We start from the raw sequence: 115343 nt of genomic DNA, 5'->3' as shown, positions 1-115343 counted from the left end.
TAACTTGCTCCATCTTCGGCACTTTAGGCAGATCCGGCGTTACCTTGGCGATTACCGCTATGATCATGGGAGCTCGCAGCGGTTTCTTGCGGGCCGCATCTAGCGTGCCATCCTCGGCATGAGGGTCGGCATGGAATTCCGCTTCGGCAAACAGCTCACCCAGGCGCTCCAATCCTTCACCCTGAAACTCGACGAAACGCCAGGGGCGAAGCTCCTTGTGGTCGGGCGCACGCAAGGCTGCATGATAGATGGCTTCCATCTGCTCGGGCGATGGCGCTGGTGCCATCAACTTGCCCATGGAGCTGCGTTCGTGCAGCAGCGTTATTGCATCCATCTTGCCTCCAGAAGTTAAAGTCGTCGCAGTGCGTTCCAGTCGTCTATTGCCGCGCCAGCCGCAGCGGCGCGGGCGGCTGCTCGCCGGGAGTGCCTCGCCAAGGGCTGATATCCAGTCCGCCACGGCGCACGTAACGCGCCAGCACCAGAAGCCGCTCGGGCTTGGCCCGCGCCATCAGATCACAGAATATATGTTCAACACAGTGCTCATGAAAATCCTGGTGCTGGCGATAGCCGATCAGATAGCGCAGCAGGGCTTCCCGGTCGAGCTTGGGGCCGCGATAACGGATCAGTATGCTTCCCCAGTCGGGTTGTCCGGTTACCGGGCAGTTGGATTTCAGCAAGTGAGAGTATAGCGTCTCCTCCACCACCTCAGTGCCGACTATCAAATGTTCGATACTAGGGGTGTAGTCACTCACGTCGATGTCCAGTTCGTCCAGGCACTCGCCCGGCAGGCGCTGCGGCGTGAGCGTCTCATCATCGAGATCGAGGAGCTCGACGGAGACAGGTGCACCGGCGGCACCGGCCAGGTCGGCTTCGAGAGTGGTGATCACCATGTCGCGGTCACTGAAGCGAGTCTGGTTGAAACTGTTGAGATACAGCTTCCACGATTTCGACTCGATCAGACAGGGCGATGACGCCGGCAGGCGAAAGCGTGCAACCGCTACCACCGGCTTGCCCCGTCCATTTAGCCAGGACATCTCGAAGGCGTGCCACTCATCTTCACCGACGAACGGCAGCGCACCGTCCTCGATCCCCAGCGGCAAGCGGTTGGCGGCACGCGGAATGGGATAAAGCAGCCCCGCATCGTAGCGTTCGGGATAGGCGGAGTCTCTCCCCAAGGGAGCGTGCGCCAGTGTCTCGGGACGCCCGGAATCAAGTTGGTTGCTCATCAGCTGCGAATCCCCTTGCCATATTCAAGCATCCAAAGTGCCGCTGCGTAGAGCACCACGATAAACGCGACGATCGCGGCCAGTGCCCAGCCCACGGGGATATCCGAAACCCCGAGGAAGCCGTAACGAAAGACATTGACCATGTACAGAATCGGATTGAGCATCGACACGCCCTGCCAGAAGTCCGGCAACATCGAAATCGAATAGAACACCCCGCCCAGGTATGTCAGAGGCGTCAGGATGAATGTGGGCACGATAGAGATATCGTCGAACTTGTTGGCCAGAAGCGCGTTGATGAAACCGCCAACAGAAAACAGTGCCGAGGTCAGAATCACTACCAGGATCGTCAACAGCCCATGCTCCACCGTCAACCGGGTAAAGAACAGCGAAACCAGTGTGACGATCAGCCCCACACCCAGCCCACGGGCCATGCCGCCCAGCACGAAGCCGCTCAGGATCACCCAGTTCGGCATAGGTGACACCATCATCTCTTCTATCGAACGCTGAAACTTGTTGGAGAAGAACGACGACGCCACGTTGGAGTAGCTGTTGGTAATCACCGCCATCATGATCAACCCGGGGACGATGAAGTCCATGTAGGTAAACCCATCCATTTCGCCGATTCGCGAGCCGATCAGGTTACCGAAGATGATGAAATACATGGTCATCGTGATAGAGGGCGGAAGCAGCGTCTGTGGCCAGATCCGGGTAAATCGCTTGATCTCCTTCAACACCAGCGTCCATAGCGCAATCAGGGTTCGGCTGGCATTCATGAGCGCACCTCCGTGTTCTGGCCACCTTCCACCATGGAAACGAACATTTCCTCCAGGCGATTGGCTCGATTACGCATCGACACGACCTGAATGCCCTGCTCGCTGAGTGCGGTGAAGACATCGTTCAATCGCTGGCCGCGATGAATCACCACCGACAGCTGCGCCTGGTCCACCTGGCGCACCTCGAAACCTTCGATCTCGGGTGGTGCCTCCACACCATGAGCCAAGTCAAGCAGGAACGTCTCGGTATCCAGCTCCGCCAGTAAGTCACGAACGCTGGTATTGCGGACGATATCGCCGTGATTGATGATCGCGATGTTACGGCACAGGCTTTCGGCTTCTTCCAGGTAATGGGTGGTGAGAATGATAGTAGTGCCTACGTCGCGATTGATGCGGCGCATGTACTCCCACATGCTGCGCCGGAGCTCGATGTCCACCCCGGCGGTGGGCTCGTCGAGAATCAACAGTTTGGGTCGATGCATCAGGGCCCGTGCGATCATCAAGCGACGCTTCATGCCGCCGGAGAGCATCCTGGCGCTACCGTTGCGCTTGTCCCATAGCCCCAGATCCTTCAATAGTTGCTCGGCACGCGGCAAGGCCTCGCGACTGGTCATGCCGTAATAGCCGGCCTGGGCCAGCACGATATCGAGAACCTTCTCGAACTGATTGAAGTTGAACTCCTGAGGCACCACGCCGAGGTGGTACTTGGCCTTGGCGAAGTCCTTATCAATGTCGATTCCGAAAATCGTCACTTGACCGGCGGTTTTCTGCACCAGTGAGCAAACGACACCAAGTGTGGTCGACTTTCCGGCACCGTTGGGGCCCAGCAAGGCGAAGAAATCGCCTTGCTGGACGTCCAGATCAATACCCTTGAGCGCGCGAAATCCATTTCCGTAGACCTTGGTCAATCCACGGATGGACAGTGCCGGTTCGGCCATGAACATGTCCTGTCAGCAAAAAGAAGAAAAACTCGCCTGCAGGCAAGGGAATATCGGGGCGGCACGAAGCTTTTCAAGCCAAATCAGCAAAGCGTACATAAGCAAAAACATGCCAACGCAAAATACCCGACAGTTCCAGGTGCATCAGCTGCAGCGGAAGTCAGGGAAAAAATAGTGAAACTATCGAAATAAGGCGCTTGGAGCGGGAAAGGAGGTCGATGGGGCTGCCAACAGCCGGACTGGCGCACCAGCTCACGACCCTCACCTAACGATTCGACACCACTGAAACTGGAGCGGGAAAGGAGATTCGAACTCCCGACCCTCGCCTTGGCAAGGCGATGCTCTACCACTGAGCTATTCCCGCTTGGTCGTGCTGAAAGCTGGCATCTTGCCATCGAAGATGGCGTCCCATAGGGGGTTCGAACCCCTGTTACCGCCGTGAAAGGGCGGTGTCCTAGGCCACTAGACGAATGGGACATAATCAAGAAGAAACTGGAGCGGGAAAGGAGATTCGACTGGGCTGGCATTCCAGCTCCCGACCCTCGCTTTCGTCACTCTACTGCTAAATCTGGAGCGGGAAAGGAGATTCGAACTCCCGACCCTCGCCTTGGCAAGGCGATGCTCTACCACTGAGCTATTCCCGCTTGGTCGTGCTGAAATCTGCACATCTTGCTATCGGAAGATGGCGTCCCATAGGGGGTTCGAACCCCTGTTACCGCCGTGAAAGGGCGGTGTCCTGGACCACTAGACGAATGGGACGCTGTAAGCACTGCAAATGCTTGGAGCGGGAAAGGGATTCGATCGGACTGGCGTTCCAGCTCACGACCCCACCTGCTTCTTCACACTCGTAATGCTTGGAGCGGGAAAGGAGATTCGAACTCCCGACCCTCGCCTTGGCAAGGCGATGCTCTACCACTGAGCTATTCCCGCACTCCGACACCTGACAAGAAAGATGGCGTCCCATAGGGGGTTCGAACCCCTGTTACCGCCGTGAAAGGGCGGTGTCCTAGACCACTAGACGAATGGGACGTTGCTCTGCCTCGTCGAGGTGGCGCGTATATTATCCAGCGCTTGATTGGCTGTCAAGCATTGCCCCACACTGGCGAAGCACGCAAGGATAACGCATGCTGATTGCCATCATCACGCCGAAGGAGACGATCATGGCCAAGATCCATAAACCCGATGACCAGTGGCGCGAAACCTTATCCCCCGAAGCCTACCGAGTCACCCGGCAAAAAGGCACAGAACCGCCGTTCAGTAGCGACTGCCAGGTAAACGACAAGATTGGCATCTATCACTGTGTATGCTGCCACGCGCCGCTATTCGAAAACGAACACAAATTCGAGGCCGGCTGCGGCTGGCCCAGCTTCGACCGTCCCCTGGGCTCACACAGCGTGGAGGAACATGACGATACTTCACACGGCATGCAGCGCACGGAAGTGACCTGCGCCCATTGCGACGCTCACCTGGGCCATGTCTTTCCCGACGGCCCAGCCGCCACCACCGGGCTGCGCTACTGCATCAACGGGGTCGCCCTCGAATTTCATCCCGACGAATAATCCCCTCCCCCGACCTTCGCTCAAGCAACGCGGGCGCCATCTGCTAGAATGGCAGCCCGCTTTTTTTGTGCTTGCAGGAGAAATGCCATGCTCGGCTGGTTTCCGGGACATATGAACAAGGCCCGCCGTCAGATCAAGGATGCGCTGCCGGAGATTGACGTGGTCATCGAGGTTCTCGATGCCCGCCTGCCCTACTCCAGCGCCAATCCTATGCTGGCCGAACTGACCCGGCACAAACCGGTGCTGAAGATCCTGTCGCGCGCGGATCTGGCCGACCCCGAGCGTACCCGGGAATGGGTGGCGTACTTCGATGCCCAGGAGGCCATGCGCGCCTTGGCCGTGACCACGACCAATATCCGCGAACTCAAGCAGATTCCCAAGCTATGCCACGAGTTGGCCGGTCACATACGTGCCGACCGCGATGTACGAGTCATGGTGATGGGAATTCCCAATGTCGGCAAATCCACCCTGATCAACGGCCTGGCCGGACGCAAGATCGCCAAGACCGGCAACGAGCCCGCCGTGACCAAGCGCCAGCAGAAGGTGCGTATCGATGGCCGAGTGGCGCTGATCGATACACCAGGGGTGCTGTGGCCGAAGATCGAGGACCAGGCCAGCGCCTATCGCCTTGCCGCCAGCGGTGCCATCCGCGATACCGCCATCGAATACGTCGATGTGGCGATCGTCACCAGTGCCGAACTGGCCAAGCGCTATCCGCAGGCACTAGCCAGCCGTTTCAAGCTCAAGAGTTTGCCGGAATATGCTCCCTTGCCCGATCAGCAAGTCGATGCTGACGGTCCCGCTCGACCCGATTTCCTCGCTATCGCCGGATACGACGGCAATGCCATCCTCAAGGAGATCGCCGCCAAGCGCGGCGGCTTACGCCCAGGCGGTGAGGTCGACCTGCACCGGGGAGCCGAAGTGTTACTACACGAGTTGCGCGACGGCAAACTGGGCCGGCTGACACTCGAAACACCCCTGGATATTCCCGTTGAGATACCTGCCGAGGAAGCTGTCTCTTCTGACGGCGACAAGTCGCTAGATAATCAAGACAACGACGAGCTTCCCGACGCATAATGCCTTAATCACAATTAACCAGGTAAGACTTCCCTACTTAGAACTGCCCTGGATTCAAACTGCCACCGACGGCAGCCTCTGGACACGTTTTGGATACCCCTGACATGGATACCCCGCTGTTACGCAAATCGCACAAGCTCGATAACGTCTGCTACGACATTCGTGGTCCGGTACTCGACCATTCCAAGCGCCTGGAAGAGGAAGGCCAGCGCATCCTCAAGCTCAATATCGGCAATCCGGCTCCCTTCGGCTTCGAAGCGCCGGAAGAGATCCTGCAGGATGTCATGCGCAACCTGCCCACGGCCCAGGGCTACTGCGATTCGAAGGGACTGTATTCCGCACGCAAGGCGATCATGCAGGAGTGCCAGCGCAAGGAGATTCCCGGCGTGGGGGTGGAGGATATCTACATCGGCAACGGTGTGTCCGAGTTGATCGTCATGGCCATGCAAGCCCTGCTCAACGACGGCGACGAAGTCTTGATCCCGGCGCCGGACTATCCGTTATGGACGGCGGCCGCCAACCTTTCCGGCGGTCGCGCGGTGCATTATCTGTGCGACGAGCAATCGGACTGGGCGCCGGACATGGCCGATGTCCGAGCCAAGATCACCAGCCACACTCGCGCGCTGGTATTGATCAACCCCAACAATCCCACCGGTGCGGTCTATCCACCGGCGGTAGTCCGCGAACTGCTCGATATCGCCCGCGAGAACCATCTGGTGGTGTTTTCCGACGAGATCTACGACAAGATCCTTTATGACGGAGTGGAGCATACCTCGACTGGCGCCCTGGCGAGCGACGATCAGCTGGTCATCACCATGAACGGCTTGTCCAAGAGTTACCGTTGTGCCGGGTTTCGCTCGGGCTGGATGATCATCTCGGGCTCCGACGCCAAGAAACATGCCGTGGACTACATCCAGGGACTCAACATGCTGGCCTCGATGCGTCTGTGCGCCAACGTGCCGGCGCAACATGCCATCCAGACGGCGCTGGGCGGGTATCAGTCGATCAATGACCTGATCCTGCCGGGGGGACGCCTGCTGGCCCAGCGCGACATCACCGTCGAGAAGCTCAACGCAATTCCCGGTGTCTCCTGCGTCAAACCCCAGGGCGCGCTCTACGCCTTCCCGCGGCTCGACCCCAAGATATACAACATCCAGGATGACCAGCAATTGGTGCTCGACCTGCTGCTTCAGGAAAAGATTCTGCTGGTTCAGGGTACGGCGTTCAACTGGCCGGAGCCGGATCATGTCCGCATCGTCACGCTGCCGTGGGTGGAGCAGTTGGGTGATGCCCTGGATCGCTTCGCCAACTTTCTTTCTCGCTATCGTCAATGAATTGAAACCCGCACGTCACGACCGCATCTAAGCAAGCAGACTGGCGTTGCGTTTTCGCTTTTTTATTACTGCTTCCAAGCGCTGCTTTTAGCGCTCGTCTTTAGCACTGTTTTAGCGACCGTTTTCCACCATTGGAAAACCTCTACGGAGAATCCGCGACATGATGAGAATTCTGCTTTTCCTGGCCACCAACCTGGCGGTAATCCTGGTGGCCAGTGTTACCCTGCGCCTGCTGGGCGTGGACAGTTACTTGAGCGAACAGGGCATGAACTTCAATGGCCTGTTGATCTTCTGCTTCATCTTCGGCATGGCCGGCTCGCTGGTCTCGCTGTTCATTTCCAAGTGGATGGCCAAGCGCAGCACCGGGACGGTGATTATCGAAACGCCTTCCAACCAGACCGAAAGATGGCTGCTGGATACCGTGGCGGAACTTGCTCGTGACGCCGGAATCAAGACGCCGGAAGTGGGGATCTTTCCCGCCCAGCAGTCCAATGCCTTCGCCACGGGGTGGAACAAGGACGATGCCTTGGTGGCGGTCTCAGCCGGCCTGCTCAACCGCATGCGCCCGGATGAGGTTCGTGCGGTGCTGGCCCACGAGATCGGCCACGTCGCCAACGGCGACATGGTGACCTTGGCCTTGATTCAAGGGGTACTCAACACCTTCGTGATGTTCTTTGCCCGCGTGGTCGCCCACCTGGTGGACAACTTCCTGCGTAGTCGCAGCGATGACGGGGGTGGCCTAGGGTTCATGGGTTACTTCATAGTGGTGATCGTCGCGGAAATCGTCTTCGGCCTGGTGGCCTCGGCCATCGTGGCGTGGTTCTCGCGCTTTCGTGAATACCGGGCGGATGCCGCCGGTGCCCAGCTGGCCGGAACGAGCGCCATGGTCAATGCCCTGGCGCGCCTGAAAGCGGAAACCCAGCTGCCGGACCAAATGCCGGATACCCTTACCGCTTTTGCCATTACCACCGGGCAGTCGCGCAAGTTGATGGAGCGGGTATTCGCTAGCCACCCGCCGCTGGATGACCGCATTCGCGCACTGAAGGAAGCCTCTTATCGTTAATCAGGCGTTCCCGCCCTCGAATAACGCCCGTCAAGATCGTTCGAAGCCCGCATCAGCGGGCTTCGTCGTCCATGTCCTATCTCTCGGGACATCCTGGCAGCTTCATTCCGCCACCGTCTGGAAACCCGCCGCCTGTATCAAACCCTTGAGCTGGCTGGCCTCGCCGTACAATCCGACTGTCAGGGTGGAAAACTCCCGACGCAGCGGATAGTGCGCTCGGCAATGGTCAAACCCCGCTTCAATCCCCTGATGGCGTGTATACCAGTGCAGGCGGTCATGATCGCGGCGTACATCGTAGACGGCGCGAGCGCACAGGCGCAGGGCATCCTCAGGCGCCAGGGCCTGCTGCAAATTCAGCTCGGCCACGGCAGGCGGGGGCAGCAGCTCCTCCAATGCCAGGACGGACCTATCGAGATGACGGGCCAGAGCGGCGTGAACCTGCCAGCTGCCGCGCAATTTTCCGTCAAGGCTATAGCCGGCAATATGCGGCGTGGCGATTGCCGCCAGGTCGCGCAAGCCGACGTCTATGCGGGGTTCGTGCTCCCATACGTCGAGCACGGCGGTGATATCCCCCTTCCCCGCCAGGCGGACACGCAACGCCAATCCATCGATGCAGTCGCCGCGACCGGCATTGAGCACCACGCAGCCCGGTTTCAGCTCCTCGATACGCCTGGCGTCCAGCAGATGATGGGTCGGATACTTTCCGCCTTGCACCGCTGGCGTATGCAGGCAGATCACGTCACACTGCTCGATAAGCGTATCCAGGTCGACGAATTCTTTATCGCCTTCCGCCGCCGCCCGCGGAGGATCGCAAGCCAGTGTTGCCACGCCCATGGCCCGCAGGCGTTCCTGCAGGCGCCCACCGACATTTCCCACCCCGACGATCCCCACGCGCCGTTCGCTCAATTGCCACTGATCGCGTTCCGCCAGGCTCAACAAGCTGCTCAATACATAATCCACCACCGCTTCGGCGTTGCACCCCGGAGCGCTGGCAAACGTCACGCCGTGCTCAGTCAGAGCCATCTGGTCGACATGGTCGGTACCGATGGTGCAGCTACCCACGAACGTCAAGCGGCTCCCGGATACCATCGTGGCGGTCACCGGCGTGACCGAGCGTACGATCAAGGCATCGGCATCCGTTATATCGGTCGCGGTTATTTCCCGCCCGGGCAGACGCACCACCTCGCCAAAGCAACCGAAGCACTCCTGGGCCGCGGGGATGTTGGCATCCATGACGATTTTCACGGGTCTTGTCTCCTTTTCACCAGCTTGGCGCTGCTTTTCTGCAAGGCCGGCCTTACAATGGGCGCGATTCTACGCTTGTGACTCGCCGGAGATTTTTGTGATCGTACGCTGGGAAACCGACCACGACTATGTGCTGGTGCATATCCACCAGGACATGTTCGGCGACTGGATATTCAGCCGTGCCTGGGGCCAGATTGGTACCCAGTTCGGTGGACTGAAACACCAACTGGCCGACGACCAGGCCCAGGCTGCCTTATGGCTGGAAGATGAAGCCACCATTCAAGCGTCGCGCGGATTCCGCAAGGTGCTCGACGTCACCGACAGCTCCCCCGAAGGCCGCGAGGCCATGCGCCAGCTGTCGCTGCTCGACCTGCTGTAACACACACCACACACAAGCCCAGCGTCAGCCGAGAAAACGGCGCCCCTGGCGACGATACGCCCCTTTCACCGGCGTATCGACTGGTGAGGTCGTCAGCGCGGCCAGGGCCGCTTCATCCAGCCAGCCGCGCTCGCTCAGCCAGGGGCTCAAGCGCTCCAGCTCGAATCCTCGGTCCAGCTCGATGCCGCGTTCATCCACCAATACCGGAATCCGCACGCCGTAGCGCTCCACCAGGGCGTCGTCTTCGCTGATTTCGACACGCTGCAGACTCACCTCGTCATTGGCCAAGGTGAGCAACAGCGACTCCAGCTGGGCGCACAGGTGGCAGCCCAGGGTGGTGTAGAGGGAAAGCGTGATCATGCCGACTCCCGATGACGCAACAGGAAAACGTGGTGCAGGTTGGTGCGCCGCAGGAAATCCGGGTCGAAGCTCCGCGCCGAAATATCCTCGACCTCGTAGCGTTGCAGCAGCGCTTCATCCAGGCGGAAACGGCGCTGGTTGTTGGAAAATACCAGAGTTCCGCCTGGCGCCAACCGGGCCATCGCTAACTCCACCAGGCGTGGATGATCGCGCTGAATATCCAGCGTATCGCGCATTTTCTTGGAGTTGGAAAAGGTTGGCGGGTCCATGAAGATCAGGTCGAATTGCGTCCCCGCCGTTTCCAGCCAGCGAAAACAGTCGTCACGTACCACCCGGTGCCGCGAAGGGTCCAGCCCGTTCAAGGCGAAGTTGTCCCGCGCCCACTCAAGATAGGTATTGGACATATCGACACTGACGCTGTCACTCGCGCCAGCATGATCCGCCGTTCCCAGCGCCGCCTGCACCGTGGCCGTGGCGGTATAGCAGAACAGGTTGAGAAAACGCTTTCCCGCTGCCATCTCGCCCAGCATGCGGCGCACCGGACGATGATCCAGGAACAAACCGGTATCCAGGTAGTCGCGCAGATTGACCCATAGCCGAGCGCGGCCTTCGCGAACCTCGAAGCGTTCGCCACTGGCCGCCCGCTTCTCGTATTGCGCCTTGCCACTCTGACGCTCGCGGCGCTTGATATAGATCTTGCCCGGGTCCACCTCCAGCGCCTGGGGCAGTATCGCCAAGGCATCGAACAAGCGTTTCTGTGCCTGGGCGGGATTTACCGTGCGCGGCGGTGCATATTCCTGAACGTGCACACGATCGCCGTAGCGATCGATGGCCAGGGCGTATTCGGGCATGTCCGCATCGTACAGGCGATAGCAGGTCTCACCGGACTGCTTGAGCCACTTCTTCAGCCGTTTCTGATTCTTGTGCAGACGATTGGCCAGCATCTGGGCGCCCTCGCCGATAGTGCCTTCATCTTGAGCAGAGTGTGCCTGGGAGGGTTCCTCTGCCCCTAATTCGGCGGTATCGACTTTCGCTGCTGCCTCGGGCACCTCCATCAACAGTAGTTTCGCCGCCAACGGGCCGTTATTGAGCGCGTACTGCTTGTAGGCGCGCAGACTCAGGCGGTGACCAAGGTCGGGGTTGGCGGTGAATACTGCCAGCGTCCAGCCGGGAAATTCCGCTTTCACTCTCTCGCCGAGCTGGCTATAGAGCGTGACCAACTCGGGCAGCTCTCCCAGCCGCTCGCCATACGGCGGATTGGTGATGATCAGACCCGTTGCGTCTTGTGCTAGCGCTGCGGGGCGCTTCAGTTGCCCCAGACTCGCGCCCTGCAGGGTAATAAGCGCCGGAATGCCCGCGCGCATGGCGTTGGTCTTCGCTGCGGAGATTGCCGCCGGGCTCTCGTCGAATCCGAACAGCTGCGCCTTGCATCGCTTGCGCCCGATACTGGCTCGGGCTTCGGCTTCGCGCTTCAGCTCATTCCACAGGTTTTCGTCATGGCCCGCCCAGCCATGAAAACCGAAACGCGTACGGGACAGGTTGGGCGCCATGTCCGCCGCCATCATCGCCGCTTCAATCAGTAGAGTGCCGGCGCCGCACAGAGGGTCGGCCAACGCCTCGCCCACCTTGGCGCGCCGGGCCCATCCGGCACGCACCAGCAAGGCGGCAGCCAGGTTCTCCTTGAGTGGAGCATGGCCGACATCGCGGCGATAACCGCGCCGATGCAGACTCTCTCCCGAGAGGTCTATGCCCACCATGAGGTTGGCACGATGCAGGTTGGCGTAAAGACGCAGGTCGGGGGTTTTCAGGTCGATATCCGGGCGAGTCCGGGCGGCCAACTGAAGCGCATCCACCACGCCGTCCTTGACCGTCTGCGCACCAAAGCGGGTGTGGCGGACCTGATCGCCACGACCATGGAAATCCACGGCCAGGGTGTGGCCCGGCAATATATGCCGCGACCAGTCCAGGCGCGCCACGGCAAGGCGAAGCTGTTCCGGGGTTTCCACCATGGATTCGCGCAGCAGGCACAGGATCACGCGGTTGGCCAGGCGTGACCACAGACACACCCGATAGGCAGTCTCCAGGGAGGCAGAAAAATAGACCCCCGCCACCGTGGTCTTGCCAGGCGTTGCGCCCAGTTCGGCCAGTTCCTCGGCCAGTAGAATTTCGATGCCTTTGGGACAGCTCGCCAGAAGCTCCAGCGAGGTTTCAGGGGTCGACTCGGTCATGGTATTTGCGGCGTCTTGGCGCCAGGTTCCTATCATTGCGATCTGGTTTACGTGTTATGACAATTTGATGGTCGACAAAGGTTACCATCATGGGCTAACAATAAGAGGGTAGCTACCGAAAAACGCATGCATCATTGTCACGGTACCGCAAGGGTATCGCTGGCCAAAACGGGTATTTCATAGCCGTTCGGAGGCTAGGAAAAATACCTTCTCTTGACGATAGCTTTTGAAATAAAGGCAATTGATACAGCTAATTGAAACCGCTAGTAGAAACAGCTCTTTATTTTCAAATCACGGCTTTCATGATAAGAGGTTAGCCAATGAAACGACAGAAACGTGATCGCTTCCAGCGTGCTTATGTTCACGGTTACAAGGCAGGCGTCACAGGACGCTCCCGTGATGACTGCCCCAGTCTGGATGTTAATCTTCGCGAATACTGGATGAGCGGTTGGCGTGAAGGTCGAGGCGACCAGTGGGATGGCATGACCGGCATTTCCGGCATTCACAAGAATCCCATGGTCATGTAACCAGCCTTGCTTCAGGTTAGATGGCTTTGTTCCAAGCCCGCTCTTACGCGGGCTTTTTGCTGCCGGCCCCACTGGGTTTCACTTGTCGGCCAGAGCCACGGCGCACTCCTTGACCAGCCGAGGGCCACGATACACCAGGCCCGAATAAAGCTGAACCAGATCCGCGCCGGCTGCCCGCTTGGCTAACGCCGCCTCGCCACTGTCGATGCCGCCGACGCCGATAATGGGCAGCTCGGGCAAATGATCGCGTAGTTCACGAATCACCCGGTTCGAGGCTTCGAACAGTGGCTTGCCCGAAAGCCCTCCCGCCTCGTCGGCATGGCGTACTCCCGCAATTGCTTCGCGGGAGATCGTGGTATTGGTGGCGATCACGCCATCCAGTGCGTTGCGCGTGATGCTTTGTGCCACCAGGGCGATTTCGTCGCTGTCCATGTCCGGTGCGATCTTGACCAACAACGGAACCCGGCGCCCAGCTGCTTGATCCAGAATCGACGTCTGTTCGCGTAGCGGCCCGAGCAAGGCGTTCAGCTGCTCGCCAAACTGCAGGGACCGTAGTCCGGGAGTGTTGGGAGAGGAGATATTGACGGTAATGTAATCCGCCACCCCATGGGCAGGCTCCAGGCAGGCCAGGTAATCTTCCAGTGCCCGTTCCACGGGAGTGGTGAGATTCTTGCCGATATTGATTCCGACAACGCCCTGATAACGGCGCTTATGCTTCATGCGGGCCACCAACGCCTCGATTCCGGCATTGTTGAAACCCAGCCGGTTGATGATGGCGTCCCGCTCGGGCAAGCGGAACAGACGCGGTTTGGGATTGCCGCCCTGGGCCTTGGGCGTGACCGTGCCCACCTCGATGAAACCGAAACCCAATGAACCCAGGGCATCGACATGCTCGCCGTTCTTATCCAAACCCGCCGCCAGGCCCACCCGGTTGGAAAAGCGCAGACCCATCAACTCCACCGGATCATCGACGGCCTTGCCCATCAACCGGGGCAACAGGCCAAAGCGATACGAGCGTTCCAGAGTGGTCAATGTCAGTCCGTGAGAGGTTTCGGGATCGAGGCGAAACAGCAGCGAACGGGCTAGCGAATACATGACACACTCCAGGTTGGAACGAAAGGCGACACCAAAGGCGCGGCGAGTATAGCGCAAACGACAAAAACCTCGAACCCCGCTTATGCGGGGTTCGGAAGTCGGTTGTTGAGGAGAAGGGGAGTCAGCCTTCGCTGTCGCTTTCGGCCAGGTCCACCAGTTCACGAATCGCCACGGCAAACAGGGCGAATCCGCCTTCGTTACCGCTGTGCACTTCTTCGAGCAAGCGGCACCAGCGTCTGTGCAGGTCCGCATGGATATCCAGCCACTGCGCCACTCGTTCCGGGGTGTCGCGGCTTCCCGCTTCAAGCTTGAGAACGCTGCTGGTCAGTGCCAATTGCTGGCGGTCGATATCGTCTCGGAATGTCTCGCGGGCCTGGGCCTGCCAATTGTCGCGCACATCGAGCTGCGACACTTGCTGAATCATCCACGGCAACTCCAGCCGGCTGCCGATTTCATAGAATACCTCGGCCACACGTTGCGGCTTCTCGTTGATCTGGCGAGCCGTCTGGATGATGCCCAGCCCAGCGTACAGGCTCGGGGCAGCCGCTACCGTGCCGGCCAGCGCCTCGGGCACCCCCGCCTCGACAAGCTCGTCGCGGCGCTGTTGCCACTGGACCTGCTCTTCACCACTGAGCAATTCGCCCACCTCTTCCTGCAACTGAGCCAGTCGCGGCCCGAAGTATTCGATGGCATCGTAAGTGGAAAGCCCAAGATGCTGACGCAGGAACCAGCGTGTGGCCCGACGCAGCAGGCGCATCAGATCCAGCATCATCGAATACTGCACTTCGCTTTCGACCTGGTTGTCCAGCGACTCGATCTGCTCCCACAGGACCGGCAGATTGAAACTATCCCGGGCTACCACGTAAGCGCGAGCGATATCGGCCCGCCCCGCTCCGGTGGAATCCATCAGGCGGCGCACGAACACAATGCCCATGTGATCCACCAGATCATTGGCGACCTGGGTGGCGACGATTTCACGCTTAAGCCGGTGATCGTACATTTCGTCGCGGAAGCGCTCGACCAGAACCCGGGGGAAGACACGCTCCAGATATCGACGGATAACCGCATCATCCGGCACGTCGGAGGCGATCAGGTCACCCTTGAGAGTGCTCTTGGCGTAGGAAATCAATACCGACAACTCCGGCAGGCTCATTCCCTGGCTGCTGCCGGCACGCTCCTTGAGGGTTTCATCGGTCGGCAGGAATTCCAGTTCGCGATCGATCTGCCCCGCCGCCTCGAGTTCGCTGATGAAGCGACGATACGGCCCGATGCCCTGGAAGGAGAGCAATTGCGAAAGATCCAGCGCCTGGGTCTGGCGATAATTGTCCAGAATCACCAGCGCCGCGACCTCCTCGGTCATTTCGGCCAGCAACTGGTTGCGCTGCTTGTCGGTCATGTCGCCGCGCTTGACCACTTCATCCAGCAGTATCTTGATATTGACTTCGTGGTCGGAGCAGTTGACTCCGCCGGCATTGTCGATGAAATCGGTATAGACCCGCACACCCTTGGCGGCGGCTTCCATGCGCCCACGCTGGGTCAGCCCCAGGTTGCCGCCTTCTCCAACCACGCGGCAGTTGAGTTCATCGCCGTTGATGCGCAGGACATCGTTGGCCTTGTCGCCCACGTCGATATCGCTCTCCTCGCTGCTCTTGACGTAGGTACCGATGCCCCCATTCCACAACAGGTCCACCGATGCCCTGAGCATGGCGCGGATCAGCTCGTTGGGCGATAACCGGCTCTCCTCGATACCGAAGACATCCTGCATCTCCGGGGTGATGGCAATCGACTTGGCGCTGCGGCTGAAGATGCCGCCGCCTTCGGAAATCAGCTCGGCATTGTAGTCCTCCCAGCTGGAGCGCGGCATGTCGAAAAGACGCTGACGCTCGGCGAAGGAAGCCTCGGCATCGGGATTGGGGTCGACGAAAATATGCAGGTGGTTGAACGCGCCCACCAGACGAATCTTGTCCGACAGCACCATGCCGTTGCCGAACACGTCTCCCGCCATGTCACCGATGCCCACCACGGTGAAGGTCTCACGCTGGGTATCCAGATCCATGTTGCGGAAATGACGCTTGACCGACTCCCAGGCGCCGCGGGCGGTGATGCCCATCTTCTTGTGGTCGTAACCATTGGCGCCGCCGGAAGCAAAGGCATCGCCCAGCCAGTGGCCGTACTCCAGCGAGATCTCGTTGGCGATATCGGAGAAGGTTGCAGTGCCCTTGTCCGCTGCCACCACCAGGTAGACATCGTCATCATCATGACGTACCACATCCTGCGGCGGCACGACTTCGCCCCCCACCAGGTTATCGGTAACATCCAGCAAGGCACGAATGAGTATCTTGTAGCAGGCGATGCCTTCGTTCTGCTGGGTTTCCCGGTCAGGGTTTTCAGGCATGCGTTTGCAGACGAAGCCTCCCTTGGCGCCCACCGGAACGATCACCGCGTTCTTGACCTGCTGAGCCTTGACCAGCCCAAGCACTTCGGTACGGAAGTCCTCTTGGCGATCCGACCAGCGCAAGCCGCCCCGTGCGACCTTGCCGCCCCGCAGATGCACCCCTTCGACACGCGGCGAACAGACGAATATTTCGTAGACCGGACGCGGTTTGGGCATCCCGGTCACCTTCGAAGGCTCAAGCTTGTAGGCGATGTACTCCTTGACCTTACCGTTCTCGTCCAGCTGATAGTAGTTGGTGCGCAACGTGGCCTGGATCAGCTCCATGAAGCGGCGCAGCAACTGATCGTCGTTGAGACTGGCGACACCGTCGAGCTGCTCGCCCAGGCGAGCCAAGCACTCCTCGGTACTCTCGTCCTGGCGCTGGGGGTCGAACCGCAAGTGAAACAGCTCCACGAGTTCCCGGGTTATCTGGGGATAATTGGCCAGGGTCGCGGCGATGTAATGCTGGGAAATGCCGAAGCGAATCTGTTTCAAGTAGCGTGAGTAGCCGCGCAACATGGCGACTTCACGCCAATCCAGGTTAGCGCCGATAATCAGCCGATTGAAGGAGTCGTTATCCGCCTCGCCGGCCCAGATACGACGAAACGCCTCGTCGAAGGCATCACGCATATGGGCTAGGTTCATCTCCAGGCTGGAGCGATGCTCGAGCTCGAAGTCGTGAACCCAGTAGGACGTCTGTGGCGCCTCGATCTCGTAAGGGCGCTCGCCGATTACCCGCAAGCCGAGGTTTTCCATCATCGGCAGGACATCGGAGAGCGGAATCTGGTTATGCCGGTGGAACAACTTGAGATTGACCCCTTCCCCTTGCTCCTCCATGGGCCGATACAGCGACAGCGACAGGTCCTCGCCATCGTCGAGTTCCAGCAGGTGCTGGATATCGAAGACGGCGATGCGGGCGCTGAAGTCTTCCTGGTAACTGGCGGAAAAGGCCTCCCGAAAGCGGTCCATCAGGTGATTGGCTTGCTCTTCGCCGAAGCCCTCCACCATGGCGCCGTGCAGCTCGTCGCGCCAGCTGCGCGCCAGGCGGGCCACCTTGGCTTCGATGCGCTTGAGGTCATAGTTGCTGGGCGTATTGCCATTGAAGCGCAATATCAGCTGAATCCGCGCCAGAACCGACTCGGATAGATAGGTATTGAAGTCGCCGAAATGGGCATCCAGCTCTTCGCACAGCAGGTTTTGCACCCTCTGGCGCAGGTCGGTGGAGAAGACATCCCGCGGAACGAACACCAGGCACGAGTAGAACTTGCCACTGACGTCCGCACGCACGAACACCCTGACCTGGCGGCGTTCACGGATATTGAGAATCCCCAGGGCGGTCCCGGCGAGGGATTCCGTATCGATCTGGAACAAGTCGTCGCGCGGGTAGACCTCGAGCACCTGCAACAGCTGCTTGCCGTTATGCCCTTGGGGATTGAAACCGGCGATGTCCATCACTGCCTTGAGCTTGCGCCGGAGCAGCGGAATATTGCGTGGCGACTCGTTGTAAACGGTGGCGGTAAAAAGCCCCAGGAAGCGCCTTTCGCCGATCACGTTACCCTGCTCGTCATAGCGGTCGACGGTAATGTAATCGGGATATGTCGGCCGATGCACCCGGGAGTGATGCGCGCTCTTGGCAAACGACAATAGCTGGGGGACCAGGACGTAGCCGTTCTCGTCGAGCCCCTCATCGGTACGAATGCGTTCGTGATAACGCGGCTGGTCCAGACGGAACACCCCGAGCACACTGCTATCGTCACGTTTCAGCTCGCCCTCGTCGAGTACATACTCGTCGTAACCGAGGAAGGTGAAGTTATCCTTGAGCAGCCACTCGAGAAAGGCGATGGCTTCTTCGTGATCGTCTGGGTCGATCTGCGGCGGACAGACCTTTTCCAGTTCCTGGATCGCCGCCGCGATACGCTCACCCATGGCGTCGTAATCACGGACCGCAGTGCGCACATCGCGCAACACGTCATGCAATTCGGCGGTAATATCCTTGAGCGCCAAAGGATCGGTATGACGATCCACTTCGATCACGATCAACGATTCTCGGGCGGCATTGGCTGCGCAATTACGTGTGGAAGTGAGTTCCTGCAGCTGATTCTGCTCGTCTCGCGTCACGGCGAACACGGCATTCTGGATCGCGTGTACTGTCAGCCCGCGGCGGTTGAGCTCGATACGGACGGAATCCACCAGAAACGGCATGTCTTCGTGAAGCACCGCCACGAAGGTATGCGTCGACTGCCAGCCATTCTCTTCGAAATCGGGATTGAACACCCGCACCTTGGGGCTTTCGGGATCATGGTGCTGCAGAAACTGCCAGATGGATAACGTGGCACCGTATAGATCATCCAAGCGCCGATCGACAAGGTCTTCCACGGGTACGGTGGCATAGAAGTGGCGTGCGAAGGTTTCAATGGCGTCAGCGCGCGAAGGCTCCAAGCGGCTCTGCAAACGTTCTTCCAGCTGCTTGAGAAGATCCTGTCGGCTTTCTTCAATTGCAACGTAATGCATCATCACCTCGACTGCCTGGGCCATTGCGGCCGGGAAATACTGACAAAAGACCGAACGGTCTGCTTGTCCCTAGCTTACTCCACTCGATCATTCGTCCCCAGCCACCTGCCACCTTGCTCATGGCGCATACCGTTTGCGCATCGCTACCGCTCAGCCCCTGTCCGCCGTGGCGTTTACCCTCGTACAGCTTGTCTTTATGCCGTCTCGCGGCGCTCCAGCACAACCCCGCACTCGCAATGGTCGGTGAAGGGAAACTGGTCGAACAGGGCAAACCGGGTAATGCGATGCGTATGGGTCAATATCTCCAGATTGGCGGCTAACGTGGTCGGGTTGCATGAAATATAGACAATTCGTGGATACTCGCTAAGTTGATGACAACTTTCCTCATCCAGCCCTGCCCGCGGCGGGTCGACCAGGATGGTGGAGAAAGCGTAGGTTTCAAGGGCCATTTCCGCCACTCGCCGTCCGGCTTTCTCGCCTTTCAATGCCAGGGAAAACTCTTCGGCCGACATGCGGCCTATCTGGGCATTGGTAATATTATTGGCCGCCAGATTGATCTGGGCGCTGGCCACCGAGGTGCGGGAGATCTCCGTTGCCAGCACACGACGGAAATTCTCGGCAAGGGCGACGGTGAAGTTGCCGTTGCCGCAATACAGCTCGACCAGATCCTCGTCCCGGCTACCCCGCGTTACTTCACGCGCCCAGCTCAGCATGGCGCAGCATATTTCGGCGTTGGGCTGGGTAAAGCTGTTTTCCACCTGTTGGTAGTGAAATTCGCGGCCATCCACATCCAGGCGCTCCCAGACGTGATCCTGGGTAAGAACCAGCCGCTGCTTGCGGGAACGGCCGATGATCATGATGCCGAGCTGTGCTTCCAGCGCCCGAGCCTCACCTTCCCAGGCCTCGTCCAGGGGGCGGTGATAAACCAGGGTCACCAGCGCCTCGCCGGTGAGCGTGGTCAAAAACTCGACCTGGAACAGCTTGCGGCGCAATACATCGCTTGCCAGAAAGGCCTCGCGTAGTGCCGGCATCAATTCGTTGATACGCCGGCTCGCCACGGAAAACTCGTCCATGCGCACGACGCGTTTGTGCTTGGGATTTTCCGCATCGACCTCGAACATGGCGTAGAACACATCGTCGTCTTCATGCCACAGGCGAAATTCGCAGCGCTGCCGGTAATGAGTGGGAGGAGAGGGAAAGACTTCAAGCTCGGGGGGAGCGAAGCGGGCAAAATCGTCAACCAGCTGCTGGCGTTTGTGCTGGAGCTGGGCTTGATAGTAAGCAGGATTAACAACGGGAATAGCCAAGGGGGCTCCTCTAGGGCATAGGGTGCCTGGCAGTGACGCGGCCAGGCATCGAGGCAAATGTCAGCGGGCAGAAGGTACTGGCAGCGGCTGTGGTTCGGTGAATCCATAAGCCGCGAGCCCCGCTTGCAGTTCGGGAGCGGGTGCAGTGGTAAAACAACTACCATCCTGGGGGTGCGCCTCGAGCCATGGCGCCACCTGCGCTACCCGGCGGGCGATGGCTTCGCCGGAATCGACCCACTCCAGCGGGCAAGGCGCAAGCGATACGAACCACGGCTTGAGCAGGGGAAAATGCGTGCAGCCGAGAACCACGGTATCCAGCGGCGGCACCTCTCGGGTGGCTTGCCATAATGGAGCCAGGGTTGTATCGATCAGCTCGACGGGCGCAGGCTCGCCACGCAGCCATCCTTCCGCGACGCCGACCAGCTCGTCGGCCGCAACGCGCGTCACCCGGCAGTCGCCGGCAAAGGCATCGATGAGGCGCTGAGTGTAGGGTCTCGCCACGGTCGCGCTGGTCGCTAACAGCGCGATATGCCGGCTACGGCTGTGCAGTGCGGCAGGCTTGATGGCCGGCACGGTTCCCACCACGGGAATCGATAACCTCTCGCGCAGACTGTCAAGCGCCAGGGTACTGGCAGTATTGCAGGCGACCACCAGCACGCTGGGACGACACGCCTCCACGGCGGCCAGACAGACATCTACTATGCGCTGCACCAGCCAGCCATCCTCGCGCTTGCCGTAGGGCAGCATGGCATTGTCACAGGCATAACATAGGGCTGCCTGGGGGGAATGGTGACGCACGGCTCCGGCGACGGAGAGTCCGCCGACCCCGGAGTCGAAGATTAATACCGGCCCGACCATGGCGCGTTAGCATCCGCAAGCATGTGGTTATGATCACTCAGCCAAAGGGCGCGCATTCTACCATGGCCCCAGGCCAGGCTGTAGCATAGCGGGTGGTCGGTCGGCAGGTATCAGACCGTGGGTACGTCTGCGGCGCAGAATTCAGCGTATAGCTCAGGATACGTCTGCTGCAGGCGCTGTAGCTCTTCATGGGTGCCTTCGGGCAGCGCCTTGCCGAGCGCCTCCATGTCTTCTTGATTGAAATTGGCATTCAAGATGGGAAACAGCTTTTCACGTTCATCGCGCAGGTAGGCCCGGTGCGCGTCCAGATATTGCTTCAGGTCTTCACCGAAGCGATCCATGGGCAGCACGGCATCCATGAGGATCATATCGATGTCGTTGGATAACCGCTCGAGACGCGACTTGAGCGCACGATAGTCCTCGGCCATGTGCTCGACCATGGGCACGTGTTCCGGCGCTTGCTGCTCCAGGCGCTCAATGCACAATCGCTCAAGCGGCGCGGTAAACCCCTCCATGTAGGAGAGAATGTAATCCACCACTTCACGCGTCAATTTGAAATTGGGCCTCTCCCCCTCTTTCAATGTCTTATGCTTGAGGTTAAGCACGTGCAGCATACGCGCCATGTTGGCATGATCCAGACGTAGTTGGTTTAACATCGAGTCGTCCCCTTCTAAAGTCATGCCTGCCGACTGGCGCGGGCGGCCCAGCGACACGCTGTTTCCAAAGCCTTGTATGCTAACTGATTGCAGCGCTCTCACGCCAAAAGGGTAGCCCGCTCTGCTCGGCATTACCACAGGCCGTATCTTACAGACAATATTCCATACCCGGACGTTCCACGGAGACCAAGATGGACCTTTTCGCCAGCTCCTCTGAGCCACAACATGCGCCCCTCGCCTTTCGCATGCGACCACGGCGCCTACAGGACTACGTGGGCCAGCAGGCCCTGGTAGGACCACATAAACCGCTGCGCCAGATGGCCGAAACCGGGGTGATTCGCTCAATGATCCTGTGGGGGCCACCGGGAGTGGGCAAGACCACATTGGCGGAAATCCTGGCCAATGAATCCGGGGCGCATCTGGAACATCTTTCGGCAGTGATGGCCGGGGTCAAGGAGATCCGCGCGGTGGTGGAACGGGCACGGGCGATCAGCTCCCCTACCGTACTGTTTCTCGACGAGATCCATCGTCTCAACAAGAGCCAGCAGGACGCTCTGCTGCCCCATGTGGAGTCCGGCCTGCTGACACTCATCGGCGCCACCACCGAGAATCCTTCTTTCGAGGTCAATTCCGCCCTGCTCTCCCGGGCCCGGGTCTACGTGCTGAAGTCGTTGAGCGAGGACGAGTTGCTCGAGGTGATGCGCCAGGCCCTGGACGATAGTGTCCACGGCCTGGGGTCACGCGATATCGTGGTGGCCGATCAGGTGCTGGAAACTCTCGCCCATGCCAGCGCCGGTGACGCGCGACGCGCTTTGGGCCTGCTGGAAACGGCGTGCGACTTCACTCGCGAAGAGAATGGCCGGGAGTACTTGCCGCTGGAAGCGCTGGAGGATGTGCTGGGCCACCAATCCAGTGCATTCGATAAGCTAGGGGACGCCTACTACGACCTGCTCTCCGCCATCCACAAGTCGGTGCGATCGTCGCGGCCGGATGCCGCCCTACTCTACATGGCGCGGTTCATGCAGGGCGGTGGCGACCCGCTGGATGTGATCCGTCGCTTGACGGCGATCGCCTCGGAAGATGTGGGCAATGCCGACCCACGGGCCCTGCCGCTGGTCATCTCTGCTTGGGATGCCTACCTGCGCCTGGGCGACTACGAAGGCCAGCGGGCGCTGGCCCACGCTGCCATCCACCTGGCGGTGGCACCCAAGAGCAACCGTATCGATCGTGCCTGGAAGGAGGCCACCGCTTTCGTCAAGCAGCAACCGCAACTGGAAGTGCCAACTTACCTACGCAATGCCCCGACCCGCTTGATGAAGTCGCTGGGCCACGGCGAAGGCTACCGCTACGCTCATAACGAACCCCATGCCTATCCGGCGGGAAGCCGTCATGACTGCTGGCCGGAGACCCTGCCCCGCACGACGTTCTATCAACCCAGCGATATGGGTCAGGAAAAGCGTTTTGCCGAGATCATGGCGTGGCGTGCCCAGCGTGACGACGAAGCGGATCAGGAGAATCCAAAATAGGATCTAAAGTCCTGGTCCGTTCGTCGCCGGACACTGGGTTGGTTGAGAGTCGAGCCGGAGCGAAAACGGCAATCAGTGAGTGTCGCGAATCACATCGACATTATCGGGAATGTCGAAGACAAACTGCCGCTCATCGATCCACTGGTTGAGCGAGATATCGGAAAAGTGAATGGCCGTGCGCTGTCCGGTACTGTCGGTCATCAACAGGCGGGTCAAGGTCTCGTCGTCAAAGGAGAGGTGCAGCTCCTCGAACAGGGTGTCAGCGGATATGGGCACCAGCATGAACACATCCTTGCCATCCTCCTGCTTGTGCATGACCTCATAGTTCTGGGTCAATTCATCGACACTGCCGGACAGCAGCAGGGCCGGGGTGTGGGTGACACGGTTATCCACTTCCTGCACCGTGACCTGCTCCAGGTCGGGGTCGTAGAGGTACACGTCTTCACCATCGGACACTACCGTCTGGGTATATGGCGCTTCGACTTCCCAACGCAACAGTCCCGGACGAGACAGCCACATCTCGCCATGCGCCTGCTGCAGGCGCTCGCCGCTACCATCGAAAATCTGCTGATCGAAACGGGCGTTATAGCTCTGCAATGGCTCCAGGCGCTGGGTAAGCTGTTGTGCTGCATCCGCCCAAACGGTCGGCGCCATCACCACGACTCCAAGCACACCCAGCACCCACTTGGCGCCCTGCTTGGTCACCGAACTTTCCGTCACGTTCATGCTTACTCCCTACCCCATGCCATGCATGAGTTCTTGGTGGATGCCTACTGCTTCAGCGTACCGAATCATCGAGAACGCCTTGCCAATCAAGCAGTGCAAAAAATCTGGTTTTACTGAGACTGGAAAAGCGCCGCCGGGTTTCAACCCGGCGGCGCTTTCACGTTTGCTGCACGATTGGTCTTGTCACTGGCCTACCGGTGGCGGGGCCAGAACCTCGCGCGCCCCATTGTTGCCCATGGCGGAGACGACCTTGGCTCCCTCCATGGCTTCGACCAGCCTGGCGGCGCGATTATAGCCAATCTTGAAACGCCGCTGGACGGCGGAAATCGACGCTCGCCGGGTTTCGGTGACGAACTGGACGGCTTCATCGTACAACGCATCCTGCTCGGCATCGTCGCCTTCGCCGCCCTCGGCTTCCAGCCCCGTCAGGGCATCGGCGGAGACACCACCGGACAGGATCTCCTCGATATACTCGGGCTCCCCGCGACGCTTCCAGTCATCCACCACCCGATGTACTTCGTCGTCATCGACAAAGGCACCGTGAATGCGGTTAGGCGGCCCGGAGCCCGCCGGAAGATAGAGCATATCACCGTGGCCTAGAAGGCTTTCGGCACCGCCCTGATCGAGAATGGTACGCGAATCGATCCGCGATGAGACCTGAAAGGCCATACGCGACGGGATATTGGCCTTGATCAGTCCCGTGACCACATCCACAGACGGACGCTGGGTGGCCAGGATCAAGTGAATACCGGCGGCCCGCGCCTTCTGCGCCAGACGGGCGATCAGCTCCTCCACCTTCTTGCCCACGATCATGAACATGTCGGCGAATTCGTCGATCACCACCACGATATAAGGCAGCTTTTCCAGGACCGGCGGCGGTTGATGCATTTCCCAGGGCTGCGGCTCCCATAGCGGGTCCGCCACCTGGGCGCCGGCGCGCTCGGCCTCATCCAGGCGGGCATTGAAGCCGGCAATGTTGCGCACACCCATTGCCGCCATCAGCTTGTAGCGCCGCTCCATTTCCGCCACGCACCAGCGCAGCGAGTTGGCCGCCTCCTTCATGTCGGTGACCACCGGCGCCAACAGGTGCGGGATGCCGTCGTACACCGACAGCTCGAGCATCTTGGGGTCGACCATGATCAGCTTGAGTTCGTCGGGAGTAGCCTTTAGCAGCATCGAAATCAACATGGCGTTGACCCCTACCGATTTGCCCGAACCAGTGGTCCCGGCCACCAGCAGGTGCGGCATCTTGCCCAGATTGGCCACCACCGGCCCGCCGCCGATATCCTGCCCCAGCGCCATGGTCAGCGGCGAGGTTTCCTGCTGATAGCGGTCGGAGTCGATCACCTCGCGCAGGCGAATCATGGCGCGATGGGGATTGGGAATCTCGATGCCCACCGTGGGGCGCCCCGGAATCACCTCGACCACGCGCACGCTCTTGACCATCAACGAACGCGCCAGGTCCTTGGCCAGGTTGCTGATCTTGGAGACCTTGACCCCGGCGGCGGGTTTGATTTCGAACCGGGTAATCACCGGCCCCGGCCAGGTATCCACGACCTCCGCCTTGACGCCGTATTCACGCAGCCGCACTTCCAGCAGTTCGGCCATATCGTCGAGTTGCTGTGGCGTGTAATTCGGCTGGTGCGGTTCCGCCGGGGTCAACAGCCGCAGGCTAGGCACTTCGCCCTCGGGCTCGGGCATATCGTCGAAGACCGGCCGCTGGTTCTGTAGATGTTCCACGGTCCACAGCGTGGGTCCCTCGTCCGCTTCATCGACAGGCGCCGTGGCGGCATCAAAAGTGGGCTCCTGGCGATTGGTCGGCTCGCGGGGAATCTCGGTTGCAGACGCCACGGGCGTAGCCGGAGTGGCTTCCGCCCTGCTCGGCACTATTCTTTCCGGCTCGCTTTTCGGCTCGCTTTCCGGTTCACTCGTATTCGCATCGAGCCCTTCCTCGTCATCGTGCCAGACAGGCTCCGGCACAACCGGCACTCGCTCCGGGGGCCGCTCGGTGTCCCGGCGAGCCTGGATCGGCCATGCTGGCGGCGAATCGGCGTCCTCTCCTGCGGGGTCTTCCTCGGGCTGAGCGGCAAAGGCCGCAGATAGTTCTCGACGCTCCTGACGAATGACGGTTTCTTCGGCTTTCGCCGGGGTTTCGGTTTCAGTCCCGTCCGGTCTCGTTGCCGTTAACGGCTCGGCAGGTTCTTCGGCCGTCTCGGCGTTTGCCGCCGCTTGCGGCTCTTCGGCTGCTGCCGTTGGCTCGTCGGCAGCGTGGCGAACAGAGACATCCGTCTCACTGGCTACCTCGTCCTGCTTCTGTTCCTGTTCCTGTTCCTGTTCCTGTTCCTGCCAAGGATTGAAACTCGGCTCCTTGCGCCCCGTGGATTCCTCCGGCGCTCGAGACAATGGCGTCGACCGAGTTCGGGGCGTTTCCGCTGACTGAGTTTCAGCTGGCTGAGTGACCGTTGGCTGAGCGGCTGAACTTGCTGCACGCGGTGAAGTGGAAGCAGGCGTTTCAGCCGCCTCCCAGGGAATCGAGGTCTCCTTGGCGGAAGCCGGCTCGTCGACTGTCGTTCTCGCCTGGTACGCCGCACTTTCGGGCCGTTTTCCACTCCCCGCTCCCGCTGCGGAGAGCGCCGGCTCCTGGGCCTGCCGGTGGCGTCGGGCATCGCGCTTGCGCACAAGCCAGCGACCGGCTCTCTTTACCCGGTTCCCCAGAGCATCTGCCACATGCAACCAGGACATGCCGGAAAACAGCGGGAATCCACATAGAATCAGGGCCGCGGCCACCAGACCAACCCCGCCGCTTCCCACCAGTGGCAAGAGAGCATTGACCAACCCCTCCCCCAGGATGCCGCCGGAGGCATAGGGCAGGGAGCTTTGCGGATGATAGAAATGCAGGGCTCCCAGAGTGGTGGTGCCCAGAATGAGCAGGACCAGGCCCGCGGTATGCACCGCCAGCGCCACGGGGTCGAGCTCAAAGCGCACCTGACGCGAACGAATCAACCACCATGCGGCGAATCCCAGCATGCCCGGCCACCACAGGGCGCTGACGCCGAACAGCGAGTACAGCACATCCGCCAGCCAGGCGCCGACGTGCCCCATCCAGTTGGCGACTCCGGTTTCCGGCCCGCGATACGACCAGCCGGGGTCCTCCGGTTGATAGCTGAACAGTGCCAGCAGCAAAAACACGCATACCGCCAGCAACACGATGACCACACCCTCGCGGACGGAGCCTTGCAGCTTCAGCCCCACGCGGCGAGCTTTTTCCCTGGCGGCATCGACACGCGGTGACGCCTTCCTGGGTTGGGTTTTACGTTGGGCGCTGCGCTCGGCACCTTGGCCAGCCCGCCTGTTCACACTCTTGTTGACTCTCAAGCGACCTCTCCCTTTGCACCGCACACGGCGTCTTTAAGCATCTTGCGAGTTTCCATCATACCGAGCATCCTGGCGCCGTCACAGGGCTTGTCTCATTGAACAGCCAGCCCCGTTTTAGGAGATTGCAATGCTACCCTGGCTTTCCGCTCATCCCCCCCGCTTTCCCTGCCCCAGTACCGCCCTGCCCGAGCCCAACGGGCTGCTGGCCGCCGGCGGCGAGCTTTCTCCGTTATGGCTGGTACAGGCCTATCGCCAGGGTATCTTTCCCTGGTTCGGTGACGATGACCCGGTGCTATGGTGGAGCCCCGACCCCCGCATGGTACTGCTTCCCAAGCAATTCCGCTTGCGTCGCAGTCTTGCCAAGCGGCTGCGTAACGCAGGGTTCCAGGTGACGCTGAACCAGCACTTCACCGAGGTAATGGCCGCATGCGCCGCTCCTCGAGCCGGCGAGGCCGAAACCTGGATCACCGCGGAAATGCATGCAGCTTACTGTGAACTTCACGCGCTGGGTATCGCTCACAGCATCGAGATCCATCACGATCAGCGCCTGGTCGGTGGCTTGTATGGATTGGCCATGGGGCCGGTATTTTTCGGCGAATCGATGTTCTCACGCGAGCGCGACGCCTCCAAGGTGGCCCTGGCCTACCTGTCAAGCGCGATGCAGCGTCACGGTGGTAAGCTCATCGATTGCCAGATGCATACACCACACCTGGCCAGCCTCGGTGCGACAAGCATCGCTCGAGACCGGTTCATCGGCTATCTTGAACAGTGGCTTCCCGAAGAAGGTTTTCTCTTCCGTGACGCCCCCAGTGTCCCTCATTCGCCTTGGCTTGCCATGCTTGCCCGGGAGCTTGGCCAGGAGAGCGACAAGACCCATGAGGAGTTCGAATCAAGGAGGTAAGCCGTGAGCAGCAACGCTCCCAAAAGACCGGTGCGGGATCTGCGCTTCTTCCTTACCGTCCCCCACGCTTGCAGTTATCTGGAGGGACGAGAAGCCACCACACTATTTCTTGATCCCAAGGAATCGCCGGTGCGCGGGGTATACGATTCCCTCTCCCTGCTCGGTTTCAGGCGCAGCGGTCGGCACCTCTACCGTCCGCATTGCGAGGACTGCAACGCTTGCCGCTCGGTACGCATCCCCGCGGATGAGTTCGCACCCAACCGCACCCAGCGCAAGATATGGCGGCGCAATCAGGATATCACTTACAGCATACTGCCGGCACAATACGAGCCCGCGCACTATGCCCTGTACGCCGACTATATCTCTCACCGTCATGCCGATGGCGACATGTATCCGCCCACTCACGAGCAGTACCGCACCTTTCTCGCGCTCGACGAACCGTATGCCAAGCTTCTGGAAATGCGCTTGGGAGAGGAACTGGTGGCCGTTGCCGCTTTCGACCAACTCGAGCATGGCCTTTCCGCGATATACACGTTCTTTACCATCGACCCCGCCCACGAGCGGCGCTCCTTGGGCACCTTCGCCATCCTTCGGTTACTCGAACTGACGAAGGAATTACAGCTTTCCCATCTTTATCTCGGTTATTGGATCGAAGAGTGCCGTAAGATGCGCTACAAACAGCTCTATACGCCACTCGAAGTGCTGGATGGGCGGCGCTGGCGTCGGTTGATCAGTAGCTAGGTACGGCTTTTTTGCCTTGACGACAGGCTTGCGGCACAATATAGCGCTGTTTCTCGAGTGCAAGCCATCCTGTACTCCAGTAATGTTACTGTTCTTATCTCTCTATCAAGCGAGGAACTGCCTATATGGCACGCGAAGATCATATTGAAATGGAAGGCGTCATCGTCGATACCCTTCCCAACACCATGTTTCGTGTCGAGCTGGAAAACGGTCATGTCGTGACCGCCCACATCTCCGGAAAAATGCGCAAGAACTACATCCGCATTCTTACCGGTGACAAGGTGAAAGTGGAACTGACGCCTTACGACCTGTCAAAGGGCCGCATCGTCTACCGCTCACGTTGAGCTGAAGGTAGGACGTTCGCTGTCTTGTGTTTCGTCCCGCCTTCCCGTTCCCGATCGCATTGCCCCGACCGGGCACTTGGGTCGACTATCACCTGGTCAACTACCAGAGCCATACGAAACAACGCCCCGTCATGTGACAGGGCGCTGTGTTTTCATGCCTAGCTGTTTTTGCCGCTAAGGGGCATCCAAGTGGCTAAGGGGCATCGGCCAATTCCGGTTCCGTGGAGAGGCGCAACTCACCATCCTCGACCTCGATATACACCGTGCCGCCATGCTCGGCCAGTTCGCCGAACAGAATCATCTCGGCCAGTGGCTTCTTGACCTTTTCCTGCAGCAGGCGCGCCATCGGCCGGGCACCCATGTCCGGGTCGTAGCCTTTTTCCGCCAGCCAGTCGCGGGCCTTGTCGTCGACTTCAAGCTGCACGCGTTTTTCATCAAGCTGCGCCTGTAGCTCGATCAAGAACTTGTCGACTACGTTGCGCACCACGGACGTCGGCAGCGAATGGAACTGGATGATACCGTCCAGGCGATTGCGGAATTCCGGAGTGAACGTCTTGCGGATGATTTCCATGGCATCGGTCGAGTGATCCTGACTCTGGAAACCGATGGAACGGCGCGCCGCCTGCTCGGCCCCGGCATTCGAGGTCATAATCAGGATGACATGGCGGAAATCCGCCTCACGGCCATTGTTATCGGTAAGGCGTCCATGATCCATCACCTGCAGCAGCAGATTGAAGACCTCGGGATGCGCTTTTTCGATCTCATCGAGTAGCAGCACGCAATGCGGTTGCTTGGTGATGGCCTCGGTCAAGAGGCCGCCTTGATCGTAGCCGACATAGCCGGGGGGAGCGCCGATCAGCCGAGAGACCGTATGTCGCTCCATGTACTCGGACATGTCGAAACGCACAAGCTCGATACCCATGATATGGGAAAGCTGCTTGGCCACTTCCGTCTTACCCACCCCGGTGGGGCCGGCAAACAGGAAGCTACCCACCGGCTTGTCGGGTGACTTGAGACCGGCACGGGAAAGCTTGATCGCGGCAGACAGGCTATCGATGGCCTCATCCTGGCCGAACACCAGCATCTTCAGGTCGCGGTCGAGTTTTTCCAGCAACTTGCGATCCGAGCTGGAGACGCTCTTCGGCGGAATACGTGCAATCGACGCCACGATGGCTTCGACTTGATCGACGTCGATGGCGTCGACACGCACTTCGGGCGGCAACAGCCGCTGATGCGCGCCAGCCTCATCGATCACATCGATGGCCTTGTCAGGCAAGTAACGGTCATTGATATAACGATCCGCCAGGCGTGCCGCGCTTTCCAGAGCACCATCGGTATACTTGAGCTGATGATGCTCCTCGAAGCGTGAGCGCAGCCCCTTGAGGATGCGAATGGTATCGTCCACCGACGGTGCCAGCACATCGACTTTCTGGAAACGCCGTGCCAGCGCCCGATCCTTCTCGAAGATACCGCGGAATTCCTGGAACGTGGTGGAGCCGATGCAGCGCAACTCGCCGGAAGAGAGCAGAGGCTTGAGCAGGTTGGAAGCATCCATCACCCCACCGGAAGCGGCGCCCGCCCCGATCACCGTATGGATTTCATCGATGAACAGAATGGCGTTGGGTTGCTTCTTGAGCTCGCCCAGCAAGCTCTTGAGACGCTTTTCGAAATCCCCGCGATACTTGGTTCCCGCCAGCAGCGCGCCCATGTCCAATGCATAGACAACGGCATCACTGATCACTTCAGGCACGTCTTCCTCGACGATGCGCTTGGCCAAGCCCTCGGCGATGGCGGTCTTGCCGACACCCGCCTCACCTACCAGCAGGGGGTTGTTCTTGCGCCGCCGCGCCAGTATCTGCACCACCCTTTCGAGTTCATGGTCACGCCCGATCAACGGATCGATCTTGCCCAGCCTGGCCTGTTCGTTGAGGTTTGTGGCGTAGCCGGTCAACGGATGCGCCCCACCTTCCGCCGTTCCCTCCTCGGCGTCCTCCGCCTCGGGGGAAGAGGGAGATGGTGTGGGCCCGTGGCCGGCCACCTTGGAAATACCGTGGGCGATGTAATTGACTGCGTCCACACGTGCAACATTCTGTTGCTTGAGGAAATAGACCGCTTGGCTCTCCTGCTCGGAAAAGATCGCTACCAGCACATTGGCACCGGTAACCTCGTTCTTTCCCGAAGACTGCACATGAAAGACAGCCCGCTGAAGGACACGCTGAAAACCCAGGGTCGGTTGCGTTTCACGATCGCTCTGGTTTTCGGGAATCAACGGGGTGGTGGAGTTGATGAAATCCTGCAGGTCGGACCGCAGCTTGTCGAGATTCGCCCCGCAGGCCTTGAGCACATCCGCGGCAGAGGCGTTATCCAATAGCGCCAGCAGGAGATGCTCCACGGTCATGAACTCGTGGCGCTTGGAGCGAGCCACGGTGAAGGCCGTGTTCAGGGTCAGTTCAAGTTCTTTACTCAGCATGGCAGTCCCCTTTTCGCCACCTAGGGCTGGTCGCCGTCTAGGACTTGCGTCGGATCAAATCAATTCGTTATCCGGCATATTCAACATCAGGTACAAAACGCGCTGTTGCAAGTATCACCATCGATTTTTTTGCTTTCGACTCATTTATTCCCAGCCGACTCATTTATTCCCAGCTCACCGATACTCACGGCTCACTGACGACTCGGCTCAGTCGGCGGCTTCGATATCGCTCATCAATGGATGTTCGCATTCACGGGCGTATTCATTGACCTGATAACTCTTTGTCTCGGCGATATCGCGAGTGAAGATTCCGCACGTGGCCTTACCCTGGGTATGTACCGCCAGCATTACCTGGACGGCGGTCTCGTTATCCAGGTGGAAAATACCCTGCAAGACCTCCACCACGAACTCCATGGGAGTGTAATCGTCGTTGTGGAGTATCACCTTGTACATGGGCGGTTCGGCGAGTTCAGGCTCGCCGGGCTGGACCGCTATATCTTCGTCGTCTTCGGGCTGATCCGGCCGGGTCATGCCGGCGCTGGCCCGCATATCCGTCCGGATAGCGCTCGTACTGGTTACATTGAACATAAGAGGCACAGTAGGTTTACTCAAGTCAGACCAGCGCGTTTGTCTCAACGATGAGACGCCGCTGATCGCCAAGGGTTCATTGGAAAGCTTAATAATCATAACGCAAAACGCAAAAACCCCCGCCCGCCAAGGCGGACGAGGGTTCGGCGACGACCGACTAATTACATGTTGTCAGCGACGGCCTGGCCGAACTCGGAGCACTTGAGTAGCTTGGCATCGTCCATCAGGCGGTGGAAGTCATAGGTGACTTCGCCCTTGGAGATGGCTTTTTCCACGCCCTGCAGCACCAGGTCGGCAGCTTCGACCCAACCCATGTGGCGTAGCATCATCTCGGCGGAGAGAATCAGCGAGCCCGGATTGACCTTGTCCTGGCCGGCATACTTCGGCGCGGTACCGTGAGTGGCTTCGAACATGGCCACGGCGTCGGACAGGTTGGCGCCCGGGGCGATACCGATGCCGCCCACTTCCGCCGCCAAGGCGTCGGAAAGGTAGTCACCGTTGAGGTTCAAGGTGGCGATGACATCGTATTCGGCCGGACGCAGCAGGATCTGCTGCAGCATGGCGTCGGCGATAACGTCCTTGACCACGATGTTCTTGCCGGTCTTGGGGTTCTTGAACTGCATCCAGGGGCCGCCGTCGAGCAGTTCGGCGCCGAACTCGTTCTTGGCAAGCTCGTAACCCCAGTCCTTGAAGGAACCTTCGGTGAACTTCATGATGTTGCCCTTGTGCACCAGGGTCAGCGACTCACGGTCGTTGTCGATGGTGTACTGCAGGGCCTGACGCACCAGACGCTCGGTGCCTTCCTTGGAGACCGGCTTGACGCCGATACCGCAGTTCTCGGGGAAGCGGATGTTGGTGACACCCATCTCTTCGCGCAGGAACTTGATCACCTTGTCGGCTTCAGGCGTTCCCGCCTTCCACTCGATACCGGCATAGATGTCTTCGGAGTTTTCACGGAAGATCACCATGTCGACATCGGCAGGCTTCTTAACCGGGCTCGGCACGCCTTCGAACCAGCGCACCGGGCGCTGGCAAACGTATAGATCCAGCTTCTGACGCAGTGCCACGTTCAGGGAGCGGATACCGCCACCCACGGGAGTGGTCAACGGCCCCTTGATGGAAACGACGTAGTCCTTGACCGCTTCCAAGGTTTCTTCGGGCAGCCAGGTATCAGGCGTGTAGACCTGGGTCGCTTTCTCACCGGCGTAGACTTCCATCCAGTGAATCTTACGCTCGCCGTTGTAGGCTTTCTGCACGGCTGAGTCGATGGCAATCTTCATGGCCGGTGTTACGTCGACACCGATGCCGTCACCTTCGATGAACGGAATGATGGGATCATTCGGTACGTTCAAGGTGTTATCGGCGTTGACGGTGATCTTGGTGCCGCCTTCAGGTACGACAATCTTCTGGAAACCCATAGAGAACTCCCCTGTCTGGTCTGTTCAGTGGAGCGCGGAGTATAGCATCCCACCCGCCCCACGGAGTAGCCTTACCACAAGGCCCCGTCCTAAAGTCGGTCGCGACTAAAGTTCAACCCATCGTGCCCGGCACAGTTCGCAATAAAGTTCAAAATCACAACTCCACTAAGGCCATGGCACTCCATGAGCGACCTTTATCTGTTACACAAGCCATATCGGGTGTTATCTCAGTTCAGCGATCGCGAAGGGCGCGCTACCCTTGCCGAATTGATCGATATTCCTGGCATCTATCCGGCGGGCCGGCTGGATTACGACTCCGAAGGCCTGCTCCTGCTGAGCGCCGACGGCAGCTTGATCCACCGTATCGCCCACCCGCGCCACAAGCAGCCCAAGACCTACTGGGTCCAGGTGGAAGGCCGCTGCGAGGAAGCGGCGTTGCAGGCGCTTCGCAGCGGTATCACCTTGAAGGATGGTCCCACTCGCCCGGCCAAGGTACGCGTCATTGCTCCGCCGAGGCTTGCCGATCGCAACCCGCCGGTGGAGCCCCGCCGTCATCCCGTTACCAGCTGGCTGGAACTGACCATCACCGAGGGCCGCAACCGCCAGGTGCGCAGGATGACCGCTCACGTCGGCCTGCCGACCTTGCGCCTGATCCGCGTGGCAATCGGCCCCTGGCGGCTGGAAGGCCTGGCGCCGGGAGAGTGGCGCCGCGAAGTCCTGCACGCCCCCCAGAGCTCTCGGCCGAACCAGCCTTCTCTGCCAAACAAGTCTAGCCGGCCAACCAAGGGGAAACGTCGACCATGACCCGCTTCAAGCCGCATGTCACCGTTGCCTGCGTGATCGAGCGCGAAGGCCGCTTTCTGGTCGTGGAGGAGGACCGTGGCGGTCCCTGGACGCTATTCAACCAGCCTGCCGGTCACGTCGAATACGGCGAGGGGCCTATCGCCGCAGCGCTACGGGAGGTGGTCGAGGAAACCGCCTGGGAGATACAGTTGACCGGCTATCTTGGGCTTTACGTCTTTCAGGCGGGAAGCGACATGACGTTTCACAGTCATGCCTTCGTGGCCCGGCCCGAAACGTTTCTCGATACCCCGCTGGACCCGGCCATCAAGGCCACGCACTGGATGACGCTGGACGAGATCCAGGCACTGCATAGCCAGTCGCGCGTACGCAGCCCTCTAGTCCTGCAACGCCTGGTGGACAGCCGGGCGGGACGTATCTTCCCCCTGGAGGTGATCCATGAGTGAGCCTCAATCGTCACACGTGCCGGGAACAGCTGCGCAACACTCGAAGCCGTGACGTCGCATCGTGTATAATCGGCACCCATTTGCAGCCATTCAACCGAGGATGCCCATGACATCCACTCCACAGTCGACCGCCACCGGCAAGGTGATCGTCGGCATGTCCGGCGGTGTCGACTCTTCCGTATCCGCACTTCTGCTGATGCAGCAAGGCTATGAAGTCGAAGGCCTGTTCATGAAGAACTGGGACGAAGACGACGGCACCGACTATTGCACCGCCAAGGAAGACCTGGCGGATGCCGAAGCCGTGTGCGCCAAGCTGGGCATCCCGCTTCACACCGCCAACTTCGCCGCCGAGTATTGGGATAACGTCTTCGAGCACTTCCTCGCCGAGTACAAGGCCGGGCGCACCCCCAATCCGGACATCCTGTGCAACCGGGAAATCAAGTTCAAGGTCTTCCTCGAGTACGCCGAAATGCTCGGCACCGAGATGATCGCCACCGGCCACTACGTCCGCCAGGGGGTTCGAAACGGGCGCCCTCGCCTGCTCAAGGGGCTGGACACCAACAAGGACCAAAGCTATTTCCTGCACGCGGTTCCCGAGGCGGCGATTGCTCGTACCCTGTTTCCCGTGGGAGAGCTGGAGAAGCCCGCCGTTCGCAAGCTCGCCGAGCAATACGACTTGGTGACGGCGAAGAAGAAGGATTCCACCGGTATCTGCTTTATCGGCGAGCGCCGCTTCCGCGACTTCCTGCAGCAGTACCTGCCCGCTCAGCCCGGCACCATCGAAGCGCCCAACGGCGACGTGATCGGCAAGCACATGGGACTGATGTACTACACCCTGGGCCAGCGCCAGGGCCTGGGCATCGGTGGGCTCGCCAATTATCCCGAAGAGCCCTGGTACGTTGCGGCCAAGGATCTGGAGCGCAACGTGTTGGTCGCCGTGCAGGGCAAGCACCATCCGCTGCTCTACAGCGACACACTCAGCACCGAAGCCATGGACTGGGTAGCCGGTGAACCGCCTGCCCAGGAAGGTCGCTTTACCGCCAAGACCCGCTACCGCCAGCGCGATGTGTCCTGCACTGTTCACACGCGGGAGGATGGCGGCGTGGAGGTACACTTCGACACTCCCCAATGCGCCGTCACGCCGGGGCAATCCCTGGTACTTTACGATGGCGATATCTGCCTGGGAGGCGGCGTCATCAACGCTACCTGGAATGCCATGGAGTCCGCCGCATGAGCGACACCACCCCGATTCACCGCGCCCCCGACTCTCCGGCGGTCCGCCAGACCCTCGCCCTGGCGGGAGTCTTCCAGGCCGCCAGCCTGGTCGACGACCTGGCGCGCACCGGCCAGGTCGAACCCCGCGCCTGGGAAACGCTGTTGAACGCCACGGTCGACACCAACCCGGAAAGCTTCGAGGCGATCTACGGCGGCCATCCCAACAACCTACGCCGCGGCCTGGATACCCTGGAAGCCCTGGTCGGTCGCAAGCAGGCCAACCCGGTGGTGCTGCGCTATGGCTTCACGTTGCTGCTGCTGATGAACAAGTTGCGCGGTCAGACCGAGATGATGGATTTCCTGGGTCAGAAGCTGTCGCGAATACAAGGGCAGGCCGCTCATTTCGGCGTCACCCATGAAAACGTGATCGCCAGTCTCGGCGAGGCTTATCAGGAGACCATCTCCACCTTCAAGACTCGCATCGTGGTGCAGGGCGACCCCTCACTGTTGCAGACCCCGATGATGGCCGAACGGGTGCGAGCCTGCCTGTTGACTGGCATCCGCTTTGCCCTGTTGTGGCACCAGCAGGGCGGTCGCCGCTGGAAACTGGTCATTCAGCGCAAGTCATTGCGCAAGGCGCTGGACAGCCTGGGCTGAGTCGTCGCCAGGTATCACACTGCGACCCGCCGAAACCGTTCGCTTTGGCCCAACGGACTCACTATTCTTTATTTGCTCACGATCTGGAAACGACGCCATGCAACTCTCCGCACTCACCGCTCTTTCTCCCGTCGATGGCCGTTATGGCGCCAAGGCGGCTTCCCTGCGCGAACACTTTAGTGAATTCGGCCTGATCCGCGCCCGCGTGATCGTGGAAGTACGCTGGCTGCAACGGCTCGCCGAGCACCCCCAGATCAGTGAAGTCCCGCCCCTTTCGGCTTCCGCCACCGCTTTTCTTGAAGCGCTGTTGCGCGAGTTTTCGGTGGAGGACGCGGAGCGCATCAAGGAGATCGAGCGCACCACCAATCATGACGTCAAGGCGGTGGAGTATTTCCTCAAGGAGCGGATCGAAGGCCAGGCCGAACTCAACGCGGTAACCGAATTCATCCACTTCGCCTGTACCAGCGAGGACATCAATAATCTATCGTACGGGGTGATGCTGAGCGACGGCCTCAAGGTTCTGCTCCCCGAGATGCAGCGCGTGGCTGATGAAATTGCCCGCCTGGCGCACGAACACGCCGCCCAACCCATGCTCTCGCGCACCCACGGTCAGACCGCCACGCCTACAACACTGGGCAAGGAGATGGCCAATGTAGCCTACCGCCTGGGCCGTCAGCTAAAGCAAATCGAAAACGCCGAGATCCTGGGCAAGATCAATGGAGCGGTGGGCAACTACAATGCTCACTTGACCACCTACCCGGACATCGACTGGGAAGCCAACGCCCAGACCTTCGTCGAGGGGCTGGGGCTGACGTTCAACCCCTACACCACCCAGATCGAGCCCCACGACTACGTGGCCGAACTGTTCGACGCCATCTGTCGCTACAACACCATCCTGATCGACTTCGATCGCGATGTGTGGGGCTATATCTCGCTGGGCTATTTCAAGCAGAAGACCGTGGCCGGTGAGATCGGCTCCTCGACCATGCCGCACAAGGTCAACCCGATCGATTTCGAAAACTCCGAGGGCAACCTGGGCCTGGCCAACGCCATTCTCGGCCATCTCGCTCAGAAACTGCCGATCTCCCGCTGGCAGCGCGACCTCACCGACTCCACCGTGCTGCGCAACCTTGGCGTAGGCCTGGCTTACGGCTTGATCGCCTGTCAAGCGACACTCAAGGGCGTCAGCAAGCTGGAAGCCAACCCACAGCGGCTCGACGACGACCTGGACAACAGCTGGGAAGTGCTGGCCGAGCCGATCCAGACCGTGATGCGCCGCTACGGTATCGAAAAGCCCTATGAGAAGCTCAAGGAGTTGACTCGCGGCAAGCGGATCGACCAGGCCGGCTTTGCCGCCTTCATCGACACGCTCGAACTCCCCGATGAGGTGAAAACTGAGCTGAAGGCACTCACCCCCGGCCGTTATATCGGTAATGCACAAGCCCAGGCCGACGCGCTGGGACAAAAACTTCGCGCCTTGTAAGCGGGCAACCAGGACACTCACATGAGCCACCACGACCAACCGTTAACCCTGCTGGGCGATCTCACCGCCAGCGAGTTTCTGACCCATTACTGGCAACAGAAACCGCTTCTGATCCGCGGTGCGCTGCCCGAGTTTCTTAGTCCCATCGACGCCGACGAGCTGGCTGGCCTGGCCTGCGAAGACGGCGTCGAGGCACGCCTGGTGGAAGAGCATGGCCAGGACGCCAGCGGCCGGCCACAGCCCTGGCAGGTGACCCACGGTCCCTTCGATGAAGCCACCTTCGAACGCCTGCCCGAGCGGGACTGGACGCTACTGGTCCAGGCGGTGGACCACTACGTTCCCGCCGTTGCCGGGCTCATGGAACACTTCGACTTCCTGCCTCGCTGGCGCCTGGACGACATCATGATCAGCTATGCGCCTCCCGGCGGCAGCGTCGGCCCGCATGTCGATCAGTACGATGTATTCCTGCTACAGGCCACGGGGCGACGCCGCTGGCAGCTGGGCGGCAAGATAGCGGACGACGCCCCGATTCTCTCGGGCATCGACCTGCGCATTCTCGAGCACTTCGAGATCGAAGCGGGCTCCGACTGGGTACTCGAGCCGGGCGACATGCTGTACTTGCCCCCCGCCTGGGCCCACCACGGCGTCAGCCAGAGCGACGACTGCATGACGATCTCGGTCGGCTTTCGCGCCCCTTCCGCCGACGAGGCCGTGACCTCCTACGCCGACTATATCGGCGAGCAGCTTCCGCCCTCCCTGCGCTACTCCGATGCCGGCATGCAAGTGCCGAACGAGCCGGGGGAGATCGATGACGCCGCCATGGAGCGTATCCGTCGAATGATTCTGGAGACGCTGGACGATCCTGCCCGCATGAGCCAGTGGTTCGGCCGGGTCATGACCCAGCCCAAGTACGTGGATCAACTCATTCCCCCGGCGCAACCCATGGATGAAACGACGCTTGTCGCTCGACTACAAGAAGGCGAACGGCTCTACCCCAGTCCGGGTTCGCGATTCGCCTGGCGCACGCAGGGGTCGCGCACCACGCTGTTCGTCGACGGCGACGGTCTGCCCTGTTCGGAGGAGCTGGCCAAGCGGCTCTCGGCCGGCAACGCGATAACCGCTGACGTTGCCGCTATCGAGGGTGCGCCCGCGCTGCTGGTTACACTGTTCAATGCCGGCAGCATCGACTGGCCCATGGAGGACCTCGAGGAGTGACCCTTGACGACCTGAATTTGCAAGAAGGCGACTGGGCGAGCCTCGGTGAAGCCGCCGGGGCGATTCGTCAGCGCGTCTTCATCGACGAGCAGGAGGTACCGCAGGAAGAGGAGTGGGACGGTCTCGATCCGCAATGTCGCCACTTCCTGGCCTATCGCGGCTCGCAAGCGCTAGGGACCGCGCGCCTGCTCCCCGACGGCCATATCGGCCGTGTCGCGGTCCTTCTGGAGGGGCGTGGCAAGGGTGTCGGTCGGGCGTTGATGGAGGCCGCCATTGTCTGCGCTCAGCGCCACGGCCACAGCAGGGTAGTGCTCAGCGCGCAGACCCATGCCTTGGCTTTCTACGAGTCTCTCGGTTTCATCGCGCAGGGGGATGAGTTCCTAGATGCCGGTATTCCTCACCGGGAAATGGTCCTCAAGCTCAGCAAGTGACATAACCTGCGTCTCCCTCCAGCGAAAAACGACTACAGGAAACCGCCCTCCACTCTCTTCCTGTAGTCGAGTTACAACCCTCCCTGCCCCCAACTGCCAATTGTTGACACATCCCCCTTCAGCGATAGTGGTCCTCAACGCGGCGCCATTCGGCTTCGCCTCACAACGACGCTTTTCAAAGACCCTGGAGGGAAGGCTCATGTCCGGACTACTCGACGAAATCAAGGCAATAGCTCATCTGCGCGAAGCCCAAGGCGGCAAATGGGACCATATCAAGCCTGAATACGTGGCCCGCATGCGTGCCCAGAACCGCTTCCATACCGGTCTCGACATCGCCAAGTTCACCGCCAAGATCATGCGTGACGACATGGCCGCCTACGACGCGGACACGTCGCAGTACACCCAATCCCTGGGTTGCTGGCACGGCTTTATCGGCCAGCAGAAGATGATTTCCATCAAGAAGCACTTCAACAGCACCAAGCGCCGTTACCTGTACCTCTCCGGCTGGATGGTGGCCGCCCTGCGCAGCGAGTTCGGCCCATTGCCCGACCAGTCCATGCATGAGAAGACCTCGGTCGCCAACCTGATCGCCGAGCTCTACACCTTCCTGAAGCAGGCGGACGCCTGGGAACTCAACCACCTTTTCCGTGACCTGGATGCGGCGAAGGAAGCCGGCGACAAGGCGAAAGAGCAGGAATTGATCAGCAAGATCGACAACCATGAAACCCACGTGGTGCCGATCATCGCCGATATCGATGCCGGTTTCGGCAACGCCGAAGCCACCTACCTGCTGGCCAAGAAGTTCATCGAAGCGGGCGCCTGCTGTATCCAGCTGGAAAACCAGGTGTCCGACGAGAAGCAGTGCGGCCACCAGGACGGCAAGGTCACCGTGCCCCATGAAGACTTCATCGCCAAGATCAACGCGGTACGCTACGCCTTCCTGGAACTGGGCGTTGATGACGGTGTTATCGTGGCACGCACCGACTCCCTCGGTGCCGGCTTGACCCAGAAGATCGCCGTGACCAACGAGCCGGGCGACCTAGGCGACCAGTACAACAGCTTCCTCGATGGTGACGAGATCGCCGATGCCTCGGACATCAACAACGGCGACGTGGTCATCAAGCAGAACGGCAAGCTGGTCAAGCCCAAGCGTCTCGCTTCCGGTCTCTACCAGTTCAAGCCGGGTACCGGCGAAGATCGCGTGGTGCTCGACTGCATCACCAGCCTGCAGAACGGTGCCGACCTGCTGTGGATCGAGACCGAGAAACCGCACGTGGGCCAGATTGCCGCCATGGTCAACCGGATCAAGGAAGTCTGCCCCGACGCCAAGCTGGTCTACAACAACTCGCCGTCGTTCAACTGGACCCTCAACTTCCGTCAGCAGGTATTCGATGCCTGGGAACAGGAAGGCAAGGATGTCTCCGAGTACGAGCGCAGCGATCTGATGCAGGCCAAGTACGACGACACCCCGCTGGGCAAGCTGGCTGACGAGTGGACCGCCAACTTCCAGCGCGACGGCTCGCGTGAAGCGGGTATCTTCCACCACTTGATCACCCTGCCGACCTACCACACGGCCGCGCTCTCCACCGACAACCTGGCCAAGGGCTACTTTGGCGAGCAAGGCATGTTGGCCTACGTTAAGGGCGTTCAGCGCGAAGAGATCCGCCAAGGCATCGCCACGGTCAAGCACCAGGATATGGCCGGCTCCAATATCGGTGACGACCACAAGGAATTCTTCCACGGTGAAGCGGCCCTGAAGGCAGGTGGCAAGGACAACACCATGAACCAGTTCGGTTAAACCGAAACCGGTTCCATTGGGGAGGCCAACTGGCCTCCCTTTTTCGTTTCCGCTATCCGGCTCTGATTACCCTGCCTTGGCTTTTCAACAATCGCTGCCCTGTTACACTCACGTCCTGTGTTTTCATGACGGTCTATGATTTCACGACAAGCTATGTTTTCAAGACGTCCTTGTTTTCACGACTCGGTAAGCCGTAGAAGTATTTGCCATCTTCATGAGCATTTTCACTTAGTTGTGGTCAAAGAATTATAGGTCTTGCTTCTTATTAAAAAACAGTGTTCTATAACTGACAGACCAACGTTCAAGCATCGCCAACGATGCGCCACGGCGGTTTACGTCGAGACAGACTTTCCCGGAGGTGAACAGATGAAGCGTATTCTTCCCATTGCCGCACTAAGCCTATTGACCCTGGCCGGTTGCGCCAATACCGCGCCCTATTCAGGCGATGTCTATCGCGGCAACCAGGCCCAGACAGGACAGAGCGTTAGCTACGGTACCATCGTGGCAATTCGCCAGGTGCAGATTCAAGCCGACAGCCGCGCCGGAGGCCTGCTGGGAAGCGGCGGCGGCGCCATCATCGGTGGCTTGCTGGGTAGCCAGGTAGGTGGGGGAAGCGGACGCCAGCTGGCGACCGTTGCTGGCGCCCTCGGTGGTACTGTCGCCGGTACCGCAGCAGAGGACCGTGCCAACCGTATAGCCGCCTGGGAAATGGAGATCCGCCGTGATGATGGCAGTGATGTCGTCGTGGTACAGCGTGCCGACCAGAACTTCCAGGCCGGACAGCGCGTCCGCTTGATCGGCAGCGGGTCAAACCTGAGCGTGGCTCCCTACTGATCGCTCGGCCGCCTAATTCAAACGTTCAGCCAGCAAAATGCCCGGATAATCCGGGCATTTTCAATGCTTGTTAGCTGCGTTTCCTGCTACTGACAGCGGGATCAAGACACAGCATTGCTCAAGCGTTGGTCAGCCTTCAATGGCGGAACCTGTCGCCGGCCCAACCCACCAGCTTTACCACTATAAATCCGATAATACCCAGCAGGATCGCCACCAGCAGCATATCGACAGGATTCACTAGCGTAGTGGCCCCCAGTACCGCCAGCACTGCGCTCCATAACAAGCGGTCATCACCGTGACTTTTCAGGATACTCGGCAAAAGGTTGTCCAGCCCCCCGCTAAAACCCTTATTCCATCGGGTATAGGTGAAATAGAAAATCACGGCGAAGGCAATCAGCCAGATCAACAAGATGGTCATAGGGCGCTCCGGAACAGTTCACTGGATATTGGCGGAAAAGTGGTGGCGTTAGGGTATCCCCGGGCGGGCAGCGGCGCAACATCGCCGAAAGGCGGGTAAGCGGGAAAATTCCCCTCGCCCCCTGACAGACCCCCCAAACACGCGCTACCATATTGGGACATGCACTCACCGAAAGGTTATTCCATGCAAATTGCACAAAACGCGGTTGTCGCGTTCCACTACACCCTGACCAACAACGAAGGTGAGGTGCTGGACAGTTCGGAAGGCCGCGAGCCGCTGACATATCTTCATGGCGCCGGCAATATCATTCCGGGTCTGGAAAAAGAGCTGGAAGGCCATGAAAGCGGTGAAAAGCTCAATGTCCAGGTCTCGCCGGAAGAAGGCTATGGCGAAGTGCAATCCCAGCTGATGCAGGAAGTTCCGCGGGATGCCTTCCAGGGCGTTGAAAATGTCGAGCCGGGCATGCAGTTCCAGGCGCAGACCCAGGGCGGGCCACTGATGGTCACAGTCACCAAGGTCGAAGGCGATACGGTTCTGGTCGATGGCAACCATCCCCTGGCCGGCCAGCATCTCAACTTCGATGTTGAAATCGCGGACGTCCGCGAAGCCAGCGCCGAGGAGATCGAGCACGGTCATGTACACGGCGAAGGTGGCGTGGAGCACTGATCGACTCGATCAGACTGACTCGCGCATCTGCAGAAGGGCGGCTTTAAAGCCGCCCTTCTTCGTGTTCGCCTGCTTATTTCTGATGGTGATGCTCGGTAGAACGCTCCTGCCCCGTTTCCGGCACCAATACCAGTTGTCCGTGCCGCACACTGCGCTCCGATGTCACGTCGGTGGCGAACTCCTGGATCTCCCCGCCCTTGCCTTTCAACAAGGCGACTTCGAGACAACTGTCATGATCCAGATGTACATGCAGCGTGGACAACGTGAGGTGATGATGGGCATGGGAGTGACGCGTCAAGCGCTTGGAGAGTTCACGGGAATCGTGATCATAGACATACACCAAGGCTCCGACGCAAGGCTGGTCGGGCTGGTCGGAGACCTTCATCGTCTTTAGTCCTGCCCGCGCCAGATCCCGAATCGCTTCGGAGCGGTTCTGATAACCTCGCTGCGCCATCACCTTGTCCAGCTCTTCCATCAGCGTGTCGTCCAGCGTCACCGTAATTCGCTGCATGGCTTCTCCCGATCTTTAATGCCAGATTCTTTGGTGTATGATGTTTTTATATTTTCATCATACTTCAAGTGGTCGGCCCGCCGCCGCTCCCCTTTAAAGAAGGGGCTATTTTCAGGAGTGCCAATGTCCCCTTTCGCTCAAGGCCGTTCGCGACTGACAGCGGTTTTGCTGCTACTGGGCTTGCTGTCGGCTTCCGTTCAGGCGGCGGCCAAGGAGCAACTGGTACTCGCCATCGGCGGCGAACCCGAGCAGGGTTACGATCCCCTGCTGGGCTGGGGGCAGTATGGCCATCCGCTGTTTCAATCCACCCTGCTGAGTCGCGATGCTTCACTCGCCTCTCGCCCCGACCTTGCCACCCGCTGGGAACTTTCGGAAGACCGTCTGACCTGGAATATCACCCTGCGCGACGATGCCCGATTTGCCGATGGCACGGCGCTGACCGCCCGGGACGCCGCCTATACCTTTCGCCACGCCGCGCAAGCGGGTGGTCGCGCGGACTTGAGTGTGCTGGAGCAAGCCGAAGCCGTCAGCCCATATCATCTACGTTTGACCTTGAGCGAGCCGCGTATCACCTTCGCCGAGCACTTCCATACCCTGGGTATCGTACCCCACGGCGACCGTGACAATGGCTATAACGAAGAATACGGCCGCTCGCCACTGGGTTCCGGCCCTTACCGCATGGTGGAGTGGCAGGAGGGGGAACAGCTGATCGTCGAACGCAACCCCTACTTCCATGGCAAACAACCCGCCTTCCAGCGCCTGGTATTTCGCTTCATGGGGGAAGATACCACGTTGGCGGCAGCCAATGCGGGCCAAGTGGATGTCGCCGTCGCCCCTCCCGCCCTGGCCGGGCGCACGCCAGATGGCATGCACCGAGTCGCCATGCAGAGCGTCGATAATCGCGGCATCCTGTTCCCCATGCAGCCAGCGCTTGGCGAAACGACCGGCGACGGTCTTGCCATCGGCAACGACGTGACCGCCGACCCCGCGATTCGCCAAGCGATCAATCTCGGCCTCGATCGTGACGTACTGGTGGAGGTGGCTCTGCACGGTTTTGGCCGTCCCGCCCATGGTCCCGCCGACGGTTTGCCGTGGGACAACCCTGAAGCCAGGCTCTCCCCTACCGGCGCCGATGCGGCAATCGCCGTGCTGGAAGCGGCGGGATGGAAGCCTGACGAATCAGGGATTCGCCACCGTGATGGTCTCCCGGCACGCTTTCGGCTCAATTACCCCAGCCACGATACTACCCGTCAGTTGCTGGCCGAAGTCAGCGCCGAGATGCTCCGGCCGGTAGGCATCGAAATGATCCCCACCGGGCGTCACTGGGATGATATCCAGCGCAAGGCCCTGCATAGCGATGCTATCCTGTTCGGCTGGGGCAGCCATAGCCCGCAGGAAATCTACTACCTCTACCATAGCGCCCACGCCGGGCAGGGCTTCTACAATGCCGGGCTATACGCCAACTCGGCGGTGGATACACACCTGGAAACCGCCCAGGCCGCCGCCAGCCTGGAAGCCTCCTACCCCTCGTGGCAGGCCGCCCAATGGGACGGCGAGACCGGCTACGGCGAACGCGGCGATGCCGCCTGGGCCTGGCTGGTCAATCTCGAGCATCTCTACTTCGTCGATAGCTGCCTCGATATCGGCGAGCTGCCCACCGCTCCGCACGGACACGGCTGGCCGGTGACCGCCAGCCTGCTGGACTGGCGCTGGACGTGCGACTGACCCGCTGGTTCCTGCGTCGGTCGCTGCGCCTGGCCGCTGTGCTGGGCGTGGTTGCCGTCGTCGCCTTCAGTCTGATTCAGCTGGCCCCGATCGATCCGGTGGATGCCTACCTTGGACCGCAGATGGCGCAAGTCAGCCCCGAGCAGCGCGCGATCATCGCCCAACGCTGGGGGTTCGATCAGCCCGCCGTAAGCCAATTCTTCCATTGGGCGCGGCAGTTACTTCAGGGAGAGTTGGGCTGGAGTCATATCTTCAACCAGCCTGTCAATGAAGTGTTGAGCCAGCGTTTCCAGACCTCTTTCGCCCTGCTGCTGCTTGCCTGGGTCGGTTCGACCGTTCTGGGTTTTCTCCTTGGCGTCATTGCCGGGATGCGCGAAGGCTCCTTCGGTGACCGCCTTATCTGTCTCTACGCCTATGGCGTGGCATCCACCCCGGCATTCTGGCTGGCGATCGTGGCCTTGCTGCTCTTCTCGGTCACCCTGGGCTGGACGCCGATATGCTGCGCGGGGCCAAGTGGCGTTCTGCGCAACGATGTGACCTGGTGGACACGCCTGCACCATCTGCTGTTGCCGGCACTCACCCTGGCGCTTCTGGGAATTGCGCAGATTACCCTGCACACCCGCGCCCGGATGGTGGCGGTGATGGAGTCTGAGTTCGCCCTGCACGCCATGGCCCAAGGCGCGGGACGCTGGGATATCGCCTGGCGCCACGGCATGCGCCATGCCTGCCTGCCGGCAATGACGCTCGCCTTTGCCTCCTGGGGGGAGCTGTTCGGCGGTTCGATCCTGATCGAGCAGGTTTTCGCCTATCCCGGCCTCGGCCAGGCTACCGTTGAAGCGGGGCTACGCAGCGACATTCCCTTGCTGTTGGGCATCGCCTTGTTCACCACTCTATTCGTCAGCACGGGCAACCTGATCGCGGACTTTCTTCACACCCGTATCGACCCGCGTCTGCCAGGTATCGCGTCATGAGGGCCACTGCGATTTCCTTTGCCCAGCATCGCCACCCCGGGTCGGGTGCTGGCGCCAGAATCATCACCGGCGTACTGCTGTTGGCGGCGCTGGTCATTGCCGCTCAAATCGTCAGCGATAGTGCGTCCCATACCGACTTCTCCGCGCGCTTGGCGCCCCCCGACGCCGCCCATTGGTTCGGTACCGATGTGCTGGGCCGAGACCTGTTCGCCCGCACGCTTCAAGGTCTGCTGTTGAGCCTCGGAGTTGGCGCCGCTGCCGCGGGGCTGGGCACTCTGGTAGCCTTGGGGCTGGCGGCGCTATCGACCTTGAACCGCTCCTGTGACGTCGTGGTCGGCTTGCTGGTGGACAGCGTATTGGGGCTGCCCCACTTCGTTCTGCTGCTGTTGATTGCGTTCGCTCTGGGAGGCGGAACCCAGGCGGTCATTCTGGCAGTGGCGCTGATCCACTGGCCGAGCCTGTCCCGGTTGCTGCGCGCGGAGATCCGACAGACACTCAATGCCGACTACGTCAGACTTTCGCGTCATCTGGGCAAGTCGCGCCTTTTCATCCTCTACCGTCATGTATTGCCGCATCTGCTTCCCCAGTGCCTGGTCGGCTGCCTGCTGCTATTTCCCCACGCCATCCTTCATGAAGCCGCCCTGACGTTTCTCGGCTTCGGCCTGACGCCGGGTCAGCCCGCTATTGGAGTACTGCTGGCCGACGCCATGCGCTATGTCAGCGCCGGCTATTGGTGGCTGGGCGTGTTTCCCGGCCTGGGCTTGCTGTTACTGGTTCTTACCTTCGGCCGCCTGGCCGATGGGTTACGTCACCTGACTTTCTCACGGGTGCGCTCATGACGATGTTCATAACGACGCGTACAAAGACTATGCCACGCCAACCCATGCTGCTCATCGAGGGGCTAAATCTGGAGTTGCATGACTCCGGCGGTTGGCGGCGTCGGTTTCACCGCTGTCTGCATGAGGTGGATTTCGATCTGCTGCGCGGCGAAGTGCATGCCGTGGTGGGTGCTTCGGGGGCGGGGAAAAGCCTGTTGGCCGCCGCGATAATGGGCTTGCTGCCGGGCAGTGCCCGGCTCAGCGGGACACTCGATTACGACGACGACGCGCTGACACCCAAGCGCCAGGCTCGTTTACGGGGTGCCCAGCTTGCCTGGGTGCCTCAATCCTTGGGATCGCTCGACCCCTTGGCGTCCTGTGGCCGACAAGTGGTGTGGGCGGCTCGCCGGGCGGGCCTGGCAACTCACCAGGCCGAACGGGCGGCTACAAGCGCGCTTCAGCGCTACGCCGTGGAGGCGTGCCGCCACGCTTATCCCCACGAGCTTTCCGGCGGCATGGCACGGCGCATCCTGCTGGCCATGGCCACGGTCGGCGAGCCCGATCTATTGATCGCCGATGAACCCAGCGTCGGTCTGGACAACGAGCAGCGACGCAAGGTACTCGATTATCTTCGCGCGCTCGCCGATAGCGGCAAGGGCGTGATGGTCATAAGTCACGACCTGCGCCATGCACTTGCCATTGCCGATAGGGTCAGCGTCTTTCGCCAGGGCAGGAAACTCGAAACCACCACCGCTGCGGCCTTCAGCGGCGATGGACAACAACTGCACAGCAACTATGCCCGAGCCCTGTGGCTGGCCCTGCCCGATAATGCCTTTACCGCAGCGCCCCTCACCGGCCGCCAGCACAATATCCGTCTGCCCCACGAGGAGCCAGTCCTTGCTTGAAGCCGAGCGCCTGCAGCACCGCTATTCTTCCGGTCCATCGGTAGTAGCTGGGGTTTCGTTGACGCTGAAGCCGGGAGAGTGGGTTGGGCTGAGTGGAGAGTCCGGAGCGGGCAAGACCACCCTGGGCAAGTTGCTGGCCGGGCATTTTCCGCCACGCAGCGGAAGCGTGACCGTTGCCGGCAAGCCACTGCCTCGGCGCGGCTTGTCCCCTGTGCAGTGGCTACCCCAAGCGCCGGAACTCGCCGTCAACCCACGCTGGAAAATCAAGCATCTGCTCAACGAAGCCTGGCATCCCGACCCGGCCACGCGCCGGATTTTCGGTATAGACGACGCGTGGCTCGAGCGTAGGCCACACCAGCTCTCGGGCGGCGAGTTGCAGCGCATCACGGTAGTCCGCGCGCTTGCCCCCGGTGTGCGTTATCTAGTGGCCGACGAGATTTCCGCCATGCTCGACCCATTATCCCAGGTCGAGCTGTGGCAAGCGCTCAGGTACATATGTACCCAGCGCCAGATCGGTATTCTGGTGATCAGTCATGACACGGCGCTGCTGGACCGGCTCTGTCTCACTGGCTACCGCATGGCCGCCGGCCGATTATCGCCTCGCCTACCTACCGATGACTCTATACCTGCTTGAATGCCGACACCGGGTTGGCGCCTCAACTGGAGATGCGTACCGCGTGCTCCTTGCGATAGAGCCAACCGGCGATCGCCAGAGTCAATGCCAGAAGCAGCCATGACCCTACCGCCACCCCTGGCCAGGCCGCATTATTCCAGAACGGTTCCAGCCAGAAGCCTCCCAGGCTGGCGCCGACATAATAGAACACCAGATACAACGCCGAGGCACTGCCCCGGGCGCCCTGCGCCTGGCGACTGACCCAGCCCGAAGCCATGGAGTGGACCAGAAAGAAGCCGAACGCATTGATGGTCAGGCCGGCGATAATACCCACCAGGGCCGAACTTAGCGTGACCCCGGTGCCCGTCATCATGATGACCACCCCCAGCACCATGCACCATGATTGCGACCAGCGCTGCGCCAGGCGTCCCGAGATCGTCGATCCCAGCGTTCCCCCGAGGTAAGTGAGAAATATCAGGCCCAAGCCTGTTGCCGCCAGACGATAAGGGGCATCGGCCAGGCGGAACGTGATATAGCTGTACTGATTGATGAAGACCAGAAAATTGATGCCACCCAGCAGATATGCCGCCAGTAATACCGGGTTGCGCAAATGACCGGAAAGATCCTGGACGGCGGCGTGCCAGGAAAAACGCCGCGGCGCGAAAGCGGTACTGGTCGGCAAGAGGCGCCAGAAAATCACCAGGCCCACCAGCGTCGTCGCCCCGACCGCCAGAAATCCCGCCATCGGCCCACCCAGGTCGCCCGCCCATCCTCCCAGAAGCCGCCCACTGATACCCCCCAGGGAATTGGCGCCGATATACAGGCCCACCGCGCTGAGCAGGGCCGGTCGTTCGAACTCATCGCCCATCCAGGCGATGGCGACGGCGGGCAATCCCCCCAGAACGAACCCCTGCACAAAGCGCAGCACCAGTAGGCTTTCGAAATTGGGAGCGAAGGCCAATGCCAGGGAACAGAGCCCCGTCAGCAGAAGCGTGATGCGCATGATGCTTTCGCGCCCGATGGCATCCGATAACGGTCCGAAAATCAGCAGGGAAAACGCCAGGGACAAGGTGGCGACCGACATCACCATACTGACCCCGAGGGTCGACACCCCATGGGCGTCGCGCAGTGCAGGCAGCAAGGGCTGGGGAGCGTACAGATTGATGAAGACCAGAAAGGAGCCCAGGCACAGGGCCAGGGTGGCGCGCCACCAGGCGCGGCTATGAACTGCGATCATGAGGGCTCGCCTCGAATGACGTGGTCGACTGGCGCAAGCAAGGCGGCTCGGCGTAGCGAAAGCCGAGCCGGTGGCACGAGTAGCGTCGTGTTACAGGCTGGCGATCGAACCGGTACGATTGAGTTGCGCCAGGTGCGTGGGCTCGAGTGTGCGCCGCGCTTGCCAGTAGTAGCGCTGCCAATAGCTGTTGTCCAGTCGGGAGATGGTGACACCCTGGGAGGACGAGGCATGCAGGAAATAGCCATCCCCCATGTAGATACCGACGTGGTCGTAACGCCCCGGTGGGCGGAAGAAAACCAGATCGCCCGCCTCTAGCGCCTGGCGGTCGATCGGGCGTCCCTCATGGACTTGCCCTCGGGTAGAGCGGGGGAGCTGCATGTTGAAGGTATCAAGGTAAATACTCTGCACCAGCGCCGAACAGTCGATACCCCGTTCGTTGTTGCCACCGAGCCGATACGGCGTTCCGGCCCAACGCTGGTGCTGCGCCAGCAGTGCCCGACGCACTATCGTTGGTGGAGGCTCCTGCAGGCTGCGCAGCTGGGCAATCGGATTGTCCACCGGGGACATGCTCGGGCTCCACTGCCCTTCCAGTCCCGGCAGGGTCATGGCGAAGTAATCCTCCGCATCCGGCTCGGTCTGGCGAGCGGTGGTCGGACTCCCCGCGCAACCGGCCAACAGCAACATGATGATACAGCAACTTGCGATACGGCCGGCAGGCACGTCATTACGCGGCAGAGCCAACATGCGACTGACCTCTTCAACATAATCAAAAAGCATGACTATATCCACAATTGCGCAACTTGGCGAGACGTAATCCTGCCGGGCGTCCCGCTTGGTGTTGCTTCAATGCAAGGTGCGCTGATCGCCTGGCAAGGTATCGATGTGCAGCGGCGCGAAATGGCGCGGCTTGGCCCCGGGAAAATCCAGGCTCGCCCAGGCCCCCGCCAATGCTGGCGCACCAGTCAACCAGGCGATCAAGGCCTGACGAAAGCCGGCCAGGAAAGCTTCCCGCTCGGGAGTTTCTCCCATGAAGAACGAGAACCCTGCATACATACCCAAGGCGTAATCCTGCCACCCCGCATAATGCCGGGCGGCCAATGTATACGTTCTCTCCAGGTAGCGGGCGAATTCATCCGCTCCCAGCCACCCCAGCTGTCGCCCCGCAATGGCCAGGTCCATCAACTGGGCGATATCCCAGGCCGCCATATCGACGTCGTTGCAGCCGTCTTCGTTGTCCCGGACGCGGCGCAAGCGCAACAGGTGATGGCGATCCTCTTCGCTGCAATCGCCCGTCTCCAGGATGGCGATTTCGGACTCCAGCCGTGAACGGTTCAAGGTGTAGGGGGCATAGTTGATCAGGTATTCCTGACGGTCCCCAGCCTCGAACATGAAGGCAAGAAAATCCTCGAGATCCCGGGCGCAATGCAAGCCGTAGTGCCCATCCACCCACTCCCGGATGGCCACGCACTCCCGCTCGCTTTCCGGCTGCGGCTCGCTCCACACGGCGCTATTCAAGGGACCGACCAACGACATCGAGGTAAAGTGCGACAAGCTGGGGCGTGCTCCCGGCTCCTGCCAGTCACCGGAGCGCCAGTCCAGCCAATGGAAAATGCTGCCCGGGTCCTCGAGATGCCACTGAATTTCTTGTCCCAGCGGCGGCTGCTCCACATCGGGCAAGCGCGACTCCCAGGCCGCCCAGGCTTCCAGCAGACGCCGCGCATCGGGGTAGAATCGGCACAGGCAGTCGCGCAGCGCAGCCACCAGCTCCTGCATCGCCACGCCATCGAACATGTCGCTGTCTATCGCCATCTGCAGGTAGAACGCGAATTTTTCCGCCATATGAATGGTCGCGGAGTGACGGCTGACGCCTTTCAAGCCGTTACGCTGGCGCAGGTCATCGGGGCTCGGCTCGCCAAGGGGGGTGCGCGCCAACGGCAAGGCGCCGTGTGCCGCATCGGCAGCCAGTTGATTGAGGTGATGGGCCTGGGCCGGCAACCAGTAACGCCGTAGCGCCTCGACACCTTCATCGGCATGCAGCCCCAGCGTATCTTGCAGGTATTGCCCGGCATCGGCACGGCGAGTTTCCGCCACCGCCATTGGGATAACTCCCTGGCGCTGCATCAAGTCGGGTTCACGCACTCCCGCCAACGCCAGCAGCCAGTGGCGAGGATCGCTGCGCCACGCTCGCATGGCGCGACGAGAAGCATCGCTCACGGCCTCATCCAGCAGAAAATCGGGCACTTGCTGCCACGGAGAATGGCTCGCCTGGAGTAGCATTCGCTCTTCGCTATCAACCGAAGGCACTGCCTGACCGTCGAAAAGACGACGGCCGCGCTGATACGCTTGCAACACGGCATACCAGTCGTGGTAGCGGCGGGTAATCAGGTCAGCGGCGTGGGCGGCAAAATGATCCGCTTCGCTCTGGCTCAGCCAGCCACAGCAGGCGCCGGCCCAGGCCAGTTCGACCAGGCGCAGCCAATCCCAGGCTGCCCACTCCAGCGGTTCACCCACCCTGACGAAGGCAAGCAGCTCGGGCGCATAAGGCTCCTCGCGAGTCTCTTCCAGCCATTCGATCTGCTGCTCGGGGGTTAGGCCCAACAAGGTGCGCGCCTCGATATCCCAGCGCTGACGCTCCCCTTGCGAAGCCAGCCACAGCAGTACCCGGATCAGTTCGTCGCGCCCCTGGATTTCCCATGCCTGATGCAACCAGCCAGTCGCGTCGGGCCAATCCTCGGGCCGCGCCGGATACTCCACTATCGGCTGGAACACCGCGCTCAAGCGCCAGCAGCGCTGATCGGGGGCATCGGGCCAGAGTCCGGTCTGTTCTGAGCGACTCCCGCTGCGATGACCCGCCTCCTGTTGCTCCAGCCAGGTGTTCAATAGTGGCCAGGTGATGCCTACCTCTTCCTGTTCCAGGGCCGCCAAGGCTTGGCAGGCAAGATCGAAATCGTCATCGCCATTCAGCCAGCCTCGGTTATTGCGGGCGTGCTTCAAGGCGCTCAACCAGGCGTTGATATCGGCATAGCGGGACGTGACTCGGCGGGCGACGTGCTCGGCCCAGGCACGCCCACGCGACTCGCTCAGCCAGCCGGCCGCTCCCGCCAGAGCGGTAAGCTCCAGCATCGACAACAGCGCTTGCGCCTCGTCGGCAGTGGAAAGCGAGTACAAAAGATGACGGCCGAGCTCGCCGCGGCTGTCGATACCGAGCTGTGTCAGGCGCAGGCGCGCTGCTGCCGGCTCCACTTGGAGGGGATCGGGCGTAAAATCCCAGTCGCAAAGCACCAATTGCTGCGCCCACCAGGCGTTAAGGGGGTCGACCAAGATTCACCTCGACATTACACAAACAGGCCGGGCAGCGTGCCGGGCATGGGGCGCCCTAGTGTAACGGAAAGCGTGGACGAGACCGAGACTCCAGGATGTATTCCATGATCAATCGAATTTAGGTGCGCTTTTGCTGATGGACTTGAAGACACAAAAATCAGAGACACAAAAAACCCGGCGCTTGGCCGGGCTGCCCTATAGCGTGTCGAGAGTGGCTACGCCTTTCGTACCTTACTGATTATCCATAGCAGAACGACTGCGCCCACGACCGCCGTTACCAGCGAGCCGATAAAGCCACCGGCATGCAAGCCCAGCAGGCTGAAGAGGAAGCCGCCGAGTACCGCCCCCACGATACCGACACCGATATTGCCCAGAATACCGAAGCCGCCGCCGCGCATGATGTGGCCAGCAATCCATCCCGCCAGACCGCCGATGATCAACCAAGCGATGAAACCCATAACGCACTCCTTGTGTTTACCTTGAGTTTTACCTGAGAACCTAGCTTGCCATACCATGATAACAGTGTGAAATTCTCACATCCTCTCTCGTACATTCTCATTTCATACAAATCTCACTGCTTACTGGGCCAAGGAGCGTCAATGATCCCTTCCACTTTGCGTCAGCTGATGGATGACACTAACGAAGAGCGTCTGGTCCAATGGCAAGGTCGGGATATCTGGTTATTCAACGCCGCCTGGGGCGAACTTGTCGTGTCGTTGCAAGGAGCCCAGGTGTTGCACTTCGCCCCTAGCGGCGGCTCCGACTGGCTATGGCTGACGCCTACGCCGAAGGATTTGCCGGGCACGCTGCGAGGCGGCATTCCTCTTTGCTGGCCATGGTTTGGCGATGAGCGCTTTGCCGATGAGAGTGCCGAACGCGACGGTCCGTTTCATGGTCTTTCCCGGCAGGCCCTGTGGCGTCTGGAAGCAGCGGACGAGCACGAGGAAGGTATCGAACTCCATCTGTCCCCCGAGACACGTCTGCATTCACTATTGGTGCCCCGGGTCGTGATCCAGGCCAACGCCCAACGCCTGCATGTGGAATTGATCAGTGAGAATCGCGGCGACACGCCGGTGAAGATGAGCGCCGCGCTGCACAGCTATCTCGCCGTGAAGGACGTTCACCAGTGCCGCCTGTCGGGCCTGGCCGGGGCACGCTACCTGGACAAGCTGAAGGGTTTCGCCGAAGGCGAGCAGCAGGGTGAACTTGCCGTTCGCGGCGAAGTCGATCGCATCTACCATACCAACAACGAGTTGCGGCTCGACGATGGACAGCGGGTGATGCGCATCGCCAAGCAGTCGAGCGACTCCACGGTAGTGTGGCATCCGGACACGACGCTCCCGGCCGATATTCCCATGCAAGCCGCCCGCCAGTTTCTGTGCGTTGAAGCCGCCAATACGCGTCTCGACCCGGTGTGGCTGGTGCCGGGAGCCCAGCACATGCTGGGCACCACGCTGAGCCTGGCCTGATGACTGTTATGATGGCGGTACTGTTGTAACTTTCGACGAGTGTGCCTTTCGACAAGGAGATTGCATGCCCCCTCAGCATTGGCTTGACGCTTTTACCCTGCTGTTCAACATTGTCGGCGCCGTGGTATGTATTGCCGGCCTGACGCTCGCCCAGCGCATGACGCGTCGCTGGCCGGGCTATGTACTGGCCGGCATCGGCTTCTTGATAGCCGCGACCCCCATGATCTATCAAGCCATCATGACAATGCTCTACAGCCAATGATCCGGGAACGCTTCTCTCATGCGCCAGCCCTTGCATCGCGAACTGTATAACCTGCTGGAACGGGGTCGAGACCGGCAACTGCGTCTGGCGGTAACCGGACTCTCGCGCGCCGGCAAGACAGCCTTTCTGACCTCGTTGGTCAATCAACTCCGCCATGCCGGTCTTGAAGCCCGCCTGGATCTGCTACCGGCCGCCCGGGAAGGCCGCCTGCTCGGCGCCCAGCGCATCGAGCAGCAGGATCTCGGCATCCCGCGTTTTCCCTACGATCAGGCCATGGCGGCACTCGATGCCATACCGCCACGCTGGCCCGACCCCACCCGAGGCATCAGCGAACTGCGCCTCGAGGTGCGCTACCGGCCCGCCAGAAGCGGCTGGCGCCAGCCGGAAACCGCCCGCCTGACGCTGGATCTGTTCGATTATCCCGGTGAATGGCTGCTCGACCTCCCCTTGCTGCAGCACGATTTCCTCAGCTGGAGCCAGGCGCAGGCCCGCGTCGGCGGCGAGCAGCGTCAGGCCATGTTCAGTCAGTGGCACCAGGCGGTCGCGGCCCTCGACCCTGCCGGCGATAGTGACGAAGCCCAACTTGCCGAACTCGCCGAACAATACGCCGACGGCCTGCGGCGTGCCAAGGTCGCCGGGTTTTCCAACCTGCAACCCGGTCGCTTCCTGCTGCCTGGCGAGCTGGAAGGCGCCCCGGTGCTGCAGTTCTTCCCGCTTCCCGGCCTTGACGAGAGCCAGCGCAACGAACTGGAAGCGTTGCCAGCCCATAGCCTGTACGCCACGCTGGCCAAGCGCTTTCGTTACTATCAGCAGCATGTGGTAAAGCCTTTCTATCGCGATCACTTTCGCCATTTCGATCGCCAGATCGTGCTGGTCGATGTCCTCGGCGCACTCAATGCCGGCCCGGAGCGCTTCGAGGATCTTTCCCATGCCTTGCGTTTGCTGATGCAAAGCTTCGACTACGGCAAGCGCAGCCTGCTGTCGCGGCTCTTCGCCCCGCGTATCGATCGCCTGACCATCGCCGCCACCAAGGCCGATCATGTCACGCCGGAGCAGCATCCCAATCTGGTAAGCCTGCTGGAGTCTCTGCTTGCCGAACCGCTGCAGGATCTGCGTTTCGCCGATATTCCGGTCAAGGCGCTGTCACTGGCGGCCATTCGCGCCACCCAAGCTCGCGAAGTCACTCAGCAGGGCCGCAGTTCCGCCGCCTTGCGCGGCACCACACTCGAAGGTGAGGAAGTATTGGTCTATCCCGGCGACGTTCCCCAGCGCCTGCCACCGGCGAATTTCTGGCAGCGTCAAGGATTCGATTTTCCTCTTTTCCGCCCGGTTGAACGCCATACGGCTGCACTCGACCATATCCGCATGGATGCGGCCATCGACTGGCTGTTCGGAGATAAGCTCATATGACACGCCACTCTTCCGAGTCACCTCCCGAGTTCAAGAATTCGGAACCGACCAGACCTCGGCGGCATTTCACCCTGGACGAGGCACCCGACTCCACCACGCCCGCCGAGGCGCCTCCTGCGAGCGATCCCCTGCGCGCACAGCAGCAATTCGATGGCAATGTCAGCGAACGAGAACTCGACGAACAAGCCGCCACCGGGACAGAACAGGCGCTGACGACAAGCCTCGGCGCCCCGCGCAAGCGACGCTGGGGACTGATGCTGACCCTCGTGGGCGGTCTGGCGCTGGGTAGCGCCGAGCTTGTTACCGCCCTGCCCGCCAGCATGATAGGGGGAGACTGGCTGGCGCTCGGCTGGCAACTGCTCGGGCTTGGCGTGATAGCGGTGGGAAGCGCCGCGCTGATGCGCGAGCTGTGGCGCCTTAAACGCCTGCGCCGACACGATCGCCTGCGTGAGCAATTGACCCATTTGCCCTATGCCGGTCCCAAGCAGGCACGTGAACTGGCCCAGCAACTTCGGCGACAACTCAAGTTGCACGCCGACGACCCGCACTGGCAGGCCTTTCAGCAAGCTTGCCAGCCCCACCATGACGGCCGCGACATTCACGCCTTGTTGAGTCACCATCTTTTGGCGCCCCGGGACAAGGCGGCCCAGCGGTTGGTCTCGCGCATGTCCGGCGAAACCGCCGTCATGGTCGCCATCAGCCCGCTCACCTTGGTCGATATGGCGCTGGTGGCATGGCGCAACCTGACCATGGTGGATCGCATCTGCCGTCTTTACGGGCTGGAGCTCGGCTACGCCAGCCGCTTGCGCCTATTTCGCAACGTGCTGCACAACATGGCATTCGCCGGCGCCAGCGAGCTGGTCACGGATGCCGGCATGGATATGCTGTCACTGGACCTGGCCGCCCGCCTATCCACGCGGGCAGGCCAAGGGCTGGGGACCGGGCTGCTGAGCGCCCGGCTGGGCCTGCGAACCCAACGCCTGTGCCGGCCGTTGCCGTTTGACCCAACCGAACGCCCGCGCCTGGGAGACTTGCGCCGCGACCTGTGGCAACAGCTGCGCCGGATCGACAAGTCGGCCGAGAAGACCGAAAAGCAAGAGAAGAGATAGCGCCTGCATATTCAACAAGGTTTGATGCCGATCACGACGATGCGAGCAATAACGGCTACGCTTTAGGGACATTCGTGCTTAAAGCACATTCGCCGCCGAGGAGACTTCTCCATGTTCACGTCCATCCTGATTCCCGTAGACGGCTCGAAACATGCCCAGAAAGCGCTGCAGGTCGCGTGCCAGCTGGCCCGGCAAAACGATGCCATATTGCATATTCTGCATATTCCCGAAGAACTCACCCATGACGCCACGCTGGTCTGGGGGCTGGGTGCCATCGCCATCGAAGCTTCCCGGCAAGAGCGCGAGGATATCGGCAGCGAGATGGTGGAAAAAGCTGCAGAATCGGCACGCGGCCAAGGGGTAGAGCAGATCAAGACCCATCTCGGCAAGGGCGATCCGGCACGTACTATCTTGCATATGTCGAAGAAGCTCGAAGTCGATGCGATCACCATGGGAACTCGTGGTCTCAGTGACTTGCAAGGCTTTGTTATCGGCAGCGTTTCACACAAAGTCACCCATGCGGCAGACTGCACGGTTATCACGGTGCATTGACCGCATTCGGCTCCTTGCCTGCTGCATCTGATCCTGCCGTGGGCAAGTATCTGAAATCTCGTGCAAGAGTAGCTTGTTCATCGTGGAGTTTGGCGGCGCCTGCGGGAATCCGTATAGTGGCAGCCTACTCCCGCCAATTGATTGTGCCCATGTTGCAGAATAATTCCGTGCTTGCTCAGCTCAAGCAGCAGATTCGTGAAACCACGCCGCGTGTCGAGGGCGTGATCAAGGCGACGGCCAAGGCCTTCGGCTTTCTGGAAACCGACGACGGCAACTCCTATTTCGTGCCACCGCCCGCCATGAAGCAGGTCTTGCACGGCGACCGAGTCGAAGCCGTGGTACACGAAGAAGGCGACAAGTCCTCCGTGCAGCCGGAAAAGCTGATCGAGGCCGGTCTGGACCGTTTCGTGGCTCGGGTCCAGAAGCGTGAAGGTCAGCTTGCCGTCGTGCCGGATCACCCATCGATCAAGAACGTGCTCAAGGCGCGCATCAAGCGCAGCCTGGATGAAGACTCCATTCAGGATGGCGATTGGGTTGTCGCGCGCCTGGTGCGTCACCCCCTGAAGCCCGACGATCGCGCCTTCTTCACCCAGATCGACGAGCTGGTCGCCAAGAGTGACGATCCGGCGGTACCGTGGCGCGTCACCCTGGCCCGCCACGCGCTCGAACAGGCGTCTCCCGAAGCCGGCGATGACTGGCCCCTGAGCGACGAGGGCTTGACCCGCGAAGACCTCACCGCCGAGCCGTTCTTCACCATCGACGGGGAAAAGACCCGCGACATGGACGACGCCCTGCGGGTGGAAACCCTGGCGACCGGTGGCTGGCGCTTGACCGTGGCCATCGCCGATCCTACCGCCTACGTCGAGGAGAGCCACGCTGCCGACCTCGAAGCGCGCACCCGTGCCTTCACCGTCTACCTGCCGGGCCAGAACGTCACCATGCTTCCCGAAGTGCTGGCCGACGATCTGTGTTCGCTGCATGAAGGTAAGGATCGCCCCGTACTTGCCTGTGCCCTGGACATCCAGGCCGACGGCAGCCTGGGTGAATACCGCTTCTTCGCCGCCACCGCGCGCTCCCACGCCCGGCTGGTCTACGACCGTGTCTCGGACTGGATCGAAGGCCAGGGCGACTGGGCACCCGAGGGCAGCATTGCAGAGCAGCTGCAAGCGTTACGCGATCTGACCGAAGCCCGCAGCGCCTGGCGTGCCGAACATGCTCTGGTGTTCAAGGATCGCCCCGACTACGTGTTCGACCTCGACGAAGCCGGTAACGTCCTGGGTATCCGTACCGAAGAGCGGCGTATCGCCAACCGCATGATCGAGGAGTCGATGATCGCGGCCAATGCCTGTTGCGCCGACCTTCTCGCCCAGCATGTCGGCCACGGCATTTTCAACGTCCATCAGGCTTTCGACCCGGACAAGGCCGATGCCGCCCATGAATTCTTGACCAACCAAGAGGTCGAGGTCGAGCGCGATGCCTTGACCGAACTCCCGCGCTACCGCGAACTCAAGCGGGCTCTGGAAAGCCGTGACGACGCCTGGCTGGATGCGCGCCTGCGGCGCTTCCAGGGCTTTACCAACATGTCGGCCCTGCCCGGGCCTCACTTCGGCCTGGGCCTGCCGGCTTACGCCACCTGGACCTCGCCGATTCGCAAGTACGGCGATATGGTCAACCACCGCTTGATCAAGCGCGTGCTCAAGGGGGAACAGGCGCCTGCGGAAGCCAGCCTGCAGCTCACCGAGCAGCTCACCGAGCGGCGGCGCCTGAATCGCATGGCCGAGCGCGATGTGAAGGATTGGCTGTATGTGCGTTATCTGACGCCGTCTGCCGAAAATCAGGAAACCTTCGATGCGGAAATCATGGCGATCAACCGTGGCGGCATGCGGGTTCGCCTGCTCGCCAACGGCGCCACCGCCTTCGTTCCGGCCCCGCTGATGCACAGCGACCGCAGCAAGGTGGTGATCGACGACAAGGAAGGTCGTATCCAGATCGAAGGCGAGGAGCGCTTCAAGCTGGGAGACAGCTTGCGTGTGGCGCTCACCGAAGCGCGCGAGGAAACCCGCTCGCTGGTGGCGCGTCCTGCTGACTGACGTTCAAGTCGACATGCCGTAAGAGTCACTCGAAAGGGGCAGCGATCACGCTGCCCCTTTTCTATGATATGTCTGACGACCTGGTTTGCCGATGGCTAGAAAAGCGCCTTGCTTCGCTCCCGAATCAATGGCCAACTGGCGTCTTTTTCGGAAACGACCGTGGGTGGAATGGGCCACTCGATTGCCAATCGCTCATCGTTATAGCGCAACCCGCTTTCGGCCTCGGGATAATAGGCCGCCGAGACTAGATAGCTGACTTCAACGTCGTCAGTCAGTGTCTGAAAGGCGTGCGCAAAGCCTTGCGGCACATAAAGTTGGTGCCGATTCGTGTCGGTAAGTTCGAACAACTGATGGTGCAAGTAGGTCTCCGAGTCCTCGCGGATATCCACGATGACATCGACAATCGCTCCCCGAATGCAGCGTATCAGCTTGGCTTCGGCATGCGGCTGGTGCTGGTAATGCAATCCTCTCAAGGTACCTCGCTGAGCCGAGAAAGAGGTGTTCTGCTGCACGAAGTCACTCAGAAGGCCATGACGCTCGAACTCCTCCCGGCACATGGTGCGGGCAAAGAAGCCACGCTCATCACCGCGGGGTTCAAGCTCTATGAGCGTGGCATCCTTGAGTTTCGTTTGATGAAAACGCATGGCTTACTCCATGAAAATGGTTTACTCCAGGTGAGTAGCGGTGGTGCCGGGCAGGGACTCCATGGCGAACATCGCCTCCTGTTCGGCATACAGACGGTCTATCAGGCGTCCTGGCGGGATAAGCACATCATCGAAGGTCAGCGCCGTGTCCTTTTCTATATGACCTGCCACCTGGCAGCCGAGCGCAAGCCCGATAGGCAACAGCCGCTCCCGCCGAATTACATCCATGTTTTCAGCCACACCGTAGACTTCGAAACCGCCGAGTTCCTCGATTGTCTCGCCCTCGTTCAGGCGTTTCTTGGCCATGGCGATAACGCCCACCCTTGGACCCTTCAGGGGAGACAAGACCGGATCACGAAACAGCACGGCTCGGGCAACGGAGGTGGGCACTTCGAAATGGCAGAGATGATAAGGCGTCGTGAAGCAGTAATACGGCCCCTCTCCCATCTTGTAGAGTTCGAGGTAATGGCGTTGGCGGGGATTCTCGATGGTGCCCAGCACGAATACGCCCGGCCCTGGCCGTGCCCCTACCACGTAGTCCACCAATCCCGGCCCTGCCGGGTCCAGGTAGGGTTCAAACGCTGACACCGTCTGTTCGATGGGCACCAGGGGGCCGCCGGGCACGCCCCCGGAAAAATCGGGACCGAGCATGCCACGTTGCGCCACCTGCATTCCGGTGCCGTTGGCGACGATGGCCTGTTCGAACGAAATCTTGGTTCCGTCGGCAAACGATGCCACCATCGCCGGTTTTTGTCCCCAGCGTCTGGCAAAACTTTCCTGGGTAGCCGGATTGCGATAAGGATCATGCAATCCCTTGATATTGCCGCAAAGTACGGGCTTCACTCCCAGGCCGGCGACGAACCGATAGAGATTCATCTCTACGCCGGGCTGGTCGCCATCGGCAAAGCTGTAGACGACACCTGCCGCATCGGCTTTCACCTTCAGGATCGGGCCAATCGTACCGTCGAGTTCCGCATTCATCTGAATGACGTCCTTGCCGCTTTCCAGAGCGGCCAACACGGCATGTGCTGCGAACTCAAGCGAACCGGTTACCTCGATGATTGCATCCAGCCCCTCGGCACGGGCCAGTGCCACCGCATCCTCGGTGACTGCCGGACGGCCAGTCGCAATCGCCGCCTCGAGTTCCTGCTGGGAGTCACAGGCGGTTGGCTCAATCCCGGCTTGCTGGAAAACCTTGACGGCTGCATCTATATGACGATTGGCGATGGCACAGAGATGCATCCCGGGCGTCGCGGTCATTATCTGCAAGCCTATACCCGCGGCTTGAAAACCCGCACCGACCATACCCACTCGAATGGGGTTGCCTTGTGCCTCGCGTTTGGCAAGCACGGTATCCACAATAATCATCGACGGCTCATTCCTTACCAGCGTTTCCAGGGGGCACCTTGCGCCCAAGCGGTCTCAAGCACCATTTTGTCTCGCAGCGTATCCATGCTTTGCCAATAACCGTTGTGATGGAAGTATCCCAATTTCCCCATTTCGATCATTCGATGCATGGGCTCGTTTTCCCAAACGGTCTGGCTATCGTCGATCGTCTCGAATACTTCCGGCTCACAGACGAAGAAGCCCCCATTGATCAGCCCTCCGTCTATTTCTCCCTTTTCGCGGAAGCCCTCTACCTGACTGTTGCCTTCGGTCAGGCGCAGCGCACCATAGCGGCCCGGTTGAGTTACCGCCGTAAGCGTGCACCAGTTTTTCGAGGCCAGATGAGAATCGACCAAGGCATTGATATCCAGATCACTCAACCCATCGCCATAGGTCAGACAAAAAGGTTCGTTCGCCAATAGAGGCATGGCTTTCTTGAGCCGCCCTCCGGTCATGGCATCGTCCCCCGTATCCAGTACGGTGACTTTCCAGTCATCGTTCACGCTTTGAAGCCACTCGACATTGCCGGTCTTCAGGTCAATGGTGTAGTCGGTTCGATTGCCGCGATAATTGAGAAAGTAATCGCGGATGTACTCCACCTTGTAGCCTCCCAATACGACGAATTCCTTGAAGCCGTGATGGGCATACATTTTCATTATGTGCCAGAGAATCGGCCGGCCCCCCACTTCCACCATCGGCTTGGGACGAATCGCGGTCTCTTCACTCAAGCGTGTCCCGTATCCTCCTGCAAAAATTGCGACTTTCATGGGCTAACCTCCAATTCTGGCGTAAAAGTAGCGCGGGTAGAGGCAGATAGAGCGCTGAGGTTTACCGCACTACCCGCTTGCCAGGTCAGGTTTTCAGAGAGGCGTCCTGCGTTGATATGCGCCTGTAAGGCATAAAGGCGTATATAGCTTGAGGAGCGGAAGCGCGTATCGGAAAATTTCATGCTCTTGAGGCCATTGGCCAGCCCCATGATCGAATCCATAAGCGTCAACTGCGGTTGATGCTCGGGGGCCAGCCTGGCAAATAGGCTGAAATCCACCTGATAGGAGCGGCTGTCCGCCGGCGCTTCGGTATTGATACTCAGGGTGGTGCCGGGAATTGCCTGTGCAACGGCAGTTGCCAAGTCCCGCACTTGATGATTGCGCTCGTTTGAGCCGGTATTGATTTTGAGAATGCGCCCACCATTTTCAGGCTTGCGCTGTACCGCCCAGTCGATAGCCCTGGCCATATCGGCGACATCGATCAAGGGGCGCCAGGGAGAGCCATCGCTATGCACGGTAATATGCTGCTGGCTGAGTGCGCAGGCGACGAAATCATTGAGCACCAGATCCAGGCGTAAACGCTCCGACATCCCGCAGGCAGTCGCAAAGCGCAAGCTGGTAATCACCATGCCCCCCTCGATGCTCGCCAGGGCCTCTTCAGCCGCTATTTTCGAGCGGGCATAAGCGGTTACGGGAGCCACGGGGTCCGTTTCACAACGCGGAGCACCCAAAGCTACGCCATAAATACTGCAGCTTGAGGCAAACACGAAGTTTTCCACACCAGCCTGAGCCGCTGCCTTGGCCATATCATTGGTTGCATGCTGATTGATTTCAGCCGTAACTGCAGCGAAGCGATCCCCCATGGGATCATTGGAAATGGCAGCCAGTTGAATCACAGCTGTATAGCCCTTCAGAAAATTTACCGGCATATCCCGAATGTCTCCCAGAAACTGATGGTCGAGATAACGCTCGGGAAAAAGCTCGGTTCCCGTCAGGTAATGCATGAAATAGGCATTGTCATAGCCATGGAGAATGGCTGATGGGTGTCGCAAGGCTAACTCCCGTACCACGACGGAGCCGATATACCCCATATTTCCTACGATCAAGATTTTCAAAGCGCTACCTCGCTCTTGCCATCAGTTAACCCGGTCTTTCCACTGGGCCCAGCTTCAAGCTACCTTTATCCTGCGTTTCTTTATTCTCGCCTGTTTGCTTAGGACACTGCAGATCCAATGACCGCATGGAGGTTTTCATTTTTTCGACAGGCGTCTCGGCGGCCTCGGGCACCGGAAAAAACCACAAACTTTCCAGCATTCCGCTTAGTACTATCTTGGCCTTGTAGAAATCTCCTCTAATCAAGAGTACAAAGATAAGCCGAGACAATTTATAGGCTTCTGACTTTATAGAGTAGTTATAACGAGGCAAGTGACGAAATTTTCGAGCAATAAAAAGCTTGTTACGAATATAATGGCGATATAACTTCAACCGCATGGGATTAGTTTCGGCTATAACACTGATAGGTCCACTTTCCTGACGCAAATGCTGTACTTTGCTTGTTCCGACAAAATAACCCGGAATATCTTGGGTGACTCTCAAAGTAAATTCACTATCTTCGCCCCAGATGAACATGGCGGTAATAGGCAGGCCGTGTTGCGCCAAGGTGGCACGCGGCAAGAGTATCGAGACAAATGTGGCACGTTGCACAGGAACCAACCCCAATTCAAGCAGTTCTGGCCAGTCTCGATAGCCGATGCCGTTATTCAGATTGCTTATGACCGGGGTATTGGTGACCAGTCCATTTTCAGTGACAGCCTTGGAGAGTAGAAAAGCTGCCTTCTTCCCTTTGCTCTTCAACAATTCGTTGGCCGCCAGCAGATCATGAAGGGCACCCGGCTCAGGTATGACATCGTCATCCATGGTCCAGACAAGGTCGGCTCCCTTTTGATAAGCCAGGCGCAGGCCCGCATTGAACCCACCCGAAGCTCCAATATTATCCTTCAGCACATGTACCATGAGACCTGGATAACTGCCTTCGGATAGCATTTGTTGAGTACCATCACTACTGGCGTTATCTATAACGATGACATACTCACAAAGCCGTGTCTGGGAATACACCGCATCGAGACATCGTTTCAGCAGATCCTTACGGTTATATGTGAGGATAACCGCGAATACGTTATACATGGCAAATTATCCGAAATGAGCCTTTTCCTTTCACAATGGTCAGCCATTTAAATTTACTAGGCTAATTGCCACTGTTGGAAAGAATAGATTCCCGTTTCCCTTCTTCTCGAAACAAAAAACAAAATTTCGCTATATTCGCTTGCTATATTAGGCGGGAAACAGCTAAGCGCTATTGATTTACAATTTATAACTCAAAAACATTAAATATTACAAATTAAAAGTAAGCGCCCTAGGTATTCCTGTCAATAAACGAGGCGGGCCAAAACACCTGGTACTGGGTACTATTTTCATCATCCCTAAACGCAAGAAGGGGCACCTCTTCAGGTGCCCCTTCATGGACATGCAACAAGTGAAAACCTGCTGTTACCAGCCGGTAACGGCCTTCAGCGCATCTCCGATTTCCGCCAGCGAACGGACGGTCTTGACACCAGCATCTTCGAGCGCTGCGAACTTCTCGTCAGCGGTACCCTTGCCACCGGAGATGATCGCACCAGCATGGCCCATGCGCTTGCCCGGAGGCGCGGTGACACCGGCGATGTAGGAAACCACCGGCTTGGAGACGTTGGCCTTGATGTAGGCGGCGGCCTCTTCTTCGGCGGTACCACCGATTTCACCGATCATCACGATCGCTTCGGTTTTCGGGTCCTTCTCGAACATCTCCAGGATGTCGATGAAGTTGGAACCCGGGATCGGGTCGCCACCGATGCCCACGCAGGTGGACTGGCCGAAGCCGTGATCGGTGGTCTGCTTGACCGCTTCATAGGTCAAGGTACCGGAACGCGAGACGATACCGACACGGCCGGGCTGGTGGATGTGACCCGGCATGATGCCGATCTTGCACTCTCCCGGCGTAATCACACCCGGGCAGTTCGGGCCGATCAGGCGCACGCCCAGCTCGTCGCACTTGACCTTGGCTTCGAGCATGTCGAGAGTAGCGATGCCTTCGGTGATACAGACGATCAGCTTGATACCTGCATTCGCCGCTTCAAGGATGGAGTCCTTGCAGAACGGCGCCGGTACGTAGATAACGCTGGCTTCCGCGCCGGTTTTCTCTACCGCTTCTTTCACAGTGTTGAAAACGGGCAGACCGAGGTGCTCTTGGCCGCCTTTGCCCGGCGTAACACCACCGACCATTTGCGTACCGTAGGCAATCGCCTGCTCGGAATGGAACGTGCCCTGGCCACCGGTAAAGCCCTGGCAGATGACCTTGGTGTTCTTATCGATCAGGATGCTCATTACTTGCCCTCCGCCGCTTTAACGACCTGCTGAGCCGCGTCGGTCAGACTGGTAGCAGCGATGATGTTCAAACCGCTGGACGCTAATTTCTCAGTGCCCAGCTCGGCGTTGTTACCTTCCAGACGCACCACGACCGGCACGTTGACACCCACTTGTTCGACGGCACCGATAATGCCTTCGGCAATCATGTCGCAACGCACGATACCGCCGAAGATGTTGACCAGAACGGCCTTGACGTTATCGTCGGAGAGGATGATCTTGAACGCTTCGGCAACGCGTTCCTTGGTGGCGCCGCCGCCAACATCAAGGAAGTTTGCTGGCTTGCCGCCGCTCAGGTTGACGATGTCCATGGTGCCCATGGCCAAGCCTGCGCCGTTGACCATGCAGCCGATGTTGCCATCGAGCGCAACATAGTTAAGTTCCCACTTCGCGGCATCGGCTTCGCGCTGGTCTTCTTGAGACGGATCGCGCATGGCCTGCAGGTCGGGGTGACGGTACAGCGCGTTGCTGTCCAGCCCCAGCTTGGCATCCAGGCAGTGCAGGTTGCCTTCCTCGGTTACCACGAGCGGGTTGATCTCGAGCAGCGCCAGGTCCTTGTCGTGGAACAGCTTGGCCAGGCCCAGGAATATCTTGGTGAACTGCTTGACCTGGTCGCCTTTCAGGCCCAGGGCAAACGCCAGTTCACGCGCCTGGTACGGCTGCGCACCGACCAGCGGATCGATCTCCGCCTTGAGAATCTTCTCGGGCGTCTCTTCGGCAACCTTCTCGATCTCGACACCACCTTCGGTGGAGGCCATGAAGACCACGCGGCGACTGGTACGATCGACAACGGCACCCAGATACAACTCATCGGCGATATCGGTGCAGGTTTCAACCAGGATCTTGGCGACCGGCTGTCCATGTTCGTCGGTCTGGAACGTCACCAGGTTCTTGCCCAGCCACTGCTCGGCAAAGGTCTTGGCTTCGGCCGGATCCTTGATCAACTTGACGCCGCCGGCCTTGCCGCGGCCACCAGCGTGCACCTGAGCCTTGACAACCCACATGTTGCCGCCGATTTTCTTGCAAGCCTCGGCAGCTTCCTCGGGAGTGTCCACGGCAAAGCCCTTGGACACCGGTAGACCATAATCGGCAAACAGCTGTTTGCCCTGATACTCGTGAAGGTTCATCGATTCATGCCATTGGTTGCATGTGACTCGAACGATGACCAGACCACCCGCGTCGTTGCGAGCGTCTGGTCATCCCCGGGCTTTCGGTCCTCGTTTTCGAAACGAGTCGTCTGACATTTTTCAGTACGAGGCCGAAAGTGTTGCGCCACCCAAAGGTGGCGCTGGTTGTGGCTTGTTGTTTTACTTGCGCTTCTTGCGGTTGGCCATATGGATCGCATGGCCTTCCACGGCCAGGGCCGCTTCGTGTACCGCTTCCGACATGGTCGGGTGGGCGTAGCAGGTCAGGGCCAGATCCTCGGCACTGGAGCCGAACTCAAGCGCGATAACGCCCTGGGCGATCATTTCACCGGCATGCTGGCCGATGATATGCATGCCCAATACGCGGTCGGTCTCGGCGTCGGCAATGATCTTGGCCTGGCCTTCGGTGGCGTTATTGGCCATGGCACGGCCACTCGCCGCGAACGGGAAGCTGCCGGTCTTGACTTCAATGCCCTTAGCCTTGGCGTCTTGCTCGGTCAAGCCCACCCATGCCACTTCAGGATAGGTATAGATGACGCTGGGAATGGCATCGTAGTTCATTTCGGCCTTATGGCCGGCAATGATATCGGCGACCATGATGCCTTCTTCCGACGCCTTGTGCGCCAGCATCGGACCACGTACGCAATCGCCGATGGCGTATACATTCGGCACATTGGTACGGCACTGGTCATCGACGAAGATGAAACCGCGCTCGTCCAGGTCGACGCCGACACCGTCCGCAACCACGTCCTGGGTGTAAGGGCGGCGCCCGACGCAGACGATCAGCTTGTCGAACGTGATCTCCTGCTCGCCATTGGCATCGGTGTACTTGACGGTGACTTCTTCACCGTTGGTTTCCGAGCCGGTGACACGTGCATTCAGCTTGATATCCAGCCCCTGCTTCTTGAGCAGTTTCTGTGTCTCCTTGGCGATGGCGGTATCCACCATCGGCAGGAAGTTATCCATCGCTTCAAGCACGGTCACTTCAGAACCCAGGCGGCTCCACACGCTGCCCAACTCCAGCCCGATGACACCCGCGCCGATCACACCGAGACGCTTGGGCGTCTCGGTGAATTCCAGGGCGCCAGTGGAGTCGACAATCAGACCTTCGGTCAGCGGAGTCGGCGGGATTTCCACCGGTACCGAACCGGCGGCGATGACAATGTTGTCGGCTTCGAAGGACTGAGCGTTACCATCCTTGTCGGTGACTTCCACTTGCGTGGAGGAGACTACCTTGCCGGTGCCCTCCAGGCCGGTAACGCCGTTCGCCTTGAACAAGCCGGCGATGCCACCGGTCAGGTTCTTAACGATCTTGTCCTTACGGGCCATCATCTTGGTGACATCCATGGAGACATCGCCTGCCTGGATGCCCATGTCATCGAAATCGTGCTGGGCTTCGACGAACTTGTGCGAGGCTTCTAGCAGTGCCTTGGACGGGATACAACCGACATTCAGGCAAGTCCCACCGAAGACCACATTGCCTTCCTTGCCGATCCATTTCTCGACACAAGCGGTCTTGAGGCCTAGCTGGGCGGCTCGAATGGCGGCAACGTACCCGCCGGGGCCGGCACCGATAACGATCACATCAAACTTGTCAGCCATGTTGGTTCCTTTAGCTTGGTGGCCTCCCCCAGGATAACGGCAGAGGCCGAGTGCAATTGAACGTGGAACGACCTGGAGTTACACGTCCAGCAACAGGCGTGCCGGATCTTCCAGCAATTCCTTGATTGTCACCAGGAACTGCACTGCATCCTTGCCGTCGATCATGCGGTGATCATAGGAGACCGCCAAGTACATCATCGGACGAATCTCGACTTTTCCGTTCACCGCCATGGGGCGCTCCTGGATCTTGTGCATGCCCAGGATAGCCGTCTGCGGCGGATTGATGATCGGCGTCGACATCAGCGAACCGAAAATACCGCCATTGGTGATGGTAAAAGTGCCGCCCTGCATCTCGTCGATACCCAGCTTACCGTCACGCGCCCGCTTGCCGAAGTCGACAATGGTCTTTTCGACGTCGGCGATCTTCATGTTGTCGGTATCGCGCAGGACCGGAACTACCAGACCACGCGGCGTCGATACTGCGACACCAATATCCTGATAGCCATGGTAGACGATATCGGTGCCGTCAATGGAGGCATTGACATCGGGGAAGCGCTTGAGCGCCTCGGAAGCCGCCTTGACGAAGAAGCCCATGAACCCAAGCTTGGTGTCATGAGCCTTCTGGAAGGTGTCCTTGTACTGAGCACGCAATTCCATGACCGCGCTCATGTCCACCTCGTTGTAGGTGGTGAGCATGGCGGCGGTCTGCTGGGCCTGGACCAGGCGCTTGGCGATGGTCTGACGCAAGCGGCTCATGGGAACGCGCTTCTCTTCACGCTCGCCGGCCACGGCCGGTGCTGACGCGGTGGCGGAGGACTTGGCCGGCGCTTGCTTAGCGCTCTTTTTGGCACTGCCGTTCTTGACCGCTTTCTGCACATCTTCCTTGAGGATGCGGCCGCCTTTGCCGGTGCCTTCGATCTTGCTGGCATCCAGGTCGTGTTCAGCGATCATCTTGCGCGCCGCCGGCGCCAGGATCTTGTCTCCGACCTTTTCGTCGGCTTCGGCGCCGCTGGCTTCGTTCTCGTCGCCACGCGATTCGGCGGATGCGCCTTCATCGGCACTTCCACCCGCGCTACCACCAGCGCCTTCGGAGAACAGCGCCAGTACCTCTTCGGACTCCACCTGGCTGCCTTCTTCGGCCTTGATCTCGACCAGGGCGCCGTCGGCCGGAGCCACGACTTCCAGCACTACCTTGTCAGTCTCGATATCCGCCAGCACATCGTCGCGCTTGACCGCTTCACCGACCTTCTTGTGCCAGGTGGCAACCGTTCCTTCCTGGATGGACTCAGGAAAGCTGGGCGCCTTGACTTCATGCTGCTTGCCGCCGCCGGACGGTTTTTCCGCCTTGGCGTCGTCCTTCTTCTCTGCCTTGGGCTCGGGCTTTTCTTGATCCTTCGCGGCGGACTTGGCCGGAGCATCATCGCCGCCCTTGGCCGACCCTTCGCCGATCTTGCCCAATACCTGCTCAGACTCGACGGTATCGCCCTCTTCGGCCAACACGTCGGTCAAGGTACCCGCTTCCGGAGCGACGACTTCGAGCACCACCTTGTCGGTCTCGATTTCAACAATCAGTTCATCGCGATCCACGCTGTCGCCCGGCTTCTTGTGCCAGGCAGCCACAGTCCCTTCGGCAACGGATTCCGGAAAGGTTGGCGCTTTGATCTCGGTAGCCATGTCGTTTCCCTTATGTGTTCTGGTATTCCGGTGGTCGCCTTACAGATTGAAGGCGTCTTCCACCAGCTGGCGCTGCTGTTCAGTATGAACGGACATATAGCCCGCTGCCGGTGCTGCCGATGCCGGGCGACCGGCAAACTTGAGCTCGCGCCCAAAACCGTCCTTGACCATATCGGCGACGGCACGCATATGGTGCTGGCTGGAGTACCAGGCGCCCTGGTTCTGGGGCTCTTCCTGGCACCACACCAAATCCTCGACATTGGTGTAGTCCTTGAGCGATTCGAGCAGCTCTTCCTTGGGGAACGGGTATAGCTGTTCCAGCCGCACGATCGCCGTATCGTCACGCTCGTTATCGCTGCGCCATGTCGCCAGATCGTAGTAGACCTTGCCGGAACACAGCACGATGCGCTTGATATTCTCCGCCTTCTGCTCCGCCTGCTGATCCGGCAGTACCATATGAAACTTGCCGTAGGCCAGATCTTCCAGGCTGGACGTCGCTTCCTTATGACGCAGCAGCGACTTGGGCGACATCACGATGAGCGGCTTGCGCAGCGGACGTATCACCTGACGGCGCAGCAAGTGGAAAATCTGCGCTGGCGTGGTGGGTACGCAGACCTGCATATTGTGTTCGGCACACATCTGCAGGAAACGCTCGAGGCGTGCGGAGGAGTGTTCCGGCCCCTGCCCCTCATAACCGTGAGGCAGCAGCATGGTCAAACCGCACAACCGTCCCCACTTGGTCTCGCCCGAGGAGATGAACTGATCGACCACCACCTGGGCACCGTTGAAGAAATCACCGAACTGCGCTTCCCAGATCACAAGATCGGTGGGAGCGGTCGTGGCATAACCGTATTCGAATGCCAGCACGGCCTCTTCCGAGAGGTAAGAGTCGTGGATGGTGAATGTCGGCTGGCCATCGGCGATATTCTGCAACGGAACGTAGGTCGAGCCGTCCTTCTGGTTGTGTACCACGGCGTGGCGGTGGGAGAAGGTTCCTCGTCCGACATCCTGACCGGTGATACGTACCGGGTGCCCTTGATCGAGCAGCGTGGCATAGGCCAGGGTTTCAGCAAATCCCCAGTTGAGCGCCAGACCTCCCGCCTGCATCTTGCGGCGGTCTTCGTAGATCTTGGCAACCTGACGCTGGACCTCCACTCCATCGGGAATCTCGCACATCTTGGTCGCGAGTTGCTGCAGGCGCTTCATGTCCACGCTGGTATCGGCGTCACCGCTCCACTCGTGACCCAGGTAAGGCGCCCAGTCGACGAACAGCGAGGTATTGGGCTCCTGCACCAGCGCGTTGGCTACGTGATTGCCCGCCACCAGATCATCGCGATAGATTTCAATCATCGCCTTGGTGTCGTCTTCGCTCAGTACACCTTGATCGGCCAGGCGCTGGGCATAGAGCGAACGAGAGGAAGGATGATCCTTGATCTTGGAGTACATCATCGGCTGGGTGCCGGATGGCTCGTCGGCTTCGTTGTGTCCCCGCCGGCGATAGCAGACCAGGTCGATCACCACATCCTTCTTGAACTGCTGACGATAGTCCAACGCCACCTGGGTCGCGTGCAGTACCGCATCGGGATCGTCGCCGTTGACATGAAAGATCGGCGCCTGAACCATCTTGGCGATATCGGTGCAATACTCGGTAGAACGCGCATCCAGCGGATGGGAAGTAGTGAACCCCACCTGGTTATTGATGACGATATGGACCGTCCCGCCAGTCTTGTAGGCGCGGGTCTGAGACATCTGGAATGTCTCCATGACCACGCCCTGGCCGGCAAAGGCGGCATCGCCATGCACATTGATCGGCAGAACCTTGCTGCCTTCGCTGTCCTTGCGCCGATCCTGGCGAGCACGCACCGACCCTTCCACGACGGGAGCAACGATCTCAAGGTGGGAGGGGTTGAACGATAGGGCCAGGTGGACTTCACCGCCGGGAGACATAACATTCGAACTGAACCCCTGGTGATATTTAACATCACCGGAACCGCGGTCGAAGACTTTCTTGCCGTCGAACTCGTCGATCAAATCAGCCGGATTCTTGCCGAGGATGTTGACCAGGAGGTTGAGGCGCCCACGGTGGGCCATGCCGATGACCACTTCCTTGGTGCCGTATCCACCCGCACGTTGGATCAACTCATCCATCATGGGAATGAAGGATTCACCGCCCTCCAGGCCGAAGCGCTTGGTACCCGGATACTTGGAGGCCAGATAGTTCTCGAGGCCTTCGGCTGCGGTCAGGCGCTCCAGCACGTGCTTGCGCACGTCTTCGCTGAAGTCGGGGGCACTGCGCACCGACTCGAAGCGACGCTGAAGCCAGCGCTTCTCTTCGGTATCGACAATATGCATGATCTCGCAGCCGATGGAGCGGCAGTAGGTCTGCTCCAACGCGTTGACGATCTCGCGTAGTGGCGCCTTGTCCACCCCCAGGAAAAACGAGCCCGTCTGAAACTCGGTGTCCAAGTCATCCTTGGACAATTGATGAAACGCGAGGTCTAGATCGGGGATCGGGGTAGGGTTACGCAGCCCCAGAGGGTCGATATCCGCCTTTTGATGACCCCGAAAGCGATACGCGTTGATCAGCTGCAGGACTTTGACCTGCTTCTTGTTCTCACCACTGTCGGCGGCAGGCGCCGCAACGCCGGGACGCTTTTCACGACCCAGCTGGTAGAACTGTTCACGTACCGGACTTAGCGGGACATCTTGGGAGGCACTGCCCTCGGGACGGGGTAGCTGATCGAAATAGCTACGCCATTCATCAGGGACAGTATCGGGGTCGGCGAGGTACTGCTCATAGAGCGTTTCCACGTAGTGGACATTGCTGCCAGTCACGTGAGAGGAACGCCACATCAACTCCATTATGCCTTGTTGCATCTCTCGGTCACCCTGCACTGATGGGGTGGTATCGGCATCGTCGCGAAAACGCGGCGACATCGCTATTGCCCTGCCGGCGGGGCGGGACATTTACCGGCGGCATCGGCTGAGGCCGTCTGCCCGTACTTCATGTTCTCGTCAAGCTCACTGTTCTGGTCATGCTCAAAAGCCGGCACTCCAGGCACCGGCTTTTGCAGCAGGAGCTAGCCATGAGTCGCGACGAAACGTCGCAGCTCAGGCTGCCCCATATGATAACAAGTGAAGCGCCATGATTTAAGTGGCATAGGCACGTAACTTAAGTGGCACTTCCTTATTTCTCATATGTCTCACGAGTGAATCCGACAATCACGTCGCATCGGCCAGCAGCATTTCGCGGATCTTGCCGATGGCACGGGTCGGGTTCAGTCCCTTGGGACACACCGCTACGCAGTTCATGATGCCGCGGCAACGGAACACACTGAAGGGATCCTCCAGTTCGGAAAGGCGCTCGCGTGTGGCGGTATCGCGCGAATCGGCCAAGAAACGATAAGCCTGCAACAGACCCGCCGGACCCACGAAACGCTCCGGGTTCCACCAGAACGAGGGGCACGACGTGGAGCAGCAAGCGCACAGGATACACTCGTAGAGCCCATCCAGCTTGTCACGCTCTTCGGGTGACTGCAGTCGCTCGATGGCGGGCGCAGCTTCATCGTTTTGCAGGTACGGCTGGATACGCTCGTACTGCTTGTAGAACAGCCCCATGTCCACGACCATGTCGCGGATGACCGGAAGACCCGGCAACGGACGCAGTACCAGCTTGCCTGCCTTGACCACCTCGGAAACCGGCGTAATGCACGCCAGTCCGTTCTTGCCGTTCATGTTCATACCATCGGAACCGCACACACCTTCGCGGCAGCTGCGACGGTAGGCCAAGCCGTTATCCTGCTCTTTCATCAAATGCAGCACATCCAGCACCATTAGGTCACGCCCTTTGGTGTCGACCTGAAACTCCTGCATGTACGGCGCGGAGTCGGTTTCCGGATTGTAGCGGTATACGGATACCTGAAGATTGGACATAGTGACTCCCTCTCGTCAACGGAGTTAGTAGGTGCGGATTTTCGGCTCGAACGTCGCCATGGTCTTCGGCTTGAAATTGACATCGCGCTTTTTCAGCGTCTTATCGGCCGGGAAGTAGAGCGAGTGCTTCAGCCAGTTGACGTCATCACGATCCGGGTAGTCGTAGCGCGAGTGCGCTCCACGGCTCTCCTTGCGCTCAAGGGCGGCAATAGCGGTGGCTTCGGCCACTTCCATCAGATTGTCCAGCTCCAGCGCTTCGACACGCGCAGTATTGAACGCATTGGTCTTGTCAGGCAGGTAGGCGTTGGCAATCCGCTCACGCAGTTCGGCCAGTTGCTTGACCCCTTCCTGCATGTTTTTCTCTTCACGGAACACACCGAAGGAGTTCTGCATGATGTCCTGCAGCGCCGCCTTGAGTTCCGGCACGGTTTCGCCGCTTTCGGACTCATTCCAACGATTCATGCGCTTCATCGCCGACTCGATATCGGATTCCGAGGCATCCAGGTATTCGATACCTTCGTTGAGGGCACCCTCGATGAACATGCCGGCGGCACGGCCGAAGACCACCAGGTCCAGCAGCGAGTTACCACCCAGACGGTTGGCACCGTGGACCGAGACGCACGCCGCTTCGCCACAGGCAAACAGGCCATTGATGATCTTGTCGTTGCCCTGCTCGTCCTGCATGATCGCCTGGCCATGCACGTTGGTGGGGACGCCACCCATCATGTAGTGACAAGTCGGCACTACCGGAATCGGCTCCTTGGCCGGATCGACGTGCGCGAACGTCTTGGACAGTTCGACGATACCCGGCAGGCGCTTGCCCAGCACCTCTTCACCCAGGTGATCGAGTTTCAGGAAGACGTGATCGCCCTTCTCACCGCATCCACGGCCTTCCAGAATCTCCATGACCATGGAGCGCGCGACCACATCGCGGCCGGCAAGGTCCTTGGCGTTGGGCGCGTAACGCTCCATGAAGCGCTCGCCGTCCTTGTTGATCAGATAACCGCCTTCACCACGGCAACCTTCAGTGACCAGGGTGCCCGCGCCGTAGATACCGGTCGGGTGGAACTGCCACATTTCCATGTCCTGCATGGGGAAGCCCGCCCGCAGCGCCATGCCGATGCCGTCGCCGGTATTGATCAGGGCATTGGTGGTGGAAGCATAGATGCGTCCCGATCCGCCGGTGGCCAGTACCGTGGCCTTGGACTTCACGTGTACCACTTCGCCGCTTTCGATATCCATGGCGATACAGCCAACCACGTCGCCTTCGGCATTCTTGACCAGATCGACCGCGTACCATTCATTGAGGAAGGTCGTGTTGTTCTTCAAGTTATTCTGGTAAAGCGTATGCAGCAGCGCATGTCCGGTACGGTCGGCCGCAGCACAGGTACGTGCCGCCTGGCCACCCTCGCCGAAGTTCTTGGACTGGCCACCGAAGGGGCGCTGGTAGATACGGCCGTTGTCGAAGCGTGAGAACGGCAGACCCATGTGCTCGAGTTCGAACACCGCCTTCGGTCCTTCGGAACACATGTATTCCGCCGCGTCCTGGTCGGCGATATAGTCGCCGCCCTTGACGGTGTCATACATGTGCCAGCGCCAGTCATCGTTGGGGTCGGCGGAAGCGATGGCACAGGTGATACCGCCCTGGGCGGAAACCGTATGGGAGCGAGTCGGGAAGACCTTGGACAATACGGCGGTTTTCTTACCGGACTTGGCCAGTTCCAGAGCGGCTCGCAGACCGGAGCCGCCGCCGCCGATGATGATGGCGTCGAATGTCAGGCTACGCAGGTTGGACATGAATCAGGCTCCCCACAAAATTTGAATGCCCCACACCAGGTACACGAAGATGCCGAGAATGATGACACTCTGGGCAGCCACGCGCTGGGAGGTAGACTTGATGTAATCGGTAGTCACGGTCCACAGGCCGATCCAGGCGTGAGCCGCCAGGGATATAAAGGCCAGCAAGGAGAAGATCCGCATCCACGTCTGGGCGAAAAGAGCGCTCCAGGTGTAGTAATCGAGGTCCGGATTGAACAGCAGGTAGCCAACGATGAACACCGTGTACAACGCCAGTACCACGGCGGAAACACGCTGCATCAGCCAGTCGGAAAGGCCGCTGCGGCCAAAGCTTGTGATGTTGGTTACCATACCCAGACTCCTGCCAGAATAATCAGTACCGCGCTGATCACGACGGTCATTTTTGCCTTCTTCACGCCCCCTTCAAGGGTCACACCGAAATCGGCATCCATGAACAAGTGCTTGATCCCGGCCACAAAATGAAACGCCAGCGCAGACAGCAGTCCCCAGGCGATCAATTTGGCCAGAAAATTGTCAGCCAAGGTATGGCTTACTGCATCAAAGCCAGCGGGTGAAGAAAGCGACTTTCCCAGCGCCCAGAAAGCGAAGATGAGGCCAACGAACAGGATGACACCCGTGATGCGGTGTGTGATCGACGTCAACGCCGGAAGCGGGAAATGTATGGTCGAAAGGTCTAAGTTTACGGGTCGTTTGCTATTCACGGCTCTATACACACTCTCTTGGCCCACTCTACGACATGTCGGGCATGGCCTGAGCGGGCGGTGGTTGCTAGAAGGGGCTCGGTCGTTGCCAAGTCGAGCACGACCACCTGCCTGCCGGTCGCGCGCCGAAGATTATAAGAACCTTGGCCTCTGGTGACAAACCGAACTCCGCCATAATCGACTATCGTGCAAGAATATACGACCGAATCAGAGTCGATTTTGCGTTGCAGCATAGCTATAGTGATAACCTGTGTTGACGCTGCGGCTGTTTCAAAATGACACGAGCCCCTCATTACAACCACTCCATACTTCCAGGGTGGGAAGCGCAGCCACAGCCGATTAGCATTCAAACTAACTATAGCGTTCTTATCCTGGGACGTGCCGGAAACGCCAATGGCCTCTCGAGGCTTTCAGCTGACGAACCTCTTTTAAAACGGCTGTTTACGCCAGGATCATGGCACGAAATTTTAGACAAATTCTTTTCAAAACAAGCAGCAAAGTACTTACAAGCTAGCGATTAAGCTAATTGACAATCCGCCGCACACTTCTATAGTGGGCGAGCCTTTTCGCCGGAGCGGCAAGCGAAATTACAGACTTACGTCCCAACCCGAACTCGAATAGGAGGCCAACATGGCTGACAGGAAAGCGACATTAACGGTAGACGGCCTGGACAAGGCAATTGAGCTACCGATGTATTCCGGCACCCTTGGCCCCGACGTCATCGACGTCCGCGGCCTCGGTGCCGAGGGCCTGTTCACCTACGATCCCGGCTTCATGGCCACCTCTTCCTGCCAGTCTGCCATTACCTATATTGACGGCGGTAAAGGTGTATTGCTGCATCGCGGTTATCCCATCGACGACTTGGCCGAAAATTCCAATTTCGTCGAGCTCTCCTACCTGCTGCTATTCGGAGAACTGCCTGACGACAAGCAGTATGCCGAGTTCGAATCGCGGGTGCGCAATCACACCATGGTCCACGACCAGATCAACAACTTCTTCAAGGGCTTTCGCCGTGACGCCCACCCCATGTCCATCTTGTGTGGTGTCGTGGGAGGACTTGCCGCCTTCTATCACGATCACATGGACATCACCCAGCAAGAAGACCGGGAGATCAGCGCGATACGTCTGGTCGCCAAGATGCCCACCATCGCGGCCATGTCGCACAAGTATAATGTAGGCCAGCCCTTCAATTATCCTCGCAACGATCTGAGCTATGCAGAGAACTTCCTCTACATGATGTTCAGCAACCCCTGCGAGGAGTACAAGATCAACCCAGTCTACGCCAAAGCCATGGATCGCATCTTCATGCTGCATGCCGACCATGAGCAGAACGCCTCGACATCTACCGTGCGTCTGGCGGGCTCCACGGGCGCCAACCCGTTCGCCTGCATCAGTGCCGGTATCGCAGCTCTATGGGGGCCGGCGCACGGCGGCGCCAACGAGGCGGTACTGAACATGCTCGACGAGATCGGTGACGACTCGGAAGAGAATATTCAGCGCTTCATCGATAAGGCCAAGGACAAGGACGACCCGTTCAAGCTGATGGGCTTTGGTCACCGTGTCTATCGCAACTTCGACCCGCGCGCCAAGGTCATGAAAGAGACCTGCGACGAAGTTCTGGCGGAACTCGGCATGGCCGACGACCCCCAGCTCAAGATCGCCAAGCGCCTTGAGCAGATCGCCCTGGAAGACGAATACTTCATCGAGCGCAAGCTCTATCCGAATGTCGATTTCTATTCCGGCATCATCCTCAAGGCTATGGGCATCCCGACCAACATGTTCACCGTGATTTTTGCCGTATCCCGCACGATCGGCTGGATCTCGCACTGGAACGAGATGCTCAGCGACAGCTACAAGATCGGGCGCCCGCGCCAGCTCTACGTGGGCCATGAAAAGCGCAGCTATCCCAAAAAGTAACGCCTAGCTGTCAGCTCACGCAAAAGACCGCCCTTGGGCGGTCTTTTGCGTTATAGGGGATCGATCGACTTATCGCAGCTCATAACACCAAACTCGCAACGACATAACCGACACGCTTCGCCAGGTGTCCTCTGATCATCCCCAGCCATTAGCGTGCTCTGTCCAACGCGGCTCTTGACCCGACGCGTACATCAGTCACCGATTCAGTACGCTCGGGGCCACTCTGAAGCCATTTACCCCTTGCTTTTTACCGCTCTTGCCGCTCGCCTCGGGCCTCTGCGAGGTTTTCCACACTATCTGTGGATAACCCTGTTTACAACCTCTACAAAACGCCCCGGAATCGCCATGATCAGTGGCTCACTGTCAGATTGGTTAATTTTTAACCTAACATAACTCATTGTTTTAAAAGCTTTTAACCAAGTTTCACTGATAGACAAAAATCCCAAACGGGGTTGTACACAACACCGGGACAGGAATAGAAAAAGTGGACAAGTCAAGCTTGAAATCGACCAAATCTTGTTGAAAGAGCTATAAAAAAGCCGTGTCGAGGATCAGACAACGCAAGACGTGACGCATGCCGGAGCATCGCCATGAAAAAGAGGGGAAAGAGAATAGTAATGGAAGGTGGTGGCGTCCCATAGGGGGTTCGAACCCCTGTTACCGCCGTGAAAGGGCGGTGTCCTGGACCACTAGACGAATGGGACGTAATCACACAGAACTGCATGCTTCAGGTCACGTTTGGTGGAGCCTAGCGGGATCGAACCGCTGACCTCAACACTGCCAGTGTTGCGCTCTCCCAGCTGAGCTAAGGCCCCACATGCCTTGAAGACGGGGCGTATGTTACTGTTACTCCCCGTCTTCGTCAAGCTCTTTATCTCTTATCAATCGTATCCTGATCTACCACAAGAGCACTCAACTTAACGTCTTGTACTCCTTCTCGAAACGCTTGGCCTGTTTCTTGGATACGCCTCCCAGCACGTCGATGGCGTGGCGCAGCCGGGCGCGGGTGACATCCGAGCCGAGGATGGCCATGGCGTCCATGACCGACGTACTCGACGTCGAGCCCGTAATGGCAATGAACACAGGCGCGAGAAACGCCTTCATCTTGAGTTCGAACACATCCGCCAGCGCCTTGACCTCGGCCAGCAAGGTATCCTTGTGCCAGGCAGGTACCGTTTCGAAACGCCAGACGAGAAACTGCAACAACTTGACAAGCGTTTCTTCATCAAGCTTCACCGAGTCAAATGACGCCTTGTCGATAGCGGGCAAGCCCGAGAAAAAATGGGCAGCCAAAGGAGCCACCTGGGAAAGCGTCTCCACCCGGGGACGCACTTGCGGCAGGATCTGCCCAACGTACGCTTCATTGAAGGACCACTCCATCAACGCTTTCAAAAAAGCTGCATCGTCCAGGTCTTCGCGCAGATAGACCCCATTCAACCAGGTGAGCTTGTCGAGATCGAAAACCGGCCCTCCCAGGGATACCCGCTGGATATCGAAATGTTCCATCATTTCATCCAGCGCGAATTTCTCCCGTTCATCCGGCATCGACCAGCCCATGCGGCCCAGGTAATTGGTCACGGCCTGAGGCAAGAACCCCATGCGCCGGTAATAGTTGATCGATGTCGGATTCTTGCGCTTGGAGAGCTTTGACTTGTCGGGATTGCGCAACAGCGGCATATGACACAACTCGGGCATCTGCCAGCCGAAGTAGTCATACAGCAATTGATGCTTGGGCGCGGAATTGATCCACTCCTCGCCGCGCAGAACATGGGTGATTCCCATTAGGTGGTCGTCCACCACATTGGCCAGATGGTAGGTGGGCATGCCATCGGACTTGAGCAGAATCTGCGCATCCACCTGCGCCCAATCGACTTCGATACGCCCCCGCAGCATGTCCTGCACCACGCAGACGCCTTCGGTGGGCACCTGCATACGCACGACGTACGGCCACCCCTCTTGCTCACGGCGCGCCACTTCCGCGTCCGGCAAGGCCAGATCGGCCGGCTTGAGAGCCAACTGAAGCCCAGCCTCCTTGCGAGCTTCTCGCAACTCATCCAGCTCTTCAGCCGTGCGGTAGCACTTGAAGGCGTGCCCCGCCTCCAGCAATTGATGAACATGGCTTGCGTAAATATCGCCACGCTCACTTTGTCGATAGGGCCCGTGCGGCCCACCAACATCGGGTCCTTCATCCCACTCCAATCCCAGCCACTGCAGGGAGTTCAGAATCATCTGTTCGGATTCCGGCGTGGAACGCACTCGGTCGGTATCCTCGATTCGCAGGATGAACTGGCCGCCATGCTGACGAGCAAAACATAGATTGAACAAGGCGATATACGCCGTGCCGACATGGGGATCGCCGGTAGGCGACGGGGCGATACGAGTGCGTACGGTCATGATCGGTAAATCCTGTGAAATGGCCTATCGTGCGTGGACGACATTATACGCACCTTGACCTCAACCAAAAGTCGACTCAGGGAACGTATGGAGAAAAGCGGCGTCTTACCCAAGGCTCAGTCAGTGGCCGAGATGCGCGATCGAGCACAATCACTTAGGATGGCGCTTTAATTTTGTACTCGTACCCAAGGGTATCTATATTGACCAAAAGCCTGGTTCAGCCAAGGAAAGGCCCACAGGACAGAGGGCCAATCGCCTAGTTAACGCTCAATTAGATTGGGCGTTAATCCCATGGCGACAGGCACAAGGGAAAGGCTAATTCAGAAAGCGTTACAACACGCCTCTCCATCATGGTCACTCTTTAAACGAGCTCCCCAAGCTCACCGAACAGGATGACAAAATGGAATCGCTAGGCTCACGTATCAAGCGGCTACGACTTCGGGCCAAGCTCAACAAGGCAGCTCTGGCTCGTGAGGTCGGAGTATCGGATGTCACCATCTCGTACTGGGAATCGGGCGCTATCAAGCAGATAGGCCATGAGCGGTTGGTTGCCCTGGCAGAAGCACTGGAATGCCCTCTTTCTACCTTGCTGGAAGAGAATCCTAGCGCCTCTTTACTCATACTGACGCATGATAAACCCGTTGAATGGCGCCAAACTCAAGCGGTTCTTCCCTTCCCGCCCACGCATCTTGAATTGAGCATGCCTTGGTCAAGCGAATGTTACCTGGCGACACCCGGCCCCGATACGGATCTGCCACCTCTCAAACCCAGGGACATGGGGTTGTTCGGCCCTACTGCGGAATTTAAACAAACCGGCTATTACCTGGTCGAAACCGAACAGCAATTGGCGCTTCGCCACCTGGAGACTGCACCGGATAATGACCAAATCGTGGCCGTACTACTGGCCGCGTGGCAGCAGCAGCCACTTCATTGAGTGACTCGACTCAAGGACGCTCAAGCACCCGCACCTCCTTGCGGTCCCCCTGCGGCTCTCTACCGATAAGGTAACGCTGAGAGTAGCTTGCGAACTGGCCCAGCCCATGACGGGAGACAGTTACCAACTCTCCCGTCAGGTGCTGCCCCTGCTGTCCGATGCGTTGCTGGACCTGTTCAGGCTGCACGGGGGCTTCGGAGAGTTGGACGATAATGCGGTAGTTGCCGTCCGGCATACCGCTGCCTGGCCCCAGGGGGCCGACCGAAAAAGCGCCTTGTTCCACGTTCGTTCTGGATTGCCAGCGCACCCCACTAGCCTCGCGTTCTACAATCACCAGCAGGCGTGCATTTTCGGGCAGGTTGGTTTGCCCCTCGACCTCTATCCGCTGATCGGAACGCAATTGAGCCGACACGGAAATAGTTACTGGCAATGGCTCAACCTCGGGCTTCTCATTCGCAACAGTGTCTCGTGGACCCTCTTGCGTGAACTCCGAAGACGGTACTTGAGTGGAGGAGTCAGGATTTTCCTCACTCCCCCCGCATCCGGCCAATATCAGCATAGCCGCCGTTATCGCCCACCTTAGCCAGTGCTTATCGAACATTATTCTCTCCCAACCTCATCAGAGCTTCAGCTTACCACCACTGAGCTGCCGCACCGTCATCGAAAGGGAGCAGTCGCCCACAAAAAAGCCCGACCTATGGCCGGGCTTTATAGCAACGAATCCTTTAACGTCTCTCACGAGCATCCTGTCCGTGCATCCTTGGGCAACGCGAGACACTCCTGTCTCGTCTTCCTTGAAACGCGTCCTTGCATTGAACTTACAGTGCCAGAGCAGAATCCGATATAAACTAACCTAGGTTATGAAAAGGATGTCTATTAGAGAAATGGTCGCGATTTACTTTAAACGGACCAAGCATTAAATCTAAAAATATCATGTCGTATCGCTACTTATCCTGACCGTCACTCATAAAGCGCAAACAGTAGCAGCGCTCAGGGGACATAGCATTTGAACCACGGAGAAGGTCATGAACGAGCTACGTACGGAAACCTATCAATTCGAGGCTGTCAGTGAAAACGGCGAAACAGAGCTGATGGTGGCGGAAATCGAGCACCATATCGAACGTTCTCTCACAGGAATCGAGGAGAGCCGCGGCAGAGCGAGCTTGCGTACCATTGGCGGAAAACCCATTCATGTGGCAGCCGGCAAACTGATTAACTCGGAGAATGGAGTTACCTATACCACGGAGGACAAGCGAATCAGGGAAGAATTCTTAACTTAGCCTCGCTGCCTGAATTTTTCTAGTTTCCTGAACTTGCCCTAAAAGTGTAGCGGTAGCATCTTTTGCAAACGTCATTTGACAGGAAATGCCACCGTACTCAGCAATGCCAATTCGCTCTGGCGTGAGTCCAGCCGAGTATGCTGCACAACGATTGGAACATTGGACTGGATAACGCTGGCGTAATCGGTATCACGAGGTACTGGTTCGGGGTTATCAAGGTCGTTGAAGCGTACGTGCCGCGTTCGCTGTGCCGGTACATCGATCCTATAAGGCCCCACCGGGTCGCGGTCGGAAAAATACAGCATGATGCGTACCTCGGCGTCTACCTCCGTGGCATTAAGTATGCAAGCCGTTTCATGACTCGTCATTTGCGGCTCGGGGCCGTGACCGGAGCCAGGTATATACCCTTCGGCGATAGCCCAGCAGGTACTTCCCACCTTTTCCATTTTCTTCTCCTCTAATCCTGTTGTTGGCTCATTGGCTAGTTGGCATCGACAACGTTGCTAAGAACAACGGCGCTAACGGTAGCGAGAATGACGGGGTTTCTTCTGCATGCCCAAGACAGCCAATGCGCCGACCAGTGCCGCACCGGCAATAAACCCTATCTGGCCGCGATGGGTGGCCATCCACAGCTGGGGACTATCGTCGTGAGATTCGGGATTGAAACGACCCCGAGCTCCCATGTCGCCCTTGACCGACTGCCATAGGTTATCGGGCGCCTCGGGATCTCTTGGCTCTGGCGTCTGCTGCCCACTGACAGCGGTTTTAGCCAGGAAGCGATCCATCAACGCGGGCGCCAGCTTGTTCCCCCAGACAGTCAGCGCCGAAGAAGCACCGACATACAGCTCGCGCCGGCGATGCCGGGCGGCCCAGACGATAGCCCGCGCGCCGACCTCGGGCTGGAATACCGGCGACATGGGCCGCGCCCGGTGGGGCATGTAGCTCTTGCACCAATCGAACTGCGGTGTATTGAGCGCCGGCATTTCCACCAGCGTGACATGAACGTCGCTGCCCTCGTTCAGCAACTCGCAGCGCAGCCCTTCGGTCATGCCTTTGATGGCGTGCTTGGCACCGCAGTACGCTGTCTGCAGGGGTATCGGGCGATACGCCAGCGCCGAACCGACCTGGACGATGGTGCCGCGATTGCGCGGCCGCATGCGCCGCAGTGCTGACATGGTGCCATGCACGTAGCCCAGATAGGTCACCTCGGTGACCCGCCGAAACTCCTCTGCACTCATTTCGTGCAGAGGCGAGAATACCGTGGTCATGGCGCCGTTGACCCACACGTCGATGGGACCGAGCTCGGCTTCGATCTGTTCTGCCGCGCGTTCCACCTGATCGGCGCTGGCAACATCGGCGCTCACCGTCACCGCTCGCGCGCCCAGCGCTTCGACCTCGCTTTTTACCGCCTCGAGGCGCTCAGGGCTGCGCGAGATTAGTCCCATATCAGCACCGTGACGGGCAAATTCCCGTGCCGCGGCTCGCATCAGGCCCGCTCCGGCCCCGGTGATGACGACGACTTGCTGCTTCTGCTCCATGGTCAAGCCTCCTTCGATAGGTTACAGACGACGGCGCAGGCGGCGACGGTTCAAGCCCCACAGCAGCAGCCCACCGGCGGCCACCGCACCGGCCACCGTCGCGGCGCGGCGATTGGCTTGCCGCTGGGCCAGCGCCCGGCGCTGTATGATGGCCTGCTCCGGCGGGCCGACCGATGATTGCAGCGAAGTGTCCATGGCCATGCGCAGCACCTCGGCGATATGCAGCGCGCGCCGGTCCGTGCTCCCGGCGATCTGCTCGCGGCAGCTGAAACCGTCGGTGATGATCAGGGTCTCCTCGTCGGCCTCGCGCACCTGGGGCAACAGCACCCGCTCGCCAGCGGCCATGGAGACGTCGTACTTGTCGCGCTCGAAGCCGAACGAGCCGGACATGCCGCAGCAGCCGGAGTCGAGCACCTCGAAATCCAGCCCCATCTGCTTCATCAGGGTCTTTTCGGCATCCAGATGCATGATGGCTTTATGGTGGCAGTGGCCGTGCACCAGCGCCCTGCGAGTCAGCCGCGGTGGCCGATAATCCTCGGCCCGCTGCACCAGGAACTCGCTGAGCATCATGCTATTGTCGTGCAGCCGCCGGGCGCGCTCGTCATCGGGGAAGAGGTTGATCAGCTCGTCGCGGAACACCGCGATGCATGAAGGCTCCAGGCCGATAATCGGCATGTTCGTCTCGATGGCCGTCCCTAGCGCGGCCATCACCTGCCTCAGGTACGCCTTGGCGTCGTCGAGCATGCCGAAGTCGTAGAGCGGCCGGCCGCAGCAGAGCCCCTCGGGCGGAATCAACACACGATAACCCGCCGCCTCGAGCACCTCGGTGGCGGCCCGGGCAGTCTCGGGATAGAAATGGTTACTAAAGGTATCCGCCCACAACATTACCGGCGCGGCCTGCTCATTGACTATCGGCCGCTTGGCGAACCAGGCCTTGAACGTCTCGGGGGCGTATACCGGTGCCTGGCGCGGCTGGGGCATGGAAGTAATGGCCTTGATGACATGGCTTAGCGGCGGCGTCTGGCTGACGAAGTTGACCACTGCGGGAATCTTCGAGGCCAGTCGTGACCAGCGGTCGATGAAGCCGAAGGCGTAGTGGTTGAGCGGACGCCGGTGCGCTTCAAAGTAGTGCGACAGGAACTCGGCCTTGTAGGTGGCCATGTCGACGTTAACCGGGCAGTCGCCCTTGCAGCCCTTGCAGGCCAGACAAAGGTCCAATGCATCACGCACTTCCTCGGACTGCCAACCGTCGGTGATCACCTCAGCATTCATCATCTCGAACAGCAGCCGCGCCCGACCGCGTGTGCTGTGCTTCTCCTCGCGGGTCACCATGTAGCTCGGACACATGGTGCCCTCGTCGCTGCGGCACTTGCCGACGCCGACGCAGCGAAACGCCACCCGCCCGAAGCTGCGCTCGTCCTCGGGAAACTGGAAGTAGGTCTCCACGGGTGCCGGCGCGTAATCACGCAGGCGCAGATTCTCGTCGAGCCGGTAGGGGTCGATGACCTTGCCGGGGTTCATCATCCACTGCGGGTCCCAGATGCGCTTGAACTCGCGAAACGCCTCGATCAGTTCGGGTCCGTACATGCGCTCCAGCAGCTCGCCGCGGGCCTGGCCGTCGCCATGCTCGCCGGAGAGCGAACCGCCGTAGGAGACCACCAAATCGGCGGCTTCCTCGACGAAGGCACGGTACTTGCGCACACCCTCCTCGCTGTGCAGGTCGAAATCGATGCGCGAGTGAATGCAGCCCTGGCCGAAGTGACCGTACAAGGCCCCTTCAAAGCCGTGCTTCTCGTAGAGCGCCTTGAGGTCGCGGATGTAGTCGCCGACCTTCTCCGGCGGTACGGCGGAGTCCTCCCAGCCGGGCCAGTGCGGTTTCTTCTTGGGCGGCGGGAACGCCGTCGCGCCCAGCCCGGCCTTGCGCACCTCCCAGATGCGCAAGGCTTCATCGGCATCGTCGACGATCTGATAGTCCGTGGGGGCGCTGGCGGAGCGCTGCAGTATCTCGAGCAGCCGCTTTGCCTGGGCGCAGGTATCGGCGGAATCCTCGCCGCCGAATTCGATCATCAGGAAGGCGTCGCCCTGGGGCATCTGTTCGAGGGTCTCGACGTTCATGTGCTGGTCGGCCTCGTGCTGGAATAGCCGCTTGTCGATGGCCTCCAGCGCGATCGGCCGCGCCTCGATAATGGCCGGCACATGGTCACCAGCGGCCTCCACGCTGTCGAAGCCCACCACCATCAGGGTGCGATGCCTGGCGTTCTCGGTCAGTTTGAGGGTAGCGTGGAGCACCGTCACGCAGGTGCCCTCGGTGCCGCACAGAGCACTCGCCAGGTTGAAGCCGCGCTCCGGCAGCAGGTCGTCGAGATTGTAGCCCGAGACGCGGCGCGGCATGTGCTCGATCTGTGGATAACCGCGGCGGATCTGCTCGAGGTAGCGGTCGCGGAGCGCCTTCAGCTTGGCGAAGATTTCTCCCTTGCGCCCGCCCGCGGCGATGATGGCGTCGATCTCCTCCTCGCGATAGCCATCCTTGAGCGTCATGCGCTCGCCGTCGTAGGTGATAACGTCCAGCGACGCCACGTTGTCGCAGGTGCGCGGTCCGTGGCCGTAGCACTGAGCCTGGACGGAATGCACCCCGCAGGAGTTGTTGCCGATATTGCCGCCGATGGTGCACCACTCGTGGGTGGCGGGGTCCGGTGGAAACACCAGGTTGTACGATGCCAGCGCCTGGTTGACCTTGTCGTTGATCGCCCCGCCCTGCACCGTGACCCGGCGGTTATCGCTGTCGATCTCGATGGCGTCGAGGTACTTGGAGTGATCCATTACCACGGCGTGGTTGACGGCCTCCCCCGACAAACTGGTGCCAGCGCCCCGCGACAGGATGGCCACGCCGTGAGCGTGGCAGATGCGGTGGATGGCGATGATATCCTCCACCGAGCGGGGAATGGTGACGCCGATCGGAGGCTGGCGGTAGTTCGAGGCGTCGTTGGCGTAGAGCGCCCGACTGCCGTCATCGAATCGCACCTCGCCGTCGATCGCCTCGGCGAGCGCTTCGCCCAGGCGACGATACGCCTGCGCCTCGTCTCCGGTCTGCGATTGAGAAGTACTGATCACGTCTTCCATGGCAATCCTTGCGCTTAACGAGTCTATGATAAGTAAGCGCCAAACGGTGAAGCGCTCATACAATCCGATAGCGCTCCGCCTGGTGGTGCCTGAACGTCAGCCCCAGGCCGGGCTGGCCAAGGTCGGGGCTCAGGTTGCCCTGTGAATCCGGCTCGGCGACCCCCTCGAACAGCATCGATTCGATCCGTACATGATCGTGAAAATACTCCAGATGCCGCGTTCGCGTCGTGGCGCAGCCAGGGTGCAGGTGCAGCGCTGGTGCGGTATGGGCGGAGAGCGGGATCTGGTGGGCATCGCACAGTGCGGCGACATCGAGAAAGCCAGTGATTCCGGCACAACGGGTCAGGTCGGCCTGCAGCACGTCCACCGCTCCCGCCTCGAGCATGCGCCGGAAATAAGGCAAGCCGTAGCCGTACTCGCCAGCGGAGATCTCGACACCGCCCGGTGCGCGGTCGCGTAGCAGGCGCAGGCCCGCCAGGTCATCCGACGATACCGGCTCTTCGAACCAGCTCACGCCATGGGTGGCGAAGGCCTCGGCCATGGCCAGCGCCTGCTTGCGGGCATAGGCGCCATTAGCGTCCACAAACAGCTCGGCTTCGGGGCCGATCGCTTCGCGCGCCAGGCGGATACGCTCCAGGTCTCGCTCGGGCTCGCGACCAATCTTCATTTTCACGCGCGGGATACCTGCCTCGACCCAGCCGCCAAGCTGACGCTGAAGGCCTTTTACCGAATAGGAGGTGAAGCCGCCGCTGCCGTAGACCGGCACCGTCGGGCGCACTGCACCCAGCAGCGAGACCAGCGGCAGATCGAGCAATCGTGCCTTCAGATCCCATAGCGCCACGTCGACGGCGGCGATCGCCATCGAACTGATGCCCGGCCGACCAAGGTTGCGAATCGCATCGACCATCTTCAGCCAGCCGCCGCGCACCGCCAGCGCATCGTGCCCTTCGATAAGGGCGGCGAGCTTGTCGCGAATCAGCGTGGCGCAGGATTGGTGCGCGTAGGTGTAGCCGAGCCCGCATGTTCCGCCGACGCTAAGCTCGACCAGCACCAGGGTGGTGGTATCCCAGGTGAGGGTGCCGTCGGATTCCGGTGCATCGGTGGGGATCTCGTAAGCCGACACCTCGACGGTTTCGATCGGAATATGCGGCTGAAGCATCGCAACTCCTCCTTTCGCGCACGAAGACCACCCACACGGTGATCAGCGAACGAAGCTCAGTGCTTGCGCAACTTGGGAGTGAACTCCCGCGCAAACTGCTTGAACGAAGCCTTGACGATGCCCAGCGCATCAGGATCGCCGTGCATCAGTGCCGACATGTAAGCCTGTGCCTGTTCGCGCTTGATGTGCGGAGGTATCGGCGGCACGTTGGGGTCGGCGACCACCTCCATGACCACCGGTCTGTCGGCGGCAAGCGCACGATCCCAGGCTCCCGCCAAGGCGTCGGGCTCGGTAACCTTGATGCCCTCCAGGCCGATCAGCTTGGCATACTCGGCATAAGGGAAATCGGGAATGTCCTGGGAGGCCTCGTATTTTGGGTCGCCCTCCATCACGCGCATCTCCCAGGTCACCTGGTTGAGGTCCTGGTTGTTGAGCACCATGATTACCAGGTTCGGATTGCTCCAGCGTTGCCAGTACTTGGCGATGGTGACCAACTCCATATTGCCAGCCATCTGCATGGCACCGTCACCGACCATGGCGATCACCGGGCGGTCGGGATGGGCGAACTTGGCGGCGATGGCGTAGGGCACGCCGTTGCCCATGGTGGCAAGCCCGCCGGAAAGCGAGGCCATCATGCCGCGGCGCAGCTTCAGATCACGTGCATACCAGTTGGCGGCGGAGCCGGAGTCGCTGGTCAGGATGCAGTTATCGGGCAGCCTGGGCGAAAGCTCCCAGAAGATCCGCTGCGGATTGACCGGATCGGCCTCGGCCATGGCGCGCTCCTCGAGCACATCCCACCACTGAGCGATACTCTTCTCGAGATGCTCGCGCCAGTCACGGTCGGTCTTCTGCGTGAGGTGCGGCAGCAACGCCTGCAGGGTCGCGGCGCTGTCCCCTATCAGGTTGACCTCCATGGGATAGCGCATGCTCACCTGACGGGCGTCGATATCGATCTGAACGCCTCGTGCCTGGCCTTCCTCGGGCAGGAACTCGGAATAGGGGAAGCCCGAACCGATCATCAGCAGAGTGTCGCAGTTCGACATCATCTCCCAGCTGGGGTTGGTACCCAGCAGCCCGATCGAGCCGGTGACGAAGGGTAGATCGTCGGGCACCGCCGCCCGCCCGAGCAGCGCCTTGGCCACCCCGGCGCCGAGCTTCTCGGCGATCTGGATCACCTCATCGGTGGCACCCAAGGCGCCTGCGCCGACCAAAATTCCCACGCGCTCACCCTCGTTGAGTACCTGCGCTGCCCGCCTGAGATCGTCTTCGTGCGGTACCGTGCGCGGCGGGGTGTAGCCGACCCCGGAGTGGACGGTGCCATGCGCCCTCGGCGGCTTTTCCACGGCCGGCTGGGTCTGCAGGTCGCTGGGAATGATGATCGCGGTCACGGTGCGCTCGGAGAGAGCGATGCGGATCGCCCGATCCACCAGGTGGCGTATCTGGGCCGGACTGGTCGCCATATGCACGTATTCGTGGGCGACATCCTTGAACAGCGACACCAGATCCACTTCCTGCTGATACTCACCGCCCATGGCGGCGCGCGCCTGTTGGCCGACGATGGCCACCACCGGCTGGTGGTCCTTCTTGGCATCATAGAGTCCGTTGAGCAGGTGAATCGCCCCGGGGCCGGAGGTGGCGGTGCAGATGCCCACCTCGCCGGTGAACTTGGCGTGGGCGCAGGCCATGAACGCGGCCATCTCCTCGTGTCGGGTCTGGATGAACTCGAACTGATCGTCGGCTCGGTTCAGCGCCCCCATGATGCCGTTACTGCCATCACCGGGATAACCGTAAATACGGCTGATTCCCCATTCCCCAAGCCGCTTGAGCAGAAAATCGCCTACCTGTTGCTCACTCATATCAAGCCTCCATACCCAAAGCATCTCATTTTAGCTAAGCTCTAATTAATGCTTAAACATGCATGACTTAAAGGTATAGACCCTCGAAACCGCGACGGTCAATGTGGATAATCATCTCATTCAACTTAATCCTAGTAGTGCTAACAATTTGTTTTTTAAAGTTATTAATAAACCTGAAATTAATTTAAAAATAATTTTTATTCAGTTATTTAAGCCCATTACCTGATGCCTTCATTTGCCGCATCACCGTCTGATGTTTAAGTTAAAAGCGCCTTCGATGAACAAGGACAGCCAAGCATGGGACAGTTATCAAGAATCGAAAAATACGGTTTTATCGGCAACATGCGCACAGCTACTCTCATCGACGACAACGGTTCGATCGACTGGCTATGTCTGCCTCGTTTCGATTCGGATGCCTGTTGCGCTAAGTTGATAGGCGAGCCGGACAATGGCTATTGGAAACTATGGCCCACTGAAGAAGTCATTTCTCAAACCCGATGTTACCGCGGTGAAACCCTGGTCCTTGAAACAGTCGTGGAAACGGCGTCGGGCAGTGCTTCGATCATCGATTTCATGCCCCTTTCGCGTGACGCCGCTAATGTTGTGGATGTGATCCGTATCGTCGAAGGCCACGAGGGCACGGTGGAGATGCAACTGCATGCTATCTTTCGTTTCGGGTATGGCCATGTAGCCCCTTGGGTGCATCGGCGTAAAAAAGGCATCACGGCGGTATCCGGCCCCGATAGCTTGCGCCTGGAAACCTCCGTGGAACTGGAAACCAATGAGGATGACATAAGGGGCACTTTCACCATTGAAGCAGGCCAGAGCGTGCCCTTCGTGCTCACCTGGTATCCCTCCTTTCACAATGAACCTGCCTCCCGCAATGCTCAGCGGGCATTGCGGGAAACCGAGAAATGGTGGCAGGAATGGAGCGCGCGCTGCGATATCAGCGAAGAATTTCGCGAGCCGGTCGTCCGCTCATTGATCACGCTCAAGGCGCTCACCCATATCGAGACCGGAGGCATGGTCGGCGCCGCCACCACTTCACTACCCGAGGAGACGGGCGGTCGACTCAACTGGGATTACCGCTACACCTGGTTGCGGGACACCACGTTTACCCTGTATGCCCTGCTTTCGTCAGGTTACCGGAACGAAGCCTGCGCCTGGCGTGAATGGTTGCTGCGCTCGGTAGCCGGTGATCCCGCCAAGCTCCAGCCCGTCTATGGCCTCGCCGGTGAGCGTCGTCTTTACGAACACCAACTCGACTGGCTAACCGGTTTCAATGACAGCCGTCCGGTACGTGTCGGTAACCTTGCCGACCAGCAGCAGCAACTGGATATCTACGGTGAAGTCATGGATGGCCTGCATTTCAGTCGCGTTCATCATATCGAGCCCACAGAAGATATCTGGGCTGTGCAATGCCAACTGATCGAGTTTCTCGAAAAGCACTGGCAGGAAAAAGGCATGAGCCTGTGGGAGCATCGTGGCCCGGCGCAGCATTACACACACTCGAAAGTCATGGCCTGGGTTGCCGTCGACCGCGCCATCAAAGGCGTAGAAGAATTCGGGCTCGACGGCGATCTCGAGCACTGGCGTGCCCTTCGCCAGGAGATCCATGCTGAAGTCTGCGAGAAAGGATTCAATCGCAAGCTCAACTCATTCGTGGAATATTACGGTTCGGATACACTGGATGCATCGCTATTACTGCTACCGCAAGTCGGGTTCTTACCCGCAAAGGACCCCCGCATGCAGGGCACGATCGAAGCCATACAGCATGACCTCGTCCATGAAGGTTTCGTGTACCGTTTCAGGGACGCCAGGAAAGAACAACGTCTTACCGATGGCGAAGGCGCTTTTATCGTCTGTGGTTTTTGGCTTGTCGACGCACTGATTCTTCTGGAACGCAAAGACGAGGCACACGCCCTCTTCAACAAGCTCCTCGGCATACGCAATGACCTGGGGCTACTAAGCGAAGAGTACGACCCCGTTCGACAATGCCAGCTCGGCAATTTCCCCCAAGCCTTTTCGCATGTCGGTCTGATCAACAGCGCCCACAACCTCAGCTGCTGCAGCAAACAAGGAAGAAAAGGCCCGGCCGAAGAGCGGGGTGAAGAGTGAACGAAGCGACTTATAAGCGAAGCGGACGTGCGGCGAGAACAGATCCTCTTGAGGATGTTGCCCCAAACAAACAGCCCGCCACCCCGGCGGGCTGTTTGTTGGAAAATCTCAATCACTGTTGCTTAGGGTTTACTCAACTATAGTGGGGCTACGGCAAAGCATTTGCCGTCTTTCTCGCTAACATAACTAACTATGAATGGAGAGACGTCATGCGCCACAACAAGTATAAAGCTTTCGGCAGTCTATGCCTGATGACTTTGCTAGGCACCGGACTGGCTCATGCAGAAACCAACGACAACTCTATACCTCGGCTAGAAAGCACCTCTTGTGCTGCACAAGCGCTTGAAGACCTCAATGCCAGTTGCTACACCTTCTATGGTCAAGAAAACTGGGACGACCCAAACGGGAATACGATTGAACTCCCCATAGGTGTTATCGACCCAGAGACTGAAAACGAAGCCGACGCGGAAAGTGATCCCGTGGTCTTTTTCCCCGGCGGCCCAGGGTACTCCATCCTCGGCAATACTGATTACATTGAGCAACTGCGCAAGGATATTGGCAACCGCTCATTAGTGGTGTTTGATCCTCGCGGCTTTAAGCATGCCATTCCTTCATTGGAGTGCCCAGGCTATGCAGCCGTGTCTCCGTACCACAATATTATCCACACGCCGGCGCTAACGTCTTCGCTCGATCCCATGGAACGGATGAAACACATCACGAAGGAAGTAGCCGATTGTTACCAAAAGCTTGAAGATGAGGGCATTGAGGTTGCTCAATATACGGAAAGCGCCACTTCACGCGATGTCGAAGAGATTCGTAACCTGCTTAATTATGACAACGTGAATATTTTCGGTTCCTCTACCGGGAGTGGCACAGCGCTGTCCTATGTTCGCTATTACCCCGACAGTGTGAGAGCCGCCGTTCTTGGCTGGCCCTGGTACACCAGCCTTCGCAATAGATCGCCGTTAGATGAGTTCTATACATTAAAACGTCGATTCACGGACGTTCTGGCCATGTGCGTTGAAGACAGCGAAGCCTGTCGAGAACAGATCCCAACATGGTTCTTAGCTGTTGATAGAGCGCGCCGTGCATTGGATAACAAGCCCTATATTGCCCAAGTGGAATCAGAGGGCGAGCAGAAAACGCTATACTTTGATGGTGCCGCTTTTCTCGACACTCTTTACCTGATGCTGCCGCAATATTATGCCGAACTGCCCCGCATCGTTTCACAAGTGCCTGAAGGCGACTACTCATCGCTTTATGGCTTCTTCATGATTGACGAATACAACCCAGTTACCGAAGCACCCAACTATGCCATGGGCGCGTTCCTGGCTCAGGCCTGCAACGACATGGGGACCAATCGGCCTACGCCACAAGACTCGATTGCAGCTATACAGCGAGAACCTGCCATTATTGGCTTTGAACCTATCTGGCTCTGCGCCTGGTGGGGCGGAGATGGCGACGTACCGCCCGAGCATAACGACATCGTAACGGCAGAGACACCCGCCCTGGCGATCCATGGCCAGATGGACCCTTGCTGCGGCACTCGCTGGAGTGATGAGCTTGCCGACACCATGCCCAATCTACAGGCCATCGAGATGCAGGCTCTGGGGCATAGTCCGGTCAATGATTGTCGCTCCACCGTTATTAACGAATTCCTTGGCGACCCAATCGCGCAGGTGGACACTAGTTGCCAAAACGAAGTACCGCTCGATGATTGGCAACTGAAGTAGTAAACACACTTTACCTTAAGCTGCAGAATCCAAACCTATGTATCTGATTAATAGTTTCACTAAAAGCCCGCAACGTGCGGGCTTTTTCATGGATCCATGCTTGGAGTGCTTTTTTCTGCGAGTTCCCCGCCCCCTCCAGGGAATGATTCCGTTTCAGATTGGTCACAACGAGCGATGCAGATACGCGCGAGATATGAGAAACTTCCGTCCTTTTTGGACGCTTCACGATCGTTGCCATACTTGCCCCTCGATGTACCAAATCCAAAGCGGCTCAAGTACCAAATATGTACCAACGAACCAGGTAAAACGCCGCCGCCCAACTACTGTAAATATGAACAGTTATGAATGATACCACAACCGCGCAAACCCGCATGAAGTCTGGCATCGCCCGCCCTGCGCTGGATAGGACATTCTCCGTCGCGCCCATGATGGACTGGACGACCCGTGACTACAGAGCGTTCGCCCGCACCTTGACCCGGCGTGCGCTGCTCTATACCGAGATGGTCACCACGGGGGCCATTCTTCATGGCAGCCCACGCGCCCGGTTTCTTGGCTACGACGATATCGAGCATCCTCTGGCCCTACAGCTGGGCGGAAGCGACCCGGGCGAGTTGGCCGAGTGCGCGGTTATTGCCGAGGAGTGGGGCTATGACGAGGTCAACCTGAACGTCGGCTGCCCCAGCGACCGCGTACAGAACAACCTCATCGGTGCCTGCTTGATGGGCTACCCGGAGAAAGTGGCGGCAGCGGTTCGTGCCATGCGCGATGCCGTCTCGATTCCGGTCACCGTGAAGTGTCGCATCGGCATCGACGATCAGGATGAGGATGCCGACCTCGAGCGCTTTATCGAAAGTGTCGCGGATGCCGGCTGTGAAGTTTTTATTATTCACGCTCGCAAGGCCTGGCTCCAGGGGCTCTCGCCCAAGGAGAATCGAGACGTCCCTCCGCTGAATTATCCCCGAGTCCACCGCTTGAAGCAGAGCCGCCCCGAGCTGCATATCGGGATCAATGGTGGCATCAAGAGTCTGGAAGCCTGTCGGGAGCAGCTTCAGCATGTGGACAGCGTCATGATCGGCCGAGAAGCCTACCAGAACCCCTGGATGCTGGCGGGTGTCGATAGTCAGCTTTATGGGGAGATGGATCCAGCTGCGAGTCGCATGGTCGCCGCCCAGGCATTTCGGCCCTATATCGCCAAGCGGCTGGAGGAAGGCGCCAAGCTCAACCACGTCACGCGGCACTTGCTCGGCCTGTTCCACGGGTGTCCGGGCGGACGGCGGTTTCGTCGCCACCTTTCCGAACATGCCCACAAGGAAGGCGCGGGACTGCGAATTTTCGACGATGCCCTAGGACTGGTGCGGGAGCCAGAGCTGGTTCCTTAGCACCTGACCGGGCCGGCTCAATAGAACGAGTCGGAAGGCGGTTCCAGGCTGGAGCTGAGGCTCTCCACAGCGGTCTCCGCCTCTTCGATGGCATCAAATCGAGCAATGTGAAACAACGCCTCGCCCTCATTGGCTAGCGGGAGGCGGCTCATGCCGATAACGATGCCATCCGCCACCGCACGAATCTCGCCTTCGTCATTACCGAAAGGGTCCGCCACCTTTCCCAGCAGCGCCCCCTTGGCCACTCGAGCTCCCAGGCGTACCTGCGGGCGCAGAATTCCATCGATCGGCGCACGAGCCCAGCTCGAGCCATTGGCGAGCTCGGCAGGCGCCGGACGGCGTCGCCTTTGCTCGCCGGTCAACATGCCCAGACGACGCATGACACGCAGAACGCCACGCACGCCGGGGGCGATAGCCCATTCGTCGAAGCGCAGGGCTTCACCGGCTTCATAGGTCAGCACCGGTATTCCCCGATTTTGGGCATAATGGCGCAGACTCCCCTCCCGTAGTTCGGCGTTGAGAATGACAGGAGCGCCAAAAGCATCCGCCATGCGCTCGGTTTCGCTTTCCGGACTCAATTGGGCTCGAATCTGCGGCAGGTTGGTGCGGTGTATCGCCCCGGTGTGCAGGTCAATGATGTGCGTGGCGTGGTCGACGATTTCCTGGCGAAACAGAGCGGCAATGCGTCCACCTAGCGAGCCGGCACCGCTCCCGGGGAAGCAGCGATTGAGATCACGGCGATCCGGCAGGTAGCGCGTCTGTTGCAAGAAGCCGAAGACATTGACCACGGGGACCGCAATCAAGGTGCCTCGCAGGCTGTTGATGGCCTTGGAGCGCAGCACACGTCTGACGATTTCCACACCGTTGATCTCGTCACCATGAATACCGCCACACACCAGCATCGTCGGTCCTTCCTTGCGGCCATGCACGACCTCCACGGGAATGTGCAAGGGAGTGTGGGTGTATAACCGGGCCACCGGCACGTCGATTTGCTGGCGTTGACCGGGGAATACTTTCTCTCCAGCCAGCTCGAAAGGGACGCGAGCCATTAGCTCTCCTGCTTATGTTGAATTACGCTAAAAAACTTGTTGTACCGCCACAATGCCGTAGTGGCGAGCTTTCTCGATTGATGCCCACCAGGTACATACAACCATGCATGTATCAATGCTTTTTGCTGCTCTTTCGGATAAAATCATCCCGTAAACGAAAGGTCCTAGATTGTACACCAGCCCAGGATCTGCAGAACGACTACCCCCCGTCGTGTCATGAAATCACCACAAGCAGGAGGAGGCTCTATGGCTAGGCGCACAAAAGCAGAAGCGGCCGCCACACGCGAGGCTCTTCTCGATGCGGCTGAAGATATGTTCATGGAACACGGCGTAGCACGCACCTCGCTCGAGCAGATTGCACGTCATGCCGGCATGACCCGGGGGGCAGTCTATTGGCACTTCAAGAACAAGAGCGACATTTTCCGTGCCATGCTCGAGCGGGTACGCATGCCATTTCAGGATCTCGTCGACGAGATCGAGGCGTTGGAGCAAGACGTTTCATCCCTGGAGGCGATTCGCCTTGCCTGCTTGAACGGGTTTTCTCGTTTCGAGCAACCGCGCTATCGGCGCGTTCACTCCATTCTTATCCATCGCTGTGAATTTTTCAGCGATATCGACCCTATCGCCATGCAGCGCGAAATCGCCGACGAGTGCCGTGATTCACTGCAGGAACGGTTTGCCGAAGCCTTCGAGCAACAACAGCTCCATCAAGACATTTCCGTCCAGGTCGCCACCGACCTCTTGCAAACCATGCTGGGTGGCCTATTTCACGAATGGCTACGCGACCCCGAACGCTTTTCCATCCGCGAGCGAGGGGAAACGCTCATCAACCACCTCTTGGCCTTGCTGCAGCGTCCCCCCTCTCCCGGGTCCTCTTAACAACAGACTAGTGAGCCGCAGAACGTGCCATCTTCAAACGCCGTAGTCGTATATGTGACTCTAGATACTCATTAACCGCCACGCTACGGTACGCCCCTTCCTGGGGCAGGTACTTCACCAATATCCTTTGTTCACCTTCAGTCAACATGGCATCGGGCTTGCCGTGCAGTTTGACTTGAAATTCCGATCCATCCTCCACCACGCCCACGGCGTGCTCGGCACATCCTGCTGGGCACCTTACCGTCACCCTTTCCCCTAGCAGGCAACGCCGGCTACAACGGTCGTGGCGATGGAAATACCGGTGCATTCCCCGGCACAGCACTGCCGCAATGGGGGAAGCGATCGCCAAGGACGCCCAGATGATACCGACACCCAAGGGAATACGGTACAACCCTAGATCCAACCAGCGAAGGGCCAATAACTCTACCGCCAAGGTGATACCGGCGCCCAGCAGCAGGAGTACGGTCAGGGCGAAAGAGGCCGGAACCCCGGCAAAGCCGAGGGAAACGAAGGTACTGGGAAGATGATCGTCGCGCAGACTGTCGCGCTCGAAAATCTCGACCGGCATCACGCGTAACAGTACCAGCAGCCAGTAGAGAGCCACCAGGCTCAACAGCACGCTAAAGACGACCAGAGGGAAGCTGAACGCTAGTTCGAGTATATGTTGCATGGCGTGATCCTCCTGTCGGTACATAGCCGACGAATGTTTTCACTACCAGCGTAGTTCATAGCGCAGTACGAAGGTGGCTCTGTAATTGATCTGACGCAACAGGACGGTACAAAAAAGCACCGCCATCACTGGCGGTGCTTCTGGAGCGGCAGGCGGACTTCAACTCACTCCTCGTGCTGCTCCAGTGCCGGTTGCTGTTCGCGATGATCGCCACTTCCCATCTTGCGCTGCAGCCAATCGGAAACATGGGCAATCATGGCGTAGAAACTGGGAATGAACAGGCTCCCCAGGGTCGCCACCGATGCCATGCCCACCGCTACCGTGGTGCCAATATGGTGACTGCTGACGTCACTGGCCCCGGTAGCCAATGCCAACGGCAAAGTACCGAAGATGAAGGCCAGGGAAGTCATCACGATCGGTCTAAAACGAAGCTCGGCTGCGCTGATGGCCGCTTCACGGATCGTCTTGCCCTGCTCCTTGCGCTCCAGCTCGGCGAATTCAACGATAAGAATAGCGTTCTTGGCGGCAAGCCCCACCACCACCAGCATGCCGATCTGCACGTAGACGCTGGTATCGAGACCACGCAGTGCGATGCCGCCGATGCCACCCAGAAAAGCGAACGGTGTGGCGGTAAGAACCGCGAGCGGTAACGACCAGCTCTCGTACTGAGCGGCCAGAATCAGGAACACCATCAACATACCGAAGACAATCGCCAGGGTAGCCGTGTTGCCCAGATTCGCTTCCTGATAGGCGGTACCGGTCCAGCCCATGCCCCAGTTGTTGCCCAGCGTTTCCTCGACCACCTCCTCCATTGCCGCGATGGCTTGGGCAGAACTGTAGCCCGGTGCCGCGCCGCCCTGGAATTGGGCACCCAGGTAGACTCCGAAACGCGACACCACCGTCGGCTTTGCCTGACGCTCGAGAGTCACGAACTCGGAGAGCGGAATGCGTTCGCCATTGCCTCCGCGTACCCGTACCCGGCTGATATCATCCGGCGTCTTGCGGAATTCGTCCTCGTTTTGCAGATATACCTGGAAGTTGCGGTTCTGATAGCTAAAGTAGTTGACGAAACCGGCTCCGAAAGTATTTGCCAGCGTGGCGTTCAGCTCCTGCAACGAAACGCCGTAACTCAACGCTTTCTGCTGGTCGATCTCGGCGCGATAGCCCGGCACGTTGACATTGAACGTGGTGAAGACGCCTTCCAGCGCGGGATGCTGGGCCGCCGCCTGCATGACCTGAACCGACGCCTGATAGAGTTCTTGTGACGAGGCACCATCGAAGGATTGCAGATAGCCGGTAAAGCCACCGGTGGTCGACAGACCCATGATGGGTGGCACGTTGAAGGCCATGGCCGAACCACCTTCGATCTGCGCTCCTAGCTGCATGATGCGACCCACCAACTCATCGGCGGTGAGATCCCTCTCGCTCCACGGCGCCATATTGACGAAGATGATGCCGCGGGCGGTATTCACCGCACTGGAGAGGATGTCGTAGCCAGCCACGGCGGAAGAGTAGCGGACCCCTTCGATGTTCTCGATTTCGGCGCTGAGCTTTGACATGTACTCATTGGTGCGTGCCAGGGAGGCGGCATCAGGCAAGGAGACACTGGCCAGCACGATCCCCTGATCGGTTTCCGGGACCAGGGTCGAAGGTGTATTGACATACAGCCAGTAGGAGCCCGCCCCCACCAGGGCGGTCAACAGCAGCGCCACCCCCCAGAAACGCACCAGCACCTTCACTATGCTCATGTAGACGGCAGTCACTGCAGCGAAGAACCGATCGAACAGCCGTAGTGGCGTATTGAGGGCACGCCTGAACTTGGACTCCTTCTTCTCGTGCAGCTTGTGCTTGATGAATATGGCCGATAGCGCTGGCGTGAACGTCAACGCCATCAAAGCTGAGAAGCCCACCGAAATCGAGACCGTCAAGGCGAACTGCTGATAGATCTGCCCAGTGAAGCCGCCCAGGAAGGCAACCGGAACGAACACCGCCGCCATGATCAGGGACGTGGCGATTACCGGCCCCCCCACTTCCTTCATGGCGCGAATGGTGGCCTGGAGAACCGTTATGTCCTCGTCCTCGCTGAGCACACGCTCGACGTTTTCTACCACCAGTATGGCGTCATCCACCACGATCCCGATGGACAGGACCAGAGCAAACAACGTCAACAAATTGATCGAAAAGCCAAACACATAGAAACCAGCAAAGGTCGCCAATACCGATACCGGCACCACCGACATGGCGATAACCGTAAAACGCCAGTTCTGCAGGAAAATGAACAGGATTACACCGACGATCAGGAACGCCTCGATAAATACGTGGAGCACGGTTTCCACGGATGCATCGATGAACAGCGTGGTGTCGTAGGGCACCACGTATTCCAGCCCCGGCGGGAAGCGCGATTCCAGCTCCTGCATAGTGGCCTGGACCGCCTCTGCGGTCTCGAGCGCGTTGGCCCCGGGCTGCTGGTTGACGATGATCGGCGTCATGGTCGCGCCATTGAGACGCGCATCGACCCCGTAGAACGAGGCCCCTAGCTCGATACGTGCCACGTCGTCCAGGCGCAGGGAGGAACCGTCGGGGTTCGTGCGCAGATAGATGTCGCGGAAGTCGTCGACATTATTGAGCCGGCCACCCGCGGTGATGGTGTAAGTATAGGCGCGGGGGTCGCTCTGGGGTGTCGAGGCCAGGCTACCCGCCGGTACTTCCGTATTCTGTGCGCGTATCGCCGCCGCCACTTCTGCAGGCGTCAGGTCGAACTGGGAAAGCTTGCCAGGGTCCATCCAGATACGCATGGCGAACTCGCCGCCCCCCAGCACTTCGGCGTTACCCACGCCAGGAACCTGACGCAATTCGTCGAGCACGTTGAGAGTGGCATAATTCTGCATGAAGATATTGTTGTAGTCGCCATCCGGCGAGATCAGCGCCACCAACATGAGAATCGAACTGGAGCGCAACTCGACCGTCACCCCCTGGTCCTGCACCTCCTGAGGGAGCTGTGACAGGGCGCCTTGCACACGGTTGTTGACGTTGATGGTATTGATATCGCCATCGGTGCCGATATTGAAGGCCACGCTCAAGCTGACACTGCCGTTATCGGCACTGTTCGAGGTCATGTACAGCATGCCCTCGACACCATTGATCGCCTCGGCCAGCGGGGCCGCCACCGCCTGAGCGACCGTTTCGGCATCGGCACCGGGGAAACGGGCCTGCACCGATACCGTCGGCGGCACCACGCTGGGATATTGCTCGATCGGCAACACCCGCATGCTCATCACCCCGATCACGGTCAGGATGATCGCCAGGACCGTGGCGAAGATCGGCCGCTTGATGAAGAAGTTGGAGAAATTCATTCGTTCTCGTCTCCCTCACCTTGCGGCGCGTCAACGCCACCGGCGGCACCGGCCTCCGTCACTTCTCTGGCTTCTTCCGCCTGCGCTTCGGCCTCGGCTTGCTCCTCGGCTTCGATGTCTTCCACCAGATCTTCTGCGTTACCGCTGAATTTGCGCGGCTCAATGTCCGTCCCGGGCTCGATGCCCGATGGGTCGCCGACAATCACACGCTCCCCTTCTTCCAGCCCGTCGCGGAGGATCTGCCAAGGTCCAGCGAGTTCGCCCAGCGATACGGTACGCGAGCGTGCCTTGTTCTCGTCATCGAGAACGAACACCTGCGGTCCCATGAGCCCTTGAGTGACGGCGATTTCGGGCACGGCGAAGACGTCGAAGCGCTGCAGCCCCTCAAGACTGACCCGCACGAACTGACCGGGCAAAACCGTCGCTTGGGGATTATCGAACGTGGCGGTAGCTTGTACGGTACTGGTCCCTGAGTCCACTCGCGAACCGAGGAAATCGAGGCGACCCACCAGTTCACCTGACTCGTCACCACCGGCACCGGGTAGCGTGAGCGTGGCGCGGATATCCGCCCCACGCTCCTCGTTGTCGAGCTGACGACGCAATTCAAACGCATCGCGCTGGGGAAGCTGGAAGCGAACCTCCAGGGGGTCCAGCGGGGTGATGGTGGCAAGCTCGGTACCGGGACTGACCAGATTCCCGACATTTATCTCGCTGAGTCCGATCATGCCCGAAACAGGCGCCTGAACCTGCGCATAGTTGAGATCCAGGTTGGCACTTGCCAACGCCGCTTCGGCCTGAGCTACGCTAGCCTGAGCCACACCCAATTCGGCGCGTGCCTGATCATAATCCTGACGGCTCACCGAGTTCTGGCTAAGCAGACGCTCGAAGCGTTCGGCGTCCCGCTGGGCACGGGATAGCTCCGCGCGGGCACTCTGCAAGTCGGCTTCCCGCTGATTGACCGTCGCTTCGTACATGTCCGGCTCGATGGAGTACAAAAGCTGACCCTTCTCCACCATCTCGCCCGGCTCGAAATGTCTTTCTTCCAGAAAACCGGTAACGCGCGCCACCAGTGTCACTTCATCATCGCTACGCAACATGGAAGGGTAGGACTTGTCCAGGGGGATATCCTGACGCTCGATCTGCATGACCTGTGCTGGCCTCGGAGGCGAGCTGGCCGTCTCGGATCCCGCCTGCGACGCCTCTTCATCCTGCCCGCAAGCCGCCAGCAAAAGGCTTACGCCCACCACCAGCCAAGCGGCCCGGGCGCCATTCACCATCGTTTTCATACTTTTTTATCCCGTTACGTGCGTCAGAGTAAGCGCAGACTACAACCATACAGGAGTGAATGTAAATATGGAGAGGCGCTTCACTCCACTGGCTGCTGAGGCCGCTGACCGATATCGGTCACGCTATCAGCGTCGTCACGTTCTTCTGGCAAGGTGAACGTGATGCTCTCGCCATCGAGCCAGGCATTGAGCTCTTCGATCACCTCCACGTCGAGGGTGCCGGCCTGCTGGTGCAAGGCAAGCAGATTGATGACGTAGTCGTAGCGAGCCTGAGCGTAGTTGGAAATAGCGTTATATAAACTCTGTTCCGCATTAAGCACGTCGACGATGTTACGGGTACCGACTTCATAGCCCGCGCGGGTAGCATCCAGTGCGCTCTGATTGGAGACGATGGCCTGCGCACGCGCTTCGACCGTCGAAACGTCATTGCTCACCTGGGTGTAGAGAGAGCGCACCTGTTGGATGGCACCACGGCGCTGGGCCTCGAAATCATACTGGCTGGCTTCAAGATTGTAGGTGCTTTGACGGATGCCGGCTTGGGTGCGGCCACCGGTGTACAAGGGCAAGCTGATGCTCAGCCCTAACTGACTGGAGGAGTCATGCCCCGTTACGGCATCAACATCGCTATCGGCAAACTGATAGCTGGCGAAGGCATCGACTACCGGAAGACGGTCGGCTCGGGCGACTTCCACACTGCTTCGCGACACGGCGACTCCCGCCTGCTCCGCCAGCACCAGTGGATTGCTCTCCAGGGCGGTGGAGACCCAGAAATCGCGTTCGCTGGGAATAGGCGGCTCAATCGGCATTTCATTATCTAGTGACTCGATGCTGTCGTAGCGCTGGCCGGTGAGTCGTTCGAGCTGTTCGAAGCTGACCTGCAGGTTGCTTTCCGCCGCAATTCGCTCGGCTCGTGACTGGTCGAAACTCGCCCGCGCCTCTTCGACTTCGGTAATGGCGATCAGTCCCACCTCGAACTGCTCTCTGGCCTGCTCCAACTGTCGCCCGATAGCTCGTTCCTGGGCCATTCTCGCCTCGAGAATATCGTGAGCTCGCAGTATTTCGAAGTACGCCGCCGAGACGTCGTATACTACCTGCTGCTCGGTAGCGGCAAGCACATAGAGCTGCTGATCGACCTGACGCTCGACCACTTCCACTTCCCGCCTGTTCCGGGCGTCAAACAAGGCTTGGGTCGCTTCCAGTGTCAGGCTGACATTATTGAAGCTATCCTCACCGGTCGCACCACCTAGCGATCCTTCGCCCGCATCGGTACCGACACCGGGCCTGACTCGGCTTTCCTGGCTTTCGTACTGGCGATTGTGTACGAGACGACCCGAGGCACCTATCTGCGGAAGTAGGTCGCCTTGCTCGATGTCGAGCCCAGCCCTGACGCTGCCGGTCTGAGCGTTGACCGAACCGAGCTCGGCGTTGTTGTTCAAGGCATCCCGAGTGATGGACAGCAAGTCGGCAGCCCAGGCAGGAGAAGCCGAGGCGGATACCAGCATGGCCGTCAGCAAGATCTGATTTAAGGGACGGAAAGTCTTCTTGGCCGTGGAGGAACCGGGTTGCAGCATAATATTTTCCTCAATCTAAAGCGTCGGGTAGATACTTACATACATTGTCGCATGTTTTTTGAAGATGTTGGATGACGGTGGGAATTTGTCATTTTTTTGCTGCATTGCAAGATACACCCAACTATGCTGCCGAGTAGCCTAGAAGCCAAGGAGAGGGGCCGATGGAAGCACTGGAGCTTATCAAGGTACGTGAACTGGAAGTGGCCGTGCGTATCTGGCATCCGGACGCCCCCAGGACGGTAGTGGCCTGGCATGGCCTGGCGCGTCATGGCGGTGATTTCGCTGCACTTGCCCGGGAGCTGGGTCCCGGATGGCGGGTCCTGGCGCCCGATACGCCGGGCCGTGGGCTGTCGAGCTGGTCGCTGTATCCTGCTCACGATTATCTCTACTCTCATTACATGGCCGTAGCCTTGGCAGTACTGGATCACTTCGAGCTTGAGCGTGTCCCGTGGATTGGTACGTCCATGGGAGGCCTGTTGGGAATGATGCTGGCCGCCGAGCCGGCAACCGCCAACCGAATACAACGCCTGGTGCTCAACGATGTCGGGCCGGAGCTGGATAGCGACGCCTTGGCCGAAATGGCAACGTACTTTGGCGTAATGAAACGCTACAGCCATTTTAGTGAACTACTCGAGTCTCTCAAGCAGCACTATCGAGGTTTCGGTATCGATAGCGAAGCCGACTGGCGTCAACTGGCCCTGGGCAGCGCTCGGCGGCTTCCAGACGGTTCCTGGAGCCTTCATTACGATCCGCGTATCGGTGAGCAATTCATCCATGACACTCCCCGGGACACCTGGGCGGACTGGGAACGTATCCGCTGCCCGCTCATGGTGATTCGGGGCGCCGAATCGCCGTTACTGCGAAAAGAAAGTATAGTCCGAATGCGCGAGATACAGCCCAGCCTGGTGACACTGGAAGTGCCCGGCTGCGGACATGCCCCGATGCTGGATCGTCATGCTCAAGTAAGGCCGGTCGCGGACTTCTTGCAACAGCGTAGCACGCTTTTTCCGGCCTGGTGGCAGCGCCTCAGAAATGCCTGGAAAGGGTGAGCGAACCGAACTTGTCGTGCTCCTTCTGGGTATCGAATTCCTTGGTTCGCCACACGGCAGTATAGGCTAGCTGCCACTGCTCCCACGTGGCGGCAACGCCAACTTGGGCATCGCCGACCCACTCGTTCCGGTCCACGGAATGGCTGTCCCCGAAGGTATTGCCGTCCAGCAGCAGATTGTGCGCCATATAGCGCCCCTCCACCGAGGCAAACACATACCAGCCGAAATCCTCCGTCCGCGAGAAATACTGGCGGCCACCCTGGGCGGGAGCAACGGCGGGCAGGCCATAACTACGATCCCCCCAGCGCACACCGTAGCCGGCGCCGGCGTAGGTATAGAGATTGCCCAGCGCTGCACTCACGCTCGGTCCATGTTCGAGCCCCTTGCCGCCCACCGAGTGCATTCGCCACCACTGGCGCCGATACCCCAGGTTAAGGATCGGCTCGTTATCGAGCTGATGACGCCAACCCTGCGGTTTATCGCTGTCGGTTATCTTGTGTACTTCGCGCTGGATATTCTCGGCGAGTGAATCGGGCCCGACCAGGCCGACATCGACGTGCAGATCGGTGGCCTGACGCCAATTGTCCTGCTGAACATCATTGTGCAGAGACACGCCGCCAAACAGCAGCCCGGCGTAGGGACGATCGTCGCTGATCAATTCCGAACGACTGATCTCGTTCGGCGTATAAATTTGCTGGCCGAACCGATACGACACCCCTCCGGCATTGCTCATTATCGACTGGGGCAAGCCCTGAGCCAGGAGCTGCGTCCAGTGGTCGGGGCTAGGCTCGAAGGTCCAGTTGAGTTCAACGCCATTGGTGTAGTGACCATCTTCACCGCTGGCGAACATGTCATTTTCCACTTTCACGGAAAAGACACTCTGGGCCGCAACGGAATTGCTCAACATCAGGCCTGTCGCCAGGCCCCACCAAAATAAAGGCTTTCGCTTGTCTTTCATGATCCGTCCCTGATTGGTTTATCCCTGGTCAAATTTCCCGCTGGCTGGATAGGGCCAACCGCTGTTCATTCTCGCTATGGCATTCCTGTCCTTCGCTTGCCATCGCTGGTCACTGGACAGATACCCTGATGGCTATCCAGACTGCCATGCATACCATAGCCTAGCGATAGTCAGCGAAAGATTAAACAATTCGTTAGAAATTAACATTTTCGATTGTATGTATTTACCGCAAAAAAAGGCAAGCCCGAACAAGCCCAAGGAGATTGCAATGTACAAACTGGCCTTCTTTGTCCCGGTAGAATCGGCGGAAAACGTCAAGGAAGCGGTCTTCGAAACCGGCGCCGGCCGTATCGGCAATTATGAAGCGTGTTGCTTCCAGACCCCGGGAACCGGCCAGTTCCGCCCCTTGGAGGGCGCCGATCCCCACATAGGGAAAGTCGGCGAGCTTGAATACGTCAAAGAGGTGAAAGTCGAACTGGTATGCAGCGATGACCACATTCGTACCGCCGTGGCGGCACTCAAGCTGGCGCATCCTTACGAAGAGCCCGCTTATGAAGTCTGGCAATTGGTGGATATCTAAGTGCGAGCCAGGCGACCGGCTTGGCCTCGTCATCTACCGGTTAGCGGCGCCCTTCACGCACTACCGAAATAGCGCTCCCGGTCCTCTTGAGTGATCTCGCTGACATGCAGGGGAAACATGCCATGTTGCCGGTCGGCGTAGTAGTGGCGCAACGTGCGTTCAATCGTGGGGAACGCCAGCTCATCCCAGGGAATGTCATGCTCTTCGAAGAGCGCTACTTCCAGACTCTCTACACCGGCGGCAAAATCACCAAGCAGGTCCGCTCGGAAAATCATGTAGACCTGATTGATGTGGGGCAGGTCGATCAGCGTATATAGATTGCAGAGTGACACTTCCGCGCAAGCTTCTTCGCGGGTTTCGCGGGCAGCGGCCTGACGAGTCGTCTCGGCGTTTTCCATGTAGCCGGCCGGCAGCGTCCAGTAGCCCAAGCGAGGCGCGATAGCCCGGCGGCACAGTAGTACTTGCGAGCCGAACACCGGCAAGGTGCCTGCGACAATACGCGGATTCTGATAATGGATCGTCTCACAGGAGTGACATCGATAACGCGGACGATCGTCGCCCTCAGGGATGACGAAACTCACCGTATCACCACAATGGCTACAAAAGTTCATCGTGCTCCCTCTCAAGACTGATGCGAATATGGCATGGTATCACCGAGCTTGACGCGGCTTACCCCGCTGGGTAAAAGAACGCAAACATGACGGATACCCCATGTTAGAGAAACTCCACGAACAGCTGCAACTGCATCGGCCCCGGATGCTTGAGCATGTTGAACTCCCGCAAGCCGCCGTGTTGTTGCCGATAGTCGAGCGAGCGGAACCGACCCTGCTGTTCACGCGGCGCGCGAGTCATCTGAACACCCACAGCGGCCAAGTCGCCTTTCCCGGTGGTAAACGCGAGCCCGGCGATGCCGATCTGTACGCTACCGCCCTGCGCGAGGCATGGGAGGAAACCGCCCTTCCCGCCCAGGAGGTGCGCTGCCTTGGGCGCCTTTCCGATGTCATTTCCCTGCACGGCATCCGTGTCACCCCTTGGGTGGGGGTGATTCCACCCGACTTGCCACTGTCCCCCGATCCGACGGAACTCGACGCCATTTTCGAGGTACCGTTGCGGCATTTTCTCGATGACGAGCGCCACCATACCGATGTGATCACGGTGGACGGCAAGGCCCACTTCGTGCCCAGCTACCATGTTCAGGGTCACGTTATCTGGGGGCTTTCGGCAATGATGCTGGTGGAACTGCTGGCCGAAGGATTCGGCATGAATATCAGCCTGCTCGAACGGCCTTGCGGGCCGTTATGCTACTTTCCCGAACGCCGGCTGCCCTCCCATGAGGCCACTTTCTATTCCAGAGACAGCCAATCCAGAGACAGCCGATCCAGCGATATACAGTCCAGCAATACACAGCCCAGAGAATCCCAATGACGGCCACTGCGCTCTTTACCCCGCCCCGGGATCTGCCTTCTCCGGCCCTGAACCGTAAAATGGTGCCCGCTCTCATCGAAGGCCTGGTTAAGCAAGGCTGGTTCGTGGGCACCGACATGATCGATGCAGGCCTGTGCCAGACCTTGATGCAGGAAATACAGCACCTGGCACGTCACGATATCCTCGACGAAGCCGGGATAGGGCGCGGCAAGCAGCACCACCTGCGCAAGGATATTCGCGGCGATGCCATTCACTGGCTGGATAGGGAAAGCGAAGCGCAACGGCTTTACCTGGAAGCAATGGCTTACCTGCAGCGCGAATTGAATCAAGCCCTGTACCTCGGGCTCTTCGAATACGAGGCGCACTTTGCTCACTACCCGCCGGGAGCCTTTTACCAACGTCACCTGGACAGCTTTCGGGGACGCGCCAACCGAGTGATCTCCACGGTGGGCTATCTCAATCCCGACTGGCCCAGCGATGGCGGCGGTGAGATGGTGATCTACGCGGCAGACGACCCAGCCCGGGAACTCGCCCGAATCCCTCCCAGTGCCGGCACTTTCGCCTGTTTTCTTTCCGAGACGGTTCCCCACGAAGTGCTGCCCACACGTCTTCCCCGCGCCAGTATCGCCGGGTGGTTTCGGCGCAATGCCTCTCTCGGCGGCCTGGTCGACCCGGCCCGTTGAATGGATAACGATCAACTCGCCCGGCTCAAGAATCGTCTCGCCTTGCTGGAGGCGCGCAATGCCGAGCTTGAAGCCGACAAGCGGCACTTCCAGTGGCTGGCCGAAAGTACCACCGACCTGATCTCTCGCCATGCTCGCGACGGCACCTTTCTCTATGCTTCCCAGGCGGCTCGGGAGCTGTTGGGTTACGCTCCCGAAGAACTGATCGGCGTTTCCGCCTATGATCTGTTCCACCCCACCGACTTGAACGACCTACTGACCAAATCCCCCCGCGTCTACTACCACGCGGGCTTCTATCAGCAGACGTACCGCTTCAGGGCCAAGCAGGGACATTACGTGTGGTTCGAAACCACCAGCCGTACACGGCGCGACCCCGATAGCGGCGAGTTGCTCGACATTCTCTGCGTCTCCCGGGATGTCGGCAGGCGGATCGAAGCGGAAGCCAACCGCGAACGGCTGGCGCAAGTCGTCGAATCCACTACCGATTACGTGCTGTTCATCGACGGAGACGAAGGCATATTCAACTCCAACGAAGCGGCACGTCGGCAGCTTTCCCTGCCACGCGAGCCCGGTGCCGTGCGCCTTGCCAATGTGTACACTGCCGAGTCGCTGGCAATCCTGCGTGAGGTCGTATTTCCTGCCGTGGCACGTTACGGCTCGTGGAGCGGGGAGCTGGTCATGCAAGGCACGGCGCGGCATATCCCCGTATTGAGCGTGGTAATCGCCCATCGCGGGCCGGGCGCCGAACCCGCCCATCTATCGCTGCTGAATCGGGACATCAGCCTGCGACAGGCCGCCGAAGCACAGGCGCATCGGCATCAGGAACAGATCGCCCATGCCAACCGCCTCGCCACCACCGGCGAGCTCGCGTCCAATATCGCCCATGAACTGAACCAGCCACTGGGAGCGATCGCCAACTACGCCAGTGGCGCGTTGATGCAGCTGAAAAGCGACCCACAACGACCCGCCGCCGACCTGGAACTTCCGTTGCGCCGTATCGACGAGCAGGTCCAACGACTGGCGCAACGCCTGCGGCACATTCGTAGCTTCGTGCGCAAGGGTCGCACCCAGGCCCGCCCTCTGGTATTGGCCGATGTTGCCGAAAGTGCCTGTCGATTGTGCGAATGGCAGTTTCATCAAGCTGGCATCGGATTGGAGCAGCGGTTAGCTGCGCCACTGCCCCGCGTACAGGCCGACCCGGTAGCACTCGAACAGGTACTGGTCAATCTGCTGCTTAACGCACTGGAGGCCAGCCGCCACCATCCAGGTGCGATGCGCGTCGTGCTGTCCGCCCAACGAAGCGGTCCACGGGAAGTCACCTTTCGCGTCAGCGACCAGGGACCCGGCATCAGCGCTAGCCGGGCCGAAGAAGTTTTCACCCCGTTTCACTCCACCCGGCCCGAAGGACTGGGAATGGGGCTGGCAATCAGCCGGACACTGATGGAAGCGATGGGCGGCCGCCTTGCAGTGGTTGAGGATAGCGACTTCAGCGGCGCCACCCTGGCCGGTACACTGAGAGCCGAACCCACCACGACGCAACAACCGGGGAAATATGTGTGAATGACACCGCCGCTGCTCGTATCGCCGTGGTCGATGACGACCAGGCACTGCGCGACTCCCTCGCCTGGCTACTGGAATCGGTCGGCCTGGCCTGTTGTGCCTTTGCCGATGGTGAAGCTTTCCTGGCGGCCGACATCGGCTGCTTCGATGTCGTATTACTGGATGTACGCATGCCCGGTATCAGCGGCTTGCAGGTCCAGCAGCAGCTTCGTGACCGCGGAGTCACCCTGCCGGTCATCGTCATGACCGGACACGGCGACGTGCCGATGGCGGTCACCGCCCTCAAGACCGGCGCCTTTGATTTCATCGAGAAACCCTTCAATCACCAGCAACTGCTGGATACCGTGCAGCAGGCACTCAACGAGCATCAGCATGAGCGCGAACGTCAGTCACGACTGGCGCGCCTGGAAGCGCGTTACCGTGCCCTACGCCCCAAGGAAAAGCAGATCGTCGTCCACATTGGGGAAGGCCTGACCAGCCGGGAAATTGCTGAACGAATCGGGGTAAGCCATAAGACAGTAGAGGTATACCGACTCAGAGCGATGAAAACGATGGGCGCGGCCAACCTGGCGGAACTGGTTCGCCAGGCTGTAGTATTGCAGTTGGTCGACCCGGTATCCGGGGTCTCGACGGCAGCCGAATGATACTACCACTTAGCTGATGCTTGTTTATCCCTGCTCGGGGAAGAAGGGATTGATCGGCGCCGTCAACGTCTCCTCGGCAGGCATAAGATCGGGCGCCGGCAGCAACCTCTCGAGATAGGTCGGCGATACCGCTTCCGACTTTGCAGGAGGCTCGGCAACAGGAGGCGCCAAACGCTGCAGGGACGTCACACCCCGCTCCTCGGTGGCTTCGCTGAGATCAATGGTAATTTCCACGCGCCGATTCTGCGCTCGCCCCTCTGCGGTCGCGTTATCCGCGCGCGGCTGCGTATCGGCAAAGCCCTGCACCACCAAGCGTTCGCTCGCCAGTTCCGGGTTGAGCAGCAGAACGTTGGCAACCGAAGCCGCCCGCATCGCGGACAGGTCCCAGTTACTTTGGAAACGTGCCGTCCGAATGGGGACGTTATCGGTGTGGCCATCTATCGCCACCGTTCCGGGCAAGTCTTCCAGCACTTCCGCCATCTCTACCAGCAGAGCGGCAAACGCCTGCGTGACGTTAGCCGAACCGGAAAGGAAAGTCCCCTTCTCCTCGATACGGATAACCACTCGCAGATGTTCCACCTCAACGTGAGTCACCCCCTCCTCGATGGAGTCCTGCAGCAGTGTCTCGACCCGCGCCGCCACCTCTTCCACCTGACGTTGAAGGCGTGAATTGATCAGGTTGCGCAGGGTTTCAAGTTCGGGATTCTCCTCCATGGTGCGCTGACGAATCTCATCCAGCAACGTGCGGTCGGGTGCCGCCGGGGAAAACTGGTCGAACACGGCACTGGTCCCCTTGGGAATCTGCATGGCCTCGATATCGCGCTGGACCCCGAATGCCTTGGAGAGCTCGCCGGCGATCCGACGGAACTTATCCGCATCGATTTCGGCGAAGGAGAGCAGCAACACGAAAAAGCACAGCAGCAAGGTCATCAAGTCCGCGTAGGTCACCATCCACGCGGGGATATTGGACTTCCTGTTCATGAATCAGGCCTGCTCGCCTGCGGGCTTGTCATTAACCGGAGCGTCTTCCTTGGCGCGACTCTCGGGGGGAAGATAGATGTTCAGCATCTGCCCCAGTACTCGGGGGTTCTTGTCACCCTTTATCGCCAGCACGGCATCGATCCACAACTGCTGCATCTTGGCTTCTTGATTCATTCGCAGCCACAATTTATCGGCGATGGGATTGGCGATCATGGTGGCAATCATCGCGCCGTAAAGCGTCGTCAGCAGCGCCACCGCCATGGCCGGGCCGATCATGGCGGGATCATCCATGTTAGCCAACATCTGGACCAGGCCGACCAAGGTGCCGATCATGCCCATGGAAGGAGCCACGTCCGCCAGGGCGGTAAACACCCGACCGCCGGCTTCGTTGCGCTCCAGTGTTAGCAAGCGCTCCTTGTCCATCATCTCCTTGATCATCTCGGCGTTAAAGCCATCGGCCAGCATCTGCAGCCCTTGCTGCAGAAAAGGTGAGGCGACTTCCTGATCCTCGAGTGCCAGCAAGCCCCGCTTGCGCGAAACCTTCGAGAGCTCCACCAGCTCCTCGATGCTTTCCTGGGTGCTGGGAAGCTGGAACTTGAACGCGCGGGTTGCAGCCTTGAAGGCGAACCGAAACTGAGTCAGGCTGAATTTCGCCAGCACCACGAACAGGCTACCCCCTACCACCAGCAGCAGCCCGGTGGGGTTCATGAAGACTTCCGGGGACGCACCCAGGATCACCGCGGTACTGACCAGAACCGCTGCGCCTACCAAACCGATGAGTGTCGCGAGATCCACGATGACTCCTGCTAAGAAGAATTAAACAGAGGTAACAATAACGCAGCGACAATAGAGAGTCCGCCCCTCCGCGTCAACGCTCGACAGCCCTACCGACATTGCCCAACCCGGCTCTCATAAGCGTTTGCGCACCATAACATGCCATTTGAAATCGGCTCGCTAGCATCTATCTTGAGAATCAGGAGAAATAGTTGGCCATGGAAGCTTCCAGAGTCCATTCCCAATAAGCTGACTATTGATTGTCTTGGCAGGTTTATGAGGATGGGGTCGAAGGCTCCTTAATCCTGCCTCTATGCAAGTGCAAGGAGCAATGCAATGAAAACGATGAAGCCGACTCTTCTCGGAACTCTCATGATTCCGGCGTTCCTGCTTGCCGCCGGTGCAGCACACGCCATGGAAGAAAATAACGGAGATGAGCACTCGGGCATGCAATCAACGTCCACCGAGACGATGCAAGCCACCTATCTGACCGAGACGCCCCGCAACGTATTCCATGTCGACGATCTCACCGGCAATAATGTGCGCAGCAGCGTCGAAGACGACGAAGATATCGGCACGATCCATGATCTAGTCATCAACAAGAATGGTGAAGTCGTCGCCGTCGTGGTCGGTCTTGGCGGTTTCCTCGGTATGGGCGAACGCGACATCGCCATCGAGTGGGATTCACTGGAATTGGCCCGTGAAGAA

General features: G+C 59.4%; 98 protein-coding genes and 8 tRNA genes (2 of these 106 cut by a window edge). 45 read left to right on the top strand and 61 right to left on the bottom strand.

The genetic code is table 11. The annotated features are described in order from the left end of the window. From R5M92_RS02010 to R5M92_RS01965, 10 genes are all read right to left on the bottom strand, one after another. Positions 1-334 carry the 5' portion of a nitroreductase family protein gene (locus R5M92_RS02010; RefSeq protein WP_346797456.1) on the bottom strand. It extends 227 nt beyond the left edge of the window, so 334 of the gene's 561 nt are visible here — the first part of the coding sequence; the start codon lies at positions 332-334; its stop codon lies off the left edge, out of view. A gap of 43 nt (positions 335-377) precedes the next feature. Then, positions 378-1226 carry an NADPH-dependent 7-cyano-7-deazaguanine reductase QueF gene (gene queF / locus R5M92_RS02005; RefSeq protein WP_346797454.1) on the bottom strand — a complete coding sequence of 283 codons (849 nt, stop codon included), beginning with the start codon at positions 1224-1226 and terminating at the stop codon, positions 378-380. Then, a complete protein-coding gene (locus R5M92_RS02000; RefSeq protein ID WP_346797453.1) occupies positions 1226-1999 on the bottom strand; it encodes an ABC transporter permease in 774 nt (257 codons plus the stop codon). The genes queF and R5M92_RS02000 overlap by 1 nt, the downstream gene beginning before the upstream one ends. After that, positions 1996-2937, bottom strand: coding sequence for an ABC transporter ATP-binding protein (locus R5M92_RS01995; RefSeq protein ID WP_346797451.1), 942 nt, complete (start codon positions 2935-2937; stop codon positions 1996-1998). The genes R5M92_RS02000 and R5M92_RS01995 overlap by 4 nt, the downstream gene beginning before the upstream one ends. Positions 2938-3226: 289 nt before the next feature. Then, positions 3227-3301, bottom strand: a tRNA-Gly gene (locus R5M92_RS01990). A gap of 37 nt (positions 3302-3338) precedes the next feature. After that, positions 3339-3414: transfer RNA gene (locus R5M92_RS01985), tRNA-Glu, on the bottom strand. A gap of 92 nt (positions 3415-3506) precedes the next feature. Beyond that, a tRNA-Gly gene (locus R5M92_RS01980) sits at positions 3507-3581 on the bottom strand. Positions 3582-3620: 39 nt separating this feature from the next. Next, positions 3621-3696 (bottom strand) — tRNA-Glu (locus tag R5M92_RS01975). Between the two features lie 96 nt (positions 3697-3792). Next, positions 3793-3867, bottom strand: a tRNA-Gly gene (locus R5M92_RS01970). A 23-nt stretch (positions 3868-3890) separates the two neighbouring features. Further along, positions 3891-3966: transfer RNA gene (locus tag R5M92_RS01965), tRNA-Glu, on the bottom strand. A gap of 131 nt (positions 3967-4097) precedes the next feature. Here R5M92_RS01965 and msrB point away from each other — a divergent pair. The 4 genes from msrB to htpX all read left to right on the top strand — a co-directional run bounded on the left by msrB (position 4098) and on the right by htpX (position 7970). Beyond that, a complete protein-coding gene (gene msrB, locus R5M92_RS01960) occupies positions 4098-4496 on the top strand; it encodes a peptide-methionine (R)-S-oxide reductase MsrB (RefSeq protein ID WP_346799212.1) in 399 nt (132 codons plus the stop codon). Positions 4497-4583: 87 nt separating this feature from the next. Then, complete coding sequence (gene ylqF / locus R5M92_RS01955) at positions 4584-5573, top strand: ribosome biogenesis GTPase YlqF (protein ID WP_346797450.1); 990 nt, start codon at positions 4584-4586, stop codon at positions 5571-5573. 104 nt (positions 5574-5677) lie between these two features. Next, a complete protein-coding gene (locus R5M92_RS01950) occupies positions 5678-6907 on the top strand; it encodes a pyridoxal phosphate-dependent aminotransferase (protein ID WP_346797448.1) in 1230 nt (409 codons plus the stop codon). 160 nt (positions 6908-7067) lie between these two features. Then, complete coding sequence (htpX, locus tag R5M92_RS01945) at positions 7068-7970, top strand: protease HtpX (protein ID WP_346797446.1); 903 nt, start codon at positions 7068-7070, stop codon at positions 7968-7970. Between the two features lie 102 nt (positions 7971-8072). Here htpX and pdxB read toward each other — a convergent pair whose 3' ends face one another. Continuing rightward, entirely contained in the window at positions 8073-9215 is a 1143-nt protein-coding gene (gene pdxB / locus R5M92_RS01940) for a 4-phosphoerythronate dehydrogenase PdxB (RefSeq protein ID WP_346797445.1), read from the bottom strand. Between the two features lie 97 nt (positions 9216-9312). On the opposite strand from pdxB, the gene R5M92_RS01935 reads away from it, so the two are divergent. Further along, positions 9313-9594: a hypothetical protein gene (locus R5M92_RS01935; protein WP_346797443.1), complete on the top strand. Its 282-nt coding sequence runs from the start codon at positions 9313-9315 to the stop codon at positions 9592-9594. Between the two features lie 24 nt (positions 9595-9618). Here the strand turns inward: R5M92_RS01935 and R5M92_RS01930 are convergent, their stop codons facing one another. Both R5M92_RS01930 and rlmKL read right to left on the bottom strand, forming a co-directional pair. Further along, on the bottom strand, positions 9619-9954 hold the full coding sequence (locus tag R5M92_RS01930) for a glutaredoxin family protein (protein WP_346797441.1): 336 nt from the start codon (positions 9952-9954) through the stop codon (positions 9619-9621). After that, positions 9951-12182: a bifunctional 23S rRNA (guanine(2069)-N(7))-methyltransferase RlmK/23S rRNA (guanine(2445)-N(2))-methyltransferase RlmL gene (gene rlmKL / locus R5M92_RS01925; protein ID WP_346797439.1), complete on the bottom strand. Its 2232-nt coding sequence runs from the start codon at positions 12180-12182 to the stop codon at positions 9951-9953. The genes R5M92_RS01930 and rlmKL overlap by 4 nt, the downstream gene beginning before the upstream one ends. A 320-nt stretch (positions 12183-12502) precedes the next feature. On the opposite strand from rlmKL, the gene rmf reads away from it, so the two are divergent. Beyond that, complete coding sequence (rmf, locus tag R5M92_RS01920; protein WP_346797438.1) at positions 12503-12709, top strand: ribosome modulation factor; 207 nt, start codon at positions 12503-12505, stop codon at positions 12707-12709. Positions 12710-12787: 78 nt separating this feature from the next. Here rmf and R5M92_RS01915 read toward each other — a convergent pair whose 3' ends face one another. From R5M92_RS01915 to R5M92_RS01895, 5 genes are all read right to left on the bottom strand, one after another. Then, positions 12788-13804 (bottom strand): quinone-dependent dihydroorotate dehydrogenase, encoded by a 1017-nt coding sequence (locus R5M92_RS01915; protein ID WP_346797437.1) that lies wholly within the window; start codon positions 13802-13804, stop codon positions 12788-12790. A gap of 121 nt (positions 13805-13925) precedes the next feature. Then, complete coding sequence (locus R5M92_RS01910; RefSeq protein ID WP_346799210.1) at positions 13926-18749, bottom strand: NAD-glutamate dehydrogenase; 4824 nt, start codon at positions 18747-18749, stop codon at positions 13926-13928. 194 nt (positions 18750-18943) lie between these two features. Further along, positions 18944-20056: a tRNA (uridine(54)-C5)-methyltransferase TrmA gene (trmA, locus tag R5M92_RS01905; RefSeq protein ID WP_346797435.1), complete on the bottom strand. Its 1113-nt coding sequence runs from the start codon at positions 20054-20056 to the stop codon at positions 18944-18946. Between the two features lie 60 nt (positions 20057-20116). Beyond that, a complete protein-coding gene (gene murI, locus R5M92_RS01900; RefSeq protein ID WP_346797434.1) occupies positions 20117-20914 on the bottom strand; it encodes a glutamate racemase in 798 nt (265 codons plus the stop codon). A 110-nt stretch (positions 20915-21024) separates the two neighbouring features. Further along, on the bottom strand, positions 21025-21570 hold the full coding sequence (locus R5M92_RS01895) for a hemerythrin domain-containing protein (RefSeq protein ID WP_346797432.1): 546 nt from the start codon (positions 21568-21570) through the stop codon (positions 21025-21027). Between the two features lie 191 nt (positions 21571-21761). On the opposite strand from R5M92_RS01895, the gene R5M92_RS01890 reads away from it, so the two are divergent. Continuing rightward, on the top strand, positions 21762-23096 hold the full coding sequence (locus R5M92_RS01890) for a replication-associated recombination protein A (protein ID WP_346797431.1): 1335 nt from the start codon (positions 21762-21764) through the stop codon (positions 23094-23096). A gap of 72 nt (positions 23097-23168) precedes the next feature. On the opposite strand, the gene lolA is transcribed toward R5M92_RS01890, so the two are convergent. Both lolA and R5M92_RS01880 read right to left on the bottom strand, forming a co-directional pair. Next, the gene (lolA, locus tag R5M92_RS01885) at positions 23169-23822 is read right to left on the bottom strand and encodes an outer membrane lipoprotein chaperone LolA (RefSeq protein WP_346797429.1); all 654 of its coding nucleotides are present in this window, start codon (positions 23820-23822) and stop codon (positions 23169-23171) included. A 183-nt stretch (positions 23823-24005) separates the two neighbouring features. Then, entirely contained in the window at positions 24006-27197 is a 3192-nt protein-coding gene (locus R5M92_RS01880; RefSeq protein WP_346797427.1) for a DNA translocase FtsK, read from the bottom strand. A gap of 127 nt (positions 27198-27324) precedes the next feature. On the opposite strand from R5M92_RS01880, the gene aat reads away from it, so the two are divergent. From aat to infA, 3 genes are all read left to right on the top strand, one after another. Further along, positions 27325-28098 carry a leucyl/phenylalanyl-tRNA--protein transferase gene (gene aat / locus R5M92_RS01875; RefSeq protein WP_346797426.1) on the top strand — a complete coding sequence of 258 codons (774 nt, stop codon included), beginning with the start codon at positions 27325-27327 and terminating at the stop codon, positions 28096-28098. Positions 28099-28101: 3 nt separating this feature from the next. After that, positions 28102-28839 carry an arginyltransferase gene (locus R5M92_RS01870; protein ID WP_346797424.1) on the top strand — a complete coding sequence of 246 codons (738 nt, stop codon included), beginning with the start codon at positions 28102-28104 and terminating at the stop codon, positions 28837-28839. 125 nt (positions 28840-28964) lie between these two features. Next, positions 28965-29183, top strand: coding sequence for a translation initiation factor IF-1 (gene infA / locus R5M92_RS01865; RefSeq protein ID WP_007111068.1), 219 nt, complete (start codon positions 28965-28967; stop codon positions 29181-29183). A gap of 193 nt (positions 29184-29376) precedes the next feature. Here infA and clpA read toward each other — a convergent pair whose 3' ends face one another. The 3 genes from clpA to icd form a co-directional block, all read right to left on the bottom strand. After that, positions 29377-31653 (bottom strand): ATP-dependent Clp protease ATP-binding subunit ClpA, encoded by a 2277-nt coding sequence (clpA, locus tag R5M92_RS01860; protein WP_346797421.1) that lies wholly within the window; start codon positions 31651-31653, stop codon positions 29377-29379. 207 nt (positions 31654-31860) lie between these two features. After that, positions 31861-32202: an ATP-dependent Clp protease adapter ClpS gene (gene clpS / locus R5M92_RS01855; RefSeq protein WP_346797419.1), complete on the bottom strand. Its 342-nt coding sequence runs from the start codon at positions 32200-32202 to the stop codon at positions 31861-31863. A gap of 200 nt (positions 32203-32402) precedes the next feature. Continuing rightward, positions 32403-33659, bottom strand: a complete 1257-nt coding sequence (gene icd, locus R5M92_RS01850; protein WP_346797417.1) for an NADP-dependent isocitrate dehydrogenase — start codon at positions 33657-33659, stop codon at positions 32403-32405. A 183-nt stretch (positions 33660-33842) separates the two neighbouring features. Between icd and R5M92_RS01845 the strand changes: the two genes are divergently transcribed. The 9 genes from R5M92_RS01845 to R5M92_RS01805 all read left to right on the top strand — a co-directional run bounded on the left by R5M92_RS01845 (position 33843) and on the right by R5M92_RS01805 (position 42539). Next, positions 33843-34463, top strand: a complete 621-nt coding sequence (locus tag R5M92_RS01845) for a pseudouridine synthase (protein WP_346797415.1) — start codon at positions 33843-33845, stop codon at positions 34461-34463. Next, positions 34460-34906, top strand: a complete 447-nt coding sequence (locus R5M92_RS01840) for an NUDIX hydrolase (protein WP_346797413.1) — start codon at positions 34460-34462, stop codon at positions 34904-34906. Before R5M92_RS01845 ends, R5M92_RS01840 begins: the two co-directional genes overlap by 4 nt. Positions 34907-35012: 106 nt before the next feature. Beyond that, positions 35013-36140: a tRNA 2-thiouridine(34) synthase MnmA gene (mnmA, locus tag R5M92_RS01835; RefSeq protein WP_346797412.1), complete on the top strand. Its 1128-nt coding sequence runs from the start codon at positions 35013-35015 to the stop codon at positions 36138-36140. After that, complete coding sequence (gene hflD, locus R5M92_RS01830) at positions 36137-36778, top strand: high frequency lysogenization protein HflD (RefSeq protein ID WP_346797411.1); 642 nt, start codon at positions 36137-36139, stop codon at positions 36776-36778. The genes mnmA and hflD overlap by 4 nt, the downstream gene beginning before the upstream one ends. Positions 36779-36875: 97 nt before the next feature. Beyond that, positions 36876-38261 carry an adenylosuccinate lyase gene (purB, locus tag R5M92_RS01825; protein ID WP_346797410.1) on the top strand — a complete coding sequence of 462 codons (1386 nt, stop codon included), beginning with the start codon at positions 36876-36878 and terminating at the stop codon, positions 38259-38261. A gap of 21 nt (positions 38262-38282) precedes the next feature. Then, a complete protein-coding gene (locus R5M92_RS01820) occupies positions 38283-39476 on the top strand; it encodes a cupin domain-containing protein (RefSeq protein ID WP_346797409.1) in 1194 nt (397 codons plus the stop codon). Then, on the top strand, positions 39473-39907 hold the full coding sequence (locus tag R5M92_RS01815; RefSeq protein ID WP_346797408.1) for a GNAT family N-acetyltransferase: 435 nt from the start codon (positions 39473-39475) through the stop codon (positions 39905-39907). The genes R5M92_RS01820 and R5M92_RS01815 overlap by 4 nt, the downstream gene beginning before the upstream one ends. Before the next feature lie 199 nt (positions 39908-40106). Next, entirely contained in the window at positions 40107-41705 is a 1599-nt protein-coding gene (locus R5M92_RS01810; protein WP_346797407.1) for an isocitrate lyase, read from the top strand. Positions 41706-42071: 366 nt separating this feature from the next. After that, positions 42072-42539 carry a glycine zipper 2TM domain-containing protein gene (locus tag R5M92_RS01805; RefSeq protein ID WP_346797406.1) on the top strand — a complete coding sequence of 156 codons (468 nt, stop codon included), beginning with the start codon at positions 42072-42074 and terminating at the stop codon, positions 42537-42539. 136 nt (positions 42540-42675) lie between these two features. Here the strand turns inward: R5M92_RS01805 and R5M92_RS01800 are convergent, their stop codons facing one another. Next, a complete protein-coding gene (locus R5M92_RS01800; RefSeq protein ID WP_346797404.1) occupies positions 42676-42957 on the bottom strand; it encodes a hypothetical protein in 282 nt (93 codons plus the stop codon). 183 nt (positions 42958-43140) lie between these two features. Here R5M92_RS01800 and R5M92_RS01795 point away from each other — a divergent pair, with 183 nt between their 5' ends. Continuing rightward, a complete protein-coding gene (locus R5M92_RS01795) occupies positions 43141-43623 on the top strand; it encodes a peptidylprolyl isomerase (RefSeq protein WP_346797402.1) in 483 nt (160 codons plus the stop codon). Positions 43624-43696: 73 nt separating this feature from the next. Here R5M92_RS01795 and nikR read toward each other — a convergent pair whose 3' ends face one another. Further along, entirely contained in the window at positions 43697-44134 is a 438-nt protein-coding gene (nikR, locus tag R5M92_RS01790; protein WP_346797399.1) for a nickel-responsive transcriptional regulator NikR, read from the bottom strand. 123 nt (positions 44135-44257) lie between these two features. Between nikR and R5M92_RS01785 the strand changes: the two genes are divergently transcribed. Genes R5M92_RS01785 through R5M92_RS01765 form a run of 5 tightly spaced genes read left to right on the top strand, consistent with a single transcriptional unit; the run spans position 44258 to position 49187 of the window. Further along, positions 44258-45859, top strand: a complete 1602-nt coding sequence (locus R5M92_RS01785; protein ID WP_346797397.1) for an ABC transporter substrate-binding protein — start codon at positions 44258-44260, stop codon at positions 45857-45859. Further along, entirely contained in the window at positions 45850-46830 is a 981-nt protein-coding gene (locus R5M92_RS01780; RefSeq protein ID WP_417339044.1) for an ABC transporter permease, read from the top strand. The genes R5M92_RS01785 and R5M92_RS01780 overlap by 10 nt, the downstream gene beginning before the upstream one ends. Beyond that, positions 46827-47669 (top strand): ABC transporter permease, encoded by an 843-nt coding sequence (locus R5M92_RS01775; RefSeq protein ID WP_346797396.1) that lies wholly within the window; start codon positions 46827-46829, stop codon positions 47667-47669. Before R5M92_RS01780 ends, R5M92_RS01775 begins: the two co-directional genes overlap by 4 nt. Before the next feature lie 29 nt (positions 47670-47698). Further along, on the top strand, positions 47699-48553 hold the full coding sequence (locus tag R5M92_RS01770; protein ID WP_346797394.1) for an ATP-binding cassette domain-containing protein: 855 nt from the start codon (positions 47699-47701) through the stop codon (positions 48551-48553). Then, the gene (locus tag R5M92_RS01765; RefSeq protein WP_346797392.1) at positions 48546-49187 is read left to right on the top strand and encodes an ABC transporter ATP-binding protein; all 642 of its coding nucleotides are present in this window, start codon (positions 48546-48548) and stop codon (positions 49185-49187) included. The genes R5M92_RS01770 and R5M92_RS01765 overlap by 8 nt, the downstream gene beginning before the upstream one ends. Before the next feature lie 22 nt (positions 49188-49209). Here the strand turns inward: R5M92_RS01765 and R5M92_RS01760 are convergent, their stop codons facing one another. From R5M92_RS01760 to R5M92_RS01745, 4 genes are all read right to left on the bottom strand, one after another. Beyond that, the gene (locus R5M92_RS01760) at positions 49210-50403 is read right to left on the bottom strand and encodes an MFS transporter (protein ID WP_346797390.1); all 1194 of its coding nucleotides are present in this window, start codon (positions 50401-50403) and stop codon (positions 49210-49212) included. Positions 50404-50493: 90 nt separating this feature from the next. Beyond that, positions 50494-51147 (bottom strand): C40 family peptidase, encoded by a 654-nt coding sequence (locus R5M92_RS01755; RefSeq protein WP_417339105.1) that lies wholly within the window; start codon positions 51145-51147, stop codon positions 50494-50496. A 99-nt stretch (positions 51148-51246) separates the two neighbouring features. Then, complete coding sequence (locus R5M92_RS01750; RefSeq protein ID WP_346797386.1) at positions 51247-53724, bottom strand: YbeU/YbeR family protein; 2478 nt, start codon at positions 53722-53724, stop codon at positions 51247-51249. Positions 53725-53939: 215 nt separating this feature from the next. Then, positions 53940-54182 carry a GlsB/YeaQ/YmgE family stress response membrane protein gene (locus R5M92_RS01745; RefSeq protein WP_346797384.1) on the bottom strand — a complete coding sequence of 81 codons (243 nt, stop codon included), beginning with the start codon at positions 54180-54182 and terminating at the stop codon, positions 53940-53942. Positions 54183-54323: 141 nt separating this feature from the next. Here R5M92_RS01745 and R5M92_RS01740 point away from each other — a divergent pair, with 141 nt between their 5' ends. The 6 genes from R5M92_RS01740 (at position 54324) to R5M92_RS01715 (ending at position 60616) form a co-directional block, all read left to right on the top strand. Continuing rightward, the gene (locus R5M92_RS01740; RefSeq protein ID WP_346797382.1) at positions 54324-55193 is read left to right on the top strand and encodes a D-hexose-6-phosphate mutarotase; all 870 of its coding nucleotides are present in this window, start codon (positions 54324-54326) and stop codon (positions 55191-55193) included. A 64-nt stretch (positions 55194-55257) separates the two neighbouring features. Further along, complete coding sequence (locus tag R5M92_RS01735) at positions 55258-55455, top strand: hypothetical protein (protein WP_346797380.1); 198 nt, start codon at positions 55258-55260, stop codon at positions 55453-55455. An 18-nt stretch (positions 55456-55473) separates the two neighbouring features. Beyond that, positions 55474-56865, top strand: a complete 1392-nt coding sequence (locus R5M92_RS01730; protein ID WP_346797379.1) for a YcjX family protein — start codon at positions 55474-55476, stop codon at positions 56863-56865. Further along, complete coding sequence (locus R5M92_RS01725; protein ID WP_346797378.1) at positions 56862-57974, top strand: TIGR01620 family protein; 1113 nt, start codon at positions 56862-56864, stop codon at positions 57972-57974. Before R5M92_RS01730 ends, R5M92_RS01725 begins: the two co-directional genes overlap by 4 nt. 111 nt (positions 57975-58085) lie before the next feature. Continuing rightward, on the top strand, positions 58086-58526 hold the full coding sequence (locus R5M92_RS01720; RefSeq protein ID WP_346797377.1) for a universal stress protein: 441 nt from the start codon (positions 58086-58088) through the stop codon (positions 58524-58526). Positions 58527-58675: 149 nt separating this feature from the next. Next, entirely contained in the window at positions 58676-60616 is a 1941-nt protein-coding gene (locus R5M92_RS01715) for an exoribonuclease II (RefSeq protein WP_346799207.1), read from the top strand. A gap of 95 nt (positions 60617-60711) precedes the next feature. On the opposite strand, the gene rfbC is transcribed toward R5M92_RS01715, so the two are convergent. The 14 genes from rfbC to sdhC all read right to left on the bottom strand — a co-directional run bounded on the left by rfbC (position 60712) and on the right by sdhC (position 77745). Further along, positions 60712-61260: a dTDP-4-dehydrorhamnose 3,5-epimerase gene (gene rfbC, locus R5M92_RS01710; protein ID WP_346797375.1), complete on the bottom strand. Its 549-nt coding sequence runs from the start codon at positions 61258-61260 to the stop codon at positions 60712-60714. 21 nt (positions 61261-61281) lie between these two features. Continuing rightward, positions 61282-62628 carry an NAD(P)-dependent oxidoreductase gene (locus R5M92_RS01705; RefSeq protein WP_346797374.1) on the bottom strand — a complete coding sequence of 449 codons (1347 nt, stop codon included), beginning with the start codon at positions 62626-62628 and terminating at the stop codon, positions 61282-61284. A 14-nt stretch (positions 62629-62642) separates the two neighbouring features. Beyond that, positions 62643-63413 carry a glucose-1-phosphate cytidylyltransferase gene (gene rfbF / locus R5M92_RS01700; RefSeq protein ID WP_346797372.1) on the bottom strand — a complete coding sequence of 257 codons (771 nt, stop codon included), beginning with the start codon at positions 63411-63413 and terminating at the stop codon, positions 62643-62645. Then, positions 63410-64465 (bottom strand): SDR family oxidoreductase, encoded by a 1056-nt coding sequence (locus R5M92_RS01695; RefSeq protein WP_417339043.1) that lies wholly within the window; start codon positions 64463-64465, stop codon positions 63410-63412. Before R5M92_RS01695 ends, rfbF begins: the two co-directional genes overlap by 4 nt. An 88-nt stretch (positions 64466-64553) precedes the next feature. Beyond that, positions 64554-65597, bottom strand: coding sequence for a glycosyltransferase family 2 protein (locus tag R5M92_RS01690; RefSeq protein WP_346797370.1), 1044 nt, complete (start codon positions 65595-65597; stop codon positions 64554-64556). Between the two features lie 363 nt (positions 65598-65960). Next, entirely contained in the window at positions 65961-66833 is an 873-nt protein-coding gene (sucD, locus tag R5M92_RS01685) for a succinate--CoA ligase subunit alpha (RefSeq protein ID WP_308319543.1), read from the bottom strand. Continuing rightward, positions 66833-67999, bottom strand: a complete 1167-nt coding sequence (sucC, locus tag R5M92_RS01680) for an ADP-forming succinate--CoA ligase subunit beta (RefSeq protein ID WP_346797368.1) — start codon at positions 67997-67999, stop codon at positions 66833-66835. Before sucC ends, sucD begins: the two co-directional genes overlap by 1 nt. Before the next feature lie 180 nt (positions 68000-68179). Beyond that, on the bottom strand, positions 68180-69619 hold the full coding sequence (gene lpdA / locus R5M92_RS01675; protein ID WP_346797366.1) for a dihydrolipoyl dehydrogenase: 1440 nt from the start codon (positions 69617-69619) through the stop codon (positions 68180-68182). 78 nt (positions 69620-69697) lie between these two features. Next, a complete protein-coding gene (gene odhB, locus R5M92_RS01670; protein ID WP_346797364.1) occupies positions 69698-71293 on the bottom strand; it encodes a 2-oxoglutarate dehydrogenase complex dihydrolipoyllysine-residue succinyltransferase in 1596 nt (531 codons plus the stop codon). A gap of 39 nt (positions 71294-71332) precedes the next feature. Continuing rightward, the gene (locus R5M92_RS01665) at positions 71333-74170 is read right to left on the bottom strand and encodes a 2-oxoglutarate dehydrogenase E1 component (RefSeq protein WP_346799203.1); all 2838 of its coding nucleotides are present in this window, start codon (positions 74168-74170) and stop codon (positions 71333-71335) included. A gap of 345 nt (positions 74171-74515) precedes the next feature. Then, positions 74516-75226 (bottom strand): succinate dehydrogenase iron-sulfur subunit, encoded by a 711-nt coding sequence (locus R5M92_RS01660; RefSeq protein WP_346797362.1) that lies wholly within the window; start codon positions 75224-75226, stop codon positions 74516-74518. A 24-nt stretch (positions 75227-75250) separates the two neighbouring features. Further along, positions 75251-77023 carry a succinate dehydrogenase flavoprotein subunit gene (gene sdhA, locus R5M92_RS01655; RefSeq protein WP_346797361.1) on the bottom strand — a complete coding sequence of 591 codons (1773 nt, stop codon included), beginning with the start codon at positions 77021-77023 and terminating at the stop codon, positions 75251-75253. Positions 77024-77026: 3 nt separating this feature from the next. Beyond that, on the bottom strand, positions 77027-77374 hold the full coding sequence (gene sdhD, locus R5M92_RS01650) for a succinate dehydrogenase, hydrophobic membrane anchor protein (protein WP_346797359.1): 348 nt from the start codon (positions 77372-77374) through the stop codon (positions 77027-77029). Further along, entirely contained in the window at positions 77368-77745 is a 378-nt protein-coding gene (gene sdhC / locus R5M92_RS01645; RefSeq protein WP_346797357.1) for a succinate dehydrogenase, cytochrome b556 subunit, read from the bottom strand. The genes sdhD and sdhC overlap by 7 nt, the downstream gene beginning before the upstream one ends. A 630-nt stretch (positions 77746-78375) precedes the next feature. Here sdhC and gltA point away from each other — a divergent pair. Continuing rightward, entirely contained in the window at positions 78376-79662 is a 1287-nt protein-coding gene (gene gltA, locus R5M92_RS01640) for a citrate synthase (protein ID WP_346797356.1), read from the top strand. A 628-nt stretch (positions 79663-80290) separates the two neighbouring features. On the opposite strand, the gene R5M92_RS01635 is transcribed toward gltA, so the two are convergent. The 3 genes from R5M92_RS01635 to gltX all read right to left on the bottom strand — a co-directional run bounded on the left by R5M92_RS01635 (position 80291) and on the right by gltX (position 82056). Continuing rightward, positions 80291-80366 (bottom strand) — tRNA-Glu (locus R5M92_RS01635). A gap of 35 nt (positions 80367-80401) precedes the next feature. Then, a tRNA-Ala gene (locus R5M92_RS01630) sits at positions 80402-80477 on the bottom strand. A 97-nt stretch (positions 80478-80574) separates the two neighbouring features. Continuing rightward, positions 80575-82056, bottom strand: a complete 1482-nt coding sequence (gene gltX / locus R5M92_RS01625) for a glutamate--tRNA ligase (protein ID WP_346797354.1) — start codon at positions 82054-82056, stop codon at positions 80575-80577. A gap of 400 nt (positions 82057-82456) precedes the next feature. On the opposite strand from gltX, the gene R5M92_RS01620 reads away from it, so the two are divergent. Further along, positions 82457-82990 carry a helix-turn-helix transcriptional regulator gene (locus R5M92_RS01620; protein WP_346797352.1) on the top strand — a complete coding sequence of 178 codons (534 nt, stop codon included), beginning with the start codon at positions 82457-82459 and terminating at the stop codon, positions 82988-82990. A gap of 10 nt (positions 82991-83000) precedes the next feature. Here R5M92_RS01620 and R5M92_RS01615 read toward each other — a convergent pair whose 3' ends face one another. Then, on the bottom strand, positions 83001-83420 hold the full coding sequence (locus R5M92_RS01615; RefSeq protein ID WP_346797350.1) for a hypothetical protein: 420 nt from the start codon (positions 83418-83420) through the stop codon (positions 83001-83003). A gap of 595 nt (positions 83421-84015) precedes the next feature. Between R5M92_RS01615 and R5M92_RS01610 the strand changes: the two genes are divergently transcribed. Continuing rightward, positions 84016-84270, top strand: coding sequence for a hypothetical protein (locus R5M92_RS01610; protein WP_346797349.1), 255 nt, complete (start codon positions 84016-84018; stop codon positions 84268-84270). A 71-nt stretch (positions 84271-84341) separates the two neighbouring features. Here the strand turns inward: R5M92_RS01610 and R5M92_RS01605 are convergent, their stop codons facing one another. The 5 genes from R5M92_RS01605 to R5M92_RS01585 all read right to left on the bottom strand — a co-directional run bounded on the left by R5M92_RS01605 (position 84342) and on the right by R5M92_RS01585 (position 91943). Then, positions 84342-84716 (bottom strand): sensory rhodopsin transducer, encoded by a 375-nt coding sequence (locus R5M92_RS01605; RefSeq protein WP_346797347.1) that lies wholly within the window; start codon positions 84714-84716, stop codon positions 84342-84344. A gap of 72 nt (positions 84717-84788) precedes the next feature. Then, entirely contained in the window at positions 84789-85808 is a 1020-nt protein-coding gene (locus R5M92_RS01600) for an SDR family oxidoreductase (protein WP_346797345.1), read from the bottom strand. A 21-nt stretch (positions 85809-85829) separates the two neighbouring features. After that, a complete protein-coding gene (locus tag R5M92_RS01595) occupies positions 85830-88928 on the bottom strand; it encodes an FAD-binding and (Fe-S)-binding domain-containing protein (RefSeq protein WP_346797343.1) in 3099 nt (1032 codons plus the stop codon). 55 nt (positions 88929-88983) lie between these two features. Then, complete coding sequence (locus R5M92_RS01590; RefSeq protein WP_346797341.1) at positions 88984-90087, bottom strand: enolase C-terminal domain-like protein; 1104 nt, start codon at positions 90085-90087, stop codon at positions 88984-88986. 56 nt (positions 90088-90143) lie between these two features. Further along, positions 90144-91943 (bottom strand): thiamine pyrophosphate-requiring protein, encoded by a 1800-nt coding sequence (locus tag R5M92_RS01585; RefSeq protein ID WP_346797339.1) that lies wholly within the window; start codon positions 91941-91943, stop codon positions 90144-90146. A gap of 297 nt (positions 91944-92240) precedes the next feature. Here R5M92_RS01585 and R5M92_RS01580 point away from each other — a divergent pair, with 297 nt between their 5' ends. The 3 genes from R5M92_RS01580 (at position 92241) to dusA (ending at position 97173) form a co-directional block, all read left to right on the top strand. Continuing rightward, positions 92241-94061, top strand: a complete 1821-nt coding sequence (locus R5M92_RS01580; protein ID WP_346797337.1) for a glycoside hydrolase family 15 protein — start codon at positions 92241-92243, stop codon at positions 94059-94061. Positions 94062-94270: 209 nt separating this feature from the next. Beyond that, entirely contained in the window at positions 94271-95794 is a 1524-nt protein-coding gene (locus R5M92_RS01575; protein ID WP_346797335.1) for an alpha/beta hydrolase, read from the top strand. A 341-nt stretch (positions 95795-96135) separates the two neighbouring features. After that, a complete protein-coding gene (gene dusA, locus R5M92_RS01570) occupies positions 96136-97173 on the top strand; it encodes a tRNA dihydrouridine(20/20a) synthase DusA (protein WP_346797333.1) in 1038 nt (345 codons plus the stop codon). A gap of 17 nt (positions 97174-97190) precedes the next feature. Here the strand turns inward: dusA and R5M92_RS01565 are convergent, their stop codons facing one another. Continuing rightward, entirely contained in the window at positions 97191-98222 is a 1032-nt protein-coding gene (locus R5M92_RS01565) for a succinylglutamate desuccinylase/aspartoacylase family protein (protein ID WP_346797331.1), read from the bottom strand. A 246-nt stretch (positions 98223-98468) separates the two neighbouring features. Here R5M92_RS01565 and R5M92_RS01560 point away from each other — a divergent pair, with 246 nt between their 5' ends. Then, a complete protein-coding gene (locus tag R5M92_RS01560; RefSeq protein WP_346797329.1) occupies positions 98469-99101 on the top strand; it encodes a TetR family transcriptional regulator in 633 nt (210 codons plus the stop codon). 7 nt (positions 99102-99108) lie between these two features. Here R5M92_RS01560 and R5M92_RS01555 read toward each other — a convergent pair whose 3' ends face one another. From R5M92_RS01555 to R5M92_RS01540, 4 genes are all read right to left on the bottom strand, one after another. Further along, complete coding sequence (locus R5M92_RS01555; RefSeq protein ID WP_346797327.1) at positions 99109-99771, bottom strand: hypothetical protein; 663 nt, start codon at positions 99769-99771, stop codon at positions 99109-99111. A 164-nt stretch (positions 99772-99935) separates the two neighbouring features. After that, on the bottom strand, positions 99936-103124 hold the full coding sequence (locus R5M92_RS01550) for an efflux RND transporter permease subunit (RefSeq protein ID WP_346797324.1): 3189 nt from the start codon (positions 103122-103124) through the stop codon (positions 99936-99938). Continuing rightward, the gene (locus R5M92_RS01545) at positions 103121-104410 is read right to left on the bottom strand and encodes an efflux RND transporter periplasmic adaptor subunit (RefSeq protein WP_346797322.1); all 1290 of its coding nucleotides are present in this window, start codon (positions 104408-104410) and stop codon (positions 103121-103123) included. The genes R5M92_RS01550 and R5M92_RS01545 overlap by 4 nt, the downstream gene beginning before the upstream one ends. Before the next feature lie 80 nt (positions 104411-104490). Then, positions 104491-105981 (bottom strand): TolC family outer membrane protein, encoded by a 1491-nt coding sequence (locus tag R5M92_RS01540; RefSeq protein WP_346797320.1) that lies wholly within the window; start codon positions 105979-105981, stop codon positions 104491-104493. A 161-nt stretch (positions 105982-106142) separates the two neighbouring features. Here R5M92_RS01540 and R5M92_RS01535 point away from each other — a divergent pair, with 161 nt between their 5' ends. After that, positions 106143-107030 (top strand): alpha/beta hydrolase, encoded by an 888-nt coding sequence (locus R5M92_RS01535; protein ID WP_346797319.1) that lies wholly within the window; start codon positions 106143-106145, stop codon positions 107028-107030. Here R5M92_RS01535 and R5M92_RS01530 read toward each other — a convergent pair. Continuing rightward, positions 107008-107988, bottom strand: coding sequence for a lipid A deacylase LpxR family protein (locus R5M92_RS01530; RefSeq protein ID WP_346797317.1), 981 nt, complete (start codon positions 107986-107988; stop codon positions 107008-107010). The genes R5M92_RS01535 and R5M92_RS01530 overlap by 23 nt on opposite strands. Positions 107989-108256: 268 nt before the next feature. Here R5M92_RS01530 and R5M92_RS01525 point away from each other — a divergent pair, with 268 nt between their 5' ends. Beyond that, on the top strand, positions 108257-108568 hold the full coding sequence (locus R5M92_RS01525) for an NGG1p interacting factor NIF3 (RefSeq protein WP_346797315.1): 312 nt from the start codon (positions 108257-108259) through the stop codon (positions 108566-108568). A 53-nt stretch (positions 108569-108621) separates the two neighbouring features. On the opposite strand, the gene R5M92_RS01520 is transcribed toward R5M92_RS01525, so the two are convergent. Beyond that, complete coding sequence (locus R5M92_RS01520) at positions 108622-109179, bottom strand: NUDIX hydrolase (protein WP_346797313.1); 558 nt, start codon at positions 109177-109179, stop codon at positions 108622-108624. 100 nt (positions 109180-109279) lie between these two features. Between R5M92_RS01520 and R5M92_RS01515 the strand changes: the two genes are divergently transcribed. From R5M92_RS01515 to R5M92_RS01500, 4 genes are read left to right on the top strand one after another with little or no spacing between them, the layout of a single operon-like run. After that, positions 109280-109993 (top strand): CoA pyrophosphatase, encoded by a 714-nt coding sequence (locus R5M92_RS01515; protein ID WP_346797311.1) that lies wholly within the window; start codon positions 109280-109282, stop codon positions 109991-109993. Continuing rightward, entirely contained in the window at positions 109990-110676 is a 687-nt protein-coding gene (locus R5M92_RS01510; RefSeq protein ID WP_417339042.1) for a 2OG-Fe(II) oxygenase, read from the top strand. Before R5M92_RS01515 ends, R5M92_RS01510 begins: the two co-directional genes overlap by 4 nt. Beyond that, on the top strand, positions 110677-112236 hold the full coding sequence (locus R5M92_RS01505; RefSeq protein WP_346797309.1) for an ATP-binding protein: 1560 nt from the start codon (positions 110677-110679) through the stop codon (positions 112234-112236). After that, complete coding sequence (locus tag R5M92_RS01500; RefSeq protein ID WP_346797306.1) at positions 112233-112880, top strand: response regulator transcription factor; 648 nt, start codon at positions 112233-112235, stop codon at positions 112878-112880. Before R5M92_RS01505 ends, R5M92_RS01500 begins: the two co-directional genes overlap by 4 nt. A gap of 24 nt (positions 112881-112904) precedes the next feature. Here R5M92_RS01500 and R5M92_RS01495 read toward each other — a convergent pair whose 3' ends face one another. Both R5M92_RS01495 and R5M92_RS01490 read right to left on the bottom strand, forming a co-directional pair. Then, complete coding sequence (locus R5M92_RS01495; RefSeq protein ID WP_346797304.1) at positions 112905-113861, bottom strand: flagellar motor protein MotB; 957 nt, start codon at positions 113859-113861, stop codon at positions 112905-112907. A 3-nt stretch (positions 113862-113864) separates the two neighbouring features. Then, the gene (locus R5M92_RS01490) at positions 113865-114656 is read right to left on the bottom strand and encodes a MotA/TolQ/ExbB proton channel family protein (RefSeq protein WP_346797302.1); all 792 of its coding nucleotides are present in this window, start codon (positions 114654-114656) and stop codon (positions 113865-113867) included. 315 nt (positions 114657-114971) lie between these two features. Between R5M92_RS01490 and R5M92_RS01485 the strand changes: the two genes are divergently transcribed. Continuing rightward, positions 114972-115343 carry the 5' portion of a PRC-barrel domain-containing protein gene (locus tag R5M92_RS01485; protein ID WP_346797301.1) on the top strand. Its footprint extends 147 nt past the window's final position, so 372 of the gene's 519 nt are visible here — the first part of the coding sequence; its start codon is at positions 114972-114974; its stop codon lies beyond the right edge, outside the window.

It is taken from the genome of Halomonas sp. Bachu 37 (assembly GCF_039691755.1).
GTDB lineage: Bacteria > Pseudomonadota > Gammaproteobacteria > Pseudomonadales > Halomonadaceae > Vreelandella > Vreelandella kashgarensis.
This window is presented reverse-complemented; position numbering and strand designations above follow the sequence as displayed.

Bases quoted from the DNA above. Each gene is read 5' to 3' on its own strand.
- queF (WP_346797454.1), bottom strand. From the start codon at position 1,226: ATGAGCAACCAACTTGATTCCGGGCGTCCCGAGACACTGGCGCACGCT.
- R5M92_RS02000 (WP_346797453.1), bottom strand. From the start codon at position 1,999: ATGAATGCCAGCCGAACCCTGATTGCGCTATGGACGCTGGTGTTGAAG.
- R5M92_RS01995 (WP_346797451.1), bottom strand. From the start codon at position 2,937: ATGGCCGAACCGGCACTGTCCATCCGTGGATTGACCAAGGTCTACGGA.
- msrB (WP_346799212.1), top strand. From the start codon at position 4,098: ATGGCCAAGATCCATAAACCCGATGACCAGTGGCGCGAAACCTTATCC.
- ylqF (WP_346797450.1), top strand. From the start codon at position 4,584: ATGCTCGGCTGGTTTCCGGGACATATGAACAAGGCCCGCCGTCAGATC.
- R5M92_RS01950 (WP_346797448.1), top strand. From the start codon at position 5,678: ATGGATACCCCGCTGTTACGCAAATCGCACAAGCTCGATAACGTCTGC.
- htpX (WP_346797446.1), top strand. From the start codon at position 7,068: ATGATGAGAATTCTGCTTTTCCTGGCCACCAACCTGGCGGTAATCCTG.
- R5M92_RS01930 (WP_346797441.1), bottom strand. From the start codon at position 9,954: ATGATCACGCTTTCCCTCTACACCACCCTGGGCTGCCACCTGTGCGCC.
- rlmKL (WP_346797439.1), bottom strand. From the start codon at position 12,182: ATGACCGAGTCGACCCCTGAAACCTCGCTGGAGCTTCTGGCGAGCTGT.
- rmf (WP_346797438.1), top strand. From the start codon at position 12,503: ATGAAACGACAGAAACGTGATCGCTTCCAGCGTGCTTATGTTCACGGT.
- R5M92_RS01915 (WP_346797437.1), bottom strand. From the start codon at position 13,804: ATGTATTCGCTAGCCCGTTCGCTGCTGTTTCGCCTCGATCCCGAAACC.
- R5M92_RS01910 (WP_346799210.1), bottom strand. From the start codon at position 18,749: ATGCATTACGTTGCAATTGAAGAAAGCCGACAGGATCTTCTCAAGCAG.
- murI (WP_346797434.1), bottom strand. From the start codon at position 20,914: ATGGTCGGGCCGGTATTAATCTTCGACTCCGGGGTCGGCGGACTCTCC.
- R5M92_RS01895 (WP_346797432.1), bottom strand. From the start codon at position 21,570: ATGTTAAACCAACTACGTCTGGATCATGCCAACATGGCGCGTATGCTG.
- R5M92_RS01890 (WP_346797431.1), top strand. From the start codon at position 21,762: ATGGACCTTTTCGCCAGCTCCTCTGAGCCACAACATGCGCCCCTCGCC.
- lolA (WP_346797429.1), bottom strand. From the start codon at position 23,822: ATGAACGTGACGGAAAGTTCGGTGACCAAGCAGGGCGCCAAGTGGGTG.
- aat (WP_346797426.1), top strand. From the start codon at position 27,325: ATGCTACCCTGGCTTTCCGCTCATCCCCCCCGCTTTCCCTGCCCCAGT.
- infA (WP_007111068.1), top strand. From the start codon at position 28,965: ATGGCACGCGAAGATCATATTGAAATGGAAGGCGTCATCGTCGATACC.
- clpA (WP_346797421.1), bottom strand. From the start codon at position 31,653: ATGCTGAGTAAAGAACTTGAACTGACCCTGAACACGGCCTTCACCGTG.
- clpS (WP_346797419.1), bottom strand. From the start codon at position 32,202: ATGCGGGCCAGCGCCGGCATGACCCGGCCGGATCAGCCCGAAGACGAC.
- icd (WP_346797417.1), bottom strand. From the start codon at position 33,659: ATGGGTTTCCAGAAGATTGTCGTACCTGAAGGCGGCACCAAGATCACC.
- R5M92_RS01845 (WP_346797415.1), top strand. From the start codon at position 33,843: ATGAGCGACCTTTATCTGTTACACAAGCCATATCGGGTGTTATCTCAG.
- R5M92_RS01840 (WP_346797413.1), top strand. From the start codon at position 34,460: ATGACCCGCTTCAAGCCGCATGTCACCGTTGCCTGCGTGATCGAGCGC.
- mnmA (WP_346797412.1), top strand. From the start codon at position 35,013: ATGACATCCACTCCACAGTCGACCGCCACCGGCAAGGTGATCGTCGGC.
- hflD (WP_346797411.1), top strand. From the start codon at position 36,137: ATGAGCGACACCACCCCGATTCACCGCGCCCCCGACTCTCCGGCGGTC.
- purB (WP_346797410.1), top strand. From the start codon at position 36,876: ATGCAACTCTCCGCACTCACCGCTCTTTCTCCCGTCGATGGCCGTTAT.
- R5M92_RS01820 (WP_346797409.1), top strand. From the start codon at position 38,283: ATGAGCCACCACGACCAACCGTTAACCCTGCTGGGCGATCTCACCGCC.
- R5M92_RS01810 (WP_346797407.1), top strand. From the start codon at position 40,107: ATGTCCGGACTACTCGACGAAATCAAGGCAATAGCTCATCTGCGCGAA.
- R5M92_RS01805 (WP_346797406.1), top strand. From the start codon at position 42,072: ATGAAGCGTATTCTTCCCATTGCCGCACTAAGCCTATTGACCCTGGCC.
- R5M92_RS01800 (WP_346797404.1), bottom strand. From the start codon at position 42,957: ATGACCATCTTGTTGATCTGGCTGATTGCCTTCGCCGTGATTTTCTAT.
- R5M92_RS01795 (WP_346797402.1), top strand. From the start codon at position 43,141: ATGCAAATTGCACAAAACGCGGTTGTCGCGTTCCACTACACCCTGACC.
- nikR (WP_346797399.1), bottom strand. From the start codon at position 44,134: ATGCAGCGAATTACGGTGACGCTGGACGACACGCTGATGGAAGAGCTG.
- R5M92_RS01785 (WP_346797397.1), top strand. From the start codon at position 44,258: ATGTCCCCTTTCGCTCAAGGCCGTTCGCGACTGACAGCGGTTTTGCTG.
- R5M92_RS01775 (WP_346797396.1), top strand. From the start codon at position 46,827: ATGAGGGCCACTGCGATTTCCTTTGCCCAGCATCGCCACCCCGGGTCG.
- R5M92_RS01770 (WP_346797394.1), top strand. From the start codon at position 47,699: ATGCCACGCCAACCCATGCTGCTCATCGAGGGGCTAAATCTGGAGTTG.
- R5M92_RS01760 (WP_346797390.1), bottom strand. From the start codon at position 50,403: ATGATCGCAGTTCATAGCCGCGCCTGGTGGCGCGCCACCCTGGCCCTG.
- R5M92_RS01755 (WP_417339105.1), bottom strand. From the start codon at position 51,147: ATGTTGGCTCTGCCGCGTAATGACGTGCCTGCCGGCCGTATCGCAAGT.
- R5M92_RS01745 (WP_346797384.1), bottom strand. From the start codon at position 54,182: ATGGGTTTCATCGCTTGGTTGATCATCGGCGGTCTGGCGGGATGGATT.
- R5M92_RS01740 (WP_346797382.1), top strand. From the start codon at position 54,324: ATGATCCCTTCCACTTTGCGTCAGCTGATGGATGACACTAACGAAGAG.
- R5M92_RS01735 (WP_346797380.1), top strand. From the start codon at position 55,258: ATGCCCCCTCAGCATTGGCTTGACGCTTTTACCCTGCTGTTCAACATT.
- R5M92_RS01730 (WP_346797379.1), top strand. From the start codon at position 55,474: ATGCGCCAGCCCTTGCATCGCGAACTGTATAACCTGCTGGAACGGGGT.
- R5M92_RS01725 (WP_346797378.1), top strand. From the start codon at position 56,862: ATGACACGCCACTCTTCCGAGTCACCTCCCGAGTTCAAGAATTCGGAA.
- R5M92_RS01720 (WP_346797377.1), top strand. From the start codon at position 58,086: ATGTTCACGTCCATCCTGATTCCCGTAGACGGCTCGAAACATGCCCAG.
- R5M92_RS01715 (WP_346799207.1), top strand. From the start codon at position 58,676: ATGTTGCAGAATAATTCCGTGCTTGCTCAGCTCAAGCAGCAGATTCGT.
- rfbC (WP_346797375.1), bottom strand. From the start codon at position 61,260: ATGCGTTTTCATCAAACGAAACTCAAGGATGCCACGCTCATAGAGCTT.
- R5M92_RS01705 (WP_346797374.1), bottom strand. From the start codon at position 62,628: ATGATTATTGTGGATACCGTGCTTGCCAAACGCGAGGCACAAGGCAAC.
- rfbF (WP_346797372.1), bottom strand. From the start codon at position 63,413: ATGAAAGTCGCAATTTTTGCAGGAGGATACGGGACACGCTTGAGTGAA.
- R5M92_RS01690 (WP_346797370.1), bottom strand. From the start codon at position 65,597: ATGTATAACGTATTCGCGGTTATCCTCACATATAACCGTAAGGATCTG.
- sucD (WP_308319543.1), bottom strand. From the start codon at position 66,833: ATGAGCATCCTGATCGATAAGAACACCAAGGTCATCTGCCAGGGCTTT.
- sucC (WP_346797368.1), bottom strand. From the start codon at position 67,999: ATGAACCTTCACGAGTATCAGGGCAAACAGCTGTTTGCCGATTATGGT.
- lpdA (WP_346797366.1), bottom strand. From the start codon at position 69,619: ATGGCTGACAAGTTTGATGTGATCGTTATCGGTGCCGGCCCCGGCGGG.
- odhB (WP_346797364.1), bottom strand. From the start codon at position 71,293: ATGGCTACCGAGATCAAAGCGCCAACCTTTCCGGAATCCGTTGCCGAA.
- R5M92_RS01665 (WP_346799203.1), bottom strand. From the start codon at position 74,170: ATGCAACAAGGCATAATGGAGTTGATGTGGCGTTCCTCTCACGTGACT.
- R5M92_RS01660 (WP_346797362.1), bottom strand. From the start codon at position 75,226: ATGTCCAATCTTCAGGTATCCGTATACCGCTACAATCCGGAAACCGAC.
- sdhA (WP_346797361.1), bottom strand. From the start codon at position 77,023: ATGTCCAACCTGCGTAGCCTGACATTCGACGCCATCATCATCGGCGGC.
- sdhD (WP_346797359.1), bottom strand. From the start codon at position 77,374: ATGGTAACCAACATCACAAGCTTTGGCCGCAGCGGCCTTTCCGACTGG.
- gltA (WP_346797356.1), top strand. From the start codon at position 78,376: ATGGCTGACAGGAAAGCGACATTAACGGTAGACGGCCTGGACAAGGCA.
- gltX (WP_346797354.1), bottom strand. From the start codon at position 82,056: ATGACCGTACGCACTCGTATCGCCCCGTCGCCTACCGGCGATCCCCAT.
- R5M92_RS01620 (WP_346797352.1), top strand. From the start codon at position 82,457: ATGGAATCGCTAGGCTCACGTATCAAGCGGCTACGACTTCGGGCCAAG.
- R5M92_RS01610 (WP_346797349.1), top strand. From the start codon at position 84,016: ATGAACGAGCTACGTACGGAAACCTATCAATTCGAGGCTGTCAGTGAA.
- R5M92_RS01605 (WP_346797347.1), bottom strand. From the start codon at position 84,716: ATGGAAAAGGTGGGAAGTACCTGCTGGGCTATCGCCGAAGGGTATATA.
- R5M92_RS01600 (WP_346797345.1), bottom strand. From the start codon at position 85,808: ATGGAGCAGAAGCAGCAAGTCGTCGTCATCACCGGGGCCGGAGCGGGC.
- R5M92_RS01595 (WP_346797343.1), bottom strand. From the start codon at position 88,928: ATGGAAGACGTGATCAGTACTTCTCAATCGCAGACCGGAGACGAGGCG.
- R5M92_RS01590 (WP_346797341.1), bottom strand. From the start codon at position 90,087: ATGCTTCAGCCGCATATTCCGATCGAAACCGTCGAGGTGTCGGCTTAC.
- R5M92_RS01585 (WP_346797339.1), bottom strand. From the start codon at position 91,943: ATGAGTGAGCAACAGGTAGGCGATTTTCTGCTCAAGCGGCTTGGGGAA.
- R5M92_RS01580 (WP_346797337.1), top strand. From the start codon at position 92,241: ATGGGACAGTTATCAAGAATCGAAAAATACGGTTTTATCGGCAACATG.
- R5M92_RS01575 (WP_346797335.1), top strand. From the start codon at position 94,271: ATGCGCCACAACAAGTATAAAGCTTTCGGCAGTCTATGCCTGATGACT.
- dusA (WP_346797333.1), top strand. From the start codon at position 96,136: ATGAATGATACCACAACCGCGCAAACCCGCATGAAGTCTGGCATCGCC.
- R5M92_RS01565 (WP_346797331.1), bottom strand. From the start codon at position 98,222: ATGGCTCGCGTCCCTTTCGAGCTGGCTGGAGAGAAAGTATTCCCCGGT.
- R5M92_RS01560 (WP_346797329.1), top strand. From the start codon at position 98,469: ATGGCTAGGCGCACAAAAGCAGAAGCGGCCGCCACACGCGAGGCTCTT.
- R5M92_RS01555 (WP_346797327.1), bottom strand. From the start codon at position 99,771: ATGCAACATATACTCGAACTAGCGTTCAGCTTCCCTCTGGTCGTCTTT.
- R5M92_RS01550 (WP_346797324.1), bottom strand. From the start codon at position 103,124: ATGAATTTCTCCAACTTCTTCATCAAGCGGCCGATCTTCGCCACGGTC.
- R5M92_RS01545 (WP_346797322.1), bottom strand. From the start codon at position 104,410: ATGAAAACGATGGTGAATGGCGCCCGGGCCGCTTGGCTGGTGGTGGGC.
- R5M92_RS01540 (WP_346797320.1), bottom strand. From the start codon at position 105,981: ATGCTGCAACCCGGTTCCTCCACGGCCAAGAAGACTTTCCGTCCCTTA.
- R5M92_RS01535 (WP_346797319.1), top strand. From the start codon at position 106,143: ATGGAAGCACTGGAGCTTATCAAGGTACGTGAACTGGAAGTGGCCGTG.
- R5M92_RS01530 (WP_346797317.1), bottom strand. From the start codon at position 107,988: ATGAAAGACAAGCGAAAGCCTTTATTTTGGTGGGGCCTGGCGACAGGC.
- R5M92_RS01525 (WP_346797315.1), top strand. From the start codon at position 108,257: ATGTACAAACTGGCCTTCTTTGTCCCGGTAGAATCGGCGGAAAACGTC.
- R5M92_RS01520 (WP_346797313.1), bottom strand. From the start codon at position 109,179: ATGAACTTTTGTAGCCATTGTGGTGATACGGTGAGTTTCGTCATCCCT.
- R5M92_RS01515 (WP_346797311.1), top strand. From the start codon at position 109,280: ATGTTAGAGAAACTCCACGAACAGCTGCAACTGCATCGGCCCCGGATG.
- R5M92_RS01510 (WP_417339042.1), top strand. From the start codon at position 109,990: ATGACGGCCACTGCGCTCTTTACCCCGCCCCGGGATCTGCCTTCTCCG.
- R5M92_RS01505 (WP_346797309.1), top strand. From the start codon at position 110,677: ATGGATAACGATCAACTCGCCCGGCTCAAGAATCGTCTCGCCTTGCTG.
- R5M92_RS01495 (WP_346797304.1), bottom strand. From the start codon at position 113,861: ATGAACAGGAAGTCCAATATCCCCGCGTGGATGGTGACCTACGCGGAC.